The following is a 114,174-nucleotide window of genomic DNA, read 5'->3' as shown; positions in this document are numbered from 1 at the left end:
GGATCCGCTAGGGCGACGTGACGAAGTCGATCAGTTCTTCCACTCGGCCGAGCAACTCGGGCTCCAGGTCCTTGTAGGAGTTCACCCGCTTCAGGATCGCCTGCCACACCGCGCCGGTGTTCTCCGACGGCCAGCCCAGGGCCTTGCACACGCCTGTCTTCCAGTCCTGGCCGTGCGGGACACGGGGCCATGCCTCGATGCCCAGGGACGACGGCTTCACCGCCTCCCAGATGTCGATGTACGGGTGACCGACGACCAGGGCGTGTTCGCTGGTCACCGAGGCCGCGATGCGGGACTCCTTGCTGCCGGGCACCAGGTGGTCCACCAGGACGCCGAGGCGGGCGTCCGGGCCCGGTGCGAACTCGGCCACGATCGCCGGCAGGTCGTCCACGCCCTCCAGGTACTCCACGACCACACCCTCGATGCGCAGGTCGTCGCCCCAGACCTTCTCCACCAGTTCCGCGTCGTGGCGGCCCTCGACGTAGATGCGGCCGGCGCGGGCCACGCGTGCGCGTGCGCCGGGGACGGCCACCGAGCCGGACGCGGTACGGGACGGTCGTACGGGAGAGGCGGCCGAAGGCCGGACCAGGGTCACCACCCGGCCCTCCAGGAGGAAACCGCGGGGCTCCAGCGGGAACACCCGGTGCTTGCCGAAGCGGTCCTCCAGCGTGACCGTGCCCGCCTCGCAGCGGATCACCGCGCCGCAGAACCCGGTACCCGGCTCCTCGACCACCAGGCCGGGCTCGGCGGGCACCTCCGGCACCGGCTTCGGCTTCTTCCACGGAGGGGTCAGGTCGGCGGAGTACTGGCGCATTCGGATGACGATAGGAGAACCATGCGGCGGATCACTACGACACGCCGAAGCGTGCCGCCAGCGCGTCCCGCTGGGCCCGCACGAACGCCGCGTCCACCACCGCTCCGTGACCGGGCACGTACAGCGCGTCCTCGCCGCCCAGGTCGAGGAGCCGGTCCAGCGCGGCGGGCCAGTGCGGCGGTACGGCGTCCGGGCCCGCCTGCGGTTCGCCGGACTCCTCGACCAGGTCGCCGCAGAAGACGACCTCCGGGGTGCCGGGGACGAGGACGGCGAGGTCGTGGGCCGTGTGGCCGGGGCCGACGTTCGCCAGCAGGACCTGGCGGCCGCCGCCGAGGTCCAGCGTCCACTCGCCCGAGACGTGGTGCCGGGGGGTGACGAGCGCGTCCACCGCCTCGTCGGCCACCGCCGGGTTCAGTCCGTTGGCCACCGCGTCCGCCCGCAGCCCCGCACGGCCCAGCCGCCCCGTCAGCACCGTCTCCACGCCCACCGCGCCGAACACCTCCGCCCCCGCGAAGGCCGCCGCACCGAAGACATGGTCGAAATGGGGGTGGGTGAGCGCGAGATGGGTCACACGATGGCCGGCCAGTTCCTCGGCCTGTGCGCGCAGCCGGGCGCCCTCCGCGAGACCGGAGCCCGCGTCGACCAACAGGGCCGTGCCCTCGCCGATCACCAGGCCCGCCGTACAGTCCCAGGTGGGCAGCCGGCACCGCCCCACCCCGGTCGCTACCCGCTCCCACCCGAGCTCTTCCCAAGTCACCGTCATACCGCGACGCTAGCCGTACAACCCGTCACGCCAGGACCAGCCTTGCCCAGGGAGTACCCCACCGCCGTACACTGGCCGGGGAGCGTTGGCACTCGGACGGACAGAGTGCCAGGCGAGACGCCACGGAAACGACCTCTGGAGGTGCGCGCGATGCTGAGTGAACGCAGGCTTCAGGTGTTGCGCGCCATCGTCCAGGACTACGTCGGCACCGAGGAGCCGGTCGGGTCCAAGGCCCTGACCGAGCGGCACAACCTCGGAGTCTCCCCGGCGACCGTGCGCAACGACATGGCGGTCCTGGAGGAGGAAGGGTTCATCGCCCAGCCGCACACCAGTGCCGGGCGGATCCCGACCGACAAGGGTTACCGGCTGTTCGTCGACAAGCTGGCGGGCGTCAAGCCGATGACCGCGCCCGAGCGGCGCGCGATCCAGAACTTCCTCGACGGCGCGGTCGACCTCGACGACGTCGTGGCCCGGACCGTGCGGCTGCTCGCGCAGCTGACCCGGCAGGTGGCCGTCGTGCAGTACCCCTCCCTCACCCGCTCGACCGTGCGGCACGTGGAGCTGCTCTCGCTCGCCCCCGCGCGCGTGATGCTCGTGCTGATCACGGACACCGGCCGGGTCGAGCAGCGCATGGTCGACTGCCCGGCGCCCTTCGGGGAGGCCTCGCTGGCCGATCTGCGGGCGCGTCTCAACAGCCGGATCGCGGGGCGGCGGTTCGCCGACGTGCCCCGGCTGGTCGAGGACCTGCCCGAGGGCTTCGACGTCGAGGACCGGGGTACGGTCTCGACAGTGCTCTCCACTCTCCTGGAGACGCTCGTCGAGGAGAACGAGGAGCGGCTGATGATCGGCGGCACCGCCAACCTCACCCGCTTCGGACATGACTTTCCCCTCACGATCCGGCCCGTCCTGGAAGCGCTGGAGGAGCAGGTCGTGCTCCTCAAGTTGCTTGGCGAGGCCGGGGATTCGGGCATGACCGTACGCATCGGTCATGAGAACGCCTACGAGGGACTCAACTCCACTTCGGTGGTGTCGGTCGGCTACGGTTCGGGCGGCGAGGCAGTCGCCAAGCTCGGCGTGGTCGGACCGACCCGCATGGATTACCCGGGAACGATGGGAGCGGTACGCGCAGTGGCACGGTACGTCGGACAGATCCTGGCGGAGTCGTAAGTGGCCACGGACTACTACGCCGTTCTCGGCGTGCGCCGCGACGCGTCGCAGGATGAGATCAAGAAGGCGTTCCGCAGGCTCGCGCGCGAGCTGCACCCGGACGTCAACCCGGATCCCAAGACCCAGGAGCGGTTCAAGGAGATCAACGCCGCCTACGAGGTGTTGTCGGACCCGCAGAAGAAGCAGGTCTACGACCTCGGCGGCGACCCGCTCTCGCAGGCCGGCGGCGGTGGCGCGGGCGGCTTCGGGGCCGGTGGGTTCGGGAACTTCTCGGACATCATGGACGCGTTCTTCGGCACGGCCTCGCAGCGGGGTCCGCGCTCGCGGACCCGGCGCGGCCAGGACGCGATGATCCGGCTGGAGATCGAGCTCGACGAGGCGGCCTTCGGCACCACGAAGGACATCCAGGTCGACACGGCGATCGTCTGCTCCACCTGCAACGGTGAGGGCGCGGCGCCCGGGACCTCCGCCCAGACGTGTGACATGTGCCGCGGCCGCGGTGAGGTCTCGCAGGTGACGCGGTCCTTCCTGGGCCAGGTCATGACGTCCCGTCCGTGCCCGCAGTGCCAGGGCTTCGGCACCGTGGTCCCGACGCCGTGCCCGGAGTGCGCCGGCGACGGCCGGGTCCGCTCGCGCCGCACGCTGACCGTGAAGATCCCGGCCGGTGTGGACAACGGCACGCGGATCCAGCTCGCGGGCGAGGGCGAGGTCGGCCCCGGCGGCGGCCCCGCCGGTGACCTCTACGTCGAGATCCACGAGCTCCCGCACCCGATGTTCCAGCGGCGCGGCGACGACCTGCACTGCACGGTCACCATCCCGATGACCGCGGCGTCCCTCGGCACCAAGGTCCCGCTGGAGACGCTCGACGGCATGGAGGAGGTCGACATCCGCCCGGGCACCCAGTCCGGCCAGTCGATCCCGCTGCACGGCCGGGGCGTCACGCACCTGCGCGGCGGCGGCCGGGGCGACCTCATCGTCCACGTCGAGGTCCAGACCCCGACCAAGCTGGACCCCGAGCAGGAACGCCTCCTGCGCGAGCTGGCCAAGCTGCGCGGCGAGGAACGGCCCACGGGGCAGTTCCAGCCGGGGCAGCAGGGGCTGTTCTCGCGGTTGAAGGACGCTTTCAACGGGCGGACCTGAGCGGCGGGGCGACTGCTGGGGGTTCGGGGGTCGTCCCCCGGGGAGGCGCAGTCAGCCGGGGCAGCAGGGGTTGTTCTCGCGGTTGAAGGACGCTTTCAACGGGCGGACCTGAGCCGTCCCGAGGTCGGATTCGGACTTGTCCGGAGGACGTGACAACATGCCGTCATGTCCTCCGCACTGACCGATCTGTTCCCGCATCCGATCGTGCAGGCCCCCATGGCGGGCGGCGTCTCCGTGCCGCGGCTCGCCGCCGCCGTGTCCGAGGCGGGCGGGCTCGGATTCCTCGCCGCCGGGTACAAGACGGCCGACGGGATGTACCAGGAGATCAAGCAGCTGCGCGGGCTGACCGGGCGCCCTTTCGGCGTCAACCTCTTCATGCCGCAGCCCGAGTCCGCCGACCCCGCGGCGGTCGAGGTCTACGCCCACCAGCTGGCCGGTGAGGCCGGCTGGTACGGCACCGAGCTCGGCGACCGGGACAGCGGCCGCGACGACGGGTACGACGCCAAGCTCGCCGTACTCCTCGACAACCCGGTGCCGGTGGTCTCCTTCCACTTCGGCGTCCCGAGCAGCGACGCCCTGGAGTCGCTGCGGCGCGCCGGAACCTTCACCCTCGTCACCGCGACCACCCCCGAAGAGGCCCTCGCCGTGCAGTACGCGGGCGCCGACGCGGTCGTCGCGCAGGGCGTCGAGGCCGGCGGCCACCAGGGCACCCACCGCGACCTCCCCGAGCAGGACGGCTCCGGCCTCGGACTGCTCTCCCTGGTCGCCCAGGTCCGTGAGACGGTCACCCTCCCGATCATCGCCGCCGGCGGCATCATGCGCGGCGGCCAGATCGCCGCCGTCCTCGCCGCCGGCGCGAGCGCGGCCCAGCTCGGCACGGCGTTCCTCGCCACGACCGAGTCCGGCGCCCACGACGTGCACAAGCAGGCGCTGACCAACCCCCTCCACGTCCGCACCGAGTTGACCCGCGCCTTCTCCGGCAGACCGGCCCGCGCCCTGGTCAACCGATTCGTGCGCGAGCACGGGCCGTACGCCCCCGCGGCCTACCCCGAGGTCCACCATCTGACCGCCCCGCTCCGCAAGGCCGCCGCCAAGGCCGGTGACGCCCAGGGCATGGCGCTGTGGGCGGGCCAGGGGCACCGGATGGCACGCGCACTGCCCGCCGGGCAGCTCGTGGAGATACTCGCGGCCGAACTCGAGGCCGCCAGGACAGCGTTGTCGGACAAGGGAGACCTGCGATGACCGCAGCGGTGTTCGTGGTCGAGCACTTCGACGCGGGCGGCGGCGGACACTACGTCCTCGACGGCCCCGAAGGACGCCACGCCGTCTCGGTGAAACGGCTCCAGCCCGGCGAGGACGTCATCCTCACCGACGGCGCCGGACGCTGGGCCGACTGCGTCGTGCTCGCCGCCGAGGGCAAGGACCGACTGGTCGTCCAGCTCGACTCGGTGAGCGAGGAACCCCAGGCGCAGCCCCGCATCACCGTCGTCCAGGCGCTCCCCAAGGGCGACCGCGGTGAGCTCGCCGTCGAGACCATGACCGAGGTCGGCGTCGACGCCATCGTGCCCTGGCAGGCGGCCCGTTGCATCACGCAGTGGAAGGGCGACCGGGGTCTGAAAGCGCTCGGCAAGTGGCGGGCCACCGCCCGCGAGGCCGGCAAGCAGTCCCGCCGGGTGCGCTTCCCGGAGGTCGCGGACGCGGCGAGCACCAAACAGGTTGCCGCACTTCTCGCCAAAGCCGACTTCGCCGCGGTGCTCCACTCCGACTTCGAACGCGGCAGTGCGCCGCTGGCCGGTGCCGAACTTCCCGCCGAGGGCGAGATCGTGCTGGTCGTCGGCCCCGAAGGAGGCGTCGCCAAGGACGAGTTGGCGCTCTTCGAGGAGGCGGGTGCCCGCCCCTACGTCCTGGGGCCGACCGTGCTGCGGACCTCGACCGCCGGGACCGCGGCGGCCGCCCTGCTCCTCGGCCGCACCGGCCGCTGGTCCTGACTCCCGAACTTCTCGACGCCGGGTCACTCACAACCGGCGCGCTCAATGACCGTATGCGCCCTACCGCCGGACGGCACGCGGTGGCAGGCTGCCCTTCATGGTGGCGTTGAGGCGGAACTGGCGTCGGCCGCGCGGGGTGCGAGTGGCGGGTGTGGCCGGGGGTGTCGTGCTGGCCGTGGGCGGGGTCGCCGCCTGTGATCCGGCCGGTGCGGTCAGTTCCGCGACCGTCTCGTACACCACCGACCAGTTGGCCACCAAGGAGCTGAACCGGCAGAAGGCCGACGTGAGTTGGCTGACCTGCACGGCCACGTACGACGACGGTGACCGGACGCCGAGCGCCACCGTGAACACCGTCGCCACCGTCGACTGCGACGGCAAGACGCGGGACGGCAAGGACATCACCGTCAAGGGCAAGGTGACGCGGACCGTCAGCGGCGCCTGTGTGCGAGGCGACCTCACCGCCACCGTGGGCGGCAGGCAGTGGTTCCACGTGGAGGGCCTCGGCAACTGCGACGCCACGCCCACGCCCCCGGTCAACAACCCGGGACAGCCCGGCCCCACCGTCACCGTGACCGTCACCCGGACGATCTGGTGCCAGAACGACCCGCAGTGCTGGCCCGACGGCAAGTGATCGAAACCCCTGTGCACGGGGACCGGGCGTGCATAGGGTGATCGGGTGACACAGCCTGCGACGTCTGCATATCTCCGGTTTCCGCACCTGCAGGGCGAGTTGGTGGCCTTCACCGCCGAGGACGACGTGTGGCTCGCGCCGCTCGACGGCGGGCGCGCCTGGCGGGTCAGCGCGGACAACGTCCCGGTCACCCACCCCCGCATCTCGCCCGACGGCACCACCGTCGCCTGGACCTCCGCCCGCGACGGCGCCCCCGAGGTGCACATCGCCCCGGTCGACGGCGGCCCGTCCAGAAGGCTGACCCACTGGGGCAGCACGCGCACCCAGGTGCGCGGCTGGACCCCGGACGGCGAGGTCCTCGCGATCACCACCCACGGCCAGGCCAGCCTGCGCCGCAGCTGGGCGCACACCGTCCCGCTCGACGGCGGACCCGGCACCACCCTGCCGTACGGTCCCGTCGGCGATGTCGCCCACGGCCCGGCGACCGTGCTCCTCTCCGCGCCGATGGGCCGGGAGGCCGCCTGGTGGAAGCGGTACCGGGGCGGCACCGCGGGCAAGCTGTGGATCGACCGCGACGGCGACGGCGAGTTCGTACGGCTCCACGACGACCTGGACGGGAACCTCGAGTACCCGGTGTGGGCGGGCGACCGGATCGCCTTCCTGTCCGATCACGAGGGCACCGGGGCCGTCTACTCCTCCCTCGCCGACGGCTCCGACCTGCGCCGGCACACTCCCCTCGACGGCTACTACGCCCGGCACGCCTCCGGCGACGGCACCAGGGTCGTCTACACGTCGGCCGGTGAGCTGTGGATCCTCGACGACCTCGACGGCGCCGAACCGCGCCGCCTTCAGGTCCGGCTCGGCGGACAGCGGGCCGACCGGCAGCCGTTCCCGGTGGACGCCTCCCGCTGGTTCGGCTCGGCCGCCCCCGACCACACCGGGCGCGGCAGCGCGGTCGCCGTGCGCGGCGCCGTCCACTGGGTCACCCACCGCTCCGGCCCCGCCCGCGCGCTAGCCGCGGAGCCCGGCGTACGGGCCCGGCTGCCGCGCACCTTCCGCACCGAGGGCGAGGAGTGGGTGGTGTGGGTGACGGACGCGGAGGGCGACGACGCCCTGGAGTTCGCGCCCGCCACCGGACTGGCCCCCGGCGCCACCCCGCGCCGCCTCGCCGCCGGACAGCTCGGCCGCGTCCTCGGACTCGCCATGGCCCCCGACGGCAGCAGGGCAGCGGTCGCCGCGCACGACGGCCGCGTCCTGCTCGTCGAGCGGGAGACCGGCGAGGTCCGCGAGGTCGACCGCAGCGAGGACGGCGACGTACGGGGACTGACCTTCTCGCCCGACTCGGCCTGGCTCGCCTGGTCGCACCCCGGCCCCGCCCCGCTCTGCCAGCTCCGCCTCGCCAACACCACCGACCTGTCGGTCACCGAGGCGACCCCGCTGCGCTTCCAGGACTACGCCCCCGCCTTCACCCTCGACGGCAAGCACCTGGCGTTCCTGTCCAACCGCTCCTTCGACCCGGTCTACGACGAGCACGTCTTCGACCTCGCGTTCGTCGTCGGCGACCGCCCGCACCTGATCACCCTGGCCGCGACCACCCCGTCCCCGTTCGGCCCGCAGCGCCACGGCCGGCCCTTCGAGGCCCCCGACAAGGACGAGACCCCCGACAGCGAGGGCACCCCCGCCACCCGGATCGACCTCGAAGGCCTCGCCGACCGGATCGTGCCCTTCCCGGTGGAGGCCGGCCGCTACTCCAACCTGCGCGCGGCCAAGGACGGCGTGCTGTGGCTGCGCCACCCCGTCCAGGGCGTCCTCGGTTCCTCCCGGGCCACCCCGGACGACCCCGACCCCAAGACCGACCTCCAGCGCTACGACCTCGCCCAGCAGCGCCTGGAACACCTCGCCGCCGACGCCGACCACTTCGCCGTCAGCGGGGACGGCAAGCGGGTCCTGCTGTGGACCGACGGCCGCCTGAAGGTCGTACCGAGCGACCGCCGGGCCTCCAACGACGACGACAGCGACACGAACATCTCCGTCGACCTCGGCCGCATCCGGCAGACCGTCGACCCGTCGGCCGAGTGGCGGCAGATGTACGAGGAGACCGGCCGCATCATGCGGGACCACTTCTGGCGGCCCGACATGAGCGGTGTCGACTGGCAGGGCGTCCTCGACCGCTACCGTCCGGTCCTGGACCGCCTCGCCACCCACGACGACCTCGTCGACCTGCTCTGGGAGGTGCACGGCGAGCTGGGCACCTCCCACGCCTACGTCACCCCCCGCGGCGGCCACGGCCACGGGCCCCGCCAGGGCCTCCTCGGCGCCGACATCTCCCGTCACGAGGACGGCAGTTGGCGCATCGACCGGATCCTGCCGACCGAGACCTCCGACCCCGCGGCCCGCTCCCCGCTCGCCGCACCCGGGGTGGCGGTCCGCGCCGGGGACGCGATCGTGGCGGTGGGCGGCCGGCCGGTCGACCCGGTCACCGGTCCCGGACCGCTCCTCGTCGGCACGGCCGGCCGGCCGATCGAGCTCACCGTCTCCCCGTCCGGCGGCGGCGAGCTGCGCCACGCCGTGGTCGTCCCCGTCTCCGACGAGGAGCCGCTGCGCTACCACCACTGGGTCGCCGACCGCCGTGCCTACGTCCACGAGAAGTCGGGCGGGCGCCTCGGGTATCTGCACGTGCCGGACATGCAGGCCCCGGGCTGGGCCCAGATCCACCGCGACCTGCGCGTCGAGGTGGCCCGCGAGGGACTGGTGGTCGACGTGCGCGAGAACCGCGGCGGACACACCTCCCAGCTCGTCGTGGAGAAGCTGGCCCGCCGGATCGTCGGCTGGGCGCTGCCGCGCGGAATGCGCGCGTACAGCTATCCGAGGGACGCGCCGCGCGGTCCCGTGGTCGCCGTGGCCAACGAGTTCTCCGGCTCGGACGGCGACATCGTCAATGCGGCGATCAAGGCGCTGGGCATCGGCCCGGTCGTCGGCACCCGCACCTGGGGCGGGGTCATCGGGATCGACAGCCGGTACCGGCTGGTCGACGGCACGCTGATCACCCAGCCCAAGTACGCCTTCTGGCTGGAGGGGTACGAGTGGGGCGTGGAGAACCACGGGGTCGACCCGGACGTGGAGGTCGTCCAGCGGCCGCAGGACTACGCGGCGGGCAGGGACGCCCAGTTGGACGAGGCGGTGCGGATCGCGCTGGAGGAGCTGGAGAACAGCCCTGCGAAGACACCGCCGGGGATCCCCACCTAGGGGCGCGGGGAACTGCGCGACCAGCCACGACCCACCCGCACCCGCCGACGATACGATGCCCCCCGAAAGCCAACGCGAAGGGACCACCATGCCAGGGGAACCCCAGGACGACTGCCTGTTCTGCAAGATCGTGGCGGGCCAGATCCCGGCGACGATCGTCCGTGAGTCGGAGACGACCGTCGCCTTCCGGGACATCAACCCCCAGGCCCCCACGCACGTCCTCGTGATCCCCAAGGCGCACTACGAGAACGCCGCCGCCCTCGCCGCCGCGGAACCGCAACTCGCCGCGGACGTCCTCGGGGCGACCCAGGCCGTCGCCGAACAGGAGAAGCTGGAGAGCTACCGCACCGTCTTCAACACGGGCTCCGGCGCCGGACAGACCGTCTGGCACGCCCACGCCCATGTGATCGGCGGCCGCGGTCTCCAGTGGCCCCCCGGGTAACTCGCCGTGTCCGTACGTGAGTTGGTCGTCCTCGGCACAGCGAGCCAGGTCCCCACAAGGCACCGCAACCACAACGGCTACCTGCTGCGCTGGGACGGCGAGGGCATCCTCTTCGACCCCGGCGAGGGCACCCAGCGCCAGATGCTGCGCGCCGGGGTCGCCGCCCACGACCTGAACCGGATCTGCGTCACGCACTTCCACGGCGACCACTCCCTCGGCCTCGCGGGAGTGATCCAGCGCATCAACCTCGACCGGGTCCCGCACCAGGTCACCGCGCACTACCCGAAGTCGGGGCAGCGCTTCTTCGACCGCCTGCGGTACGCGACGGCGTACCGGGAGACGGTCCGGCTCACCGAGGCGCCGGTTGAGGCCGACGGGGTGCTCGCGCGGACCGGCGGCTACACGCTGGAGGCCCGCAGGCTGTCGCACCCCGTCGAGTCCTACGGCTACCGCCTCACCGAACCCGACGGCCGCCGCATGCTCCCCGACCGCCTCGCCGCGCACGGCATCAAGGGGCCCGACGTCGGACGGCTCCAGCGGGAGGGCTCCGTGAACGGCGTCTTTCTCGACGACGTCAGCGAGGTCCGCCGTGGCCAGCGGTTCGCGTTCGTCATGGACACCCGACTCTGCGACGGCGTCCCCGCCCTCGCGGACGGCTGCGACCTGCTCGTCATCGAGTCGACCTTCCTCGACGAGGACGAGGGACTCGCGGTGGAGCACGGCCACCTGACCGCCGGACAGGCCGCGGCCGTGGCCCGTGACGCCGGCGTACGGCATCTCGTGCTCACCCACTTCAGCCAGCGCTACTCCGAGCCGGAGGAGTTCGAACGGCAGGCGCGGGCGGCCGGGTTCGAGGGCGAGCTGACCGTGGCCCACGACCTGCTCCGGGTCCCGGTTCCGAAACGGCGGTAAACCGGTCGTACGATGCTTTGATGTCCCTCCCCAAAGCTGAGCTGCACCTGCACATCGAAGGCACCCTGGAACCGGAGCTGGCTTTCGAGCTGGCCGCCCGCAACGGCGTCGAGCTGCCCTACGCCTCCACGGACGAGCTCCGCAAGGCGTACGACTTCGAGGACCTCCAGTCCTTCCTGAACCTGTACTACGAGCTCATGGCCGTCCTGCGCACCGAGCGGGACTTCGAGGACCTGGCCGACGCCTACCTCGCCCGGGCCGCGGCGCAGGGGGTGCGGCACGCGGAGATCTTCTTCGATCCGCAGGCGCACATCGCGCGGGGCGTGGAGATGGGAACGGTCGTGGAGGGGCTGTGGCGGGCGCTGGGACGCAGCTCGGAGAACCACGGTGTCTCCACCCAGCTGATCATGTGCTTCCTGCGGGACGAGTCCGCGGAGTCGGCGCTTCAGACCCTTGAGGCCGCGAGGCCGTACCTGGACCGGATCGTCGGGGTGGGGCTCGACTCCGCCGAGGTGGGGCATCCGCCGGTGAAGTTCCGCGAGGTGTACGAGGCCGCGGCGGCATTGGGGCTGCGGCGGGTGGCGCACGCGGGGGAGGAGGGGCCGCCGTCGTACATCGTCGAGGCGCTGGACGTGCTGGGGGTGGAACGGGTCGACCACGGGTTGCGGTGCATGGAGTCGCCGGAGCTGGTGGAGCGGCTCGTGCGGGATCGCGTGCCGCTGACCTTGTGTCCCTTGTCCAACGTGCGGCTGCGGACGGTTGATGTGCTGGGTGATCATCCGTTGCCGGCGATGTTGGATGCGGGGCTTCTGTGCACGGTGAACTCTGACGACCCGGCGTATTTCGGGGGGTATGCGGGGGACAACTTCGAGGCGGTTCGCTCGGCGCTGGGCCTAGGGGAGGAGCGGTTGCGGGAGTTGGCCCGGAACTCTTTCCTCGCGTCCTTCTTGGAGCATGATGAGGGGCTGCGGGCTCGGTATCTTGCGGAAGTTGATGCGTACGAGTTCTGAGGTGCGTTGTCGGGTGCGGGTGCGTCGTGGCTTGTCGCGCAGTTCCCCGCGCCCCTAAAAGCAAAGGCCCTCACGCCGCCGTTGCTTTGTCGTACGCCTGGGTTTCCACCTGGATTTCCACCACCGGCAACCTCCGGCGCCCTGCACCCAGTGCCACCGCCGTCATCGGTACCGCGATCAGTAGCAGGCCCGCTGCCAGGGCCGTGCCCATCGCCGGGAAACCTGCCTCCGATGCGAGGACGCTGCCCGTCAGTGGGCCCGCTGCCGTGCCCAACGATGACGCCGAGCCGACCAGGACCGCCCAGCGGCCGCGCGGGTCGAGGGAGGCGGCCAGGCCGATGACGTACGACAGGACGATCGGGTAGAGCGTGTTCCACGCGATCTCGCCGGTCGCGAAGGACGTCAGGTCGGTCGCGGAGGCGCTCAGCGTGATGCACGCGGCGATGAGGACCGTGCCGCCGCCGATGGGGAGCGCGCGGCCGAGCCGGGGGCCGAGGGCGCCCGCGCCGACGACGCCCAGCAGGCCCGCGCCGAGTGCGATCGCGAAGACCGCGCCGACCGTGGCCTCGGAGAGGTGGGCCTGGGTGAGCCCGATGCGGCCGCTGACGCCCCAGAGGGCGTTCTGGGCCAGGGACCAGCAGGGGAGGGTGGCGGCGAGGAGGAGGCCGGCCCGGAGGTGGGGGAGCGGGGCGCCCCTCTCGCGGCTTCGGGCGGGGGCCGTGGCGAGCGGGAGACGGCCCGTCAGGGGCCAGACCGCCAGCGCGGTGAGGGCGATCGCGGCGAGCGGCTGGCCGTGGCCGGGGCCCAGGTGCGGGACGGTCAGGTAGACGGCGCCGGCGAGTGCGGAGACGCCGAGCAGGCCGGCCGTGGTGGTGCGGTGCGGGTCGGGCTGGGCGGCGATGCCGGTGGCGGCCACCGCCGTCGCCGTACCGGATCCGAAGCCGCCGATGAGGGCGCCCACGACGACGGCCGGGACGGCGTGGGCGAGGGCGGCGCCGCCGTAGCCGAGGACGGCCAGGGTGAGGCCGAGACGGGCGAGGGTGCGGGGGCCGAGGCGGTCGACGCGGGAGGCGAGCAGGAAGCCTGCCGCCGCCGAGCTCAGCAGCAGCGCACTGCCGACGGCACCGGCCTCGGTGGCGGTGAGCGCGAGCCCGGAGTCGAGTCTGCCGACGGTGGTCGGCAGGAGGTAGGGGGCGAGGTACCCGGCCGTGAAAAGGGCGATCAGGGGCCAGGGCAGGGTGGTGCGAGGGGCGGACACGGGCGTTCCCAGGGCATGCGAAAGAAGCGGCTCGAAAAGGGGGTTGGGCGCAAGCCGTCGATGGACAGGAACGCGCGAAGAATTTGTATCAAGCACGCGGTTGTGGAAGAAGCCCGGGTGGCGTGATGTGGATCACGTTCCGTTTGGGGCAGGGGAAGTCGGGTAGAAGAGCGACCTTCTTGCTCGCTCCTAACGCCAGCTGGGGGCGCCTCCCGCACCCGGTGCCGTCGCCTCGATCTTGATCCTGATCTCGCGCATCACCGCGATGATCTGCTGTTCGTGCTCCGGCGTCAGCCGGGCCACCGGGACCGAGCAGCTGACGGCGTCCTGGGCGGGGGAGTCGTAGCGCAGCGCGAAGCCGAAGCCCACGATGCCGAGGACACCCTCCTCGCGGTCGACCGCGTAGCCGCGGGCGCGGACCTCGGTGAGGTCGGCCAGCAGGGAGCCGCGGGTGGTGTGGGAGTTGGGGGTGAGCGCCTCGTACGGCCCCTCGGGGAGCCTCTCGTCGGGCCGCTCGGCCAGCAGCGCCTTGCCGAGCGCGCCGACGTGCGCGGGCAGCCGGCGGCCGACCCTGCTGATGGTCCGCAGGTACTCGTGCGACTCGCGCGTCGCCAGATAGGCCACGTTCCGGCCGTCGAGCCGCCCCATGTGGATCGTCTCCCCCAGCGCCTCGGACGCCTCGTCGAGATACGGCCGTACGACCCGCACCCGCGGGTCGGAGTCGAGGTAGCTGGTGCCGGTGAGCAGGGCGTGGATGCCGATGCCGTAGAGCGAGCCGGTGACGTCGGTGCGGACCCAGCCGCGCGAGATCAGGGTCTGGAGCAGCGCGTACATCGAACTGCGCGGCACGCCCAGTTCGTCCGCCAGCTCCTGGAGCCGGGCCGGGCGGTCGCCGCGCGCGGCCAGCAGTTCGAGGAGCTCGACCGTGCGGGCCGCCGACTTGACCTCGCGGACCCCGCCGGACTCCGGGCGCTCGACCCCTGTCTCTGACATGCGCCGATCGTAATCGGCCGGGCAAAGCCGGGGCGGACCCATTGACGGACGGGATTCGTCTACCTAATCTCCATCTTCATACGTGGATTACGTCTACATAGGGAGATGACCGAGGGTGACCCCCGACCCGGACACGGCCCGACGACTGCGGGACGGCATGGCACGCGGCGTGCTGTCGTTCCCGCTCACGAGCTTCCACGACGACGGCACCCTGGACCCCGACGGCTTCCGCGCGCACCTGGCCACGCAGCTGGACCGCGGGCCGGGCGCGGTCTTCCCGGCCTGCGGCACCGGCGAGTTCTTCTCCCTGGACGAGGACGAGTACCGCCAGGTCGTCACCCTCGCGGTCCAGGAGGCCGGCGGGCGGGTGCCCGTCGTCGCCGGGACCGGCTACGGCTGGGCGCAGGCCGTCCGATTCGCCCGGATCGCCGAGGATGCGGGGGCGGACGCGCTGCTGGTCCTCCCGCACTACCTCGTCGCCGCCCCGCAGGACGGGCTCGTCGCCCAGCTGGAGCAGATCGCGGCCCGCACCCGGCTGCCGCTCATCGCCTACCAGCGCGGCCAGGTCGCCTTCGGGGCGGACGCGTTCCGGCGGATCACCGCGATCCCCGGTGTCATCGGGCTCAAGGACGGACACAGCGACCTCGACCGGCTCCAGCGCCTCACCCTCGCCGCCCCCGAGGACTTCCTGTTCTTCAACGGCGCCTCCACCGCCGAGATCCAGGCCCGCGCCTACGCCACCGTCGGCGTCCCCGCCTACTCCTCGGCCGTCCACGCCTTCGCCCCCGAGATCGCGGGCGCCTTCTTCGACGCCCTGCGCGAGGGCCACGAGGGCGACGGCCTGGTGGAGAAGCTGCTGCGCGACTTCTACGTTCCGCTCGTCGAGCTCCGGGACCGGGTGCCCGGGTACGCCGTGTCGCTGGTGAAGGCGGCGGCACGGCTGCGGGGGCACCCGGTCGGGCCCGTACGCGCGCCGCTCACCGATCCGTCGGACGCCGATCTCACGGACCTGCGCCGGCTGCTGACCACCGGCCTCGACCTCGTAGGAGCCACGCTGTGAACCTCACGATCACCGACGTCCGGCTGACCCCGATCCTGGTCGCCGATCCGCCGCTGCTGAACACCCAGGGCGTGCACCAGCCGTACACACCCCGGCTGATCGTCGAGGTCGAGACCGCGGACGGCATCGTGGGGGTCGGGGAGACGTACGGGGACACCAAGTACCTGGAACTGGCCCGGCCCTTCGCCGCCGGACTGGTCGGACGTGAGGTCAGCGACGCGAACGGGCTGTTCACGCTCGCGGACCGGGTGACCGTCGACTCCTCCCGGGTGTCCGGACAGGTCGACGTCGGCGGGCTGCGGGGCGTGCAGACCGCCGACAAGCTGCGGCTGTCCGTCGTCTCCGGGTTCGAGGTGGCCTGTCTCGACGCGCTGGGCAAGGCGCTCGGGCTGCCCGTGCACGCGCTGCTCGGCGGCAAGGTACGGGACGCGGTCGACTACAGCGCGTACCTCTTCTACAAATGGGCCGCACACCCCGAGGGCGTCGCCTCCGAGAAGGACGACTGGGGGGCCGCCCTCGACCCGGCGGGCGTGGTGGAGCAGGCCCGGCTGTTCACGGAGCGGTACGGCTTCACGTCCTTCAAGCTCAAGGGCGGGGTCTTCCCGCCGGACGAGGAGATCGCCGCGGTCCGGGCGCTCGCCGAGGCCTTCCCCGGACACCCCCTGCGGCTCGACCCCAACGGGGCCTGGAGCGTGGCCACTTCGCTGAAGGTGGCCCGCGAGCTCGGGGACGTCCTGGAGTACCTGGAGGATCCCGCGCTGGGAACCGCGGCCATGGCGGAGGTGTCCGCCGGGACCGATGTCCCGCTGGCCACCAACATGTGCGTGACGACCTTCGCGGAGATCAAGGAGGCGTTCGCCCGGGACGCCGTCCAGGTGGTGCTCTCGGACCACCACTACTGGGGCGGGCTGCGCAACACCCAGCAACTCGCCGCGATCTGCCGGACCTTCGGGGTGGGCGTGTCCATGCACTCCAACACCCACCTCGGGATCTCCCTGGCCGCCATGACCCAGGTGGCGGCCACCGTGCCGAATCTCCACCACGCCTGCGACTCGCACTACCCGTGGCAGTCGGAGGACGTGCTCACCGAGCGGCTGGTCTTCGAGGACGGGGCGGTCCGGGTCTCCGACGCGCCCGGACTCGGCGTGGAACTCGACCGGGAGAAGGTCGAGTTCCTGCACCGGCGGTGGCTGGACGACGACGGGACGCTGCGGGAGCGCGACGACGCCGCGGCGATGCGGGTGGCCGAGCCGGACTGGACCGTGCCGGCCGTGCCGCGCTGGTAGGCGGGGGCCGGCTGTGCCGGAGGGCCCGGACGCGAGGGACTGCGGGGGTCCGACGTGCCGGGCGGGTCGCGGGTGAGCGCCGACCCGTTGCCGGCGCTGTGGTGCAGACTGGCCTGATCGGCACCACGCGCAGGGAGCTCACCGTGATCGCGTCCAACGGAAAGGGACCGTCGTACATCGGCACAGCGGGGCAGTGCCAGGCCCAGGTCGACCCCCTGGCCGCCGTGCGCGCACCCGGCGATCCGCCCTGGGACGTCTACCTCACCGGCACCGTCTTCCTCGACATCATCTTCACCGGGCTCGGCTCCGCCCCGGTGCGCGGGACCGAGTCCTGGGCCCGCGGAATGGGCTCCAGCCCCGGCGGGGTGGCGAACATGGCGACCGCACTGTCCCGGCTCGGACTGCGCACCTCGCTGGCCGCGGCCTTCGGCGACGACCACTACGGCGAGTACTGCTGGGACGCCCTGGAGCAGGGCGAGGGCATCGACCTCTCCCCGTCGCGCAGGGTGCCCGGCTGGCACTCACCGGTCACCGTGTCGATGGCGTACGAGGGCGAGCGCACCATGGTCTCCCACGGCCACGCACCGCCCCCCGAGGAGCCCGCGCCGGACTGCCCCCCACGCGCGCGTGCGGCCGTGGCCTCACTGGAGCCGGGCAAGCGCGCCCCCTGGATCGCCCAGGCGGCGGACAAGGGCACCCGCATCTTCGCCGACGTCGGCTGGGACGAGACCGGCGCCTGGGACCTGGCGGGCCTCGCCGACCTCGAACACTGCGAGGCCTTCCTGCCGAACGCCGAGGAGGCGATGCGCTACACCGGCGCCCCCAGCCCCCGCGAGGCCGCCCACGCGCTCACCGAGCACGTGCCGCTCGCCGTGGTCACCCTCGGCGCGGAGGGCGCCTACGCCGTGGACCGGCGCACCGGGGAGGCCGCCGAGGTCCCCGCGATCGAGGTCGAGGCGCTCGACCCGACCGGCGCCGGGGACGTCTTCGTGGCCGGCTTCGTCACCGGCACCCTCGCGGGCTGGCCGCTGGCCGACCGGCTGGCCTTCGCCGGCCTGACCGCCGCACTCTCCGTCCAGGAGTTCGGCGGCTCCCTCTCCGCGCCGGGCTGGTCCGAGATCGGCGCCTGGTGGCGCAAGGTGCAGTCCGTGACCTCCCAGGCCCCGGCCGCGCTGCGCCGGTACGCCTTCCTGGCGGACCTGGTCCCCGAGGAGACGGCCCCGGGCTGGCCCCTGCGGCGGGCGGTACCGACGATCGGCTTCGGCAGGTCGACCTGACCTCAGCGGTCCGCGGCCCGCTCCAGAACCGACACCACCTGCTCCCGGACCACCTCGCGGGCCTCCGCGGGCAGCGCACCGACCGCTGTCGCCCCCAGGCCGTCTAGCACGGTGTCCGTGCCCGTGCCGCAGGGCACGCTCCCGGTCAGGAAGTCGTAGCCGTCACGGACGGCGACGCGCAGCACGGGGCGCTCGCCGGCGTGCACGGCCGTGGCGACGACCAGGGGCGGCGGGCCGCCCGGGGCCTCGGCCACCTTGCGGTAGCCGCTGACCAGCGGATCGTCCCAGTGCAGGCTCAGCAGCAACGGCTTCTTGGCGAGCAGTTCGGCGAGGTCGGTCTCGAACGGACCCTCCGCCGCCAGCACCCGCGCACGGGCGCCGAGCACGAGGGCGGCGGGCAGCAGACAGCGCAGGGTGCTGCCGACGACGTTCCCGCCGACCGTGGCGGTCCGGCGCACGGCTCCGGTGCCGACGCCGGCCGCGGCCCGGTGCAGCACCTCCGGCACCCGCGCGTCGATCCGGTGCAGCAGGACCGCCGCCCCGACCTCCCCGGCCCCCAGGACGTTCGCCTCCGGCACCTCGCGCAGCGACACGGCCTGCTCGGGGAAGCCGTCGCGTTGCCACGCGGCCCACACGAGCGTGGCGCCGCCGACGGGTATCGCCCCGTCGGACAGGCACTCCTGGGCCTCGGGCAGGGAGGTGGGCAGACGCAACAGCACGGGTTTCCCGCTTTCTCCGTACGGACTCCACGGCCACCGCCGCCGTCGAGGTCTTCGAACACACGTGGTAGCGAGCGCATTCTCCCCGGCGTGCGGGGGGAGCATGCAGGGCTCACCGCTGCATCGAGGGCGCCCCGGTGGTCGAAAAGCCCTACGGCGTTGTCAGTGCACCGTCGTACCCTTGAATCCGCGAGGCCGCCTCCAGTTGCGCGGCCGTGACGAGGAGGAACCGCAGGCCTTAAGCGCCGGCCCATGACTCAGACACCCACAGGTCACAGCCCCGCGCAGGGGCAGGCGAGAGCACAGTTCACCGTCCCCGCCCAGCACCCCATGGTCTCGGTCCTGGGATCGGGCGACTCGCTCCTGCGCGTGATCGAGAAGGCCTTCCCGGCGGCCGACATCCATGTCCGGGGCAATGAGATCAGCGCGACCGGCGCGGCGGCGGACGTCGCCCTCGTCCAGCGCCTGTTCGACGAGATGATGCTGGTGCTCCGCACCGGACAGCCGATGACGGAGGACGCAGTGGAACGCTCGATCGCCATGCTGCGAGCGAGCGAGAACGGGACGAGCGACGGCCAGGAGACCCCGGCCGAGGTGCTCACACAGAACATCCTGTCCTCGCGCGGCCGCACCATCCGCCCCAAGACCCTCAACCAGAAGCGGTACGTCGACGCGATCGACAAGCACACGATCGTCTTCGGCATCGGCCCCGCCGGTACCGGCAAGACCTACCTCGCCATGGCCAAGGCGGTGCAGGCCCTCCAGTCCAAGCAGGTCAACCGCATCATCCTGACCCGCCCCGCGGTGGAGGCGGGCGAGCGGCTCGGCTTCCTGCCCGGCACCCTCTACGAGAAGATCGACCCGTACCTGCGCCCGCTGTACGACGCCCTGCACGACATGCTGGACCCGGACTCGATCCCGAGGCTGATGGCCGCCGGGACGATCGAGGTCGCGCCGCTGGCGTACATGAGGGGTCGCACCCTTAATGATGCTTTCATCATCCTGGACGAGGCCCAGAACACCTCGCCCGAGCAGATGAAGATGTTCCTCACCCGGCTCGGCTTCGACTCGAAGATCGTGATCACCGGTGACGTGACGCAGGTCGACCTGCCGAACGGCACCAAGTCCGGGCTGCGGCAGGTGCAGGACATCCTGGAGGGTGTGGAGGACGTGCACTTCTCCCGCCTGTCGTCCCAGGACGTCGTACGGCACAAGCTGGTCGGCCGTATCGTCGACGCGTACGAGAAGTACGACACCGAGAACGGTACGGAGAACGGCACCCACAAGGGCGGCCGGAACAAGCGGAAGTAGACAAGCCAGCACCATGTCGATCGACGTCAACAACGAGTCCGGAACCGAGGTCGACGAGCAGGCGATCCTCGACATCGCCCGCTACGCGCTCGCGCGGATGCGCATCCACCCGCTCTCCGAGCTCTCGGTGATCGTCGTGGACGAAGATGCCATGGAGCAGCTGCACATCCAGTGGATGGACCTGCCGGGGCCCACCGACGTCATGTCGTTCCCGATGGACGAGCTCCGGCCGCCCAGCAAGGACGACGACGAGCCCCCGCAGGGCCTCCTCGGCGACATCGTGCTCTGCCCGGAGGTCGCCAAGAAGCAGGGCGAGGAGGCCGCGACGCAGCACTCCATGGACGAGGAGCTCCAGCTCCTCACCGTCCACGGTGTGCTGCACCTGCTGGGCTACGACCACGAGGAGCCGGACGAGAAGGCCGAGATGTTCGGCCTCCAGGCGGCCATCGTGGACGGATGGCGGCAGGAGAAGGGGCTCACCGGCCCGTCCCCCGCGCCGACCGTCTCATGAGCCTGCCCCTCGTCTCCGGCGCGATCGCCCTGGTCGTCGTCGCCTGGCTGGCCGCCTGCGCGGAGGCGGGCCTCGCGCGCGTCTCCAGCTTCCGCGCCGAGGAAGCCGTCCGCAACGGCCGGCGGGGCAGCGCCAAGCTCGCGCAGGTCGCCGCCGACCCGACGCGCTATCTCAACGTGGCGCTGCTGGTGCGCGTGGCCTGCGAGATGGCGGCGGCTGCATTGGTCACCTACGCCTGTCTCCAGGAGTTCCCCGGCACCACCCGCGCCCTGCTGGTCGCGATCGGTGTCATGGTGCTGGTGTCGTACGTGGCCGTGGGGGTGTCCCCGCGCACCATCGGGCGCCAGCACCCGCTCAACACGGCGACCGCGGCCGCGTACGTCCTGCTCCCGCTTGCCCGGATCATGGGCCCGATCCCGTCGTTGCTGATTCTCATCGGCAACGCCCTCACCCCCGGCAAGGGCTTCCGCCGGGGCCCGTTCGCCTCCGAGGCGGAGCTGCGCGCGCTGGTCGACCTCGCCGAGAAGGAGTCGCTGATCGAGGACGAGGAGCGCCGCATGGTGCACTCGGTCTTCGAGCTGGGCGACACGCTGGTGCGGGAGGTCATGGTGCCGCGCACCGACCTCGTCGTCATCGAGCGCTACAAGACGATCCGGCAGGCGCTGACCCTCGCACTGCGTTCCGGCTTCTCGCGCATCCCCGTGTCCGGGGAGAGCGAGGACGACATCGTGGGGATCGTGTACCTGAAGGACCTGGTCCGCAAGACCCACATCAGCCGGGACGCCGAGAGCGAGCTGGTGTCCACGGCCATGCGGCCCGCGGTCTTCGTGCCCGACACCAAGAACGCCGGAGATCTGCTGCGCGAGATGCAGCAGGACCGCAACCATGTCGCCGTGGCCATCGACGAGTACGGCGGCACGGCCGGCATCGTCACCATCGAGGACATCCTCGAGGAGATCGTCGGCGAGATCACCGACGAGTACGACCGGGAACTGCCGCCGGTGGAGGACCTCGGCGACGACCGTCACCGGGTCACCGCCCGCCTCGACATCACCGACCTCGGCGAGCTGTACGGGCTCGACGAGTACGACGACGAGGACGTGGAGACCGTCGGGGGACTGCTGGCGAAGGCGCTGGGCCGGGTGCCCATCGCCGGGGCGTCGGCGGTCGTCGAGCTCCCGGACGGGCGCGAGCTGCGTCTGACCGCGGAGGCCGCCGCGGGGCGCCGGAACAAGATCGTGACGGTCCTGGTGGAGCCGGTTGCGGCTCTGGGACCCGCCGAGGTGGAGGAGAAGGTGTCCGAGTGACCCCCGAGGAACTGCGCGGCCTGTGCCTGTCGTTCAACGCGGCGGTGGAGGACTTCCCGTTCAGCCCGGAGATCTCGGTCTTCAAGGTGCTCGGCAAGATGTTCGCGCTGAGCCGGCTGGACAACCGCCCCCTGACGGTCAACCTCAAGTGCGACCCCGAGGACGCGATCCGGCTGCGCGCCGACCACCCCGGCCTGATCATCCCCGGCTACCACATGAACAAGCGCCACTGGAACACCGTCACGGTCGACGGCGAGCTCCCGGACCGGCTGGTCCGGGAGCTCGTGGAGGACTCGTACGACCTGGTGGTGGCCGGTCTGCCGCGCGCCGAGCGGCTCCGTCTCGACCGCCCCTGAGCGCATCCCCCGCCCGGCGGGCCGGGCGCACTTCGTATGCTCCTGTCATGACCGACAACAGTGCGCTTGACCCCGAGGACCGCAAGATCGTCACGCTGGCCCGTTCGGCGCGGGCCCGCAACGGGGTGCCCGAGGGTGCGGCCGTGCGGGACGAGACCGGGCGGACCTATGTGGCCGGGACGGTCGAGCTGGCGTCGCTGAAGCTGAGCGCGCTGCAGACGGCCGTGGCCATGGCGGTGGCGTCCGGGGCGAAGTCCCTGGAGGCGGCGGCCGTGGTGACGGAGGCGGAGTCGGCCTCCGAGCAGGACCGGGCCGCCGTCCGGGATCTGGGTGGGCCGCAGACGCCGGTGCTGGTGGCGGGGGTCGACGGCACCGTGCGCGGTACCGTGACCGCCGGCTGATACCGCCGGTAACACTTGGCCGGAATTCCGGCTTGCCGTTCCTCGTTCCACGCGCATCAATGGAACCGGAAATTCCGACGGACCGTCAGATCCCAGCTCACGCGGCGTCCCGCACCACGCCCCGTGCAGGCCGGCCGTCCGTCGGGACGCACCCCCCGTCCATCCCCACATGGCAGTCCCCACCACGGGAAGGGAACCGGATTCCATGAAAGGCAAGCGCACAGCCACCGGTGCGGCACTGGCGGTCGGCACGCTCGCGGCCGCCGGACTCGCGTTCGCGCCCGCCGCCCTGGCCGTCACCCCGGACACGGCGACCATCGACGCGGACTGCGGCCTCTACGGCAGCGGTCAGGCCACCCTCACCGCCACCCAGGACGGCACCGCCGCCACCGTCACCGTCACCTCCGCGATCAACGCACCGCTCGCGCTCTCCGAGGACTCGATCACCTCGACCCTCACCTTCGTGAACGCGAACGGTGGCACCACCACGTTCACCGGCACGGAGAACCCGGCCATCGCCGCCGGGGACCCCGTCACCGTCGGCCCGCTCAGCGGCACCGTGAACTCCGGGGACAGCCTGGAGTCGTACGGCGGTTCGCTGCGGATCGTCGTCTTCGGGATCACCGTGACCTGCACGGCGACCGGCCCGCAGGCCCCGGGGCCGTTCGTGTTCGACTGAGCAACTCCCGTGGCCGCCGCGGAAACTGATGAAACGTCAGATTTCTGCGGCGGCTCCATTGACTTCTCACGCGATCCACACATCAATGCCCCCAGTGAGCGCAGAAGACAGGGGGCACATCCATGGGTCCGACGACTCGAAGACGCCGTCTGGCGTCCTTTCTCGGGGCGACCGCGCTCGCGGTCACCGCGGGCGGCGCACTGGCCTGTCCGGCCGGCGCCGCCACCGACGTGGACTTCGCCACGCACTGCATCCCGCCCGCGGTCGCGGGCATCCCGCCGATCGACGGCACCACGACGGCCAGGGTCGCCGTGGACAACACCCACCCCAAGGTCGGCGACACCGTCACCGTGACCTACACGGTGGTCAAACCGGCCGCCAGCAACCCCACGGCCATCGCCCTGCCGGCCGACATCATGACGCCGACCGGCAAGGTCACCCTCGGCGGCGCCCAGACCGGTGCCGTGACGGTCGCGGGGCCCAAGAAGAACGACCCGGTGCCGGGCAACGGCGCCTTCCCCTCGTTCGCCATGACCGGCACCTTCAAGGTCACCTCACCCGGCGCGATCACGCTCTCGCCCGGCGACTACAACATCCACACCAGCTACATCCTCGAACTGGACACGCCCTGCACGGTGATCACCCCGCCCGCCCCGGTCTCCGAGACGGTCACCGCGACGGACGCGAACCCCGTCAACGAGCGGGACATCACGCTGGGTTCGGCCTCCGGGAAGCCGGGTGACAGCGTCACCGTCACCGGCAGCAAGTTCACCCCGGGCGCCACGGTCACCCTGGCAGGCCGGGCGGGCAGCGCCCAGACCGCGGACACCGCCACCGTCACCGCCGACTCCTCGGGCGCCTTCAGCGGCTCGCTCGTCGTCAACGACAAGACCACGACCGGTGTCGTGGCCTACGAGGGCGGCACGTGGAGCGACGCCAAGGGTGCCGGACCCAAGGCGTACGTCGTCATCGACGACACGCCCGTCCCCGCCGGCAGCCAGAAGGTCACCACCACGGTGAAGGCCGGCACGCTGTCCATGTCCCAGGCCGGGGACACCGTCAGCCTCTCGGCGGTGGACTACGGCAAGGGCGGCGCCTCGACCGGCAACCTGAACAAGGTGACCGTCCAGGACTTCCGCGGCGGCCCCGCCGGCTGGTCCCTCACCGGCAAGGTCACCGACTTCACCGGACCCGGCGCTAAGATCGACGCCGGCGCGCTGAGCTGGAACCCCACCTGCGCCACCAAGGCGGGCAGCCCGAGCACCTGCCAGGCCGGTTCCGCCGGCGCGGTCGGATCCTCGGGAGCGACGCTCGCGTCCACGCCCGACTCCGCGCTCACCGGCGGTGAGTTCACCGTGGACGCCGGACTCTCCCTGAACGTCCCGGCGTTCACGCCCGTCGGCACGTACTCCGGCGTTCTCACCCTCACGCTCAGCTGACCGTACGGGCGCCCGCACCCGCCCGTCCCGTCCCTCTCGCACCCGTGGGGGTCCGCACCCATGCGAAAGCTGTACGTCCTGCTCCTGAGCCTGTTCCTGATCACGGCCGCCGCGCCTGCCCACGGCGCCGACAACGGCAGCTGGTCCGTGTATCCCGCCGCCTCCCGGATCGCCGCGCGGCTCTACTTCTACCTCTCCGCCGACCCCGGACAGACCATCGACGACAAGGTGGTCGTCAGCAACAGGACCGGTGAGCCGCTCACCTTCCGGCTCTACGCCGCCGACGCCTACAACACCGCCCGCGACGGCGGTTTCGCCGTGCGCACGGTCGCGGAGAGGCAGCGCGGGGTGGGGGCCTGGGCGAAGCCCGCGAAGTCCCGGGTGACCGTCCCCCCGCACGGCAGGATCACCGTGCCGTTCACCCTGGCGGTGCCCGAGGGCGCCGAACCGGGCGACCACGCGGGCGCGCTGGTGGCGCTGGACGAACGGGTCGACAAGGGCGACGGCGCGGTGGCGCTCGGCGTCCAGCGGGCCGTGGCCGCGAGGATCTATCTGCGCGTGGGCGGACCGACCGTGCCGGCGATCGCCGTCGAGGACGTCCGCGTCAGCCATCACCAGCCGCTGGTACCGGGCCTCGGGGACAGCGGTGCGACGATCTCGTACACCCTGCGCAACACCGGCAACGTCACCCTGGACCCGAAGGTGGAGCTGCGGGCGACGGGGCTGTTCGGGCGCACCCTGCTCTCCCGTGAACTCGCTCGGATTCCCGCGGAGCTGCTGCCCGGGCAGCGGGTGCGGCTGACCGAGCCGTGGCGCGGCTCACCCCAACTCGACTGGGGGCAGGTGACGTTGACGGCGAGTGCGAAGGACACACGCGAGTCGTCGAGTGCGGGGTTCTTCGCTTTGCCGTGGCTGGTGGCGGTGGTGTTGTTCGTGGCGGGTGGTGCGGCAGGAGGGATGTGGGTTCGTCTGCGGCTGCGGGCCGGTGGGGGCTTGTCGCGCAGTTCCCCGCGCCCCTGAAAAGCCTCCCGCGCCCCCTGAAAAGCCTCCCGTGCCCCTGAGCCTAGAGCGCGTCCGGGCCGCGCTCGCCCGTCCTCACCCGTACGACCGTCTCCACCGGCAGGGCCCACACCTTGCCGTCGCCGATCTTGCCGGTCTGGGCGGCCTTGACGATCGCGTCGATGACCGTGTCGGCGTCGGCGTCGTCGACGACGACCTCGATGCGGACCTTGGGGACCAGGTCGACCTGGTACTCGGCGCCCCGGTACACCTCGGTGTGGCCGCGCTGACGGCCGTAGCCGCTGGCCTCGGTCACGGTCAGACCGTGCACGCCGATCTCCTGGAGCGCGGTCTTGACCTCGTCGAGGCGGTACGGCTTGACGATCGCGGTGATGAGCTTCATGCCTGGGTCTTGGCCTTCTGGGCGGAGGGGACGGAGGACGCGCCGACCGGGGCACCGTGCCCCAGGACGCCGTGATCGTATGCGGTCTCGGCGTGCACCGTAAGGTCCAGGCCGGTGTGCTCGTGCTCCTCGTCGGCCCGGAAGCCCATCACCTTGTCGATCAGCCTGCCGATGCCGAAGGTCACCAGGAAGGCGTACGCCCCCACGGCGGCCACGGCCACCAGCTGCTTGCCGAGCTGGGCGAGCCCGCCGCCGTACAGCAGCCCCTGCGTGCCGCCGGTCATCTCCTCCACCGCGAACACACCGATCAGGAGGGTGCCGATGACCCCGCCGACCAGGTGGACGCCTACGACGTCCAGCGAGTCGTCGTAGTTCAGCCGGAACTTCCAGCCCACCGCGTAGGAGCAGACGACACCGGCGGCGAGGCCGACGACGAGCGCGCCGAGCAGGGAGACCGAGCCGCAGGAAGGGGTGATCGCGACCAGGCCCGCGACCGCGCCGGAGGCCGCGCCCAGGGTGGTGGGGTGGCCGTCGCGCTTCTGCTCGACGAAGAGCCAGCCGAGCAGTCCGGTGCACCCGGCGGCGAGGGTGTTGAGGAAGGCCGCGGCCGCGAGCCCGTTCGCGCCGAGGGCCGAGCCCGCGTTGAAGCCGAACCAGCCGAACCAGAGCAGGCCCGCGCCCAGGACGACCATGGGGAGGTTGTGCGGGCGCATGGCGTCCTTCTTGAAGCCCAGACGCGGGCCGAGGACCAGTGCGAGGGCGAGACCGGAGGCACCGGAGGTGATCTCGACGGGCAGACCGCCCGCGTAGTCGAGCGCCCCGAGCTTGTCCAGGACCCAGCCGCCGGGGCCCCACACCCAGTGGGCGACGGGAACGTATACGAGCAGCGCCCACACCGGGACGAACACCAGCCACGCCCCGAACTTCGCCCGGTCCGCGATCGCGCCGCTGATCAGCGCCGCCGTGATGATCGCGAAGGTGAGCTGGAAGGTGGCGAACAGGAGGGTGGGGACGGTGCCGTGGACGCTGTCGGGGTCGAGCCCGGCCATGCCCGCGTGTTCGAGGCCGCCGATGAGTCCGCCGCCGATGTCCTCGCCGAAGGCCAGGGAGTAGCCGGCGGCCAGCCACACCACCGTCACCAGGGCGATCGACACGAAGCTCATCATCAGCATGTTCAGGACGCTCTTCGTGCGGACCATGCCGCCGTAGAACAGGGCGAGCCCCGGGGTCATCAGCAGGACCAGGGCGGTGGCGGCGAGCAGCCAGGCGGTGTCACCGGTGTCGATGCCTTGCGCGGCGAGGGGCATGCAGGTCTCCAACCAGGTGGGGGCTCGTCAGAGGTTCACCGGCGCGCGTTTCCGGTTGTGCACGGCGGTGTTTCCGTCGTGTTTCATTGCGGTGGGGTTTCCGGGAGCTCACGGTCCGGCCGGTGCTCGGGCGCCTGTGCGGCGGGGCTCTGTGGATCAGGGAGAATGGGGCGCATGAGCGTTCGCAGTCAGTCATCCGAGCAGTCGGCCTCGTCGCAGGCACCCCACCGCGCCGGCTTCGCCTGCTTCGTGGGCCGCCCCAACGCGGGCAAGTCCACCCTCACGAACGCTCTGGTCGGCCAGAAGGTGGCGATCACCGCGAACCAGCCGCAGACCACACGGCACACGGTACGGGGGATCGTGCACCGGCCCGACGCCCAGCTGATCCTGGTCGACACCCCTGGGCTGCACAAGCCGCGCACGCTGCTCGGTGAGCGCCTCAACGACGTCGTGCGCACCACCTGGGCCGAGGTCGACGTGATCGGGTTCTGCCTCCCGGCGAACGAGAAGCTCGGGCCCGGGGACCGTTTCATCGCCAAGGAACTCGCGGGGATCAAGAAGTCCCCGAAGGTCGCGATCATCACCAAGACGGACCTCGTCGACTCCAAGACGCTGGCCGAGCAGCTCATCGCCGTCGACCAGCTCGGCAAGGAGCTGGGCATCGAATGGGCGGAGATCGTCCCGGTGTCGGCGACCGCGAACAAGCAGGTCGACCTGCTGGCGGACCTGCTGATCCCGATGCTTCCCGAGGGCCCGGCGCTCTACCCCGAGGGCGACCTCACGGACGAGCCCGAGCAGGTCATGATCGCCGAGCTGATCCGCGAGGCCGCGCTGGAGGGTGTCCGCGACGAGCTCCCGCACTCCATCGCGGTGGTCGTCGAGGAGATGCTGCCCCGCGAGGACCGCCCCGCCGACAAGCCCCTCCTCGACATCCACGCCTTCGTCTACATCGAGCGCCCCAGCCAGAAGGGCATCATCATCGGCCCCAAGGGCAAGCGCCTGAAGGAGGTGGGCATCAAGAGCCGCAAGCAGATCGAGGCGCTCCTGGGCACGCCGGTCTTCTTGGACCTGCACGTGAAGGTCGCCAAGGACTGGCAGCGGGATCCTCGGCAGTTGCGGAAGCTGGGGTTCTAGGAGGTCGCCTCCTGCGGGGACAGGTCCTGCAGGCCCACCACCCTGAGCAGTTGCAGGCGTTCGTACGCCTCCGTCCCCGGGCGGGCCGTGTGGACGACCAGGAGGTGGTGGTGCTCGTGGCTGACCATGACCTCGCAGTCGAGTTCCAGCAGGCCCACCACGGGGTGGACGAAGCGTTTGGTCGCCTTGTTCCGCTGGGACACCTCGTGTTCCTCCCACAGACGCGCGAACTCCTCGCTGGCCAAACGGAGTTCGGCGACCAGCGCGGCCGGTTCCGGGTCGTCGGGCCGGGCCGCGGTCACCGCGCGCAGGGTGGCCACCTGGGTGCGCGCGTGGTCCGCGAGGTCCTCCTCGGGGAAGAGCTCGCGCGCGGCCGGGTCCAGGAAGAAGCGCCGGGTCAGGTTGCGCTCCCGCCGCGGACGCGACATCGCGTCGCCGACCAGCGCCTTCGCCATCGCGTTCTGCGCCAGCACCTCGCCGTGGTCGTTGACCACCTGCGCCGGGGTGTCGTGCAGCCGGTCCAGGATCAGCAGCAGCCCCGGACGGACGTGCGCCGACGCCGTCTCGCGGCGCGGGGGCTCCTCGCCCACCAGGTGGAACAGATGGTCCTGCTCCACCTCGGTCAGACGCAGCGCCCGGGCCAGCGCGGTCAGCATCTGCCGGGACGGACGCGGGCCCCGGGACTGCTCAAGCCGCGTGTAGTAGTCCACCGACATCCCCGCCAGCTGGGCCACCTCCTCGCGGCGCAGCCCGGGCGTGCGACGCCGGGCGCCCGGCGTCAGGCCCACGTCTGACGGGTTCAGCCGGGCGCGGCCGCGGCGCAGGAAGTCGGCGAGTTCGGCTCGGTTCACCCCTCCAGCGTGCGGCACCCCGCCCGGCTTATCCAGGGACTGTCGATCCCCTGATCAAGAGGTCTCTCCCGGCGTCCGTGCGGCCGTCCCACGCTGGTCGGGACGAGAGGAGCTGGACATGCTGACGTTGGTGACAGGTGTGACGGGACAGGTCGGCCGGCGCTTCGTGCCGAGGCTGCTTGCGCAGTCCCGGCCGGGGAGGGTGCGGGTCCTGGTACGGGACGCCTCGCGCGGTGAGCCCTTCGCGGAGCTCGGTGCCGAGGTCGTCGTAGGGGATCTGCGGGACACCGAGGCGCTCGGCAAGGCCGTCGCCGGGGCCGACGCGGTCGTGAACGTCGCCGCGGCCTTCCGGGGAGTGCCGGACGAGGAGGCGCGGGCCGTCAACCAGGAGGCGGCCGTGGAGCTGGGCCGTGCCGCGGCGGCCTCCGGCGTCCGGAGGTTCGTGCAGGTCAGCACCGGTCTGGTGTACGGCTCCGGGCGGGGGCGCCCGCTCACCGAGGACGACGAGAGCCGGCCGGGCGGGTCGATGTGGGGTACGTACCCCGAGTCGAAGGCGGCGGCCGAGCGGTCGCTGCTCGCCCTGGAGGGGCTGGACGTGCGCGTCGCCAGGCTTCCCTTCGTCTACGGCGAAGGGGACCCGCATCTCGCGCAGTCCCTGATGTGGGCGAAGAACTGGGCGTCGACCCAGCGGCTGCACATGGGGCACCACGCGGATGTGGCCCAGGGGTTGCTGCGGATCCTGTACGCGCCGGGGATCTCGGGGCGGGTCTACAACATCGCAGACGACGCCCCGGTGACGGCGGTGGAGCTGCATCAGCTCAACGGGGTGGAGATTCCGGCGGAGTTGTACGAGCGGGCCGATCCGGACCCGTGGCTGGTGATCATGTCCACGGAGCGGATTCGCAGGGAGCTGGGGTATCGGCCTGTGTATCCGTCTGTCTATGCCGCACGGGAGGCGGGGGCGCTCTGAGGAGCAGGCCGGGCGGACGGTGGGCTCTCGCGGGGCTAGCCGCAGGTGCCCTCGATGGCCCATGCGTTGTCGATCTCGTCGGTCGTGCCGAGATGGGTCTCGCCCGGCGGGACGCACCTCTTGATGTCGGTCGGCCACCAGTCGATGTCGACCTGGATCTTGACCCAGGTGCTGCCGCAGTGCCCGTAGTACGAGTCCGTCTGCGTCTCGTAGTAGCCGCAGGCCTTGATCCCCGTCTCCCCGGCGGGTTTCCCCTGGGGCGCGGCGTGGGCACTTCCGGAGAGCGCCGTGCCCGCGAGGAGTACAGCGCTGCACGCGACCGCGGCGAGGCGGAGCTTGCTTGCGGTCTTCGGCAGGGAAGGGTGCCTCTTCATGTCTCTCCCGTTCATGTGTGGCAGGAACCGTCGCTCCTCCGACACCCCCATGATCAGCAGCGTCCCTCGGCCCACGCCACGCGTTTCGGGCACAGCCGAATACCGCTGGTCGTCCCTGGACAGCGCGGGCTAGTCGACGCCTCTTACACGGCCGACCAGGATCGCCCCCGCCAGACCCACCGCCGCCGCCACCCCGTACAGCACCCGGTAACCCCCCAGGTGCGTCACGATCGGGGCGGCGACCGCGGGGGCGGCCACCTGGGGCAGTGAGTTGGCGATGTTGATGACGCCCAGGTCCTTTCCCCGGTCCAGGGCCTTCGGGAGGACGTCCGTCATCAGGGCGAAGTCGACGGACATGAAGACGCCGAGCCCCACGCCCAGCAGTGCCGCCACGACGATCGCGCCCGGCCAGGTCTGCCAGGCGGCGAGCAGGGCCGTGGCCGCCGCCATCAGCGCCCCCGACCACCGCACGAACGGCTTGCGGCGGCCCACGCGGTCGGACCAGATGCCGCCCACCACCACCGTGGCCAGCAGGGCCACGCTGTCCACCGCGGTGAGGATCAGCACGCCCTGCTCGGGGTCCTCGTGGTGCAGGCGGTCACGCAGGTAGTAGAGGAGGTAGAGGATCACCAGGGCGTTGCTGAGGTTGATCAGGAAGCGGGTCAGCCACGCCCAGGCGAAGTCCGGATGCCGGCGCGGGCTCAGCCAGAAGCCGCGCGCGAACGACCGCCAGGACCAGGCGGGACGGTCCGCGGCCCCCAGCCTGAGGTCCCGGTGGCGGAGCACGTACGGCAGGACGCCCGCCAGCGTGAACACCGCGCACGCCGCGTAGCCCGCCGCGATCCCGCCCGCCGCGGTCGCAAGGCCCGTGCCGACGACCGCACCGAGGATCTGCGCCGCCCCGATCCAGCCGCCCACCACGCCCCGCTGGAGCCGGGGCACCTGGTCCGGCACGGCGGCGGTGACCGCCGCGAAGGCCGCGTTCAGGGTCAGCTGGACCAGACACCAGCCGAGCGCCATGAGCCACAGTCCGTCCGCGCCCGCGAGCACCAGCAGCGACAGCGCGCCGCCCGCCGCACCGGCCGTGATCCACGGGCTGCGGCGGCCCCAGCGGGCCGTGGTGCGGTCCGAGAGCGCGCCGAAGAACGGGTTCGCGGCCAGGGACACCACCGCGCCCACCCCGGTCACCCAGGCCAGCAGGGTCTCCTTGGACATGCCGGTGCCGGGCGCGAAGTCCTCCGCCTGGCGGGCCAGCAGGATCTGCAGGGGGCCGTACCAGCCCACCCAGATGGCCACGTTGGCGAGCGACAGGGACGCCGTCCAGCCCGTGCCGACCCGGTCGGCGGGCTCGGCCAGCGCGGTGCTCACCGCTGGGCCCTGAGCAGGTCCCGGTACCAGTCGAACGACGCCTTCGGGGTCCTCTCAAGGGTCTCGAAGTCCACGTGCACCAGGCCGAACCGCCGCGCGTACCCCTCCGCCCACTCGAAGTTGTCCATCAGCGACCACACGAAGTACCCGCGTACGTCCACCCCCGCCTCGACCGCCCGGTGCAGGGCGCGCACGTGGGCGTCCAGGTAGGCGATCCGGTCCTGGTCGTCGACGCCCTCGTAGGAGCAGCCGTTCTCGGTGATGACGACGGGCGGGAGCCGGTCGCCGTAGCGCTCGCGCATGCCGGTGAGGAGTTCGGGCAGGGCCTCCGGGACCACCGGCCAGCCGAAGTCCGTCACCGGGACGTTCTCGATCTCCCGCACGGAGAAGGGGAGTTCGGCCGGGATGGTCAGACCGCCGAACTCGATGTCCTCGCCCTGCGGGGCGCCCACGCGGGTGGGGGAGTAGTAGTTGACGCCGTAGAAGTCGAGCGGTTCGGAGATGATCTTGAGGTCGGCCGCCACGTCTCCGGGCATCAGGTCGCCGAGACCCGAGGGGTACTCGCCCAGCAGGACCGGTTCCGCGAACAGCCGGTTCAGCAGCAGGTCGTAGAAGTCGGCGGCCTCCACGTCCGGCTGCTCCGGGGAGGCCGGCCAGGTCGGGCCGTGCGAGTTGGCGATCCCGATGTCCGTGGCACCGGCCGCGCGCAGGGCCCGCACGGCCAGGCCGTGGCCCAGGAGCTGGTGGTGGGCGGCGGGCAGCGCGTCGAACATGAGCTGCTTGCCGGGGGCGTGGGCGCCGAGGGCGTGGCCGAACAGGGTGTGTTCGGCCGGTTCGTTGAGGGTGATCCACTTGGTGACGCGGTCGCCGAGGCGGTCGGCGACCACGGAGACGTACTCGGCGAACCGGGAGGCGGTGTCCCGCTCCAGCCAGTCCAGTGCGACCGGAAGGTCCCAGTGGAAGAGCGTCGGGACCGGACGGATCCCCGCCGCGACCAGTTCGTCCACGAGACGGTCGTAGAAGTCGAGGCCCTTGCCGTTGTCGAAGAGCACTCGCGGCCAGGAGACCGAGAAGCGGTACGCGTCCACGCCCAGACCGGCCAGCAGGGACACGTCCTCGCGGTAGCGGTGGTAGTGGTCGCAGGCCACCGCCGCCGTCGAGCCGTCCTTCACCCGGCCGGGCTCGGCCGTGAAGGTGTCCCACACGGACCGTTCGCGCTCGTCGGCCGCGCCCTCGATCTGATGGGCCGAGGTCGAGACACCCCACAGGAAGCCGGCCGGGAACCGCGGGATCGGATGCTCTTCAGTCGCCATGCGCCGGATCATCCGTACCGGCGGGTAGGGAAGTCAACGGGCAGGCGGGAAGAACGAGTTACGCGCCCTCTTTGAGCACTTTCGAGATCAGTTCCCGCTGCTCTTCCGTCAGCCGGGGATCGGCCGCGTACACCGTCCTCCCGTCCACCGTGATCTCGTAGCGGAAGCCGTCCGGGACCCCGACGGGCGGGGTGCCCCGGCCGGCGGCGACAGCCTTCTCGGCCAGGGCCTGCCACGCGTGGGCATCGGGCCGCCCGGAGGTGTCGACCTCCTTGTACCGCTCGATGCCCGCGAACCCGCCCGTGCGCCTCACCTGAATACGCATGGGTCCTGTCTAGTACGGACTCACAGGATCCGCACCCCGACCTGCTCCCAGGCCTTCGACACGGCCTGGAGCTCCTCGCCGCCGTCGCCGAAGCGCTCACGCGCGGCCTTGACGGTCAGCTTCGCGAAGTCGTTGAACAGGGCGCGGTCGCTCAGCTCGCCGCCGGTCAGGACGTCGTACCAGATCTGGCCCGCGCGCTCCCAGGCGTGGCCGCCGAGGGCGGTCGCGACCAGGTAGAAGGCGTGGTTGGGGATGCCGGAGTTGATGTGCACGCCGCCGTTGTCGCGGCCGGTGCGGACGTAGTCGTCCATGGTCGCCGGCTGCGGGTCCTTGCCGAGCACGTCGTCGTCGTAGGCGGTGCCCGGCTCCTTCATCGAGCGCAGCGCCTTGCCGGAGATGCTGGGCGCGAGCAGGCCCGCGCCGATCAGCCAGTCGGCCTCGGCGGCGGTCTGGCCGAGCGTGTACTGCTTGATGAGCGAGCCGAAGACGTCGGACATCGACTCGTTCAGGGCGCCCGGCTGGCCGTAGTAGGTGAGGTTCGCCGTGTACTGCGTGACGCCGTGGGTGAGTTCGTGGCCGATGACGTCGATCGGGATGGTGAAGTCGAGGAAGATCTCGCCGTCGCCGTCGCCGAACACCATCTGCTCGCCGTTCCAGAAGGCGTTGTTGTAGTTCTCGTCGAAGTGCACGGTGGCGTCGAGCGGGAGGCCGTCGCCGTCGATCGAGTGGCGCGCGTAGGCCCGCAGATAGAGGTCGAAGGTGGCGCCGAGACCGGCGTAGGCGCGGTTGACGGTGGCGTCCCGGCCGGGCTCGGAGCCCTCGGCGCGGACCTTCTCGCCCGGCAGGTCGCTCTTGTGCCCGGCGTCGTAGACGGTCCGCAGCGGCTGGTCCGACGGTGCCTTCGCCGTCGGCGCGGCCGCGAGGCCGAACTCGGTCGTCACGCGGCGGCGGCCGCGCAGTTCGCTGTCGCGCATCAAGGTCTGCTGCGCGGGACCGGAGAGCGCGGGGTCGTCGTTCCGGGCCAGTTTGTCGAGGACGTGTGGCGGTACGACGGTGCAGAAGACGGGCTCGAAGCCCCCGTTGGTCGTCATGTGCGGCACCCTTGCACTGAGTCATGACCGTGTCACTACCCGCAACCATGATTGGTGAAATATGCGGACAGGGAAGCACACGCTCCGTGACGAAGTGGTATGGCGCACTTTTTGTCCGATTCACCCCGCGGGTCCCGCATACTGATACGGCGCCCCGCGCGGGGAGCGGCTCGGCTAGCATGCTGCGCATCATGCGTTTCGGGCTGCTTCTTCTTAGCTGCCGCGGCGAGGGCCTGTAGTCCAGGTCGACTCCCTCCCCGCGGAGCTTCGCGTTGCGTGTCGGCCGTCCTTTCCGGACACCTCTAGGAGCCCCGCAATCATGGCGAACCGCCAGCAGCCCACCACCATGCCGATCCACAAGTACGGCCAGTACGAGCAGGTCGACATCCCGGACCGCACCTGGCCGGACAAGCGGATCACCGTCGCCCCCCGCTGGCTCTCCACCGACCTGCGCGACGGCAACCAGGCCCTGATCGACCCGATGTCGCCCGAGCGCAAGCGCCGGATGTTCGACCAGCTGGTCAAGATGGGCTACAAGGAGATCGAGGTCGGGTTCCCGGCGTCGGGCCAGACGGACTTCGACTTCGTGCGCTCGATCATCGAGGAGCCGGGTGCGATCCCGGACGACGTCACGATCTCCGTACTGACCCAGGCCCGCGAGGACCTGATCGAGCGGACCGTGGAGTCGCTGAAGGGCGCCAAGCGGGCCACCGTCCACCTGTACAACGCGACCGCGCCGGTCTTCCGCCGGGTCGTCTTCCGGGGCTCCAGGGACGACATCAAGCAGATCGCCGTCGACGGCACCCGCCTGGTGATGGAGTACGCGGAGAAGCTGCTGGGCCCGGAGACCGAGTTCGGCTACCAGTACAGCCCCGAGATCTTCACCGACACCGAGCTGGACTTCGCGCTGGAGGTCTGCGAGGCGGTGATGGACGTCTACCAGCCGGGTCCGGGCCGCGAGATCATCCTCAACCTGCCTGCCACGGTGGAGCGTTCGACGCCCTCGACGCACGCGGACCGCTTCGAGTGGATGCACCGCAACCTGTCCCGCCGCGAGTACGTGTGCATCTCTATCCACCCGCACAACGACCGTGGTACCGCCGTCGCCGCCGCCGAGCTGGCGCTGATGGCCGGCGCCGACCGCGTCGAGGGCTGTCTGTTCGGACAGGGCGAGCGCACCGGCAACGTCGACCTGGTCACCCTGGGCATGAACCTGTTCTCGCAGGGCGTCGACCCGCAGATCGACTTCTCCGACATCGACGAGATCCGTCGCACGTGGGAGTACTGCAACCAGATGGAGGTCCACCCGCGCCACCCGTACGTGGGCGACCTGGTCTACACGTCCTTCTCCGGCTCCCACCAGGACGCCATCAAGAAGGGCTTCGACGCCATGGAGGCCGACGCGGCCGCGAAGGGCGTCACCGTCGACGACATCGAGTGGGCGGTGCCCTACCTGCCGATCGACCCGAAGGACGTCGGCCGCTCCTACGAGGCCGTGATCCGGGTCAACTCGCAGTCCGGCAAGGGCGGTATCGCGTACGTCCTGAAGAACGACCACAAGCTGGACCTGCCGCGCCGGATGCAGATCGAGTTCTCCAAGCTGATCCAGGCCAAGACGGACGCCGAGGGCGGCGAGGTCACCGGCTCGGACATCTGGGCGGTCTTCCAGGACGAGTACCTGCCGAACCCTGAGAACCCGTGGGGCCGTATCCAGGTCAAGAACGGCCAGTCGACCACCGACACCGACGGCGTGGACACCCTGAAGGTGGAGGCCACGGTCGACGGCGTCGACACCATCCTGACCGGCTCCGGCAACGGCCCGATCTCGGCCTTCTTCGACGCGCTGGCCAAGGTCGGCATCGACGCCCGGCTGCTGGACTACCAGGAGCACACGATGAGCGAGGGCGCCTCCGCGCAGGCCGCGTCCTACATCGAATGCGCGATCGACGGCAAGGTTCTGTGGGGAATCGGCATCGACGCGAACACGACGCGTGCGTCGCTGAAGGCGGTCGTCTCGGCCGTCAACCGAGCCGCTCGATAATCCCTCTGACCGGGGGTTTTGGGGCCTTGATCGCTGTATACGGTGATCAAGGCCCCGTCGTTTATCGGCCATCGGCCCGTGGAGGTCACGAGCAGGTCTCGTCCGGGGTGCTGACTCCGCCTCGCTCATGTGGCTAACATCACGCAAGCGCGGCGATGTTGCCGCGGGGTTACGCGGAGGTGTGACGTGCTGCCTGGACGGGGACGAAACGGCCGTGCTGCCAGGCCTGCGCGCCTCCTGGGCACCCGTACCGCGTGGACGACCGTCGGCGACGGCGAGTTCTTCTGCCCCGGCTGCGGGGGCGACCGCAACTACCAGCGGCTGAGCGGCCGCCGCCGGGTCGTGGTGCTGGGCGTCCCGGTCCTGCCGCGCGGTGACACCGCACCGGTGGTGGAGTGCGCGGCCTGCCGGCGCCACTTCGGCATGGACGTCCTGGACCACCCCACCACGACCCGCTTCTCGGCGATGCTCCGCGACGCCGTCCACACGGTCGCGCTCGCGGTCCTCGCGGCGGGCGGCACCTGCTCGCGCACCTCCCTGGAGACCGCGGCCGTCACGGTCCGCGCGGCGGGCTTCGACGACTGCACGGAGGACCAGCTCGAAACCCTGGTCGAGGCCCTCGCCGAGGACACCGGGCGGCTCCACGACCGCCCCTGCGGGGCCGGCCTCTCCATAGAGCTCCACGAGGCCCTCGACCCCCTCGCCCCCCACCTCGCCCCGCCCGGCCGTGAGTCGATCCTCCTCCAGGCGGCCCGCATCGCCCTCGCGGACGGCCCGTACACCCCACCGGAACGGGATGTCCTGACGACGGTCGGCACGGCCCTGACGATCTGCGCGGACGACGTCACCAGACTCCTGGCAGCGGCCCGCACGCCGTCCTGATCTGCGCGGTCCGTTCACCTTGCTGAAGGGCCTTCCTCAAGGACCTTGCCTCCCTCACAATCGTGCCGTGCACCGAAGGGGGACGGGGTATGCGGCCGGGAGTGCGCTGGGCAATGGCGATCGCGCTCGCTCTGGTCGGATTCGGCGCGGCTTTCATGCTCTTCTACGGCGCCGGTCTGCCCTTCATGCCGCCGGACGACGGTGACCGTGCCTCGGTCGGTGTCGCGGCCGGGGGTGTGGTCGCCGCGGCGATCGGAGCGTGGGCCGGCTGGTACACCGTCGATCGTTCCGCGTCGGGCACGGATGTCCCGATCCATCTCGACTTTGCACACTCCACCGTCTCGGTCACCTCCAACGGTCATCCGGGACCACGTGCCGCGACACTGGTCCGGACGGGCGAGCTGCCGCGTCGCCCCGTGGGTTTCCAACCGCGCGACGGCCTGGTCGCGGAACTCGCCAGGACTGCCGCTGACCACCGATTGGCGGTCGTCCGCACGGTGACGGGGACGCGGGGCGTCGGCAAGACACAGTTGGCAGCTGCCTACGCTCGGTCGCGGGTCGAGGACGCGTGGCCGGTGGTCGCCTGGATCAATGGCGAGACTCGTGGACAGCTGGTGTCGGGCCTCGCCGAACTTGCGGCGCAGCTGGGCGTGCGGGAGTCCGGCGAGGACGCCGAGACCTCGGCCCGCGCCGCACTCACCTGGATCGGGCGCGCCGACGAGCGGTGTCTGCTCGTGGTGGACAACGCCGTCGACCCGGACGAGGTAGCGGACTGGCTGCCGACGTCCGGTCGTGCCGAGGTCGTGGTGACCACCACGTCTCGGGCCTTCGGGAACATCGCCGTCGGCGGGCAGGTGGACGTCGGAGTCTTCACTCAGCCGGAGGCTCTCGCCTTTCTGCACGAGCGCACAGGTCTCGACGATCCGGAGGGGGCGCTAGAACTCGCAGAGGAATTGGGTCGGTTGCCCGTCGCCCTCGCGCAGTCGGCGGCTGTGATCAAGAACGAACACATCGGCTACGGCGGATGTCTGGAACGGTTGCGGACCGTGCCGGTCGCGCGGCTGCTGGCAGCTGTGCCGGGTGAGCGGTACCCGCACAGGATGGCGGAGGCCGTGCTGCTGTCCGTGCAGCAGGTCGAGCAGCGCGACGACACGGGGCTCGTACGGGTTTTGCTGGACGCGCTGGGCCTACTGGCGCCGTCAGGGGTGGCAGTGCCGTTGCTCCAGGCGATCGCGGGGCGGCATCGTCCGGGTGTCGGCCGGGCCGATGTGGAGCGGGCCGTGGGACTGCTGGTGGAGGCCTCGCTGGCCACCCGGGTGGGCAGTGGCAGCGTGGCCCTGCACCGGCTGACCCAGCGGGTGGTGCGGGACAGGGCCCGCGCGGAGGAAGCGTTGGCAGAGATGGCCGGCGTCGTCGGGGAGTGCCTGGACGATGAGCGGATACCGCTGCGTGAGGCATGGGAGCGGCGCGAGGAGGGGGATCAGCTGGCCGATCAGGTGGACGGGTTGTGGAATGCGGTGGCCGGCGACTTGGCCGTCCTGGGTGAGGAGCCCACGACACGGCTTACCGCGCTGCGTGGCTGGATGTCCCGCTATCTGCTCCGAGTCGGGGAGTCGGCGCGGGCCCTCGACGCCGCAGAGGAGACCCTGTTGTGCCTGTCCACGGGGCTGGAGACCGAGTCGGCCGCCCTGCTCATGGCCTTGGCGACGCTGGCCGACGTCCGGGACAGGACCGGTCGCTCCGAGTCCGCCGTCGCTCCCCTCGACCGGCTGCTCACCATCGTGGAGAGGAACAACGGCCCCGACCACGAGGAAACGCTCGCCGTCCGGAGGGACCTGGCCTACGCCCATCGTGCGGCAGGTCACTTCGATCTCGCGGTCTCGCACTTCGAGCACCTGGTGCACGACGTCGAACGACTGCGAGGCCCCGACCACAGTGACACGATCGAGGCGCAGAGCGATCTGGCCCGGACCTACGGAGCGGCGGGACGGCTGGCCGAGGCGGTCGCGATCTCCGAGGCCGTCCGCGAACGGCTGTTGCCGGCCAGCGGGTCGGCACTCGCGCGTGATTCCGGTGGGCTCAGCCGGCTGGTCGACTTCTACGACTCGGCCGGCCGCGCGGCCGAGGGCGCGGAACTGCTGCGCGGGCTGCTGGCAGAACAGGAGTCGGGAGCGGACCACGACTCGACGGAGACCGTGTGGACCAGGACCAGGCTGGCGGCCAACTGCATGTCGGCCGGGTTGTACGACGAGTCCCTGGAGGTCGCCCGCCGGGCTTTGGAGGATGCGGAGCAGTTGCTCGCCGACGATCCTCGAAGCCTGGCGTCCGTACGAGTGACGTGGGCCAACGCGCTCGCGCAGCTCGAACGGTACGAGGAGGCGCTGGCGCAGTTCCACCGGAACGTCGACGACCTGACGGCCCTGCACGGGCCCGACCACCCTGATGTCCTGGATGCACGTGAGTGGGTGGTCCACGGACTGCGCAACGCGCTGCGGCACCGGGAGGCACATGAGCATGCCGCCGAGCTCCTCGCCGATTTCGAGAGGTTGTTGGGCTCCGACGACACGGACACCCTGCGTGCCCGCAGCGTGTACGCCGATACGTGCGTGGAGGCGGGGCACTACCCGGAGGCGATCGAGGTGGCTCGCCGGGTGGTAGGGGAGTCGGAACGGATCTACGGGCCTGGGCACCCGTGGACGCTGGGAGCGCGCATCGACCTGGCGGTGGGGCTGCGGAGTGCGCTCTCGTACGAGGAGGCTGAGACGCTGGTTCGGCGCACTCGCGAGGAGGCCGTGTACTCCCTGGGCGCCAGACACGCGCTGGTGCTGCGCGCCGATGAATTGCTGGCGGACCTACTTCTGCGGATGAACCGGGGAGAGGAGGCCCGTGAACTGAGGGAGCGGACCCTGGAGGAGCGCATCGCCCGGTACGGCGCTGCAGACGAGGACGTCCCCTGGAGTGCTGCCTTGCTCGCAGATGTCGAGATCTGGCTGGGCGACTACGAGCGGGGCATCGCCCGCTACAGGGAGGCGATGGCGACGCTGGAACGGAGGCACGGGACCGACCATCGGTACACGATCGTCATGCGGCGACACTTGGCAGGGGCCTACGCCAGGACCAGTCGCCTTCCGGAGTGGGTCGCGGCGATCACTCGGTCGGTGGACGACTACACACGGTTCTACGGTCCGGACCACCCCTGGACCCTGCTGGCGCGGTCCGAGCAGGTCGACGCCGTGCGGCGGACGGGAAAGCGCAGGGATGCGCTGCGGATGCGCCGCGCTCTGCATGCCGAGTTCGTACGGGTTCTCGGACCGCGGCACAGGAACACCATCGTATTGCTGAACGACCTCGCCGGTGACTACAGAGCGGTCAATCGGCGTTTCAAGGCACTTGGTGTGCGACGGCGTGTCCTGGCTCTCCATATGTCTGGGACAGGACCGGACAGTAAACAGAGCCGCTACGCTCTGCGAACGCTCGGCGGTTCCTACTGGTCGGTGGGGTTCGTCTGGAAATTCGCGGCTGTGCAACGGCGATTGCTCGAACAGGCTCTGGACCTTTACGGCCCCGACCATCCGTACACGCTGGAGCAACTGTGGTGGCGGGCCGCCGGCCTGCGTGCCAGCGGTAGGATCCGACGGTCCCTGGCCATGCACCGGACTCGTGTCGAGGCCATGGTGAGGCTGTACGGTCCCGACCACGACGAGACTCTGAACGCCCGCGGCAGCGAGGCCCGGGCCCTTCGTCTCACCGGCCGCGTTCGCAAGGCAGTCGGGGGCTACGAGGGCCTCGTCGCCGACAGCACCCGCACTTACGGCCGCGACCATCCACGCACCTGGTACCGGCGTATCGCCCATTCCTACGCCGTCCTCTGGTCCGGTCATCCCCGCAGGGCCTTGGCTCTGTGCCGGGAAGTGCTCCTGGACGGCCGCCGCATACTCGGCCCTGATCACCCCGACGTCCGCCGACTCGCCCGCAGATTCACCCTCCTGTCTGTCGCCACCGGCCACTGGCGCACTACTCCCCAGGGAGTAAGACCCTCCCCGGACCACCCCACGCAGTAGCCCCCGGCTCGCCCTCCCGCCCGACGAACCGGGCTCCTTTCGGCGGAAGTCTGGAAGCGATCCAGACATCCGAGGCGGAAGGAGGCCCGTCGATGGGGGCCGGAAAGATTGGTGGGCGGCGGCGTGCCGTGCCCTGGCTCGTGCTGGGGTTGTGGATCGTCGTGCTGGCGGCCGTGTCGCCGTTCGCGTCGAAGCTCGCGGACGTGCAGCGGGACCGGGCCGTGGACTATCTGCCGGCGAGCGCGGACTCGACGCAGGTCGCAAAGATCCAGGACCGGCTGCCCGGGGGCGAGGCCACGCAGATGGTCGTCGTCTACCACCGGGACGGCGGGCTGACGGCGGCCGACCGGGCGACCGCCGCCGAGCAGATCGGGCGGATCGCGGACGAGCACACGCTGACCGCCGAGCCGCAGGGCGTACCGTCCGCGGACGGGACCACCGTGATGTACCCGATCGCCAGCACCGAGCCCGGCACCGACGAGAAGGCCCGGGACCGGCTCGTCAACGACGTGCGGGACGTCGCCCGCGGTGAGGGCGGGCTCGGCGTCGACGTCGGCGGGGAGGGGGCCCTCGCCACCGATGCCGCCGAGGTCTACGACTCGCTCGGCGGCCCCCTGCTCTACACCACCGCCGGGGTCGTCGCCCTGCTGCTGATCGTCATCTACCGCAGTCCGCTGCTGTGGCTGGTGCCGCTCGGGGTCGCGGGCATGGCGGAGTTCCTGGCGCGGGCCGTGGCCTACGGGCTCAACCAGGGCTTCGGGACCGCGGTCACCGGTCAGAGCGGCGGCATCATGACGATCCTGGTGTTCGGCGCCGGCACCGACTACGCCCTGCTGCTCGTCTCCCGGTACCGGGAGGAGCTGCGGCGGACCGAGCGGCCGTACGACGCCATGGCGGCCGCGCTGAGGGGCTGCGGGCCCGCCGTGCTCGCCTCCTCCGGGACCGTGGCCGCGGGACTGCTCTGCCTGCTGGCCGCCGACCTCAACAGCAGCCGTGGCATGGGCCCGCTGGGCACGGTCGGGGTGCTGGTCGCGCTCGTCGCGATGATGACGCTGCTGCCCGCGGTCCTGGTCCTGCTCGGCCGCCGGGTGTTCTGGCCGCTCGTGCCGCGCTACGGCAGCACGCCCCAGGTCCGCCGGTCCCTGTTCGCCGCCATGGGCAGCTCGGCCGGGCGGCGCCCGCTCACCGTGCTCGCGGGCGGGGCCGTGCTGCTCGGGGCGCTCGCGCTGGGCGTGCTGAACCTGCCCGGCAGCCTCAAGCAGGAGGACTCCTTCACCAGCAGGCCCGACGCGGTCGCCGCCATGGGGACGCTCGCCGAGGCCTACCCGGAGCGCGGCACCCAGCCCATCACCGTGATCACCCCGGCCGACCGCGCCGACGCCACCCTCGCCGCGATCCGCGGCACCGAGGGCGTCGACAGCGCCCGCGAGGGCCGTACCGGAGACGGTTGGACCGAGATCTCCCTCACCGCGAAGGACGCCCCCCAGTCCGCCGGGGAGACCGCGACCATCAAGGCCCTGCGCGCCGAGCTCGACGGCTCCTACGTCGGCGGGCCCAGCGCCGAGCAGCTCGATCTGAAGGACACCAACAGCCGCGACCGGATGATCGTCGTGCCGATCGTCCTCGTCTCCGTGCTGCTCATCCTCATCGCCCTGCTGCGGTCCCTCGTGGCGCCGCTGCTCCTGGTGACCGCCGTGGTCGCCGTGTGGGGCGCGGCCCTCGGCATCGGCGGTCTGGTCTTCGGGCCGGTGTTCGGGTTCGAGGGCACCGATCCGGGGCTCGGGCTGCTGTCCTTTGTGTTCCTGGTGGCCCTCGGCGTCGACTACGGCATCTTCCTGATGCACCGCATGCGCGAGGAGTCCCTGGCCGGGGCCGAACCGGTCACCGCCGCCCTCACCGCGCTGCGGGCCACGGGCGGGGTCATCGCCTCCGCCGGACTCGTCCTCGCGGCCACCTTCGCGGTGCTGACCAACATGCCGATGGTCCAGCTCGTCGAACTGGGCTTCGTGATCGCGGTGGGCGTGCTGCTGGACACCTTCCTGGTGCGCACCTACCTGGTCACCAGCGCGGCCGTGGCACTGCGGCGCAAGGTGTGGTGGCCGGGGGCGCTGTCCCGGGCGCCCGAACCGCCGGTACCGGCCGAGCGGCAGCCGGAACCGGTGTGACGAGGTCGCTCCTGGGCGCCCTTCCCTCCCGGAAGGGCGCCTTCCGGCCCGACGTCCCGGAAGATGACACCGTGCAGGAGACCACGAGACCCCGGCTGGGCGAGCGGATCATGGCGGCGGTCAACCGCGACCCGCGGACCGCCCCCCACGGCACCCGCAACGACGCACTGCTCGCCCTCGTGCTGGCGGCGGTGGCCGTGTGCGTCGGCCTGTTCAGCGACGAGGCCCGCCGCCCGGACGCCCTCGGGTGGACGCTGCTGCTCGCCGCCCACGTGCCGATCGTGTGGCGGCGCCGCCGCCCGATGCTCGTGCTGGCCGCGATGGTGGCGCTGATCGTGCCCTACCACGCCCTCGACAACAACCACTTCGCCCCCACTCCGGTCGCCTACGTCGCCCTCTACACGGTCGCCGTCACCGGCCGCCCCCTGCGGACGGTCCTGACGGGCGTCACCGTCCTCGGCCTGTCCACGAGCGTCATGCTCACCGTCAGCACCCATCAGGCCGTCGAACTGCTGAGGATCTCCGGCTGGATCATCGCCGTCCTCTTCTGCGGCATCGACGTCCGCTACTACCGCCAGTACGTCGCCTCCATCGTCGAGCGCGCCGTCCGCGCCGAACGCACCCGCGAGGAGGAGGCCCGCCGCCGGGTCGCCGAGGAACGCCTGCGCATCGCCCGCGACCTGCACGACCTGCTCGCCCACAGCATCACGCTCATCGGCGTGCAGACCTCCGTCGCCGCCCACGTCCTGGCCGCCGACCCCGAGCGGCTGGACCGGGAGACCGTCGCCAAGGCCCTCGACGACATCGCCGAGACCTGCCGCACCGCACGCGGCGAACTCCGTACGACCCTGGAGGTGCTGCGCGAACACGGCCCCCAGGACACCCGCGGCCCGCTGCCCGGCCTGGACGGACTGCCCGACCTCGTCGCGGCGGCCCGGCTCGCCGGCGCCCGCGTCGAACAGGACCTGCGCGTTCGCGCCGACCCGCCGCCCGCCGTCGGCGCCGCCGCCTACCGGATCGTCCAGGAGGCGCTCACCAACGCGGTCCGGCACGCGGGCCCCGCACCCGCCGTACGCCTCAGGCTGTACGACGAACCGGGCGCCCTGCGGGTCTCGGTGACCGACGACGGCACCGGGCCGCTCCCCGGCGGCACCCCCGGCTTCGGGCTGGTCGGCATGCGTGAGCGGGCCCGCAGCGTCGGTGGCACACTCGACGCCGGACCACGCCCGGACGGCGGGTTCGAGGTGACGGCGGCGCTGCCGCTCGCCGTGGGGGAGGGAACCGTATGACCATCCGTGTGCTGCTCGCCGACGACCAGACGCTGGTGCGGGCCGCGTTCGCCATGCTCGTCGAGTCGGCGCGGGACATGGAGGTCGTGGGAGAGGCGGGCAGCGGGCGGGAGGCCGTGGGCGCGGCCCGGGAGGTGCGGCCCGACCTGGTGGTCATGGACATCCGCATGCCCGACCTCGACGGCATCGAGGCGACAAGGCTCATCGCGGCCGACGAGGACCTCGCCGGGGTGCGGGTGTTGGTCCTCACCACCTACGACACCGACGAGCACATCGTGGAGGCGCTGCGCGCGGGCGCCTCCGGCTTCCTGGTGAAGGACACCCGGCCCGCCGAACTCCTCGACGCGATCCGCACGGTGGCCGCCGGAGACGCACTGCTGTCGCCGGGCCCGACGGCACGGCTGATCGAGCGGTTCCTGCGCAGCCCCTCGGTACCGGTGGCGGGCGGCGGCCCCGAGTGCCTGTCCGACCGGGAGCGCGAGGTGCTGGCCCTGGTCGCGCGGGGCCTCAACAACACCGAGATCGCCGAGGCGCTGGGCCTGAGTCCGCTCACCGCGAAGACCCACGTCAGTCGGATCATGGGGAAGCTGGGCGCGCGGGACCGGGCCCAACTGGTCATCGTGGCCTACGAGTCGGGCATGGTGACACCGGGCACCCCGTAGGGTTCAGAGCAGTCCGGCCTCGGACAGGAACGCGGCCACCCGCTCCACCTCCGCCGCCGACAACGGCACCTGGGGCTCCGCGGTCACCGGCCAGTCGATCACGCCCCGCAGATGCAGTGCCGCCTTGAACGCGCCCAGCGCCGCCGAGGACGCGCCCATACGGGCCGGGTCGCCCGCGCGCACCATGCCGAACAGGGCGCACAACCGCTCCTGTTCGGCCCGGGCCGCGTCCAGGTCGCCCGTACGGCACAGGCGGTCGAGACGGACGTACCCCTCGGGGTCGACGTTGGCCAGACCGGGCACCGCCCCGTCCGCGCCGACCGCGAGGGCCGCGTCGACGAAGAGCTCGGAGCCGGTCAGCACGCTGAAGCCGGTGATGCCGGGGTGGACGCGGGCACCGGAGACGACCGCGCGGAAGCCGGCGAGGTCACCGCTGGAGTCCTTGAGGCCGGCCAGCACGCCCTCGGCGGCCAGGTCCAGGACGACGTCGGCGGGGAGCTTGGTGTGGACACCGCTCGGCAGGTCGTAGGCGATGACCGGGACCGGGCTGCCGGCCGCGACCAGCCGGTAGTGGCGGGCGATCTCCCGCGGATGGGTGCTCGTGTAGAAGGGCGCCGTGACGACCACCGCGTCGGCGCCCGCCGCCGTGACGGCCCGTACATGGTCCAGGACCCGGGCCGTCGTCATGTCGATCACCCCGGCCAGCACCGGGAGCCGGCCCCCCACATGGCCGGTCACCGTCTCCACCACCAGCCTGCGCTGGGCGTCGGTCAGGAAGGCCGCCTCGGACGTGGTGCCGAGGACGAACAGGCCGTGCACGCCGCCCGCGACGAGATGGTCGACGAGTCTGAGCAGCGAGGCGACGTCCACCTCGCGGTCCGGTGTCAACGGCGTGCAGACGGGCGGGACGACTCCGGTCAGCGGGGCGGGAAGGGTCATCGGGGCTCCTCGGGATCGGCCGTCCCATGATCCTCCCGCACCGGGCGAGGGGGCGCCGACCCCTGTACGGCGCCCCCCGTCCCGAGCTGCCTCGCTACTGCACCTGCTGGTACGTGGTGTCCTCGGCGGAGTCGTAGATCAGCTTGCCGCCCTGGTCGTAGCCCTTGACGTGCGGGTTCCTGGTGACCTGCTGGGTCAGGGTGCCGGAGGCGACGAACCAGCCGTGGTCGAGGACCGCCTCGCTGTCGGCACCGCCGTAGGAGACGGTCACCTTGGCCACGTCCGGTTCGACCGTGCCGATGAAGCCCCAGCCGAAGGGCAGCTTCCAGTTGCCCTGGTCCAGGAACGACTGCTGGTAGAGCTTGTTGGCGTTGATGTCGGCCAGCACGGGCGGAGAGTCCGGCTGCCGGTCGCTGCCGACACTGGTGTTCAGCCCGGACGCCTCGCCGTTCTTCACGTTGCAGATCAGCCGGGTCTGCTTCGGCTTCTCCTTCACGGCGACCACGAAGATGCCGTCGCCGGGCGAGTTGGAGTCACCGGTGCTCTTCAGCGCCAGGATGATCCGGTACCCGTCGGCTTCGCCCAGGTCGGAGGAGGCCATGCCGCCGTGGGACACGCGGTCCCGGTCCCAGGCGAGGCACTTGTCGAGCCCGTCCGCCGCCTGCGCCAGCGTGATCCCGTCCCGCAGCTGCCCGGCGGTGGCCGGCCCCGCGGGCCCCCTGGGCGTGGGGGAGGCGGTGGGTGTCGGGGAGGCGCTCGCGGAGGCCGTGGGTGTCGTCGCCGTGTCGGCCGCCCCCCTCCCCCCGCCGCCCACCGCGAACGCCCCCACCGGCACGGCGGCCAGGGTCACCAGGGCCGCTCCCGCCACCACCACCCGCCGGCGCCGCTCCGCGACGCCCTGGCGGCGGATCTGCGGGTACGGCACCGGCGCGGGCCGGATCGTGTACGCGTCCTCGGCGAGCAGCTCCCGCAGTTGCTCCTCGAAGCCCCGCTCCTCTTCGTCGCTCATCTCGTGCCTCCCTGCGGGGCGCGGTCCATGACCTGCGCGAGCCCCGGATACGTACGCAACTTCGCCAGTCCCTTGGACGCCTGGCTCTTGACCGTGCCCTGTGAGCAGCCGAGCACCTCGGCGGCCTCCGCCTCCGACAGGTCCTCCCAGTAGCGCATGACGACCACGGCCCGCTGCCTGGGCGGCAGTTGGGCCAGGGCGGCCATCAGCACCCCGCGTTCGTCGACCCGCGCCACCGCCTCGTCGCGGCCCGCCCGCTCCGGCGGCGCGTCGGTCAGCGACTCCTTCACACGCCGCTTGCGGAAGCGGTCGCTGTTGCAGGTGACCAGCATCCGCCGGACGTACGCCTCCGGGTTGTCGCTGCGCGACACGCGCCGCCAGGAGCGGTACGCCTTCGCCAGCGCCGTCTGCGTCAGGTCCTCGGCGTGATGGGCGTCGCCGGTGAGCAGATAGGCGGTCCGCACGAGGTGCGACCACCTGGCTCTGACGAATTCCTGGAACCGGTCCTCTTGTTCGGCCTGCATCTGGCACCCTCCCTCGCCCACCAGACCACGAGAGGAACGGATTCGGTTGCCCGGTCGTCGATGACGGGTTCGAATGAGGGCATGAAGGGGTGGGACGAACACGGGCCGGGCATCCTGCGGCTGCCGTCCGGACGACTGGTGCGGGGCCGCGGCCTGCGGCACCCGCTGGATCCGGCCGCGCCGCGACCGTCGTACGGCGTCTATCTGCTCGGCGGCGGCCCGCCGGAGGTCCCCTGGGCCTCCCGCTGGCTCCGCTGGCCGGACTTCCGCCTGCCCGCGGACCGAGGGGAGGCCCGTGACGTCCTGGTCGACGCCTGGGAACGCGCGGCCGCCGAACGCGTCGAGATCGCCTGCGGGGGAGGCCGGGGCCGCACCGGAACGGCCCTGGCCTGTCTGGCGGTTCTGGACGGCGTGGCCCCGCGGGAGGCGGTCGCGTACGTGCGGGAGCACTACGACCGGCGCGCGGTGGAGACTCCCTGGCAGCGGCGGTACGTCCGGCGGTTCTGACCCGTCAGCCCAGGGCGCCGGCCACCACCGCGGCCGCGTCGGCGACCAGGGCGTCGTCCCGTACGGCGTCCGGCGCGGGCATGGTCGACAGCACCGACAGGACGATCGGGTCGCCGGTGTCGGTCCACACGACACCCACGTCGTTGGCGGTGCCGTAGGAGCCGCTGCCCGTCTTGTCGGCGATCGTCCACGTCTTGGGCAGGCCTGCGTGGAAGCGGTTCACGCTGGTCGTGTTGTGCAGCAGCCAGTGCGTGAGCAGCTCCCGGTCCCGCCGGTCCAGCGCGTCGCCGAGGACCAGCCGGCCGTAGGTGCGGCCGATGGCGTACGGGCTCGTCGTGTCCGTCAGCCGCCACGGCTCGGCGGTGTTGAGCTCGGGCTCCCAGCGGTCGAGGCGGGTGATCCGGTCGCCGAGGGAGCGGGCGAAGCGGGTGATCGCGGTCGGGCCGCCGAGCTCGCGCAGCAGGAGGTTGCCGGCGGTGTTGTCGCTGTGGGTGATGGCCACCTCGGCGAGCCCGGCGACGGTCATGCCCTCCGCCAGATGTGCCGCCGTCTGGTCCGAGCCCGGGATCACCAGGTCGTCCTCGGTGTAGTGGATACGGCGGGCCAGCACCTCGCCGTGCCGGTCGAGGTCGCGCAGGACGGCCGCGGCGGCGAGGGACTTGAACACGGAGCACATCGGGAAGCGCTCGTCGGCGCGGTACCGCACGGACCGCCCGGTCGAGGGGCGGCGGGCGAAGACGCCGAGCCGGGCGCCGTAGCGCTCTTCCAGCGCGCGGAGCCGGGCGGTGACGGCGTCGGCCGCGTGAGCGCCGGTGCCGGTCAGGAGCGTGACGGCGGCGGTCGCACCGGCCAGCAGGGTGCGTCGGGACAGGTTTCCGGAGGCTGAGATCGTGCTCTCCTTCGCTCGGTGACGGTTACCGGTCTCTTCGATGATCGACGCCGGGAGCTCATCGCCTGGTTGCGTCACTCGGGCAGTACAGGTCCTCGGCGGGTCGCTCGCCGGTGGCCAGGAAGCGGGAGACGGTCGCGTCGCCGCACGCGGTGCCGTTGTCCAGGTAGGCGTCGTGGCCGGTGGAGTCGTTGACGACCATGACGGCCCGCCGGCCGAGTGCCTCGCGCAGTTTGAGGGCGCCGCTGAGCGGAGTGGCCACGTCCCGTGCGTTCTGCACCATCAGGATGGTGGACGGGCCCCGGTCGGTGACGTGCACCGGTGCCTCCCTCGGCTCCCACGGCCAGGCGGCGCACGGCATCGCGCTCCTCGGCATGCCCCCGGTCAGCGGGTACCGGGAGCGGCTCTCGGCCACGGCCGCGCGGTACGGCTCCGGGTCGCCCGGCCAGTCGACGTCGTTGCAGATGGTGGCGGCGCCGACCGCGGCGTAGTTCTGCATGACGGCCTCGGGCGGGCCCGCCGGGGCGGGCGGCACCGTGCCCTTCTGGGCGGCGAGGATCAGCTTGGCGAGGGCCGGGTAGTCGTCGGGGTCGTAGAAGGAGTCGAGCATCGACTGGCGCAGGACGTTGCCGTTCAGCTCCTCCGGGTTGGCGCCCGGCCAGGGGATCGGCTCGCGGTCGAGGCGGGCGGCGAGGCGCAGGAAGAGCGGACGCACCTCGGCGGCGGTGCCGGCCAGGCGGTCCGGGTTGCCGGGCGCGGAGGCCCATGCGGCGAACTCCGGGAAGTTGTCCTCGGCCCCCTGCTCGAAGGCGTTGAGCCAGGCGCGCTCCCCGTGGACGGGGTCCGCGTGGTCGTTGCTGTCCAGGACGACACGGTTGGTGCGCCGGGGGAACAACTGGAGGTAGGCGTCGGCGACATAGGTGCCGTAGGACACGCCCCACGCGGACACCTTGCGCTCGCCGAGCGCGGCCCGCACGCGGTCGAGGTCACGGGCCTCGTTGAGGGTGCTGATGTGCCGGATCAGCTCGCCGCCGTTGCGTTCGCAGGCCGCGGAGATGCGCTTGCCCGCGGCCATGGCCGCGTCGACGGAGCCGTCCGGGGAAGGCCAGGGCAGCAGGGTCGTACGGGCCAGGTCCCGGTGTTCGAGGCCGCAGTCGACGGCCGTCGAGGGGGCCATCCCGCGCGGCGCGAAGCCGATCAGGTCGTAGGTGTCCCGCACCTTCTTCGGCAGTCTCTGCCCCTTCCCGGACGGGTCGTTCATGCTGTCGCCCCCGGGTCCGCCGGGGATCAGCAGCAGAACACCCCGCCGGGCGTCCGGGTTCTCGCTGCGGATACGGGAGACGGCGATCTCGATGCGCGGGCCGTCCGGGTCCGCGTAGTCCATGGGCACGGAGACGGTCGTGCACTGCTGGCGCGGATCGAGGCCGCTGCCCTCGCACTTGGTCCACTTCAGCGCCGGGGTGCGGGAGGCGGCGGAGGCGGACAGCGGGGTCAGGGCACCGAAGACGACACCGGAGGCGGCGGCGATCAGGGCGAGGCTCTTCGTCATCTGCTTCATGCGAGGAGCCTCGCGGATCGACCGCCGTCGGCCCATCCGGGCAACTGCCTGATCGGCAGGGGGGTTTACCCCCCTACTCGAGCAGCCCGAGGAACTGGGTCCAGGTGTCGGTGGGGAAGACGAGGACGGGGCTGTCCGTGCTGAGTTTGGAGTCACGGACCGGCATGACTCCGGGGACTGCGTCGGTGACCTCGACGCAGCTGCCGCCCTCGCCGTTGCTGTAACTGCTCTTGCGTCAGCGGGCGTTGCTCAGGTCGTATTCACGCATCGTCTGAAGTCCTCCGCCGCCGAGGCGATCAGGGTCAGGGACGCCTCCGGCGACAGCGCGGCGACCCTGAGCAGATCGTATGTGCGCTGTGCCCGTTTCACCACGGCCGGATCGTCGATGAGCGTTCCCGAAAACGCCGTCTCTGTATAGGCGAGCGGAGGGGCGTCATCGAACTCCATGAGCTGCAACATCCCGGCGATCGAGGCGTATGCCCCCGCCGCGAACGGCACCACCGTCAGCCACACCTTGCGGTCCCGCATCAGCCGCGCGATGCAGTCCAGTTGCTCGGCCATGGACTGCGGGCCGCCGACCGGGATGCGCAGCACGCTCTCATGCAGGACCACCCAACCGCTCCGGCATAAGCCGCCGTTTGCAGGAGGCCCGGGACCACCGTCGGCGCGAACTCGCAGATGCGCGTGGCAGTCCGTTCGAACTCCACGACCTGCGCGAAGTAATCCGCATACCGCTTGTCGTCGATCAGCTTCCTGCACAGCCGCTCGAAAATACCGTCGGTTTGTAGAACTTCGTCGATCCGCTGGGAGATATCCAGTTGCGGTTTTCGAAAAGCCTGCTCGAACTGCCCGATATAAGCGCCGGAGACGAAGACCCGTGACCCCAGCTCAGCCTGGGTCATCCCCACCTCCTCCCGGTGCCGCCGCAACTCCGTTCCGAAGAACTCCCACGCCGCCTGCCGTGAACCATTGGCCATGGCCAACCCTCTTGTTCAGCTTCGCACTTGTAGTGCACAGACTCCTGCCGAGTGTAGGGAAAGAAGACCACCTTGGAGAAGGGAAGAGTGAAACTCGAAAAAGGCGGGGAGTTCGAGGGAATCGGCGTCTGGAGGGAATCGGTGACGAAATTGCCCGTGGGCTCGTACGTCGTGGACACCCGCACCGGGAGGTCCGGCGTGGTGATGGGGCACGAGGGGCCCTACGTCCAACTCAGACCGCACGGCGGCGGCAGGGAGTGGGACGCGGCACCGGAGGCCGTACGGGAGGCCACCCCGGCGGAGCGGCCGGAGCGGCCGGAGATCACCCGCGTGTACCGGTCCGCCGACGAGAGTCGGCCGTAGTCGCGGGCGCCGACGAGCACGGTCCCGGGTAGGCGAGAATGGGCTCATGAGTCTGTTCCGCGAAGACGGCACCCTGCCGCGCACCCGGCGCGGGGGTGTGCGATGAGTCTCTTCCGGGACGACGGGATCGTGCTGCGGACGCAGAAGCTCGGGGAAGCGGACCGGATCATCACGCTGCTCACGCGGGGGCACGGGCGGGTGCGGGCCGTGGCCAGGGGCGTGCGGCGGACCAAGTCGAAGTTCGGGGCGCGGCTGGAGCCGTTCTCCCACGTCGACGTGCAGTTCTTCGCGCGGGGGAGCGAGCTCGTCGGGCGCGGGCTGCCGCTGTGCACGCAGAGCGAGACCATCGCGCCGTACGGTGGCGGGATCGTCTCCGACTACGCCCGGTACACCGCCGGGACGGCCATGCTGGAGACCGCCGAGCGGTTCACCGATCACGAGGGCGAGCCCGCCGTCCAGCAGTACCTGCTGCTGGTGGGGGCCCTGCGCACCCTCGCCCGGGGCGAGCACGCGCCCCACCTCGTCCTCGACGCGTTCCTGCTCCGCTCGCTCGCGGTCAACGGCTACGCCCCGAGCTTCAGCGACTGCGCGCGCTGCGGCATGACCGGCCCGAACCGCTTCTTCTCGGTGGCCGCCGGAGGCTCGGTCTGCGTGGACTGCCGGGTGCCCGGCAGTGTCGTACCGTCGCCGCAGACCCTGGAACTCCTCGCCGCGCTGCTTACGGGAGACTGGGAGACCGCGGACGCGAGCGAGCCGCGGTACGTCCGGGAGGGCAGCGGGCTGGTGTCCGCCTACCTGCACTGGCACATGGAGCGCGGGCTGCGCTCCCTGCGGTACGTCGAGAAGTCGTAGCGCACCACCGTCGTAGAGCACCAGAGTCGTAGAGCACCACAGTCGTAGAGCACCACTGAGGAGACGAGAAGCACCATGGCCGTAAACGGGATCCTGGGGCGCCGGCGGCGCGAGTACAGGGCGCCGGAGCCGCACCCGTCCGGCGCCCGCGCGCCGAAGCTCCCCGGTGAGCTGATCCCCGAGCACGTGGCGATCGTCATGGACGGCAACGGCCGGTGGGCCAAGGAGCGCGGGCTGCCCAGGACCGAAGGGCACAAGGTCGGCGCCGAGCGGGTCCTGGACGTGCTCCAGGGCGCCATCGAGGCCGGCGTGAAGAACATCTCGCTCTACGCCTTCTCCACCGAGAACTGGAAGCGCTCGCCCGACGAGGTCCGCTTCCTGATGAACTTCAACCGCGACTTCATCCGCAAGACCCGCGACCAGCTCGACGAGCTCGGCATCCGGGTGCGCTGGGTGGGCCGGATGCCCAAGCTGTGGAAGTCCGTCGCCAAGGAGCTCCAGGTCGCCCAGGAGCAGACCAAGGGCAACGACAAGCTGACGCTGTACTTCTGCATGAACTACGGCGGCCGGGCCGAGATCGCCGATGCCGCGCAGGCCCTCGCCAAGGACGTGAAGGCCGGCCGCCTCGACCCGTCCAAGGTCACCGAGAAGACCCTCGCGAAGTACCTGTACTACCCGGACATGCCCGACGTGGACCTCTTCCTGCGGCCCAGCGGGGAGCAGCGCACCTCCAACTACCTGCTGTGGCAGAGCGCGTACGCCGAGATGGTCTTCCAGGACGTCCTGTGGCCCGACTTCGACCGCCGTGACCTGTGGCGGGCGTGCGTCGAGTTCGCCTCCCGGGACCGCCGCTTCGGCGGGGCCGTGCCGAACGAGGAGCTGCTGGCCATGGAGGAAGCGATGAAGGGCGACCCGGAGGCCTGAGCCCCCGACCCGCCCCTCGTCACTCAGGACATCTGCGCACCGGTCCGCTTGTGGGTCAGCCCTGGGCGGCGGCGCAGTCCGCGCAGGTGCCGAAGATCTCCACGGTGTGCGCCACATTGACGTAGCCGTGCTCGGCGGCGATCGCGTCGGCCCACTTCTCGACGGCCGGGCCCTCGACCTCCACGGCCTTGCCGCACACCCGGCAGACCAGGTGGTGATGGTGGTCGCCGCTGGAGCAGCGCCGGTAGACGGACTCGCCGTCGGAGGTGCGCAGGACGTCGACCTCGCCCGCGTCGGCGAGGTTCTGGAGCGTGCGGTAGACCGTGGTCAGCCCGACGGCGTCACCCTTGTGCTTGAGCATGTCGTGCAGTTCCTGCGCACTGCGGAACTCGTCGACCTCGTCGAGGGCCGCCGCCACGGCGGCCCGCTGCCGGGTGGCGCGGCCCTTCACGGGCGGTCCTGCGGTCGTCACGGGTTCCTCCTTCGTTCGGCACCTGCCGGGCCATTGTGCCAGCCCGGCCTGTGCCCGGTCAGACGCCGACCGGGCCGTCCGCCTCCCGACTGGCCGGAATCACACACTCCGCGGGGTCCGGGGCGGGCTGCGCGGCGGCGGCCGCCCGGGCCCGTCGCCGGGCCAGCGGGGTGGCGAGCCCGGTCAGCAGGATGAACGCCCCGATGGTCAGCAGCACGATCGTCGCGCCGGGCGGCACGTCCTGGTAGTACGAGGTCACGGTGCCGCCGATGGTCACCGTCACGCCGATCGCCACCGCGATCGCGAAGGTGGCCGCGAAGCTCCGGCTGAGCTGCTGCGCCGCCGCCACCGGCACCACCATCAGCGCGCTCACCAGCAGCAGTCCGACCACCCGCATCGCGACGGTCACCGTCACCGCGGCCGTGACCGCGGTCAGCAGGTTGAGCGCGCGCACCGGAAGGCCGGTGACCCGCGCGAACTCCTCGTCCTGGCTGACCGCGAAGAGCTGCCGGCGCAGTCCCAGGGTGACGAGCACCACGAACGCGGCCAGCACGCAGATCGCCGTCACGTCCGAGGCGGAGACCGTGGACAGCGAACCGAACAGGTACGACGTCAGGTTGGCGTTGGAGCCGCCGGGCGCGAGGTTGATCAGCATCACGCCGCCGGCCATGCCGCCGTAGAAGAGCATCGCGAGGGCGATGTCACCCCGGGTCCTGCCGTACCAGCGGATCAGCTCCATGAGGACCGCGCCGAGCACCGAGACCAGGGTCGCCATCCACACCGGCGACCAGGAGAGCAGGAAGCCGAGGCCGACGCCGGTCATCGCGACGTGGCCGATGCCGTCGCCCATGAGGGCCTGGCGGCGCTGGACCAGGTAGATGCCGACGGCGGGGGCGGTGATGCCGACCAGGACGGCGGCGAGCAGGGCCCGCTGCATGAAGGCGTAGTCGAGGAAGTCCATCAGCTCAGCAGTCCTGTGCGCATCGGCTCGTGCTCGGGGGAGTGGGGGTGGACGTGGTCGTGGCCCGGCAGGGCGTGCTGGCCGACCGCGCGCGGGGGCGGCCCGTCGTGCTGGACACAGCCGTCGCGCAGGACGACCGCCCGGTCGATCAGCGGCTCCAGGGGGCCGAGTTCGTGCAGCACGAGCAGGACCGTGGTGCCCGCGGCGACCTGGTCCTCAAGGGTCCGGGCCAGCACCTCCTGGCTCGCCAGGTCCACACCCGCCATCGGCTCGTCCATGATCAGCAGTTCGGGTTCGGCCGCGAGCGCGCGGGCGATCAGCACCCGCTGGTGCTGGCCGCCGGAGAGGGCGTTCACGGAGTCCTTGGCGCGGTCCGCCAGGCCGACCAGCTCCAGGGACCGGCGCACGGCCTGGTGGTCGGCCCTGCGCAGCACGCCGAAGCGCGCCCGGGACAGCCGCCCGCTCGCGACGACCTCGGTGACCGTCGCCGGGACGCCGCCCGCGGCGGTGTTGCGCTGGGGCACGTACCCGACCCGGCCCCAGTCCCGGAACCTTCCGCGCGGGGTGCCGAAGAGCTCGATCGCGCCCGCCGCCGTGGGTACCTGGCCGATGATCGTGCGGATCGCGGTGGACTTGCCGGAGCCGTTGGCGCCGAGCAGCGCGACGACCTCACCGCGGTGCACGGTGAGGTCGATGCCGCGCAGGACGGGGCGCGAGCCCAGATCGGCGCGGACCCCGCGCAACGCGATGACGGGCTCGGTCATGCCGTCCTCCGGTGTCATTTCGCTCCCAGTGCGCCCTGCAGCGCCTTGAGGTTGGCTTCCTGGACCGCGAAGTAGTCCTTGCCGCGGGACTTGGCGGTGATGCCCTCGATCGGGTCGAGGACGTCCGTCTTCAGCCCGGCGTCGGAGGCGATGGTCTTCGCGGTCTTGTCGCTGACGAGGGTCTCGTAGAACACGGTGGTGACGCCGTCGGCCTTCGCCATCCTCTCAAGGTCCTTGACGCGGTTGGCGCTCGGCTCCGACTCGGGGTCCAGGCCGTTGATGGCCTCCTCGGTGAGGCCGTAGCGCTCGGCGAGGTAGCCGAAGGCGGCATGGGTGGTGATGAAGACCTTGGAGCCGGTGTTCTTCAGCCCGTCCTCGAACTTCGTGTTCAGGGCGTCGAGCTTCTTCACCAGGGCCGCGGTGTTGGCCTTGTAGTCGGCCGCGTGGTCGGGGTCGGCCTTCTCGAAGGCGGCGCCGACGCCCTTGGCGACCTCGGAGTACTTCACCGGGTCGAGCCAGATGTGGGGGTCCTTGCCGCCCGCCTCCTCGCCGTGCTCGTCGTCGTGCTCGGCCGCGTGGCCGCCGACCTCGTTGCCGTGCTCCTCCAGGGAGGTCAGCGTGGCCGCGTCGATCGTGGTCCTGACCCCGGCCTGGGCCACCGCCTCGTCGACGGAGGGCTGGAGGTTCTTGAGGTAGAGCACCGCGTCGGACTCCTGGAGCTGCGCGGTCTGCTTGGCGCTGATCTCCAGGTCGTGCGGCTCCTGGCCGGGCTCGGTCAGGCTGGTGACGCTGACGTGGTCGCCGCCGATCTGCTCGGCGAGGAAGGCCATCGGGTAGAAGGACGCGACGACGTCGAACTTGCCGGTGTCGCCCGCGGCGGCGCTGTCGGTGGAGCAGGCCGAGAGGGCGGCGAGGGCGGCCGCCGCGGCCACCGAGGGTATGAGGCGTCGTCGTACGTTCATGACAGTCATTTTCATCAAATATGGAAACCGTTGTCAACAAAGTCCGGGTCGCGAACCGATTTGATACGAGGGGTGGCGGCGCCGGTAACCTGAGGCATTCGCTGCCGTCCATTCGTCATGAAGAGAGCACCGTGGCCGCCGACAAGATCGACACCATCGTCAGCCTGAGCAAGCGCCGGGGCTTCGTTTTCCCCTGTAGTGAGATCTACGGCGGTCAGCGCGCCGCCTGGGACTACGGACCGCTGGGTGTCGAGCTCAAGGAGAACCTGAAGCGTCAGTGGTGGCGTTACATGGTCACGTCGCGCGAGGACGTGGTCGGTCTCGACTCCTCCGTGATCCTGGCCCCCGAGGTCTGGGTCGCGTCCGGTCACGTGGCCACCTTCACGGACCCGCTGACCGAGTGCACCTCCTGCCACAAGCGGTTCCGCGCGGACCACCTGGAGGAGGCGTACGAGGCCAAGAAGGGGCACGCCCCGGAGAACGGCCTCGCCGACGTGAACTGCCCCAACTGCGGCAACAAGGGCCAGTTCACCGAGCCCAAGCAGTTCTCGGGTCTGCTCTCCACCCACCTCGGCCCGACCCAGGACAGCGGCTCCATCGCCTACCTGCGTCCCGAGACCGCGCAGGGAATCTTCACCAACTTCGCCCAGGTGCAGGTCGCCTCGCGCAAGAAGCCGCCGTTCGGCATCGCGCAGATGGGCAAGTCCTTCCGCAACGAGATCACGCCCGGCAACTTCATCTTCCGCACCCGCGAGTTCGAGCAGATGGAGATGGAGTTCTTCGTCAAGCCGGGCGAGGACGAGAAGTGGCAGGAGTACTGGATGGAGCAGCGCTGGAACTGGTACACCGGCCTCGGTCTGCGCGAGGAGAACATGCGCTGGTACGAGCACCCGGCCGAGAAGCTCTCCCACTACTCCAAGCGCACCGCCGACATCGAGTACCGCTTCCAGTTCGGCGGCAACGAGTGGGGTGAGCTGGAGGGCGTGGCCAACCGCACCGACTACGACCTCAACGCCCACTCCAAGGCCTCCGGCCAGGACCTCGTCTTCTACGACCAGGAGGCCGGCGAGCGCTGGACGCCGTACGTCATCGAGCCCGCGGCCGGTGTGGGCCGCGCGATGCTGGCGTTCCTGCTCGACGCGTACGTCGAGGACGAGGCCCCCAACGCCAAGGGCAAGCTGGAGAAGCGCACGGTGCTGCGCCTGGACCACCGCCTCGCCCCGGTGAAGGTCGCGGTCCTGCCGCTGTCCCGCAACGCCGAGCTGTCCCCGAAGGCCAAGGGCCTCGCCCAGGCGCTGCGCCAGAACTGGAACATCGAGTTCGACGACGCGGGCGCGATCGGCCGCCGTTACCGCCGTCAGGACGAGATCGGCACGCCGTACTGCGTGACGGTCGACTTCGACACCCTGGACGACAACGCGGTGACGGTCCGCGAGCGCGACTCCATGAAGCAGGAGCGGGTGTCCCTCGACCAGATCGAGGGCTACCTGGCCGGGCGTCTCGTCGGCTGCTAGGTCCGTCGGCTGTCGGGTCTCTCGGCTGTGAGGTCCGACGGCTGATCGGTGCGTCGTCGTCCACGGGCGCGTCGTGGCCGGTCGCGCAGTTCCCCGCGCCCCTGACGGGGTGCGCCGGGGGCGCCCCTCGACGAGTGGCCCCCGATACAGGTCTCCGGGTGGACCTGTATCGGGGGCCTTTCCGTGTCCAGGCTGGCCCCATGAGCCTCGCCTTCCTCCTCACCACCCTCGTGGTGGTCGCCACCCCCGGCACCGGGGTCGTTTACACGCTCGCCGCCGGCCTGTCCCGGGGCCCCCGCGCGAGCGTCGTGGCCGCGTTCGCCTGCACCCTCGGGATCGTGCCGCACGTCCTGGCCACCGTCACCGGGCTCGCCGCGCTGCTGAACGCCAGTGCCGTGGCGTTCCAGGCGGTCAAGTACGCCGGGGTCGCCTACCTGCTGTACATGGCCTGGGCGACCGTGCGGGACAAGGAGGTGATCGACGTCGACGAGGGCGGCGCGCCCCGGTCCGCGGGCCGCGTGATCGTCCGAGGGGTGCTGATCAACCTCCTCAACCCGAAGCTGACGATCTTCTTCCTCGCGTTCCTGCCCCAGTTCGTGAGCCCCTCCGAGCCGCACGCCCTGCCGCGCATGCTGGCGCTGAGCGGGGTCTTCATGCTGGCGACCTTCGTCGTCTTCGCCGGGTACGGGGTGCTCGCCGCCTCGGTGCGCAGCCACGTGATCTCGCGGCCCCGGGTGATGGCCTGGCTGCGGCGGAGCTTCGCGGGGTCCTTCGTGCTGCTGGGAGCGAAGCTGGCGACCACCGACTGAACCGGCGGAGGCCGCGGGCGGGCGGCCGCTGACAGCCGCTGACAAGTGACAGCTGACAGATATTGAAATCTGTCAGCTGTCATGGCAAGGTGGATGGCATGACGATGCCAACCCGAACCCTCGGTACCACCGGCCCCCAGGTCTCCGCCCTCGGCCTCGGCTGCATGGGCATGTCCGGCATGTACGGCGAGAGCGACCGGGCCGAGTCGATCGCCACCATCCACGCCGCCCTGGAGGCCGGCGTCACCCTGCTGGACACCGGCGACTTCTACGGCTCGGGCCACAACGAACTGCTGATCAGCGAGGCGCTGCGCACCGCACCGGCCGCACTGCGCGAGAAGGCGCTGCTCAGCGTGAAGTTCGGCTCGATGCGCGACCCGGACGGCGGCTGGTCCGGCTTCGACGGCCGTCCCGCCGCCGTGAAGAACTTCGCCGCGTACTCCCTCCAGCGCCTCGGCGTCGACCACATCGACGTCTACCGCCCGTCCCGGCTCGACCCCCAGGTGCCGATCGAGGAGACCGTCGGCGCGATCGCCGAGCTGGTCGAGAAGGGCTGGGTCCGGCACATCGGGCTCAGCGAGGTCGGCGCCGACACCATCCGCCGGGCCGCCGCCACCGCCCCGATCTCCGACCTCCAGATCGAGTACGCGCTGATATCCCGCGGCCCTGAGCGGGAGATCCTGCCCGCCCTGCGCGAGCTGGGCATCTCCGTCACCGCGTACGGAGTGCTCTCCCGTGGGCTGATCTCCGGCCACCTCACGGCCGACCGACACCTCGCCGCGAACGACTTCCGGGCCCACTCGCCCCGCTTCCAGGGCGAGAACCTCCGGCACAACCTCGCGCTGGTCGAGTCCCTGCGCAAGATCGCCGAACAGAAGGGCGTCACGGTCGCGCAGATCGCCATCGCCTGGGTGGCCTCCCGGGGAGACGACATCGTGCCGCTGGTCGGCGCGCGGACCCGCGAGCGGCTCGGGGAGGCCCTGGGTGCGCTGGACGTCACCCTGGACGCCGCCGACCTCGCCGCCATCGAGGAGGCGGTACCGGCGGACGCGGCGGCGGGCGAGCGGTACGCGGCGCCGCAGATGGCCATGCTGGACAGCGAGCGGTGAACACGGTGCCGCCCTTGCTGCCGTACGCCGGCCGCTGTCGTAGGGCTGGTGCGGGCCGGTGGGGGCTGGCCGTGCAGTTCCCCGCGCCCCTGGGTGGGTGCGGTGCGGGCTGGTCGAGCCGCACCGATCCGGCTGTGAACAGCGTGCCAGGTACCGTCTAGGCATGCCCCCGACCCTTGAGACCCTGACCGCCGAGCGCATCCTCGAAGCCACCGAGGAGGTGCTGCGCCGCCACGGACCGGCCAAGGCCACCGTGGTCGACGTGGCCCGCGCGCTCGGCGTCAGCCATGGCAGCGTCTACCGCCACTTCCGTACGAAGGCGGCGCTGCGGGAGGCGGTCACGAAGCGGTGGCTGGACCGGGCGACGGGCATGCTGGCCGAGATCGCCGCGCAGGACCGTGACCCGGAGGCCCGGCTGCGGGACTGGCTGGCCGCGCTCTTCGAGGCCAAGCGCCGCAAGGCGGGCGACGATCCGGAACTGTTCGCCACCTACACGGTCCTGACCGGTGAGAACGTCACGGCGGTCATCGAGCACCTCACCGAACTGACCGGTCAGCTCACCCGTGTCGTCCAGGACGGCATCGACGCGGGCACCTTCACCGTCCCCGACCCGGCCGTCGCGGCCCTGGCCGTCTTCCAGGCCACGGGCCGCTTCCACGACCCCTGCTACGCCGGGGAGTGGGAACAGCCGGGCGTCCAGCAGGAGTTCACGGCACTGGTGGACCTGCTGGTCCGGGGCCTCACGGCCTGAGCGCCGCCCCGCGCTACGTCGAGGGATCCACCGTCGCCTGGTGGGCCTCCGCGAGGTGCTCCTCCGCCTTCAGCCAGGGCAGGAACTGCGCCCCCCTGCGCCAGCCGCAGGTGCCGCACCTGATCATGCGCTGCGGGCCCTTGCGCTCCACCTGGACCACGTGTTCGCGCCCGTGCTGGTCCCAGCGGCTCACCCTGCTCGTGCCGATCTGCACCATCCGCCTCGCCTCCGGCTAGGAGTGTGCAGCAAGAACAACATCAACAGCAGTATCTTCACGGGGCGTTCGCCACAACTTGAGCCGGAGAGTCAGTCGATCGTCCGCGGCAGCCGCAGACTCAGCACACCGGTCAGGGCCACCCCGGCGAGCTGGACGAGGAGCGTCGTCACCAGGGCGTCCCGCATGCCCATGCCCGGCACCAGGGCGAGGAAGAGACTCCCCAGCGTGGCCACGCCCAGCGCCAGGGCGGCCTGCTGGGTGGTGACCATCACGCCACCGCCCACACCGGCCCGCGCGGGCGGCACCTCGGACAGCACGATCCGGAAGACCACGGGCAGCTGGAGCGCCTGACCGACCCCGGCGATCGCGCCGCCGGGCAGCAGGGGCAGCAGACCGAGGTCAGGCCAGGAGGAACGGGCCGCCAGGATCATCAGGCCCAGGCCGGCCCCCTGGATCAGCGCACCCGCCGTCACCACCCGGGTGCCGAAGCGGGAGATCAGCCGCGGCCCCGCGACCGACGTGAACAGGAACGTCACCGCGAGCGGGACCAGCGCGAGGCCCGCCTGGACGGGACTGCGGCCCGCCCCCTCCTGGAGGGCCACCGCGATCACGAACATGAAGCCGGCGAATCCCATCGAGAAGGGCAGGATCAGCAGCAGGCCGCGCCGCAGGGACACCAGGGCGAACAGGCTCGGCGGGACCAGAGGGGTACGCCCCGCGCGGTCCGCCCTGCGCTCCACCGCGAAGAACGCCCCCGCCAGCAACGGGAACGCCGCCAGGGACAGCCACGTCCACAACGGCCAGCCCGCCGCCCTGCCCTCGGTCAGCGGGGCGAGCAGCGCCAGCAGGGCCGCCGCCAGCAGGACCGTACCCGGGCCGTCCACCGGCTCGGGGCGGGGCGAACGGGTCTCCGGGACCGTACGGGCCGCGAGGACCACGCCGGCCAGGACGACCGGGACGTTCACCAGGAACGCCGCCCGCCAGCTCGTGCCCGCGATGTCGGCCGCCACCAGGACCCCGCCGAGGATCTGGCCCGCCACCATGGCGAGGCCCGCCGTGGCGCCGTACAGGCCCATCGCCCGCGCCCGGCGGGATCCGGTGGTCGCCGACTGGATGGTGGCGAGGACCTGCGGCAGCATCGCGGCCGACGCGGCGCCCTGCGCGACCCGCGCCGCGACCAGCGCCCAGGCGCTCGGTGCGAGCCCGCACGCCAGCGAGGTCAGCCCGAACGCCAGCATGCCGCCCAGGAACAGCCGGCGGCGCCCGAAGAGGTCACCGAGCCGGCCGCCGAGGACGAGGAGGACGGCGTACGCCAACCCGTAACCCGCCACGACGAGTTCGAGGACCGACTCGCTCGCGGACAGGTCCGCGCCGATGCTGGGCAGGGCGACGTTGACGATGAAGAAGTCGATGAGGGGGAGTGCCGCGGCCAGCAGCACAGTGAACAGTCCGAGGCCGCCCAGCTCGGGTGGCGCGGCGGCGCGGACGGGGCGTGGAGTCGTGGTTTCGGTGGTCACGGTCCTGAGCCTGCGCCCCCTCCCAGAGGGGTACCAGAGTCTTCTTATCCTGGTACAAGAACCACCTGGCAACAGGGTGCCGGTGCAGGCAGGCTGGAGGCATGACCAGCATGGCCCAGGAGACCGCCGTACCGGAGACCGCGTCCCTCTCGGTGATCCGGCGCCATGAGCTCGCCGCCTTCCTGCGCCACCGCCGCGAGCACATCACCCCCGAGCAGGTCGGCCTGGTCCGCGGCCGCAGGCGTCGCACCCCGGGCCTGCGCCGGGAGGAGGTCGCCCAGCTCTCCGCGGTCGGCGTCACCTGGTACACCTGGCTGGAGCAGGCCCGGGACATCCAGGTCTCCGTACAGGTACTGGACGCCCTGGCCCGCGCCCTGCTGCTGGACCCGACCGAGCGCTCGCACCTGTTCCAGCTGGCCGGAGCGGTCGACCCGACCCCGGCCACCGTCTGCCCCTCGATCACGCCCGCCGTCCGACAGGTGCTCGAACAACTGGAACCGCTCCCGGCCTGTGTGCAGAACAGCCGCTACGACATCCTCGCCTACAACCGCACCTACGGCCTGCTCCTGTGCGACCTGGACGCGGTACCGCCCGAGGACCGCAACTGCATGATCCTCTCCTACACCGACGACGACTGGCGCTCCTCGATCGTCCACCTGCCGGAGGTGCAGCGCCTGATGGCCGCCCGCTTCCGCGCCACCATGGCCGGCCACCTCGCCGAGCCCGCCTGGAAGATGCTCCTGCACCGGCTGCGCACCGAGTCCCCGGAGTTCCGCGAGGTCTGGGACCGCCACGAGGTCATCGAACACCGCGGCCGCCGCAAGGAGTTCATGAACCGCTACGTCGGCCGCGTCTCCGTCGACCACACCGACCTCTGGCTCGGCCCCGAGGCGGGCCCCCGCATGGTGACGTACGCCCCGGCCGACGAGGAGTCCCGGCGACGGCTGGAGCGGCTGCACGCGATCGCCCTGGAGCGAGCCCCGCGCCTTCCGGCGTGAGCGGGACGGCCGCTGACCGGTCGCCGCTGGTGGGGGTGAGCGTCCGGAGTGGGGGAACCCGGTCGGTCCGAAGGAGAAGACCCCCCACACGCGAGGCGAGCCATGGCCGAGCAGAAGTCGTCGCAGCAGGCAGCAGAGTCGCGGTCACCGGCGCAGGGGCTCCCGCAGCCGTTGCGGGCGGCCGCGTCGGTACTGGGAAAGGTCCCCGGGGCCGGGACCGTGGGCCGGGTGGCCGAGGGAGCGCTGGACCGGGTCGGGGCGGTGTCCCCACGCGGCCGGCGGCTCGCGGTGTACGCCGGGGCCGGGGTGCTCGGGGTCGCGGGCATCGTCGAGTGGCCCGTCGCGGTCACCGGGGCGGCGGTGGCGTGGCTGACCCAGCCCAGGCCGGGGGAGCGGGAGGAGTCCGGCGGCGGTGAGAGCCGGCCCACGCCCCGTGTCCTCGCGTCGACCCACGGCAAGCCGGACACCGCGTCCCACAAGGCGGCCTCCACAGTGCCGCCCACGCCCTCCGACAAGCTCCCTCCGCACGAGACGGCGGTGCCGTCCGGGCAGGGCGGCCCCGGCGGCGCCACCGCGGGCCGTACCCGATCCGGCGACTGAGGACGAGCCATGAACCGAGGACTCACGACAGCAGCCGCGGGCCTCGTCCTCGCCGGCCCCCGCCTGCTCGCCAGGGGTACGCCCACCGCGGTCGGCGCGGCCGCGGGGGCGGTGGCCGGAACGGCCCGGGCCGGCGTGCGCACCGCGGACTTCGCGGCACGGGCGACAAGGGCCGCTAGGGCCGCCCTCCCGGGAGCACCCCCGAACTGGCGGGCGGGCCACCGCGTCCACCTGCCCCTGCGCGCGCAGGCGGACCCGGAGCACGGGGAACACGGGATGCACGGGGAGCACGGACCGGTCGCACACCGCAGGCGCCGTCTCGTCACCGCCCTGGCCGACCATCCCGACATCGCCCTGGCCTACTGGGACCAGGGCCTCGGACGGCTCGTCGTGACCGCCGCCGAAGGAGTGGCCACCGAGCGGGTCGAGAAGCGGATCTCGGTCCTCGCCGAGCGGTACGGACTGGTGGCGGACGATCAGGACGTCGAGGAGCTCGCCCACCCCGGCGACCCCGGCTCCGTGCGCACCGCCGCCCTGGCACTGGCCGCCGACGCCGCCGGAGCCGTCGCCGCCCTCACCGGGTCCGCGCTGCGGCTGCCCGCCTCGCCCCGGCCGGTGACGGCGGTCGTGATGCTGCTGCGGGAGAACCCCCGCTTCCGGGGCTGGCTGCGCGGGCGGCTCGGAAGCGCCCGCATGGACGTCGCGCTGGCCGTCGTGAACGCCGCCGTGCACGGCGCCGGGCACAGCCCCACCTCCCTGCTGCTCGACGGCACCCTGCGCGGCTGCCAGCTGGCCGAGGCCGTCGTGCGGACGGCCGCCTTCGAGACGGTGCACGACGACCTCTGCGTCCCCGACCGCGACAGCGTGCCCGCCGACGCGGCCCTGCGCCCGCCCCCGCGCCCCTCGCCCGCCTCGGAGTACGCGGGCCACGCCTCGGCCGGCAGCATCGCCGGCGCCGTCGCCGCGCTCCTCGTCAAGCACGACGTGACCGAGGCCGCCGAAGCCGTCCTCGCGGGCTCCCCCAAGGCCGCGCGCTACGGCCCCGCCGCCTTCCACGCCGTACTGAGCGCGACCCTGGCGCGTACCGGCGTCCTGGTGCGCGACCCGGACCGGCTGCGGCAGCTGGAGACCGTCGGCACCGTCCTGCTGCACCCGAGCGCCCTGCGCACCCCGGGCGCGGGCGCCGACGCCTGGGCCGAGCCGGTGCTGGACGCCGCCCGGCGCGCAGGACTGCGGGTCGTCGTCCTGGACGACCCCGCCCTGGCCGACTTCACCGGCCTCGCCGACCAAGTCATGGACGCCGGACGGCCCTTGCGGGACATCGTCGACCAACTCCGCGACGACGAAGGCGGAGTGCTCACCGTGGCCCGCCCCGAGGACGCCGACGTCGTCGCCGGACTGCTGCGCGGCGACGTGGCCGTCTCCCTCACCGACGGCGGCTGCGCGGTCGCCTGGGGCGCCGACGTCCTCGCCCCGCACGGACTGTCCGACGTCTGGCGGCTGTTGACCGCCGTACCGGCGGCACGCGGGGTCGGCCGCCGCTCCCAGACCCTGGCCCGCTCGGGCGCCGCCCTGTCCGGACTCCTCGTCGCCGTCGGCGAGTCGGGCCGCGGCCGACGCCGTACGGCACTGCCGGGACTGCGGCACGCACCCGTCGACGCGGCCGCGGCCGCCGCCCTCCTCACCGGCACCCGCGCCGCCCTCCGGGTGGCGTCCGCGAGCCTCCCGCACCCCCGCCCGCGGGTGGCCTGGCACGCCCTGGACCCGGACGACGTGCGCGACCGGCTCGAACAGCAGGCGCCCCCCGAGCCGACGCTCGCCGAGCAGACGACGGAACGGGTCCGCACCGCCGCCGACGCCGTCGTACGACTGCCCGTGCTGGCCCCCGCCAGGTGGACGGCGCAGCTCGCCAGGGCCGTGCGCGGGGAGCTGGACGACCCGCTGACCCCGGTCCTCGCGGTCGGCTCGGCCGCGTCCGCGATCCTCGGGTCCGCGATGGACGCCCTGCTGGTGGTCGGCGCCCTCGACCTGAACGCGCTCGTCGGCGGCCTTCAGCGGCTGCGCGCCGAGCGGGCCCTGTCCGGGCTGCTCGCCCAGCAGAAGCAGAAGGCCCGGGTCGCGGAGGAGGGCGACGCGGAACCTCATGTGGTCGACGCCGCCGGGCTGCGCCCGGGCGATGTCATCGAGCTGACCCTGGACGACGTCGTGCCCGCCGACGCCCGGCTGCTGTGGCAGGACGGCCTGGAGGTCGACGAGTCCGCGCTGACCGGCGAGTCCCTCCCGGTGGGCAAGTCCACCGACCCGAGCCCGCGCGCCCCCGTCGCCGAACGGCACTGCATGGTCTTCGAGGGGACGACCGTGGTGGCCGGGAACGCCCGCGCGGTCGTCGTGGACACCGGCGACCGCACCGAGGCCGCCCGCGCCGTCGCGCTCGCCGCCCGCAATCCCGCCGCCGGCGGGGTCCAGGCCCGGCTCCAGGAACTCACCCGCAAGGCACTGCCGTTGACGATGGCGGGCGGCGCGGCCGTCACCGGGCTCGCCCTGGTGCGCGGCACACCCCTGCGGCAGGCGGTCAGCGGCGGCGTCGCGGTCGCGGTGGCCGCCGTGCCGGAGGGGCTGCCGCTGGTGGCCACGGTCGCGCAGCTCGCGGCCGCCCGCCGGCTCAGCGCGCACGGCGTCCTGGTGCGCGCCCCGCGCACGCTTGAAGCCCTCGGCCGCATGGACACCATCTGCTTCGACAAGACCGGCACCCTCACCGAGAACCGGCTGCGCCTGGTCCGGGTCGCGGACGCGCACGGCACGGTCCACGCTCCCGGCGAGCCCGGCGCGGACGGCCCGCTGCGGATCGCGGCCCGCGCGTGCCCGCAGCTCGACGGCGACTCCGAGCAGCGGCCGGCCCACGCCACCGACGAGGCCGTCCTGGACGCGGCCGCCCCCGACGCGGAGTGGACCCAGCTGGAGGGCCTCCCCTTCGAGGCCGGCCGCGGTTACGCCGCCGCCGTCGGACAGGCCGGCGACGACTCCCCGGTCCTGGTGCTCAAGGGCGCCCCGGAGACCGTCCTGCCCGCCTGCGCCGACCTGCCCGCCGATGCCTCCGAGCGGGCCCACTCCCTGGCGGCCGACGGCCTGCGGGTCCTTGCGGTGGCCCGGCGTCCGCTGGACGGTGACGAGCAGGCCGTACCGGAGGAGCCGTTGCGCGACCTGGAGTTCGTGGGCCTGCTGGCCCTCGCCGACGTGGCCCGGGAGACCTCCCCCGAGCTGGTGCGCGGACTGCGCGAGGCGGGCGTACGGCCGGTCGTGCTGACCGGCGACCACCCGCAGACCGCCCGCGCCATCGCCACCGACCTGGGCTGGCCCGAGGACGCCACGGTCGTCACCGGTGACGAACTGGCCGCCGCCGACCGCTCGGCCCGCTCCCGGATGCTGCGCGACGCCGATGTCGTGGCCCGGGTGGCGCCCGAGCAGAAGCTCCAGGTCGTCGAGGCGCTCAGGGACGCGGGCCGGGTCGTCGGCATGGTCGGCGACGGCGCCAACGACGCGGCCGCCATCCGGGCCGCCGACATCGGCGTCGGCATCAACGCCCGCGGCTCGGCCGCCGCCCGCAACGCCGCCGACCTCGTCCTCACCGGCGACGACCTCACCGCCCTCATCGAGGCCGTGCGCGAGGGCCACGCCCTGTGGCACAGCGTCGCCGACGCCATCGCCATCCTGATCGGCGGCAACGCGGGCGAGGTGGGTTTCGGCATCCTCGGCACCCTGCTGTCGGGCGCGGCCCCCCTGTCCACCCGGCAGATGCTCCTGGTGAACCTCTTCACCGACCTGTTCCCGGCGATGGCGGTGGCGGTCACGCCGACGGAGAAACCCACGGAGGACAACCCCTCGGTGGACACGATCCTGGGCACCTCCCTCACCCGCCAGATCCGCGACCGCGCCGTCACCACCTGCCTGGGCGCCACGGTGGCCTGGCTCATCGGCCGCTTCACCCCGGGCACGGCCCGCCGCTCGACGACGATGGCCTTGTGCGCGGTGGTCGGCACCCAGCTCGCCCAGACCTGGGCCGACCGCAGGGAGAGCCCGCTGGTCCGGCTGACGTCCCTGGGTTCGGCGGCCGTCCTGTTCGCGGTCGTGGAGACCCCGGGCGTCAGCCGCCTGTTCGGCTGCACGCCGCTGGGTCCGGTGGCATGGGCAGGAGTGGGAACGGCGATCACACTGGCGCTCACAGCCCAGCGCTACGTACCCGCGGCCCAGCGACTCGTCGTGAACCACCTGCACTGAGCCGCGCCTGCCGACCGCAGGGGGGATGTGCAGCTTCTCGCGCGGCAGCGGGGTCCGCAGAACGACGCGTTACTTGTCCCGCCGCGGCGGAGGGTGCAGCTTCACGCTGGCCACGCCCTCCCACCCAGGGGCGCGGGGAACTGCGCGCCCAGCCCCCACCGGCGGAAGGCCGCAGAACGACGCGCTGTCTTCCCCGCTGCGGCGGAGGCTGAGGCTTCGACGCCGGCCACGCCCACATCCAGGGGCGCGGGGAACTGCGCGCCCAGCCCCCACCGGCGGAAGGCCGCAGAACGACGCGTTGCCTGTCCCGCTGCGGCGGAGGGTGCAGCTTCACGCTGGCCACCCCCATCCACCCAGGGGCGCGGGGAACTGCGCGCCCCGCCCCCACCGGCGGTCGGCCGAAAAACGACGCGCGTCAGAACTACGCGACCCCCGCCGCCTCGCGAACCTCCACGGACTCCAGCCGCTCAGCCGTCCGCTCAGCGGAACGCCGGGCCCACGGCCCAGTCGTCACCGCCCCGAGAGCCAGCACAGCGCCCCCGCACCCGGCCAGGATCCACCACCCCGGCACCGCGGCGGACACGAACTCCTCCCGGTACGAGGCCGAACCCACCCCCGAGGCCAGCACCGCCCCGATCACCGCCACCCCGAGCGTCTGCCCGAGCTGACGGCTGGTGGACGCCACGGCCGCCGCGACCCCGGCCTGGGCACGCGGCATCCCCGACACCGCCGTGTTCGTGATCGGCGCGTTCACCAGCCCGAAGCCGATCCCGAACAGCACGTACCCGAGGAACAGCGTCACATCGGACGTCTCCGCGTCGAACGCGGCGAACAGCACCCCGCTGGCGGTGATCATGACCCCGGCGGCGACCAGCGGCAGCCTCGGCCCCCGGCTCCCCACCAGCCGCCCGGCCAGGGGCGCGAACAGGAACATCGGCACCGCCATCGGCAGCATCCACAGACCGGCGTGCAGCGCGTCCAGCCCCCGGACGTTCTGGAGGTACAGCGTCGACAGGAACAGGAACCCGCCCAGCCCCGCGAACGCGCTGATCGCGATCACTGTGGCCCCGCTGAACGGCGCGGACCGGAAGAACCGCAGGTCGATGAGAGGTTCGGCACGCCGGGGCTCGTACCAGAGGAGCCCCGCCAGCGCGAGCACGGCCACCACGGCGAAGGGCAGCACGTACGAGAACCCCGCGGCCGGCGCCTCGATGATCGCGTACGTCAGCGAGCCGAACAGCGCGATCACCAGGAGCTGTCCCACCGGGTCGGGGCGGCGGGCCCTGGGCGCCCGGGACTCCGGCACGTACCGCAGGGTGAGCAGCAGCGCCGCGAGCCCGACCGGCAGGTTGACCCAGAAGATCGAACGCCAGCCGACCGCGTCCACGAGCACCCCGCCGACCAGCGGCCCCGCGGCCATGGAGATGCCGACGACCGCGCCCCACACACCGATCGCCCGCGCCCGCTCGCGCGGGTCGGTGAAGGTGTTGGTGATGATCGACATCGCGACCGGGTTGAGCATCGAACCGCCGACCGCCTGCACCATCCGGAAGGCGATCAGCGCCTCCAGGTTCGGCGCGGCGGAACACAGCGCGGAGCCGATCGTGAAGACGACCAGGCCCGCCATGAAGACCCGCTTGCGGCCGATCCGGTCGGCCGTGGAACCGGCCAGCATCAGCAGTGAGGCGAGGACCAGGGTGTACGCGTCGATCGTCCACTGGAGACCCGCGGTGCTCGCGTCCAGGCCGCGCTGCATGGCGGGCAGGGCGACGTTGAGCGCGGTGGTGTCGAGACTCACGATCAGGAGGCTCATACAGCAGATCGCGAGGACCAGCATGCGTCGGCGGTGACTGAGCTCGGGCATGCGTTTCATCGTACGCCGATTTCGATAGTGCGTCTAACTAATGGTCGGTACATGATCGATGCACGGGTACCCCGGGGCGTGCGTGACAATGGGGCCATGCCCACGACCACGCCCACCGACAAGACACCCCTGCGAATCGGCCCGCACACCGTGCAGCCGCCGGTCGTCCTCGCCCCCATGGCCGGGATCACCAACGCGCCCTTCCGCACCCTGTGCAGGGAGTTCAGCGGGGGCAAGGGGCTGTTCGTCAGCGAGATGATCACGACCCGGGCGCTGGTCGAGCGCAACGAGAAGACCATGCAGCTGATCCACTTCGACGAGAGCGAGAAGCCGCGGTCGATCCAGCTGTACGGCGTCGACCCCGCGACCGTCGGCAAGGCCGTCCGCATGATCGCGGAGGAGGACCTCGCCGACCACATCGACCTCAACTTCGGCTGCCCCGTGCCGAAGGTGACCCGGAAGGGCGGCGGGTCCGCGCTGCCGTACAAGCGGCCGCTGCTGCGGGCGATCCTGCGGGAGGCCGTGAGCGGGGCGGGGGACCTGCCGGTCACGATGAAGATGCGCAAGGGGATCGACGACGATCACCTCACGTATCTGGACGCCGGGCGGATCGCCGTCGAGGAGGGCGTGACCGCGATCGCTCTGCACGGGCGGACGGCCGCGCAGCACTACGGCGGTACGGCCGACTGGGAGGCGATCGCGCGGCTCAAGGAGCACGTGCCGGAGATTCCCGTGCTCGGCAACGGCGACATCTGGTCGGCGTCGGACGCGTTGCGGATGGTGGAGTCCACCGGGTGCGACGGGGTGGTCGTCGGGCGGGGGTGCCTGGGGCGGCCGTGGCTGTTCGCGGATCTCGTGGCGGCGTTCGAGGGGCGCGCGGAGTTCCGGCGTCCGCAGCTGCGGGAGGTGGCCGACGTCATGGTGCGGCACGCCACGCTGCTCGGTGAGTGGATCGGGGACGAGGCGCGCGGGGTCATCGACTTCCGCAAGCATGTGGCCTGGTATCTGAAGGGGTTCGCGGTCGGCAGCGAGATGCGCAAGCGGCTCGCTGTCACGTCGTCGCTGTCGGAACTGCGGGCGGGGCTGGACGAGCTGGACCTCGATCAGTCGTGGCCGGTGGGGGCGGACGGGCCGCGGGGGCGCACGTCCGGTAACAACAGGGTTGTTCTGCCGGACGGTTGGCTGAAGGACCCCTACGACTGTGCAGCGGGGGTCGGGGAGGACGCGGAGCTGGACACGTCGGGGGGCTGACGGGTTCCGGTCGGGTGCGGCTTGGTGGGGGCGGGCGTTTTCGCGCAGTTCCCCGCGCCCCTGAATGCCTGCGGCGGCCCGTTGCGGTCTCTGGGGGCTTGTGTAGCGCCGTCTGCCCGGTGGGTGGGTCGGTGCCGGGGTGGGGGGTATCCGTCCTCGGTCCGGCGGCTCGGTCCCTCGAAGAAGGGGCCCTGTAACGGACGCCGGCCGCTGCGGGCGGACACCCCCCACCCCGTCCCCTTCGCGCCGTACGCGACTGACGGTCCACAGGGGCGCGCGGTCCGGCGAACGGCCCGTCGTGGCGGACGAGGTGACGAAGGGCCCGTCGTGGCGCGGCTGACTGCAACTCCCTAGGGGCGCGGGGAACTGCGCGACCGGCCCCCACTCACCCGCACCCGCCCGACAACCGAACCCGGCACCCCCTACCCCTTCGACGGATGTGGGGTCGAGCCGTAGGCCGTCAGGAAGCGGTCTCGGAAGGAGCTCATCTTCCAGACCGGGGCGTTGTGGGCGGGCTTCAGGCCGTCCGTCCAGTTCCAGTTGGCGATCTTGGCCAGGATCTTCGGGTCCTTGGCGACGATGGAGATCGGCACGTCACGGCTGGCGTTCTGGCCGCTGACGCGGGCGATCGGCTGGTGGTCGCCGAGGAAGACGAGGACAGTGTCGTCGTTGCCGTAGCGCTCCAGCCATTGGGTCAGTGACGTCACCGAGTAGGAGATGGACTTGCCGTACTCCTGCTTGGAGCGGGCGGGGTCGGCGATGATGTCGGAGGCCTTGTTGCCGGCCTTCTGGATGGGCTTGAAGACCGAGCCGTCGCCCAGGTCGTCCCAGTCGACCATCTTCGGGATGGGCGCCCAGGGCTGGTGGCTGGAGGTCAGGATGATCTCGGACATCAGCGGCTTGTCGCGCTTCTTGCCGTGGACCTGACGCTGGTAGGCCTCCAGGGCGTACTGGTCGGGCATCGTCGACCAGCTGAACTTGGGCCCCCGGTAGCCGAGCTGGAAGGCGTTGTAGACCTTGTCGAGGCCGTAGTACTGCTGCTCGGGCCAGCCCTTCTGGACGCCCGGCATCACCCCGACCGTGTCCCAGGCGCCGGTCTTCTTGAAGGCCTTGGTGAGGCTGAGGTGGTCACTGGCCATGACTGTGCGGTAGCGCTGCTGGTTGTCGATCCAGAGCCCGGAGAGGGTCGTCGAGTGGCCGAGCCAGCTGCTGCCGCCGTACGTCGCCGAGGTCAGCCAGCCGCTCTTCGCGTGGAAGCCCGCCTTGGCGAGGGCCGCGGTGCTCGTGTCGAGGGTCCTGTCGACGCCGGGCGCGATGGCCGGGTCCTCGACGGCGCTGCGGCCGTAGCTCTCGATGAAGGCGAAGACCATGTCCTTGCCGCGCAGATCGGGCACCAGCTGGGCGCCCGGCGTGTTCCCGAAGGCGTCGGCCCTGGCGACCTTCTGGAACTCGGCCTCGTCGCGCACGGTGTACAGCACCCGCTTGGCCTGGAGCGTGGCGAGCGCCGCGGTGTGCTCGGAGGCCAGCGGCGTGCCGAAGAGCTGGAGGCCGAGGGCGGAGCAGGTGACCCAGACGGTGGCGGCGGCGAGGGTTCCGCGGGTGGCGAGCCGCCGGTCCAGGACCAGCAGACCGCTCAGCCTGACCATCGCCAGTGTCGTCAGTGACAGCAGCAGGAGGACGACAGCCAAGACGCCGACCAGGGCTGCGACCGCCACGGCCCCGCCCATCGAGTCGGCGACGTACGACTGCGCGTCGTCGAGCAGCTCCCAGTCGAGGACGGGGTTGAAGGGCCGCCCGAGGTAGTCGTTGAAGCCCATGTCGAGCAGGTTCAGGACCGTCATCACCCCGAGCCCGACGCCGGCCAGCACGGCCACCGCCAACCGCGGCCGACGCGGCAGCGCGAGCGTCACGGCCGCCCCGAGGATCGCCTCGGCCGGAATCCGCAGGAACGCCCGCGGATGCAGATAAGGGACCTTGTTCGGCAGGAGCAGGGCCCCGAGGACGAGCAGGGCGGCGAGGACGTTCAGGGCCCACCGCAGGTTCCGTGCGGCGGTGGGGTGCGTGGTGCGCCAGGACGGCTTCCCGGCCGGCGCACCGTCCCCACCCGTCGCCTCGGCCTCGGGCGACGTGCTCTCTGCAAGGGTCTCGGACACCCGAGGGTCCTTCCATACGGTCCTGGTGGAAGGCGGACCCGTAGAAGGGGGTCTCGGATCCGCCACAGTCCCGTACGGCCCACTGCGAGCCTCAGTTCACCGGCCAGGGCAAACACCGGGCAAATGCCTGGCCAACAGCTTTTCGGGGGCGCGGGGCCGCCTGTGCCCCACGGCCTCACCCGCGGAGCGCTACGCGCCGCCGACCGCCGTCAGCAGGGCAAGAGGCGCTGCCGCAGACCGCGCCTCCCGCACACACGCGTGCGGATACGGCACCGGCTCGCCGTGGGACTCCCGCCCGTATCCCGCCAGGACCTCCGGCAACCGGTGCCCGGTCGCCGTGGCCGCGTCCACCAGGCCGTGCGCCACCGCGCGGGCCTCGTCGTGCAGCCCGTAGCGGGCGAGACCCAGCGTGATCAGCGCGTTGTCGTGCGGCCACACCGAACCCCGGTGGTAGGAGAGCGGGTGGTAGGCCGGCTGGCCCGAGGCCAGGGTGCGCACCCCCCAGCCCGAGAAGAAGTCCGGTTCGAGCAGGCGTCGGCCCACCAGCTCGCCGTACTCCTTGTCGAGCAGCCCGGACCACAGCAGATGCCCGGCGTCGGAGGCCAGCGCGTCGACCTGCCGGCCCTTCCCGTCCAGCGCGAGGGCCGGGAAGGAGCGGTCCGGCATCCAGAAGTCCCGCTGGAACCGGTCGCGCAGGTCCGCCGCGGCCTGTTCGAGGAGCGCCGCGTACGTCTCGTCCCCCCACACCGTGCGGGCGACCCACGCGGTCCGGCGCAGCGCGTCGTACGCGTAGCCCTGGGCGCCCGCCGCCATCACCGGGCCGGTCGGGCGGCTCCCGTCGGCGCCGCAGATCGACCCGGGGGAGTCCTTCCAGTTCTGGTTGGCGAGGCCGCCCTGGTCGGCGCGGTAGACGAGGTAGCCGCGCGAGGTGAGGCCGCCGTGGTCGAGCATCCAGCCGATCGCGGCCCGGGCGTGCGGCTCCAGGCGCCGGGCCAGGGCAGCGTCCCCGGTCTGCTCCACGTAGGCGCCGAGCAGGACGAGGAACAGCGGGGTCGCGTCGACCGAGCCGTAGTAGCGGCCGTACGGCACCTGCTCGAAGTGCGCGAGCTCCCCGTGCCGCACCTCGTGCACGATCTTGCCGGGCTGGGCCACGGAGGCCGCGCCCGTCTCGGTGGCCTGGGTCGCCGCGAGCGCGGGAAGGGTCGCGGCCGCCAGCCGGGGGCGGTAGGGCAGGGCGAAGAGCGAGGTGAGCAGGGCGTCCCGGCCCAGGAGGGTGAGGAACCAGGGGGCTCCGGCGGCCGGGACGCGCAGTTCCTCGCCGTCCGGGCCGGTCGCCGGGACCTGGAGCGAGGCGAGGTCGGCGAGACCGCGGGCACAGGCGGCCGCCAGCTCCGGCCAACCGGTCGGGAAGGCCACGCCCTCCACGAACTCCCCTTCCATCGCGAGGAGTTGCCGGTTGAGCGCGGCCGGCGAGATCGGCACCCGGCGGGCCCGCTTGTCGCCGTGCGGGCGGGCCATCACACGCAGGGTCAGCTCGGCCGTGCCGTGCGGTTCCAGGTCGAGCGTCCAGACCAGGCGCCTGGCTCCGGTGCCCGTCTCCTCGACGGCGTCCGGCGCGGGGTCGGCCGTCACCGTCGTGAAGGAACGCCATTCGCGGCGCTGGTAGCCGAACTCCACGCCGTCGTCGAGGACTTCACGGGTGCGGGTGGCGCCGGTCTTGGTGTACGTACGGTGGTCGGAGCGCAGCTCGAACTGGTCGGTGAAGTCGGCGTCCGCGGTGACCGCGAGCCGTACCGTCGTCGGCACCGGGCGGTTGCTGGTGACCCGGAGGGACTCGACGAACGAGCCGTCGCCCACCGCCTGTTCACGGAACAGGGTGTACGCGGGGGGCTCCTGGCGGCCGCCTCGCGGGACCAGGACACAGCGCGCTGCGTCGCCGTCGGCGACCGGCGACAGGGCCTCCGGGACCGCTCCGTCGACCGTGAGCTGCCAGCGGCTCAGATGCCGGGCGTCGCGGACGAACAAGCCGTCCGGTGAGCTGCCGTTGCGGACTCCGCTGATGTCCCCGCCGTCCCCCACGGCGGCGAACGTCCCACCGTGAACGAGCAGATGATGCCGGTCCGTCATCGCCGGTCCCCTCCCTTGAGTCCCATGTCCGCCGTGCCTGAGGTTTCGCTGTGGAGCAGGTCGAGCGCGAGCGCGGCGGTCCAGCTGAAGCCGGTCGCGCCGCAGGCCTCGCCGGTGTACGGGTCGACGTACTCCGCGAAGCCGGTGGCCCCGGCGAGTTCGAGGACCGACTGCCGCAGGGCGTCGGCCCGCTGAAGCTCCCCCTGGGTGCGCAGCCCGCGCTCCACGAGCCACGCGGTGTTGAACCAGGCCGGGCCGCGCCAGTAGCGGTGCGGGTCGAAGGCCTCGCCGAGCAGGTCGTAGCTGGGCAGCAGGCGGGTGGTGGTGCCCAGCCCGAAACGGGGGCCGCAGGCGGTGCCCACGAGCGTCGAGACCAGGTCCCGCGGCAGGCCGGGCAGCAGCAGCGGGATCAGACCGGACACACCGCGCTCGGGGATCAGCGCGCCGCGCCCGTCCGGGGCGGGGGCCCTGAGGTCCCGGCACAGGAACATCCCGCTCGCCGGGTCCCACAGCCGCTCCACCAGCGCCGCCGTGAGGCGCTCCGCGCGGGCGTGCCGGGCCGTGCCGGGGGCACCCAGCTCGGCGGCGATCCGGGCGAGGGCGTGCTCGGAGGCGATGAGCAGCGCGTTGAAGGCGGGATCCTCGACGGCGAAGCCGCCGACACCGGCCCCCGGCCCAACCTCATGTCCCCCGCCCGGCCCAACCCCCTGCCCCCCGCCCAGCCCATCCCTGTATCCGGCATCCCGGTAATCCGTCGCCAGCCGTACGTACCGTCCGTAGTCCAGGTCCGTCGGCCGGTCCTCGGCCGCCCCGTGGTCGAGGTCGGCGCGGCGGAAGGAGCGGGCCGGGGCCGGCGTAACGCGGGAGAGCGGGAGGTCCCAGGCGGGGCTGTTGTCCATACCCTGTTCCCACGGGTGCACGACGGACGCGAGTCCGCCGCCGCCCATGTCCCGGCGGTGCAGCAGATAGCGGTGCCAGGCGGCCAGCCGCGGGTACACCCGGGCCAGGAAACCGCGCGCCCGGGACAGCCCGGGGTCGGCCCGGTGCACCAGCCACGCGGCCAGGGCGTGGACCGGTGGCTGCACGATGCCGGACGTCTGTACGGTGCGCGGGGCGCCCGCTCCGCGCCCCGCGGTGGAGGAGCGCCAGAAGTCGGGGCTCGGGAAGTACGCGTCGAGCGGTACGGAGGGGTTGAAGACGATGTGCGGGACGCGCCCGTCGCCCCACTGGGCCGCGAGCAGGGTCTCCAGCTCGGTCTGGGCCCGCAGCGGCGAGAGGTGGCGCAGGCCGATCGCGATGAACGCGGAGTCCCAGGACCACTGGTGCGGGTACAGACCCCGCGAGGGCACCGTGGAGGTGCCGGTCCAGTTGCCCTCCAGCACCCTCGCCGCCCCGACGTGCAGGGGATGTGACGAAACCGGCGGATCGTATGCGATCGAGCGTTCCGCGGAAAGGGTGACGAGCTGGGCAGTGCGATCCACTCGGGGCTCCCCGAAAGACGTGTGGCTGACCGGTTCGGTCAGGGCTACCGTAGGGTTACGTCTATTTAACACGCAAAACCCAATATGTAATGCAGAGTTGAGAAACACAAGGGGGTGCGCATGGGTGGACGGAGTCAGACCGGCGCCGGAGATCTGCTCGAACTGGTCCGCAGCGGGCGTGCCGTCACGCGCGGCGCGCTCCAGCAGGCCACCGGACTGTCCCGGGCGACCGTCGGCCAGCGCCTCGACCGCCTCTTCCGTGCGGGCTGGCTCCGCGAGGGCGCCGGGGGTCCCGTCGACTCCCCGCTGGGCGGCCGTCCCTCCATCACCCTGGAGTTCGACGACGCCCACGCCGTCGTCCTCGCGGCCGACCTGGAGACCCGGCACGCGCGCGCGGCCGTGCTCTCGCTGACCGGCGAGATCCTCGCCGAGCACAGCGGCACCCTGGTCATCGAGGACGGCCCCGACGCCGTGCTCGGCGAGCTGGGGCGCTGGTTCGCGGAACTGCTGGAGAAGGCCGGCCACCGGGCGGAGGAGGCCTGCGGGATCGGGCTCGCCGTGCCGGGCCCGGTCGACCTGGAGAGCGGCCGGGTGGTGCAGCCGCCGATCATGCCCGGCTGGGACGGCTACGACATAAGAGGCCGCCTCGCCAGGTCGTTCACCGAGCACACCGGGGCCGGCCCGGTCCCCGTGCTCGTCGACAACGACGCCAACCTCATGGCGTACGGCGAACAGCGCACCGCGTATCCCGACTGCTCGGCGTTCGTGCTGGTCAAGGTCTCGACCGGCATCGGCGCCGGAGTCGTGGTCGACGGCTCGGTCTACCGGGGCATCGACGGCGGCGCGGGCGACCTGGGCCACATCCGGGTGCCCGCGGGCGCGGAGGCACTGTGCCGGTGCGGGTCCTACGGCTGTCTCGCGGCCGTCGCGAGCGGCGGTGCCGTGGCCCGTCGGCTGGCTGCGGCCGGGGTGCCGGCGGCCTCGGGCTCGGACGTACGGGACCTGCTGGCCTCGGGGCATCCCGAGGCGGCCGCGCTCGCGCGCGAGGCGGGGCGGCACGTCGGGGACGTCCTGGCGACGGTCGTGACCCTGCTGAACCCCGGGGTGCTGATGATCGCCGGAGATCTGGCCGGAACTCCCTTCCTCACCGGCGTGCGTGAGCTGCTGTACCAGCGGGCGCTGCCGCGCTCCACCGCCCGCCTGGAGGTGGTGACCTCGCGGCTGGGGGAGCGGGCGGGGCTGGTCGGGGCGGGTGCGCTGGTGGTGGAGCACCTGTACGCGCCCGAGCGGGTCGAGGAGCGGCTGCTGGCCATGGGCGTGTGACGCCCGTGTTGCGGTCTCGGGACCCGTCCGCATGGTGAAATCCGGCGCGCTGTGGCAGCGTGATTCTCGCCACGCTTGATAAGGGTCGGGCTCAGATGAGCGGATCTTGGGCGACTGCACTTCTCCAAGGGGTGGCACTCAGTGCCACCCCTTGATCGTTCATCGATCGAAATCAGGCGTGCCCCACGCCGCTCAAATGAGCGGTTCTGGCGGTCGATGGGGGTTGTTGCGTTCAAGAAGTGAAAACATCGGGCCCGTGTCGCTTGCCAAGCTTTGACTTTCGATCCGCTGGCGGACGGCTGGTTACGGGCGTATGACGCCCGAGTAGACGTACCCAGACGCCTTCGATCTGGGTATGTTCCTCGCCGTCAGGGCAGCCACCGCGTCCTCGAGGGAGTCGAGACCCGTGTCGGAAAACCAAGAACCCCACGTAGCGAAGTTCGTCTACGACTTCACCGAGGGAAACAAGGACCTCAAGGACCTCCTGGGTGGCAAGGGCGCGAACCTCGCCGAGATGACCAACCTGGGACTCCCCGTTCCCCCCGGCTTCACCATCACGACCGAAGCCTGCAAGGTCTACCTGGAGAGCGGCGAGGAGCCGGCGGCACTGCGTGACGAGGTGAGTGCGCACCTCGACGCGCTGGAGCAGCGCATGGGCAAGAAGCTCGGCCAGGCCGACGACCCCCTGCTCGTCTCGGTCCGCTCCGGCGCGAAGTTCTCCATGCCGGGAATGATGGACACGGTCCTGAACATCGGCCTCTCCGACAAGTCGGTCCAGGGTCTCGCCAAGCAGGCCGGCGACGACCGCTTCGCCTGGGACTCCTACCGGCGCCTCATCCAGATGTTCGGCAAGACCGTCCTCGGCGTCGACGGCGACCTCTTCGAGGAGGCCCTCGACAAGGCCAAGGAGGCCAAGAAGGTCACGGTCGACACCGACCTGGAGGCCGCCGACCTCAAGAAGCTGGTCACCGCCTTCAAGAAGATCGTCAAGAAGGAGGCCGGCCGGGACTTCCCGCAGGACCCGCGCGAGCAGATGGACCTCGCCATCCACGCGGTCTTCGACTCCTGGAACACCGACCGCGCCAAGCTCTACCGCCGTCAGGAGCGCATCCCGCACGACCTGGGCACGGCCGTCAACGTCTGTTCCATGGTCTTCGGCAACCTCGGCCCCGACTCCGGCACCGGTGTCGCCTTCACCCGTGACCCCGCCTCCGGCCACCAGGGCGTCTACGGCGACTACCTCCAGAACGCGCAGGGCGAGGACGTCGTCGCGGGCATCCGCAACACCGTCCCGCTCGCGGAGCTGGAGCAGATCGACAAGAAGTCGTACGACCAGCTGATGCAGATCATGGAGACGCTGGAGAACCACTACAAGGACCTCTGCGACATCGAGTTCACCATCGAGCGCGGTCAGCTGTGGATGCTCCAGACCCGGGTCGGCAAGCGCACGGCGGGCGCCGCCTTCCGGATCGCCACCCAGCTCGTCGACCAGGGCCTGATCGACGAGGCCGAGGCGCTCCAGCGCGTCACCGGCGCCCAGCTCGCCCAGCTGATGTTCCCGCGATTCGACGAGAACTCCAAGGTCGCGCAGGTCGGCCGGGGCATCGCGGCCTCGCCGGGCGCGGCCGTCGGCAAGGCAGTCTTCGACTCGTACACCGCCGTGAAGTGGTCCCGTTCCGGCGAGAAGGTGATTCTCGTCCGCCGGGAGACCAACCCCGACGACCTCGACGGCATGATCGCCGCCGAGGGCATCCTGACCAGCCGGGGCGGCAAGACCTCCCACGCGGCCGTCGTCGCGCGCGGCATGGGCAAGACCTGTGTCTGCGGCGCCGAGGAGCTGGAGGTCGACACCAAGCGGCGCCGGATGACGGTCCCGGGCGGTCATGTGGTGGAGGAGGGCGACCTCATCTCCATCGACGGCTCCAGCGGCAAGGTGTACCTCGGTGAGGTCCCGGTCGTGCCGTCCCCCGTGGTGGAGTACTTCGAGGGCCGGATGCACGCGGGCGCCAACGACGCCGACGAGCTGGTCGAGGCCGTGCACCGGATCATGGCGTTCGCCGACCGCAAGCGCCGCCTGCGGGTACGGGCCAACGCGGACAACGCCGAGGACGCGCTGCGCGCCCGTCGCTTCGGCGCCCAGGGCATCGGCCTGTGCCGCACCGAGCACATGTTCCTCGGTGACCGCCGTGAGCTGGTCGAGCGGCTCATCCTGGCCGACACGGAGGCCGAGCGCGAGGAGTCGCTGAAGGCGCTGCTCCCGCTGCAGAAGCAGGACTTCGTGGAGCTGTTCTCGGCGATGGACGGACTGCCCGTCACCATCCGGCTCCTCGACCCGCCGCTGCACGAGTTCCTCCCCGACATCACCGAGCTGTCGGTCCGCGTGGCACTGGCGGAGTCCCGCCAGGAGCCGCACGAGAACGAACTGCGCCTGCTCCAGGCCGTGCACCGGCTGCACGAGCAGAACCCGATGCTGGGTCTGCGCGGTGTGCGCCTCGGTCTGGTCATCCCGGGCCTGTTCACCATGCAGGTGCGGGCGATCGCCGAGGCCGCGGCCGAGCGCAAGAACGCCAAGGGCGACCCGCGCGCGGAGATCATGATCCCGCTCGTCGGCACCGTCCAGGAGCTGGAGATCGTCCGTGAGGAGGCCGACCAGGTCGTCGCGGAGGTCGAGGCGGCGACGGGTGTGGAGCTGAAGCTGTCGATCGGCACGATGATCGAGCTGCCGAGGGCCGCCCTGACCGCCGGTCAGATCGCGGAGGCGGCGGAGTTCTTCAGCTTCGGCACGAACGACCTCACCCAGACGGTGTGGGGCTTCAGCCGGGACGACGTGGAGGCCTCCTTCTTCACGGCGTACCTGGAGAAGGGCATCTTCGGAGTCTCCCCCTTCGAGACGATCGACAAGGACGGCGTCGGCTCCCTGGTGAAGCTGGCCGCGGAGGCGGGCCGCAGGACCCGCCCCGACCTCAAGCTCGGCGTCTGCGGTGAGCACGGCGGTGACCCGGAGTCGGTCCACTTCTTCCACCAGGTCGGTCTGGACTACGTCTCCTGCTCCCCGTTCCGCATCCCGGTGGCCCGCCTGGAGGCGGGACGCGCGGCGATCACGGCGAACGGGAGCGACCACCGGTAGGCCCTGACGGCCACGGCGACTCCGGAACCGCCGCCCGTCCCCGACCCTCATCCGATGGGCGGCGGTTCCGGATCACGAAGAGAAGGGGCGGCACCCTTGTGCGGGGGTGCCGCCCCTTCTTTTGGCGAAGCCGCAGGACGAAGAGATCGCCCCGGACGTCGCCACCACGATCGTGGAGCCGGTCGGCTTCCTGCTCACCCACGTCCCCGAGGACGCCCGGGAGCAACTCGTCCGCCCGTTCCGCGAGGTGGCGCAGGACATCGGCCTGGTCGAGAGGACTGAAGCGGTCTCTCAGGCGTTCGAGCCGTCCCCGGCCGGCCGCAGTGCGGCCAGCTCGGCGTCGGACGGGCGGTGGACCGCCTCGGCCGCCTCGCGCAGGGCGGAGCGGTCGACCTTCTTCTTGTCGGCGATGAGCCGTACCACGACACCGTCGCGGGGCACCGCGTACTCGTGGACCCCGCCCGCCGTGCGGTACCAGGCCTTGCCGTCCCGTTCGCAGGTGACCGGCTTGAGCGCGTCGGCGCCGAGCGGCTGCTCGGCGCAGTTGCCGGCCGTCAGTGTGCTGTGGTCGGCGAAGAGGCCGATCCGCGTGGACCCCTTGTCGGACCGGTAGGCGGCGGCGAACTCACCGTCCCCGTACGCGCCGACCGACGCCGGGAACACGGTGTAGCCGGAGACCTCGGTGACGTAGACGAGCTCCGGCTCGACACCCCAGTCCTCGGCGGCGGCAGCGAGCCCGGCGCCGTCGGCGGCCGCCCCTCCCGTCCCGCTCGCCTTGTCCGCGCCGCATCCCGTCAGCAGGACCGGCAGCAGCGACAGAGCGAGGAGAGCGCGCGCGTTTCGTGTCATGTGCACATCCTGGCGTACGGGCCCGCCGCGGGTGGTACCGGTTTCAGGATTCCCCCACTCAGCTGTCGCAGGCCACGCCGTCGTTGTCGCGGTCGAGGTGGGAGGCGTAGCCCGGCTCACCGCGTCGGATCGGCGCGGCACCGGCGGCTCGGGCCTCGGAGCAGTTGGCGTAGTAGACGCTGCCGGAACCCGAGTCGGATCCGGAGCCGGTGTCCGCCTCGGCCTGTGCCGTGACCGTCCTGGTGACCTTGACCGTCTTCGTGGCGATCACGGTGGCCGCGGGTTCCGGCTCCGGGGTCACGGTGGCCGTCGCCGTCGCGGTCGCCGTCACGGTGACCGTCGGCTGCGGTCGCGCGGCGGCCGGCTTCGCGTCGTTCGTCGCCTTGTCCTGGTCGCCGGCGCCTATGCCGACGCCCAGGAGCAGTGCGACCGCGAGGGCGGGCAGGACATACCGCTTCCGTGCCCACTTGGGGGCGGCCCGGAAAGCGGGCGGCGGCGCCGGCTGCCACGGCGGCGTGGGCTGAGTGCCGTACGGGTTGGTCATCTCGTCCCCCTGACGGTGTTACGTGAGGGGATGACCGTATTGACGGCGACGCGGTTATGGAGGTGGAGTGTTTGATTCGTGACTATTACATGTCATGCGGCGTTACATCCGGCCGTCGCGTTCGTAGGCTGGACGAGCCACCCCCGTCTGCGGAGGGAGCCGGCCATGGCGGGCTGGAGTGTCGAGGACGTTCCCGAGCTGGATGGACGGGTGGCCGTCGTCACCGGGGCCAACAGCGGGATCGGGTATGCCGCGGCGCGCGGACTCGCCCGCGCGGGAGCCCGCGTGCTGCTCGCCTGCCGCAGCGAGACACGGGGCGTCGAGGCCCGGGACCGGCTGGCCGGCGAAGTCCCGGGGGCGGACGTCGAGTTCGCCCGTCTGAACCTCGCGGACCTGGCCTCGGTACGGGAGTTCGCGAGCGCCTATCCCTACGGTCGTCTCGACCTGCTGGTCAACAACGCGGGCGTGATGGCGCTGCCGTACGGCACCACGGCGGACGGCTTCGAGACCCAGTTCGGCACCAACCACCTGGGCCACTTCGCGCTGACCGGTCTGCTGCTGCCGACGATCCTCGCGACCCCCGCCGCGCGGGTCGTGGCGGTGTCCAGCACGATGCACGCGCTGGCCAACATCGACATCGGCGACCTCAACAGCGAGCGCCGCTACCGGCGCTGGGTCGCCTACGCCCGCTCCAAGACCGCCAACCTGCTCTTCGTCCACGAGCTGGCCCGCAGGCTGGCGGCCCACGGCTCGGACGTGATCGCCGCGGCGGCGCATCCCGGGTACGCGGCCACCAACCTCCAGACGGCGGCCCCGAGGATGGCCGGCCGCAGGGCCGCGGAACGCTTCATGCAGGTCGGCAACCGCTTCTTCGCCCAGTCCGCCGACGCCGGGGCCCTGCCCACCCTCTACGCGGCCACCGCCCCCGGCGTGGCGCCCGACTCCTTCACCGGCCCGTCCCTGGCGGGATGGCGCGGCTCCCCGGCCCCCTCGTGGCGGGCCCCCTGGACCCGCGACGACCGGGTGTCCCGGCGCCTGTGGGCCGCGTCGGAGGAGCTCACGGGAGTGACGTACGACGCCCTGAAGGTCTGACCCCCTCAGCCCCCAGTCCCTCAGTCCTTCCGGCCCGTCACCGCCACCGTCACACCCAGACCGATCATGGTCAGTCCGCCGACCCCGCCCACCAGGGACAGACGGCGCGGCGAGCGGGCGAACCAGCCCCGTGCGGTCGCGGCGACCAGTCCCCACACGGCGTCGGAGACCAGCGCGATGACGTTGAACACCAGCCCGAGCAGCAGCATCTGCGCGGCCACATGACCCTGGCCGCGGTCCACGAACTGCGGCAGCACGGCGGCGAAGAACACGATCGTCTTGGGGTTGGTCACACCGACCGCGAACCCCTCCCAGAACGTGCGCAGACCGCCGTGCCCCGCCGCGGCGGACGTCAGGTCCTGCGCGAAGGCCGCACGCAGTGAGCCGCGTCCGCGCCACGCCTTGACGCCCAGGTACACCAGGTAGGCGGCACCGGCGAGCTTGAGCGTGGTGAAGACCAGGACCGAACGCTCCACGATCGTGCCGACCCCGAACGCCACGGTGAGGACCAGCACGTAGGCGCCGGCGGTGTTGCCCGCCACCGTGGTCAGGGCGGCCCGCCGCCCCTGCGCGAGCGCCCGGCCGATCACGAACAGCACACTGGGTCCGGGGACCACGATCAGCAGGAACGACATGGCCGCGAAGGCGAGGAGACGGTCGGTGGGAACCATGCCCCCATGCAAGCACGGGGGACTTTGGCCGCTCCAGTGGATTGTCAGGCCGTGGCCCCGCTGTCCACCACCAGATCGGTGCCCACCACCGAGGAGGCGTCGTCGGAGGCCAGGTACAGGACGGCGGCGGCGATCTCGGACGTGGCCGAGACCCGGCCCAGCGGGAGGGTGGCCCGCGCGCGCTCGGCGCGGTCCGGCTCCGTCTCGCCGGGGCGCAGGGACATCGGGGTGTCCACCGCGCCGGGGCTGACCGCGTTGATGCGGACGCCCTCGCGGATGTGGTCCCTGGCCGCGCCCCGGGTGAGGGCGGAGACGGCGGCCTTGGTGGCCGCGTAAGCGGCGGCGCCCGGGGCGCGGGTGTGGGCGCCGAAGGTGGAGGCGATGTTGACGATCGTGCCGCCGGAGGGCTGTGCGCGCATCCGGCGGATCTCGGCCCGGAGGGCCAGGAACACCCCGGTGAGGTTGACGTCGAGCTGCTCCCGCCAGTCCGCCGACGACAACTCGGCCAGGGGCCGCCCGCCGCGGAACACCCCGGCGTTGTTGACGGCCACGTCGAGCGAGCCGAAGCGGTCCACCGCGGCGTCCACCACGGCCTCGATCTCGGTCTCCCGCGTGACGTCCGCGGTCACCGCGAGCGCCTTGCCGCCCGCCTCCTCGATCAGCCGGACCGTCCGTGCCAGCGGCTCCGCCCGGCGCCCGGCGACCACCACCTGCGCGCCCTCCGCGGCGAGGGCGAGGGCGACGGCCCGGCCGATTCCCGAGCCCGCGCCGGTGACGAGGGCGGTCCTGCCGATGAAGCGGGTCCTGGTCATGATCTCCCCTGATTCTTGACCGATCGGTTCAATATGGCGGCAGAAGAAAAGGCGCCGCCCGCCCTGAAGAAAGCTCAGTCGAGCAGCGCCAGCGCCTGTTCCGCCGCGTCCCGCACCCGGGCCGGGTCCGCCGATGCCTTGCCGACGACCCGCAGCCCCTGGAGCAGCACCAGCAGCATCCTGGCGAGGGTCAGCGGGTCGCGGTCCGCCGGCAGTTCACCCTGCGCCTGAGCGCGGACCAGCGTCGAGTGCAGCACGGTCTCCAGCTGGTCCCAGTTGCGCTCGACGTGCCGCGCGGCCGCCGGGTCGTGCGGGGCCAGCTCGGCGGCCGTGTTGGTGACCATGCAGCCGTTGCGCCGCAGTTGCTCGTCGGCGGCCTCCGCCGCGTACCGCCGTACCACCGACCGCACGGCCGGCAGTGCGGGCCCCGGCTGGGACAGCTCCCGCACGATCGGCGGGAGCCCTGCCCGGTCGTAGCGGTCCAGCGCCCTCAGGTACAGCTCGTGCTTGCTGCCGAAGGTGGCGTAGATGCTGGCCCGCCCGATGCCGAGGTGTGCCACGAGGTCGGACATCGACGTCGCCTCGTAGCCGCGCCGCCAGAACAGCTCCAGAGCTGCCTGCAGCGCGGCCTCGGGGTCGAACTCCTTGGTCCTGGCCATGGGGAGGAGCCTAGGACCGTCTGGAACGGTCGGTCAAGAAACCCTGTTACGCCGCCCGCACCTCGTACGTGGCGATCCGCACCGACTCGTCGTCCAGGCACTCCCCGGTCTCCAGGTCGAACCGCTGCTTGAGCAGGGGCGAGGCCACGAACGGCCGGCCCTGGGCGCTGCCGGTCAGGCCGCGGGAGAGGACCGCCGCGCCGCTGAACGGGTCACGGTTGTCGACGGCGTACAGCACGGCCCGCGCGGTCGCGGAACAGGGCCGCCTGCCGGCCGTCGGGCAGCAGGGCCGCCACTCCCCGGCCGGGGAGCAGCCGGGCCAGCTCGCAGACCGCGAACCAGTCGCCGTTCAGCTGGAGTTCGACCTTCAGGTCGGTGGTCTCGGGTGCCAGGGTCATCGCTGGGCGCTTCCTTCCAGGGGACGGTGGCCGATGGTCAGCAGCGGCAGGTCGGGCTTGATCTGCTCGCGCTCGGGGACGAAGCCGACGACCGGGTCGGGGGTGTCGGGGGCGTTGACGAAGGACACGAACCGGGCGAGCTTCTCGGGGTCGTTGATGGTGGTCGCCCACTCGTCGGCGTAGTGCGCCACGTGGGCCGCCATCAGGGACTCCAGCTCCTCGCAGATGCCGAGGGAGTCCTCCACGACCACGTCACGGACGTGGTCCAGGCCGCCCGGGATGCGCTCCAGCCAGGTCGAGGTGCGCTCCAGGCGGTCCGCGGTGCGGATGTAGAACATCAGGAACCGGTCGATGAGCCTGATCAGTTCGGCGTCGGTGAGGTCCTGGGCGAGCAGGTCCGCGTGGCGCGGGGTCGCGCCGCCGTTGCCGCCGACGTAGAGGTTCCAGCCGTTGGAGGTGGCGATCACGCCGAAGTCCTTGGACTGGGCCTCGGCGCACTCGCGGGCGCAGCCGGAGACCGCCGACTTGAGCTTGTGCGGGGAGCGCAGGCCCCGGTAGCGCAGCTCCAGGTCGATGGCCATGCGGACCGAGTCCTGGACGCCGTAGCGGCACCAGGTCTGGCCGACGCAGGACTTCACCGTGCGCAGGGACTTGCCGTAGGCGTGGCCCGACTCGAAGCCGGCGTCGACCAACCGCGTCCAGATCAGCGGGAGTTGTTCCACTCGCGCGCCGAACATGTCGATCCGCTGGCCGCCGGTGATCTTCGTGTAGAGGCCGAAGTCGCGGGCGATCTCGCCGATCACGATGAGGCCCTCGGGGGTGATCTCACCGCCGGGGATGCGCGGGACGACCGAGTAGGAGCCGTTCTTCTGGATGTTGGCGAGGAAGTGGTCGTTGGAGTCCTGGAGGGCCGCCTGCTCACCGTCCAGGACGTAGCCGCTCGCGCCGATCGTCGGGGCGAGGGAGGCGATGATCGAGCCGACCGCGGGCTTGCAGATCTCGCAGCCGTCGCCGCCCCGCGCGCCGTCGCGGCCGTAGCGGTCGAGCAGGTCCTGGTAGGTGTTGATGCGCAGGGCCAGGACGATCTCGTAGAGCTCCTCGCGGGTCTGCGCGAAGCAGCCGCACAGGCCCTTGTCGACCTCGACGCCGGACGCCTCCAGCTCCGCGGTGACCAGCTGGCCGAGCACCTTGACGCAACTGCCGCACGTGGTGCCGGCCTTGGTGCACTTCTTCACCTCGGGCACGGTCGTGCAGTTGTGCTCGGTGACCGCGGCGCGGATCGTGCCCTTGCGGACGTTGTTGCAGGAGCAGATGATCGCGTCGTCCGGCAGCGCGGTCGGGCCGAGCTGCACCGACTCGCCCGCGCCGGCCGGCAGCACCAGCGACTCGGGGGAGACCGGCGGGACGGAACCGGTGAACGCCTTCAGCGTGCCGTACGCCTCCGCGTCGCCGACCAGGATGCCGCCGAGCAGCGTGCCGTCCCGGCCGATGACCAGCTTCTTGTACAGGCCCGCGCGGGAGTCGGAGTAGACGACGTCCATGCAGTCCTCGGTCGCGCCGTGCGCGTCGCCGAAGGAGGCCACGTCCACGCCGAGCAGCTTCAGCTTGGTGGACAGGTCGGCACCCAGGAAGGCGGCCTCGTCGGCGGCGATCGTCGCCGCCGCCGTCTCGGCCTGCTCGTATCCGGGGGCCACCAGGCCGTACACCCGGCCGTCGGCGGCCAGCGCGCACTCGCCGATCGCGAAGACGTGCGGGTCGGCGACCGTACGGCACTGTTCGTCGACGGTGATGCCGCCGCGCTCGCCGACCGTCAGTCCGCAGTCGCGGGCCAGCTGGTCGCGGGGGCGGACACCGGCGCTGAACACCACCAGGTCGGTGGCGAGTTCGGAGCCGTCGGACAGTTTCATGCCGGTGACGGCACCGTCCTCGTCGACCACGATCTCCTGGGTGCCGACGCCCGTGTGGACGCTCAGGCCCATCTCCTCGATGGTCCGCAGCAGCGCCGCGCCACCGCCCTCGTCGACCTGCACCGGCATCAGCCGCGGCGCGAACTCCACGATGTGGGAGGTGAGTCCGAGGCCCTTCAGGGCGCCGGCCGCCTCGAGTCCCAGCAGACCGCCGCCGACCACGGCACCGGTGGTGCGGGTCCTGGCGTACTCCTCGATGGCGAGGAGGTCCTCGATCGTGCGGTAGACGAAGCAGCCCTTGGCGTCCTTGTTCGGGACCGGCGGCACGAAGGGGTAGGAGCCGGTGGCGAGGACGAGGGTCTCGTACGCGAAGACCTGACCGGACTTTGCGGTGACCTTCTTCGCCTCGCGGTCGACGGCGACGGCCGGGTCGCCGACGTACAGCTCGATGCCGTGCGTCCGGATGAACTCCATGTCCGTCATGGAGAGTTCCTCGGGCGTCTTCCCCGAGAAGTACGAGGTGAGCGCGACGCGGTCGTACGCCGGGCGCGGCTCCTCGCAGAGCACGACCACGCGGTGGGTGGCGGTCAGGCCGCGCTCGGCGAGCGCCTCCAGGAAACGCTGGCCGACCATGCCGTGGCCGACGAGGACGATCGTGGGGGTGGCCTCCGTGGCCTCCGGGGTGGCGGTCATCAGGAGCCTCCATCGTTGGTGAGCAGGTGGAGCAGCGGTCCGCCGTCGGAGGGGAGCGGCTCTGCTCCCTCCCAGGCGCGGGCGAGCGCGCCGACGGTGCCGAGTTCGCCGACGAGGACCCCGCCGACCAGGCGGTCGTCGCGCACGACGACCTTGCGGTAGGTGCCGCGGGTGGCGTCCGCGAGCTGGACGACGTCGTCGCCCGGGAGTGCCTCGGTCTCGCCGAACGCGGCCAGGTCGAACGCGGTCTGTCCGGGCAGCGTGAGCCGGGTCAGGGAACGGGTGCCGGTGTAGCGGGCGCCCTGGTTCCCGGCACCGTCCGCCAGCAGCTCGGCGAGCACGTCGGCCTGTTCCAGGGCCGGCGTGGCGAGACCGTAGACGGTGCCGTCGTGCTGGGCGCAGTCGCCGATCGCGTGGATGTGCGGGTCGGAGGTGCGCAGTTCGTCGTCGACGACGATGCCCTTGCGCACGTCCAGGCCCGCGGTCTGCGCGAGACCGACACGCGGGTGGACCCCGCAGGCCAGGACCACGATCTCGGCGTCCAGGGCGTATCCGTCGGCCATCTCGACCGAGCGGACCGCCCCGCCGACACAGCGCACGTCCCGCACGCGCAGGTCGGTGTGGACCTCGACGCCGAGGTCCCGGAGGTGGCGCCGGACGAGCTTGGAGGCGCTCGGGTCGAGCTGGCGCTCCATGAGCCGCTCGGACTGCTGGGCGAGGATCACCTGGGCGCCGCGCTGGGCGAGCGCGCGGGCCGCGGAGACCCCGAGGAGTCCGCCGCCGATGACGACGGCCTTCACGCCCGGCCGCACGGCCTTGGACAGCCCCAGGCAGTCGTCCATCGTCCGGAACGCGTGCACGCCCTCGGGCAGCACGTGGTCGGGGGTGAACAGGCCGCGCAGCGGCGGCAGCACGGGGTTGGAGCCGGTGGCCAGGACCAGCGTGCCGTAGGCGATCTTCGAGCCGTCGGCGCACTCGACGGTCCGTGCCGCGCGGTCGATACCGGTGACCCGGGCACGGGTGAGCGCGGCCGGCGCCGGGAGCGCGATCACCTCGGGGGTGTACCGCCCGGCCAGCACCTCGGCGAGGAGCACCCGGTTGTACGGGCGGTGCTCCTCCTCGCCGATCAGCGTCACGGGCGTGCCGAGCTCTCCGAGCCGCCGGGCGAGCCGGACGCCCGCGAGACCGGCGCCGATCACCACCACACGCGTATTCGAGGTCATGCCTAGGAGCGTGCGTGGTGGGTGTTACCCGACCGCATCACCTCTGTTTCCCGCGAGGAACGCTGCCCTCAGCCGGGGCCGGGGGCGAGTGTGAGGGTTCGGGACGGGCGCGGGGGGAGCACTGTGAGGACACCGTCGCCGGGCACCCTCGCCGGAGTGCTCGGGCATGCCGGGTGCGCTGACCGCGCGTGCCGGCGACCGTCGTTCTCGCCCCGGTCGCCGATATTGCGTACGACCTGTGGCTCGCCTGACGCTACCGTGACGCCGTGACGACTCAGGTGATCGTGCTCAACGGCGGTTCCAGCTCCGGCAAGACGGCGCTCGCGCGGTCCCTCCAGGCCGTGCTGCCCGAGCCGTGGCTGGCGTTCGGCATCGACGACTTCGTCGACGCGATGCCCCCGGCCCTCCAGGAGTCGGACGCGGGCCTTGAGGTCACGGCGGACGGCGGGGTGAGCGTCGGGGCGGACTTCATGCGGCTGGAGGCGGCCTGGATGGCGGGCCTCGCCGCGACCGCCCGCGCGGGCGCCCGCGTCCTCGTCGACGACGTCTTCCTCGGCGGCCCGCGCTCCCAGGAACGCTGGCGAGGGGCCCTGGCCGGCCTCGACGTCCTGTGGGTCGGCGTACGCTGCGAGCCCGCCGTCGCCGCGGCCCGGGAGATCGCCCGCGGCGACCGGGTCCACGGGATGGCGGAGAAGCAGGCGCGGATCGTCCACGAGGGTGTGCACTACGACATCGAGGTCGACACCACCCGCACCGGCTCCCTGGACTGCGCGCACACCATCGCCACGGCGGTCGTCAGCGGCTGCCCGTGAGGTGCGCGAAGACCACCACGTTGCCGCGGTAGCCGGTCGAGCGTGAGTAGCCCCCGCCGCAGGTGATCACCCGCAGCTCGGGCCTCTTCGCGGCCCCGTACACCTTCTCGTCGGGGAAGTCCTTCGCGTCGTACACCTCGACCGCGTCCACCGTGAACACCGCGACGCTTCCGTCGCGCCGGTCCACCTCGATCGCGCTGCCCTTGCGCAGGGCGCCGAGGTCGTAGAAGACGGCCGGTCCCTCGGCGTTGTCGACGTGCCCGGCGAGGACCGCGGTTCCCGTCTCGCCGGGGGTGGTGCCGGCCTCGTACCAGCCGGCGAGGTTCTTCCTGGAGGCGGGCGGAACATCGAGGCTGCCGCTCGCCGTGAGGGCCAGGCCCGTCAGCGGCGCGTCCACGTGGATCGCGGGAATGCGCACGCGGTCGGGCGGGGACGGCGCCATCGCGGGCGCCGCGGCCGGCCCGCTGTCGCCGCCCGCGTGCGCCTGGGCGGCGGACGGCTGCGGCGGGGCGTGCGTCTCGGCGCCGCTGCGCAGCAGCCACGCGCCGGTGCACAGGGCCACCACGGTGACCCCCGCTATGGCGGTGTTGCCGAACCTGCGGTTGCGCACAGGAGCCTCCTCTACGGCTGGCCTGCCCGTCCCCCTCCGGGCCGCGAGGGGCGTCGGACCCGGAGGGGGAGGGGACATGCGGTACCGGCGGACGGACAGCGGAGGGTGTCCGTCAGATCCCGTCGCCTCTCGCCCGGCGATGCAGGAGCCAGGTACCGCCCGCGGCGGCGACGGCGAGAGCCGCCACACCGGCCGCGGTCTGTACGGGGTCGGGGCCAAGAGCGCCGCCGACCCCCGTCTTCACACTTCCTCTGGGATGCACCGGCTGACGCTGGGACGTCAGCGTGACCACCAGGTCACCGGTCACCCGCCGGCCGCCCTCCGCACAGATCGCGGCGATCTCGTACGTCCCCGGCTGCGCGCTCGACGGCACCTGGAACTGCCCGACCGCGTCACCCCGGTCCGTGCCGGGCGCCAGCGTGAACGCGCCCGCGCCCACCGCGCTGGCGTCCCCCGCGGCCGCCGTGCCGCCGTCCCCGCACGCCGCCGTGTCCACGGTGACCTGCCCACCCGGCACCACGGAGGACGGGAACACCTCGAGCCCGTCCGTGTCCCCGGCGTACGCGGGTGCGCAGAGGAGCCCCGCGGCGGCGACGGCGAGCGCGCTGCCGGTCAGCAGGCGGGTGGTGGTGCGCATGGTGCTCCTTCGAGCTCTCGGGCGGGTCCCTGTGCCTTCGAGGTAAGTGGCAGTGGACCGACCCCGCTTCCTGAGGGTGCGTCAGAATTACGGTGAATGGGTGTCAGATCGCTGCGCCCCGCCCCGGTCCGGCCGGAGTTTCAGCAGGTCATCGCCGTACGGCGGGCAGACCGCCGAAGAGATGCCGAAGAGTGCGGGGCGCGCGTGTGAACGGGTGACTGCTCGGCCGCGGTCCGGGCTTGACCTCAACTTTGGTCGAGGTATCAGGCTGTCCCGCATGCAGACAGACACCGCACCTCTCCATGTCACCCTCGTCGTCGGCAGCAACCGGCACGGCCGCTTCGGCCCCGTCGTGGCCGACTGGCTCCTCGACCGCCTGCGCGACCGCGACGACCTGGTCCCTGACGTCGTCGACGTGGCCGAGGCCGACCTGCCCATGTCCATGGCCCCGACCCCCGAGACGACCGCCGCCCTCGCCTCGGTGACCCCCAGGCTCGCCGCGGCGGACGCCTTCGTCGTGCTCACCCCCGAGTACAACCACTCCTACCCCGCAGGCCTGAAGAACCTGATCGACTGGCACTTCACGGAATGGCAGGCCAAACCGGTGGCCCTCGTGTCCTACGGGGGCATCTCGGGCGGTCTGCGAGCCGTCGAGCACCTGCGTCAGGTCTTCGCCGAGCTCCACGCGGTGACCGTCAGGGACACGGTCAGCTTCCACAACGCGGGCGGCTCCTTCGCCGACGGCCGTCTGAAGGATCCCTCGGGCCCGGACGCGGCGGCGAAGACGATGCTGGACCAGCTCGTGTGGTGGGGGAGGGTCCTCAGGGCGGGGAGGACCGCCCAGCCGTACGGCGGATGACACGGCGGGTGAACCGTCCGCGGCCGCGCATCCGACGGAGGACCGTCCGGCCGGCCGCACACGGGTGGGCGTCCCTGTCGGCGCTACGGTGAGGCAATGGGCATGGAACAGCGCATCACCCTGATCACGCTGGGCGTCTCGGACCTCGCCCGCTCCAAGGCCTTCTACGAGGCCCTGGGCTGGCGCGGGCAGGAGGTCGAGGAGACGGTCTTCTTCCAGGCGGGCGGTCTCGGCCTGGTCCTGTGGAGCCGGGACAGGCTGGCCGTGGACTGCGGCCTGGAACCGAGCCCCCCGAGCGGCTTCGGCGGCATCGCACTGGCCCACAATGTCCGCTCGGAGGCCGAGGTCGACGCCCTCCTCGCCAAGGTCGTGGAGGCGGGCGGCACCCTCACCAAACCGGCCGCGGTGAACGAGATCGGTTTCTACTCCAGCGCCTTCATCGACCCGGACGGCCACCCGTGGGAGGTCGCGTACAACCCGGGCTTCCCCCTGGCGGAGGACGGCACGCTCACCCTCCCGGACTTCGGCCGGTAGGCGGGGAGCGCTTCCGTTCCTCCCCCGGATCCCGGTGCCGCCCGATCCCGTCGGCGAACGGCGGATGTTCGGTGTGTGCGTGCTCCCGGCAGGCCCGGCACGTCACCCGTCACGGACACGGCCGCCCCGGAACCCGGGGCGGCCGTGTCACACGTCGGAAGACCGGTGCACGTCAGTTCACGTTCACCGCGCTCCAGGCCGCCGCCACCGCGTTGTACTCCGTGCTGCCCGCGCCGTACAGGTCCTTCGCCGCGTTCAGGGTGGCCGTGCGCGCCCCCGCGTAGTTCGTCGAGGACGTCATGTAGACCGTCAGCGCCCGGTACCAGATGGCGCCCAGCTTGGCCCGGCCGATGCCGGTGACCGTGGAGCCGTTGGAGGTGGGGGAGTTGTAGCTGACACCGTTGACGGTCTTGGCGCCGCTGCCCTCCGCGAGCAGGTACGCGAAGTGGTTCGCGACCCCGGAGGAGTAGTGGACGTCGAGGTTGCCGACCGAACTGCTCCAGGAGTCGGCGGACTTGCCGTCCTTGGAGGGCTTGTCCATGTAGCGCAGGGCGTCTCGTCCGAAGCCGGAGCGGACGATCTTCTCACCGATCAGGTAGTCACCGGTGTCCGAGGAGTTGCCCGCGTAGAACTCCACCAGCGTGCCGAAGATGTCGGAGGTCGCCTCGTTGAGCCCGCCCGACTCGCCCGAGTAGGTCAGCGCCGCCGTCTTGGACGTCACACCGTGGGACATCTCGTGCCCCGCCACGTCCAGCGACACCAGCGGGCCCATCTGCGTCCCGTCACCGTCGCCGTACGTCATGCAGAAGCAACTGTCGTCCCAGAAGGCGTTGTTGTAGTTGTTGCCGTAGTGGACGCGGTTGTAGGAGCCCTTGCCGTCCCCGCCGATCCCGTTCCGCCCGTGGACGTTCTTGTAGTAGTCCCAGGTGACGTCGGTCCCGTACTGCGCGTCCACCGCCGCCGTGGCCCGGTCCGAAGTCGCCCCCGTGCCCCAGTGGTTGTCGGCGTCGGTGAACAGGGTGGCGGGCGCCCGGCTGAAGCAGATGGTCAGGAAGCACAGGTCGGTCTTGTTCGCCGCGTCACCGGTGTAGGTGTTGCCGCGCGTCGCGTCCTTGAGCTGGTACGCCGACCCCGACTGTGTGGTCTCCAGCGAAACCGTGCCGCTGTACAGCGACTTGCCGTCGCCGGCCGCCTGCTCGATGCTGTCCCAGGCGTCGATCTGCGCCCCCGTGCGGGCGTCCGTGAGGACCGTGCGGGCGACCGGGTTGCCGAGGGAGTCCTGCGCGGCGGCATCGGTCTGCCAGGCCAGCCTCGGCGCCCCGTGCAGGGCGTCGACGACCAGCCGCGGCTTGGCGGTCAGCTTCTTCAGCGTCTCGCCCAGGTTGGCCGCCTTGAGCGCGTTCGCCGCGAGGTCGGCCGCCTTCGGGGCGGACAGGGCCGGGGTGACGCTCGACAGGGAGATCGCGCTCCGGGTCGCGCGTGAGGAGCTCTTGTACGCCCCGTCCGGCGCCAGGTGGACCACGAAGTCACCGCCGAGCACGGGAAGTTGGCGGTAGGTGCGGTCGTAGCGGACGTGCTGGGTGCCGTCGGGGTCGACGATCACGTCCCGGACCTTGGTGCGCTGCGCGGAGCCGAGCCCCAGCGCGGAGGCGTGGTCGGCCAGGACGGCGGCGGCGTTCTCGACCGCCGTGGCCCGGGTCGGTCTGTCCGCCGCACCGGCGGCGGGGGAGAGTGCCGCGGCGAGCAGGGTGGCGGCGGTGGCGGCCACTCCGGCGGTGGCGAGACGACGGGAACGGGCACCTCGGACGTACGGCCGTATCCGACTCATCGGTCTCCTCTGAAAGGCGCCAATGGGGCGCGTGGGGGGTGGCGCGGACGTTGACGAAGATTTAAGAGGCCATGACAAGCCATGTCCATAGCGCGTCACGTGCAGGTGTGTGAGGGGAGAGAATCGTTTCTGTGACCTCTGCACGACTCCCGTTCTTCGTCTACGGCACCCTCCGCCCCGGCGAGGTCAACCACGACCTCTTCCTGCGTGGCCGCGTCCGCTCCGAGGAGCCGGGCCTGCTCACCGGCGCGCTGCTGTACGACGGCCCCGGCTACCCGTACGCCGTGGAGGGGCCCGGGGGTGCGGTCGCGGGGGAACTCGTCACCCCGCGAGCCGACGCCTACGCCGAACTGCTCGCCGTGCTCGACGAGTTGGAGGAGTACGCCCCGGGAGACCCGCACAACCTGTACGAACGCGTCGCCCGCGAGGTGATCCGCACGGCCGACGGCACCCCCGTGCGCGCCTGGGCCTATGTGGCGGCCCCTCCCGTCGCCGCCCGCCTGCGAACCCGCGGCAAGCTCATCGAGAGCGGCGACTGGCGGCTCGGGCGGACTACCCCTCCACCGCCTCCACCCGCACCGCGCACGCCTTGAACTCCGGCATCCGCGAGGTCGGGTCAAGAGCGGGGTTGGTGAGGGTGTTGGCGCGGCCCTCGCCGTACCAGTGGAAGGGCATGAAGACCGTGTCGGGCCGGATGCCGAGCGTGATCCGGGCCGGTGCCACGGCCCGCCCGCGCCGCGAGACCACGGCCACCGGGTCGCCCTCGGCGGCCCCCAGCCGTTCCGCGAGCCGCGGGTGCAGCTCCACGAACGGGCCCGGCGCGGCGGCGTTCAGCTCGTCCACCCGGCGGGTCTGCGCGCCGGACTGGTACTGGGCCACGACCCGGCCGGTCGTCAGCAGCACCGGGTACTCCTCGTCGGGCTCCTCCGCGATCGCCCGGTGCGAGACCGGGACGAAGCGGGCCCGTCCGTCCGGGTGGGCGAAACGCTCCAGGAAGAGCCGCGGGGTGCCGGGGTGCACGTCGTCGTCACCGGCGGGTACGTCCTTGACGGGCGTCGGGCACGGCCAGAACACCCCGTTCTCCTCGGCCAGTCGGCGGTAGGTGATCCCGGAGTAGTCGGCCGGGCCGCCCGCGCTCGCCCGGCGCAGTTCCTCGAAGACCTCCTCGGGGTCGGTCGGGAAGCCCTTCTCCACGCCGAGCCGGTCGGCGAGTTCGTGCATCACCTCGAGGTCGCTGCGGATGCCGTCCGGCGGGGTGATCGCCTGTCGGCGCAGCAGCACCCGCCCCTCCAGGCTGGTCGTCGTGCCCGTCTCCTCGGCCCACTGCGTGACCGGCAGGACCACGTCCGCGAGGGCGGCCGTCTCCGACAGGACGACATCGCACACGGCAAGGAAGTCCAGGGACTTGATGCGCTCCTCGATGTGCGCGGCACGCGGCGCCGACACCACCGGGTTGGACCCCATCAGCAGCAGCGACCTGATGTCCGTGCCGAGCGCGTCCAGCAACTCGTAGGCGCTGCGCCCCGGTCCGGGCAGCGAGTCGGGGTCCACGCCCCACACCTCGGCGACATGCGCCCGCGCCGCCGGGTCGTCCAGCTTGCGGTAGCCGGGCAACTGGTCGGCCTTCTGGCCGTGTTCGCGCCCGCCCTGCCCGTTGCCCTGCCCGGTCAGACAGCCGTATCCGCTGTACGGGCGTCCCGCGCGCCCGGTCGCCAGGCACAGGTTGATCCACGCGCTCACGGTGTCGGTGCCCTTGGACTGCTGCTCGGGCCCGCGCGCGGTGAGCACCATCGCGGACTCCGGCTCGCAGAACATCCGTACGGTCTCCCGGAGCTGGGGCACCGGCACACCGGTGATCCGCTCCACGTACTCCGGCCAGTGGGCCATCGCGGCGGCCCGCGCGTCCTCCCAGCCGGTCGTGCGCTCACGGACGTACTCCTCGTCGACCAGCCCTTCGGCGACGACCAGGTGCAGCAGCCCGAGCGCGAGGGCCAGGTCCGTGCCGGGCCGGGGCATCAGATGCAGGTCGGCCTGCTCGGCGGTCCTGGTGCGGCGCGGGTCGACGACGATCAGCGTGCCGCCGTTCTCCTTCAGTTCGGTGAAGAACCGCAGGGACGGCGGCATGGTCTCGGCGAGGTTGGAGCCGACGAGGATCACACAGCCGGACTTCGGGATGTCCTCCAGCGGGAAGGGCAGTCCGCGGTCCAGGCCGAAGGCCTTCATGCCGCCGGCCGCCGCGGACGACATGCAGAAGCGCCCGTTGTAGTCGATCTGCGAGGTGCCGAGGACGACCCGGGCGAACTTGCCGAGCGTGTACGCCTTCTCGTTGGTCAGGCCGCCCCCGCCGAAGACCCCGCACGCGTCCGGGCCATGCTCCGTACGCGTGCGGGACAGCCCCTCGGCGATCCGGTCCAGCGCCTCGTCCCACGTCGCGGGCACCAATGTGCCCCCGGAGCGCACCAACGGGGAGGTCAGGCGCACCCGGGACGAGAGCACCGCGGGCGCGGTACGGCCCTTGCCGCACAGCGCGCCCCGGTTCACCGGGAAGTCCGCGCGCTCGCTCACCTCGACGGTCCCGTCCGGAGCGGGGGTCAGGTTCATGCCGCACTGCAAGGCGCAGTACGGGCAGTGCGTGGGCGTCGCGGAGTTCTGCATGCTCCTCAGCGTGCGTCGGCCGTGTTACGCCGGTGACGGCTCCGTGTTACGCCACCGAGACGGCGACCTCCCCCGCGGCACCCCCGCAGCGGTGAGAAACACCGCTGCGGGCGCGTCACCCGCCCGCTCGGCGGGCCGAGGCCAGCGCGTCCGCCACGCCCGGCTCCCTCGGGCCCAGGAACCGGGGGTCGGGCCGGAACACCGCGTCCAGGGCCGCCTTCCCCGCCGCGAGGATCTCCCGGGTGCCGCCGTAGTACCAGGTGGCGTCGTGCTTGGCGTCGACGCCGATGCCGTACGACGTCACCCCGGCGGCCTGACACAGGGCGACCGCGCGCCGGATGTGGAACCCCTGACTGATCAGCACGGCCTCGTGCACCCCGAAGATCTTCCGGGCCCGGACGCAGGAGTCCCAGGTGTCGAAGCCGGCGTAGTCGCTGACGATCCGCGTGCCGGGGACGCCGTGCCGGGTCAGATAGGCGCGCATGGCGTCGGGCTCGTCGTAGTCCTCGCGGCTGTTGTCGCCGGTGACCAGGACGACCTCGATCCGGTTCTCCCGGTACAGCTTCGCCGCCGCGTCGAGCCGGTGGGCGAGATACGGGGACGGCTCGCCGTCCCACAGCCCGGCCCCGAAGACGACGGCCACCTGGGTGCGCGGCACGTCGGCCGTCGTCCGCAGCCGGTCGCCCGTCACCACGTACATCCAGGTCGACGGAAGCAGCGCCAGCACACACCCCGCCATCACCGCCTGCACCAGCCTGCGCCGCCCGGCACGCGTGCGTGGCAGGCGCGGTCTGCGTACCCTCGGCAGTCGCATCGGACGGTCCCTCCCGGCTCGCCTTCCGACCAGCGAAGACGCGCCCCCTGGTCGGCCGGTTCACCCGCCGGCGCGTGAGCAGACTCACTTCCCGGCGGGAAACCGCAGGTCAAGCCTCCTCACATCCCGTTGCCCGGCACGGTGAACCGCCGGAAAGGACGCGTTATTGCCGTGAAACGGGGAGGCAACCTCCAGCCGACACCATCGACCCATGAACCGGAGCAGCAGCCAGCCCAGCATCGTCCGTCTCGACGACCGGCGCCGCCCCGAGCCGCCCGCGCTCGTCCTGGTGGCCCACGGCAGCCGCGATCCGCGCACCCTCGCCACGGTCCACCAGCTCCTGGACCAGGTCCGCGCCCAGCGCCCCGACCTGCCGGTGCACCTGGGCCACATCGAGCTCAACGAACCGCTGCTGCCGGACACGCTGGCGTCCCTGGGCACGGCGGAGGCGGTCCTGGTCCCGCTGCTCCTCTCCCGCGGCTACCACGTCAAGCGCGACATCCCCGAGATGGCGGCGGCCTCCCCGGCACGCACGCGCGTGGCGGCTCCGCTGGGCCCGCATCCGCTGCTCGTGGACACCCTGCACGCCCGTCTGATGGAAGCGGGCTGGCACAGCGGGATGGACGAGGAGACCCGCCGCGAGAGCGCGGTCGTCCTGGCGGCGGCAGGTTCCCGGGACCCGGAGTCGGCCACGGACACCCGCCGCACGGCCCAGCTCCTGGCGGACCGCTTGGGCGTCCCGGTCATCCCGGCCTACGCCTCCGCGGCGACGCCGACGGTGGAAACAGCGATCAGGGCATTGACGGCGAGGGGCCGCCACAGGGTCGCGGTGGCGTCGTACTTCACAGCTCCGGGCCTCTTCGCGAGGCAGTGCGCGCAGAAGGCCCCGTGGATCGCGTCAGCGCCTTTGGGCACGCACCCCGCAATGACGGACCTGATCCTCCACCGCTACGACCAGGTGACTGACCTCCGGGGCGCGGGGAACTGCGCGCCCAGCCACAAAGTGCGCGCACTCGCCATATAACCGGAACCCGGCGGACGCACCGGCGAATTGTCAGTCGCTGCCCGTACTGTCAAGACATGCCGTACGACCCGCAGTCAACCGAACGCTGGGCCCCAGAACCCGACAAGCGCCCCGGCCGCACCGCCTTCCAGCGTGACCGCGCCCGCATCCTCCACTCCGCCGCGCTCAGAAGGCTCGCCGGCAAGACGCAGGTCGTCACACCGGGCACCAGGAACCAGATGTGGGACGCCAGCCCCCGCACCCGCCTCACCCACTCGCTGGAGTGCGCCCAGGTGGGCCGGGAGCTCGGCGCGGCCCTCGGCTGCGACCCCGACCTCGTGGAGGCCGCCTGTCTGGCCCACGACCTCGGCCACCCGCCGTTCGGCCACAACGGCGAACACGCCCTGAACGAATTCGCGGAGGACTGCGGCGGCTTCGAGGGCAACGCCCAGTCCCTGCGGCTGCTGACCCGCATCGAGCCCAAGCGGTTCACCGAGGAGGGCTCGGTGGGCCTCAACCTCACCCGGGCCACCCTGGACGCGGCCACCAAGTACCCCTGGCCCCGCGGAGCGCACCCCACCGACCCCAGCTCCCGGAAGTTCGGCGTCTACGAGGACGACCGCCCCGTCTTCGACTGGATCCGCAAGGACGCCCCCGACGCCCGCACCACCTTCGAGGCCCAGGTCATGGACTGGGCCGACGACGTGGCGTACTCGGTGCACGACGTCGAGGACGGACTGCACGCGGGCCACATCGACCCCAACTGCCTGCACGCCGAACCGGAGCGCCGGGCGGTCTTCGAGGTCGCCCTCGGCAGGTACGTCCCCGAGGACACCGACCCCGCCGAACTCGCCGCCGCCCTGGACCGCCTCCAGGACCAGGAGTGGTGGCCCCACGGCTACGACGGCTCGGCCGTGGCCCAGGCCCGCCTCAAGGACGCCACCAGCCAGCTCATCGGCCGCTTCTGCCTGTCCGCCGAGGCCGCCACCCGCGCGCGATGGGGGCACCGCCCAGGCCCTTCAGGCACTGGGGGAGGCACCGGGAGGCTCACGAGGTACGGCGCCGAACTCGTCGTACCGCGCGAGATCCGTCTGGAGTGCGCGGTGCTCAAGGCCGTCGCCGACCGGTACGTCATGCAGCGCGCCGAGCAGGAGCGGCTGCGTGCCGACCAGCGGATCGTCGTCGCCGAACTCGCCGAGGCGCTCACCGCCCGCGCCCCCGACGGCCTCGACCCGCAGTTCCGTGCGCTGTTCGACCGGGCGCCCGACGACCGTGCGCGCAAGCGGGTGATCGTGGACCAGATCGCGTCCCTGACCGACGCGTCCGCCCGTTCGCTTCACGCCCGTCTCATGGGGCACGTGTAGAAGACATATGCGGGAGTGACGGGAAAGGTGCCCGAATGTGACCCTCCGTGGCCTGATCGGGCCACTCCCTCTTCCCCCCTCACGCTCCGTGCGGGACGCTCCCATGTGGCGGCACCTTTACGAGGAGGCATCAAGTGGTCGACGCGGATCAGACATTTGTCATCGTGGGCGGAGGGCTCGCCGGCGCGAAGGCGGCCGAGACGCTCCGGACGGAGGGCTTCACCGGCCGCGTGATACTGATCTGCGACGAACGCGACCACCCCTACGAGCGTCCGCCGCTCTCCAAGGGCTACCTCCTCGGCAAGGAGGAGCGCGACAGCGTCTTCGTGCACGAACCCGCCTGGTACGCGCGCAACGACATCGAGCTGCACCTGGGCGAGACCGTGGACGCCATCGACCGCGCGGCCAAGACGGTCCGCTTCGGCGAGGACGGCACCGCCGTCCGCTACGACAAGCTGCTGCTGGCGACGGGCGCCGAGCCGCGCCGGCTGGACATCCCGGGGACCGATCTCGCGGGCGTCCACCATCTGCGCCGGCTCGCCCACGCCGAACGCCTCAAGGGCGTCCTCGCCGCCCTGGGCCGGGACAACGGCCACCTGGTGATCGCCGGCGCCGGCTGGATCGGCCTGGAGGTCGCGGCGGCGGCCCGCGAGTACGGCGCCGAGGTCACCGTCGTCGAGCCCCTGTCGACCCCGCTGCACTCCGTCCTCGGACCCGAGCTCGGCAACCTCTTCGCCGAACTGCACCGCGAGCGCGGCGTCCGCTTCCACTTCGGGGCGAGACTGACGGAGATCGTCGGCCAGGACGGCATGGTCCTCGCGGCCCGCACCGACGACGGCGAGGAGCACCCCGCGCACGACGTCCTCGCGGCGGTCGGCGCGGCCCCGCGCACCGCCCTCGCGGAGGCGGCCGGGCTGGAACTCGCGGACCGGGCGCACGGCGGCGGGATCGCCGTGGACGGACACCTGCGCACCTCCGACCCGGACATCTACGCGGCGGGCGACGTGGCCTCCTTCCACCACGCCCTCTTCGGAAACCGGCTGCGCGTCGAGCACTGGGCCAACGCGCTCAACGGCGGCCCGGCGGCGGCGCGCGCGATGCTGGGCCGCCAGGTGACGTACGACCGCGTGCCCTACTTCTTCTCCGACCAGTACGACCTCGGCATGGAGTACAGCGGCTGGGCGCCCCCCGGCTCCTACGACGAAGTGGTGATCCGGGGAGACGCGGGCAAGCGCGAGTTCATCGCCTTCTGGGTGAAGCAGGGCCGGGTGCTGGCCGGGATGAACGTCAACGTGTGGGACGTCACGGAGCCGATCCAGGCACTGATCCGGTCCGGGGCTCAGGTGGACACGGAGGCACTGGCGGACCCGCACGTTCCACTCGTCAGCCTCGTCCCGTAGGTGTCAGTACCTCCCCGTAGACTTCACGCGTGGCAGGACGGATCAACGACGAGGACGTGAAGGCGGTACGGGACGCGGTCCCGATCGACGCCGTGGTGTCCGAGTACCTCCAGCTGCGCAACGCGGGCGGTGGCAACCTCAAGGGCCTGTGCCCCTTCCACGACGAGAAGTCGCCGTCCTTCCAGGTCAGCCCGAGCAAGGGTCTCTTCCACTGCTTCGGCTGCCAGGAGGGCGGCGACACCATCACGTTCGTGATGAAGGTCGACCACCTCTCCTTCTCCGAGGCGGTCGAGCGCCTCGCCGGCCAGGCCGGCATCACCCTGCGCTACGAGGAGGGCGGCTACAACCCCTCCCACCAGCGCGGCGAGCGCATCCGCCTGGTCGAGGCCCACAAGATCGCCGCCGACTGGTACATGGAGCAGCTGGCCACCAGCCCGGAGGCCGACACCGGCCGCCAGTTCCTCGCCGAGCGCGGCTTCGACCAGGCCGCCGCCGCGCACTTCTCCGTCGGCTACAGCCCCCAGGGCTGGGACCACCTCACCCGCTTCCTGCGGGGCAAGGGCTTCAGCGACAAGGAGATCCTGCTCTCCGGTCTCGCCCAGGAGGGCCGCCGCGGCCCCATCGACCGCTTCCGCGGCCGCCTGATGTGGCCCATCCGCGACATCGGCGGAGACGTCGTCGGCTTCGGCGCGCGAAAGCTCTACGAGGCGGACAACGGCCCCAAGTACCTCAACACACCCGACACGGCGATCTACAAGAAGTCCCAGGTCCTCTACGGCATCGACCTCGCCAAGAAGGACATCGCCAAGGCGTCCCGCGCGGTCGTCGTCGAGGGCTACACCGACGTCATGGCCTGCCACCTCGCCGGCGTCACCACCGCCATCGCGACCTGCGGCACGGCTTTCGGCGGCGACCACATCAAGATCCTGCGCCGCCTGCTGATGGACAACGGCTCGGCCCGCGTGATCTTCACCTTCGACGGCGACGCGGCGGGCCAGAAGGCGGCCCTGCGCGCCTTCGAGGACGACCAGAAGTTCGCCGCCGAGACCTACATCGCGATCGCCCCCGACGGCATGGACCCCTGCGACCTGCGCCTCGCCAAGGGCGACGACGCGGTCGCCGACCTGGTCGAACCCCGCACCCCGCTCTTCGAGTTCGCGCTCCGCCAGATCGTCGTCCGCTACGACCTCGACACCCCCGCCGGCCGCGCCGCCGCCCTGGACGAGGCCGCCCCGATCGTCGCCCGCATCAAGAACAGCGGAGCCCAGCACGAGGTCGCCGTCCAGCTCGCCGGCATGCTCGGCATCCTCGACACCCAGTTCGTCGTCAAGCGGGTCGCCCAGCTGGCCCGGTGGGCCCGCGACCGCGGCGGCAAGGGCCCGGCCCCCGCCGGACGCGGCCCGCAGCAGCCGTCGTACGACGGAGCCCACCGCCCCGCCTTCTCCGGCCCCGCCCTCACCCTGCGCAACCCCGTCTACGCCACCGAGCGTGAGCTGCTCAAGCTCGCCCTCCAACGCCCCGACCTGGTCTCCCCGGCTTTCGACGCGTACGGCATCGACGAGTTCACCGCCCCGCCCTACGCCGCCGTGCGCCAGGCCATCATGGACGCGGGCGGCGCCGAGTACGGCGTGCAGGACTCCCAGGACTACCTCGTCCGGGTCCGCGAGGCCGCCCCCGACGACGCGGTCCGCGCGATGGTCACGGAGCTGGCCGTCGAGGCGATCATGCGGCGCACGGTCGACGAGGTGTACGCGGGCACAGTCCTGGTCCAGGTCCGTCGCCGTGCCGTCGAGCGCCGGATCCAGGAGATCCAGGGCACCCTCATCCGTCTGGGCACCGGCGGCGACCCGGCCCACCTGGCCGCCGTGCAGAACGAGATGTGGGTGCTCCAGCAGTACGACCAGGCACTGCGCGAGCACGGGGCCGCCGCCCTCTAGCCGCGCATACGGCGGAGTAACTGCGCGGTCACGGCCCGATTGCAAAAAGTCACCGCACGCCCCTCGTGGCGGCTGTGTGTCGTACTCCACACTGGGTTCCGGTGCCTGAGTCCTCGGAGCGCGGCCGATCCGTCCCCAGCGGGTCCCACACCCCCGCGATTCCGCTCAACGCGTACGGGACGGACAGCGGCGAGGCCGCCGACTCCGCTCCCGAAGTACCGCTGCCGCACTCCTTGGCAGCGATCATCCTGGAGGTCGCCCCCGTGCAGACCCAGACCCTCACACAGACCGAGAACAGTACGGACGACACGACAGAGCAGGACGCCGAGCCCGACGTTCTCGTCGCGGTGCCCCCGCAGAACCGTGTCGTGCACCACCCCGAGGCGGAGCCCGACGCCCCGCCCGCGGAAGCCCTCGAGAACGTGGAGACCGAGCCGGTCGAAGCGCCCGAGCCGCCCCGCGGCCGCGTCGACACCGGCGGCCCGTCCTCGGACCTGTTCCGCCAGTACCTGCGGGAGATCGGCCGCATCCCGCTGCTCACCGCGGCCGAGGAGGTCGAACTCGCCCGCCGGGTCGAGGCCGGCCTGTTCGCCGAGGAGAAACTGAGCAACACCCCCGACCTGGACAGCCAGTTGGCGCTCGACCTGGACCGCCTGGTCGTCCTGGGCCGGATGGCCAAGCGCCGCCTCATCGAGGCGAACCTGCGGCTCGTCGTGTCCGTCGCGAAACGCTACGTCGGCCGCGGCCTGACCATGCTGGACCTCGTCCAGGAAGGCAACCTGGGCCTCATCCGGGCGGTCGAGAAGTTCGACTACGCCCGCGGCTACAAGTTCTCCACCTACGCCACCTGGTGGATCCGCCAGGCCATGTCCCGGGCCCTCGCCGACCAGGCCCGCACGATCCGGGTCCCGGTCCACGTCGTCGAGCTGATCAACCGGGTCGTCCGCGTGCAGCGGCGCATGCTCCAGGAACGCGGGTACGAGCCGACGCCGGAGGAGGTGGCCGCGCATCTCGACCTCGCCCCGGAGCGGGTGAGTGAGGTGCTGCGCCTCGCCCAGGAGCCGGTGTCGTTGCACGCGCCGGTGGGCGAGGAGGACGACGTCGCCCTCGGTGACCTCATCGAGGACGGGGACGCGGCCTCGCCCGTTGAGTCGGCGGCGTTCCTGCTGCTCAGGGAGCACCTGGAGGCGGTGCTGTCCACCCTGGGGGAGCGGGAGAGGAAGGTCGTACAGCTTCGGTACGGGTTGGCTGATGGCCGTCCTCGTACCTTGGAGGAGATCGGGCGGATCTTCGGGGTGACCCGGGAGCGGATACGGCAGATCGAGTCCAAGACGCTGAACAAGCTGCGGGATCATGCTTTTGCGGATCAGCTGCGGGGCTATCTGGACTGATGCCGGGTGCGGGTGTGTGGGGGCTGGTCGCGCAGTTCCCCGCGCCCCTGAAGGTCGGACCAGCCCCCTCTGCCCATCAGTCGACCTCTGCCACCGCCTGTGCGAACTGCGCCTTGTACAGGCGGGCGTAGGCGCCGTCCGCCTCCAACAGGTCGGTGTGCGTGCCCTGTTCGACGATCGAGCCGTTCTCCATCACCAGGATGGTGTCGGCGTCGCGGATCGTCGACAGGCGGTGGGCGATCACGAACGACGTGCGGCCGTGGGCCAGTTTGGCCATCGCCTTCTGGATCAGGACCTCGGTGCGGGTGTCCACCGAACTCGTCGCCTCGTCCAGGACCAGGATCACCGGGTCCGACAGGAACGCCCGGGCGATGGTGATGAGCTGCTTCTCGCCCGCGCTCACCCCGCTGCCCTCGTCGTCGATGACGGTGTCGTAGCCCTCGGGGAGCGTGCGGATGAAACGGTCCGCGTGCGCCGCCCGCGCCGCCTCCTCGATCTCGCCCCGGGTGACCTCGCGCGCGGCGCCGTACGCGATGTTCTCCGCGATCGTGCCGCCGAACAGCCAGGTGTCCTGGAGGACCATGCCGATCGCGGCGCGCAGGTCGTCCCGGGACATCGTGGCGATGTCCACGCCGTCCAGGGTGATCCGGCCGCCCGAGACGTCGTAGAACCGCATCAGCAGGTTGACCAGGGTCGTCTTGCCGGCGCCGGTCGGGCCGACGATCGCGACCGTGTGCCCGGGTTCGACCTTCAGCGAGAGGTCGTCGATGAGCGGCTTCTCGGGGTCGTAGCGGAAGGAGACGTGCTCCAGGGCGACCCGCCCGCGCAGTTCCTCCGGCTTCGCGCTCGGGACCGGGTCGGCCTCCTGCTCCTCTGCGTCCAGGAGCTCGAAGATCCGTTCCGCGGAGGCCACGCCCGACTGCACCAGGTTCGCCATCGACGCGACCTGCGTCAGCGGCATCGAGAACTGCCGGGAGTACTGGATGAAGGCCTGCACGTCACCGATGGACAGGGCACCGGAGGCGACCCGCAGACCGCCGACGACCGCCACCAGGACGTAGTTGAGGTTCGACACGAACATCATCAGCGGCTGCATGACCCCGCTGTTGAACTGCGCCTTGAACCCGGCCTCGTACAGCGCCTCGTTCTGCTCGGCGAACTGCGCGGCCGACTCGTCCTGACGGCCGAACACCTTCACCAGGGTGTGCCCGGTGTACATCTCCTCGATGTGGGCGTTGAGCTTGCCGGTGGAGCGCCACTGCTGCACGAAGTGCGGCTGCGAGCGCTTGCCCACGCGCGTGGCGACGACGAACGACAGCGGCACGGTGACCAGCGCGACCAGGGCCAGCAGCCAGGACACCCAGAACATCATCGCGAGCACCCCGATGATGGTGAGCAGCGAGTTGATGAGCTGGCCCATCGACTGCTGGAGGGTCTGGCCGATGTTGTCGATGTCGTTCGTGGCCCGGGACAGGACCTCGCCGCGCTGGCGCTTGTCGAAGTACGACAGCGGCAGCCGCGACATCTTCGTCTGCACGTCCTCGCGCATCCGGAACATCGTCCGGTTGACGGTCCGGTTGACCAGCCGGGTCGCCACCGCCATCAGCAGTCCGGCGATCAGGAACACCCCGACCGCGAACAGCAGGACATGTCCCACGGCGGTGAAGTCGATGCCCTCGCCGGGCGTGAAGTCGGTGCTGCGGAGCATGTCGGCGACCTGACCGTCGCCGCGCTCCCGCATCCGCGCGAGGACCTCCTCCTTGCTCGCCCCGGCCGGCATCTGCCGTCCGACGATGCCCGCGAAGACCAGGTCGGTGGCCTGGCCGAGGATCTTCGGTCCGACCACGTTCAGGCCGACGCTCACCACCACGCAGGCCAGCATCGCGTAGAGGGTGAACCGCTCCGGCTTGAACTGGGCGAGCAGCCGCCTGCCGGACACCTTGAAGTCCAGCGAGCGGGTCTCGGGACCGCCGCCTGCCATCATGCGCCCCATGGGCCCGGCCATCAGGCAGCCTCCGCTTCCGTGAGCTGGGAGAGCACGATCTCCCGGTAGGTCTCGTTGTCCGCCATCAGCTCGCGGTGGGTGCCGGTGCCGACGACCCGGCCCTCGTCGAGGACGACGATCCGGTCGGCCTCGCGGATGGTGGCCACCCGCTGGGCGACGATCACGACGGTCGCCTCCGAGGTCTCCTCGGCGAGCGCCGCCCTGAGGGCCGCGTCGGTCGCGTAGTCGAGGGCGGAGAAGGAGTCGTCGAAGAGGTAGATCTCCGGCCGCTGCACGAGCGTGCGCGCGATCGCGAGCCGCTGCCGCTGACCGCCGGAGACGTTGGTGCCGCCCTGGGCGACGGGGGAGTCGAGGCCGTTCTCCAGCTTGGATACGAAGTCCTTGGCCTGCGCCACCTCCAGCGCGTGCCACAGCTCCTCGTCCGTGGCGTCCGGATTGCCGTAGCGGAGATTGGTGGCGACCGTGCCCGCGAAGAGGTACGGCTTCTGCGGGACGAGCCCGACGGTCTTCGCGAGCAGCTTCGGCTCGATGGTCGACACCTCGGTGCCGTCGACGAGCACCTCGCCGTCGGTCGCGTCGAAGAGCCGGGGGACCAGTCCGAGCAGCGTGGACTTGCCACTGCCGGTCGAGCCGATCACGGCGGTCACCTCACCGGGCCGGGCCACCAGGTCGATCGCCTTGAGCACCGGCTCCTCGGCGCCGGGGTAGCGGAAGCCCGCCCCCCGGATCTCCAGGTGCCCGTGCCGGCGCAGCTCGCGGACGGGGGCGGAGGGAGGCACCACGCTGGAGGAGGTGTCGAGGACCTCCTGGACACGCTCGGCGCACACCTCGGCGCGCGGCACCATCATGAACATGAAGGTGGCCATCATCACGGACATGACGATCTGCATCAGATAGGCGAGGAACGCGGTCAGATCGCCGATCTGCATCCCCCCGCTGTCGATGCGATGGGCGCCGAACCACACCACGGCGATCGAGGACAGGTTCACCGTCGTCATGACCACGGGGAACATCAGCGCGAGCAGGTTGCCGGTCCTCAGGGACATCTCCGTCAGGTCGGTGTTCGCCTTGCGGAAACGCTCCTCCTCGTACTGGTCCCGGACGAACGCCCGGATGACCCGGTTGCCGGTGATCTGCTCGCGCAACACCCGGTTCACCGTGTCGAGGCGGACCTGCATGGACCGGAACAGCGGCCGCAGCCGCCGCACGATCAACGTCACGCAGATGCCCAGCGTCGGCACCACGGCCACCAGCACCCCGGACAGCGGCACGTCGAGGCCGAGCGCCAGCACGATGCCGCCCACGCACATGATGGGCGCCGACACCATCAGGGTGAACGTCATCAGGGCCAGCATCTGGACCTGCTGCACGTCATTGGTCGTGCGGGTGATCAGCGAGGGCGCGCCGAACTGGCCCACCTCGCGTGCCGAGAACGACTGCACCCGGTCGAAGACCGCCGCCCGCACGTCCCGGCCGAGCGCGGCGGCGGTCCGGGCGCCGTAGTACACCGCCCCGATGTTGCACACCACCTGCGCCAGCGAGATGCCGATCATCAGGGCGCCGTAGCTGAGGATGTAGCCGGTGTCGCCGTTCACGACGCCTTCGTCGATGATGTCCGCGTTCAGCGTGGGCAGGTAGAGGGTGGCGCAGGTCTGCACGAACTGCAGCAGCACCAGAACGGTGATGGGTTTCCTGTAGGGCCTGAGATAGGTCCGCAGAAGTCGTATGAGCACGCTACGTCTCTCGGAGTCGGCGACGGGGCGGGTGGTTGCCCCTGGCCCCTATCGTCGGACACTCCACCCGTGTTACCTCAACCGATTAAGCCGACAGCAGTGCTCCGTACGGCCTGACGGGTCCCCGTGGCCGCCGACTCCTACCGGACCCTTACCTTCCGGGCTCTAGCGGAACGCCCCGGGGTAGGTCTGCTCCCGCACCGACACGAACTGCTGCCGCACCGCCTGCCCCACCGCCAGTTCCTCGCCCGGCTCCAGGACCTGCGCGGCCGGACCCTGCCACATCGGCGGGGTGCGCGGGTCGAGCGTGCCCTGCGACACCCCGAGCGCCCAGGCCGCCTGCCGGGCGGCACCGATCGCCGCGTAGTCCGCCGGCTGCGGCACGACGACCTGCGCGCCGAACAGCGCGGGCGCCGAGGCCTGTACGGCGGACAGCTCGGCGGCGGCCCCCAGCAGGAAGACCCGCCGCACCTCGACCCCCCGGCCGCGCAGCACGTCGAGCGCGTCGGCGAGCCCGCACAGCATGCCCTCGAACGCGGCCCGCGCCAGATGCTCCGGCTTCATCGACTCCCTCCGGAGCCCGGTCAGCGTCCCCGCGGTGTGCGGCAGGTTCGGCGTCCGCTCGCCTTCCAGATAGGGCAGCAGTACGAGGCCGTGGGCGCCCGGAGTCGACTTCATCGCCAGGTCGGACAGGCTCTCCAGGTCGCTCAGCCCGAGCATCTCGGCGGCCCCGCGCAGGGTCCGTACGGCGTTCAGGGTGGTGACGACGGGCAGGTGCATGCCGGTCGCGTCGGCCAGGGCGGTGATCATCCCGGTGTTGTCGACGAGCGCCTCGGGGTGCACGGCCATCACGGACCCGGACGCGCCCAGCGACACGACGGCGTCCCCGAGCCCGATGCCGAGCCCGAAGGCGGCGGCCATGGTCTCCCCGGTCCCGGCGGAGATCAGCAGGCCCTCCGGGGTCGTACCGGCTGCGTCCGCCGGGCCGATCACCTCGGGCAGCATCGCCTGGTGGCCGAGGGCCAGTTCCACGAGGTCGGAGCGGTAGGCGCCGGTGGCGGCGGACCAGTAGCCGGTCCCGGAGGCACCGCCGCGGTCGGTGGTCCTGCGCACCGGCCGGCCGAGCAGCTGCCACACCAGCCAGTCGTGCGCCTGGAGGAGCACGGCGGTGCGCAGGGCGGCGTCGGGCTCGGTCTTGTTCAGCCAGCGCAGCTTGGTGACGGGCTGCGCGGCCTGCGGGACACATCCCACCGCCTGCGCCCACGCCTCGCGTCCGCCGAGCGCGTCGACCAGGTCGGCCGCGGCGACCTGCGCGCGCTTGTCACCGCCGACCATGGCGGGGCGCACGGTGTTGCCCTGGGCGTCGAGCGGCACGACGGCGTTCTGCTGGGCCGACACACCGATGGCCTGCACGCCCTCCAGGAGACCGCCCCCGGCGGCCTCGCCGAGGGACAGGAGCCAGGCCTGGGGGTCCACGTCGGACGGACGCCCCTCGACCGGGTGCGGCGCGTACCCCTGTTTGAGCACGGCACCCGTGTCCGCGTCGCAGACGACGATGCGAGTGAAATCGGGTGAGCTGTCCAACCCGGCGACTATCCCCATGGCGGAAATTCTATGGGCGTAGCGTCGCGGCGGTGCGCGTGGAGCGCGGGCGTGGGACCGGCCTCACCGGTCCCACGCCCGCGGGTGCTCCGTGTCACCGCTGATTCATGGGGAGCTCGTGCCCCAGTCGTCCTGGGCCGTGCCGTTGGTGTTGCGGTCCCGCAGCGAGCGCACCCGCTGCGTCACGGACTCCGGCACCCGGTCGCCCACCTTGTCGCTGACCACGTGGTACGCCTTGCCGGCGAACTGGCGGCCCTGCTGGGCGGCCGTCTCCGCGGTGTTGCGGACGGCGGGGTTCTGGGCGACCTGACGGGCGGATTTCTTCAACTGTTCGTAGCGTTCGCGCCCGGCACGGGTGCCCAGCACGTAACCCAGAGTCAGTCCGACCACGAACGTGAGCTTGTAGCGCATGGCGGTCACCCTTCCTTGCGTAGGTATCCGGTGCGACGTCGGTGTCGGTACCGGCGTCGGTGTCGGCGCCGGAGGAACCGATTGGCGGAGCACCCCCCTGCTTGCGCTAATGTATGTGTCGCAGCGAGCGCCCGCCCCCTGGCGAATACCCAGGGAGGTACGTTCGATGCAACGAGGCGATCCTCCGTAGCTCAATTGGCAGAGCAGCCGGCTGTTAACCGGCAGGTTACTGGTTCGAGTCCAGTCGGGGGAGCTTCGATCTTCCGTAGCTCAATTGGCAGAGCAGCCGGCTGTTAACCGGCAGGTTACTGGTTCGAGTCCAGTCGGGAGAGCAGGAAGAGGAAGGGCCCCGATGGGGTCCTTTTTCATGTCCGAGGGAACTGCCCAGGTCACAGCGGAGTCCTCTTGGGCATGCGAAGTCGCCCCTGCGAAGCAGGAGATCGTATGAGCGGCTATGCTGCGGCAGACGGCGCGCACGCATGTACGCGACACGCCGCTATGGGGCGGTAGCTCAGCCGGTTAGAGCAGCGGACTCATAATCCGTCGGCCGTGGGTTCGAGTCCCACCCGCCCCACCTGTGCAGGTCTTTGACCTGCGGAAACGTCTCCTCTGAGGTGTCGGATCGTCAACTCGGGCTCATCGGACCGCATCCGCTGCTCGCGAGTTCGACGGCGGGCGGCGGTAGGCATGGCGCTGACCGGCGTGAATGCGCCGTGCCTTCGAGGCCACCTCAACACAGCGTGCACGGTGCGGGCCCAGTGCCATGTGGCTGGGGAGGCTCTACTGTCTGAGGTCGATCATGCGGACCGGCTGTCCCGTAGTGCGGGCGATGGTGTCGAAGTCGTGGTCGCAGTGGAGCAGTGTGAGCCCCGCTTCCTCGGCGGCGGCAGCCACCAGGAGGTCGACGGGGCCCGCGCTGCGGTGCTCGCCCTTGGCGGTCAGCTGTTCCTGGACGACGCGGGAGCGGCG

The 114,174-nt window shown here is 71.8% G+C and carries 97 protein-coding genes, 3 tRNA genes and 3 pseudogenes (1 of these 103 only partly in view); 55 read left to right on the top strand and 48 right to left on the bottom strand.

Features of this window, described 5'->3' with window-relative positions; all coding sequences use genetic code 11:
• Positions 1 to 7: 7 nt before the first annotated feature.
• Together M2163_RS19205 and M2163_RS19200 are read right to left on the bottom strand one after the other, a co-directional pair.
• On the bottom strand, positions 8 to 814 hold the full coding sequence (locus tag M2163_RS19205; protein WP_280851566.1) for a DUF3097 domain-containing protein: 807 nt from the start codon (positions 812 to 814) through the stop codon (positions 8 to 10).
• A gap of 34 nt (positions 815 to 848) precedes the next feature.
• Positions 849 to 1,577, bottom strand: a complete 729-nt coding sequence (locus M2163_RS19200) for an MBL fold metallo-hydrolase (protein ID WP_280851567.1) — start codon at positions 1,575 to 1,577, stop codon at positions 849 to 851.
• 150 nt (positions 1,578 to 1,727) lie between these two features.
• On the opposite strand from M2163_RS19200, the gene hrcA reads away from it, so the two are divergent.
• The 9 genes from hrcA (at position 1,728) to M2163_RS19155 (ending at position 12,113) form a co-directional block, all read left to right on the top strand.
• Positions 1,728 to 2,744: a heat-inducible transcriptional repressor HrcA gene (gene hrcA / locus M2163_RS19195; RefSeq protein WP_280851568.1), complete on the top strand. Its 1,017-nt coding sequence runs from the start codon at positions 1,728 to 1,730 to the stop codon at positions 2,742 to 2,744.
• Positions 2,745 to 3,884: a molecular chaperone DnaJ gene (gene dnaJ, locus M2163_RS19190; protein ID WP_280894553.1), complete on the top strand. Its 1,140-nt coding sequence runs from the start codon at positions 2,745 to 2,747 to the stop codon at positions 3,882 to 3,884. It begins immediately after the preceding gene.
• 165 nt (positions 3,885 to 4,049) lie between these two features.
• Positions 4,050 to 5,126 carry a nitronate monooxygenase gene (locus tag M2163_RS19185; protein ID WP_280851570.1) on the top strand — a complete coding sequence of 359 codons (1,077 nt, stop codon included), beginning with the start codon at positions 4,050 to 4,052 and terminating at the stop codon, positions 5,124 to 5,126.
• Positions 5,123 to 5,872 (top strand): 16S rRNA (uracil(1498)-N(3))-methyltransferase, encoded by a 750-nt coding sequence (locus M2163_RS19180; protein ID WP_280894552.1) that lies wholly within the window; start codon positions 5,123 to 5,125, stop codon positions 5,870 to 5,872. Before M2163_RS19185 ends, M2163_RS19180 begins: the two co-directional genes overlap by 4 nt.
• 97 nt (positions 5,873 to 5,969) lie before the next feature.
• Entirely contained in the window at positions 5,970 to 6,503 is a 534-nt protein-coding gene (locus M2163_RS19175) for a hypothetical protein (protein WP_280851572.1), read from the top strand.
• Between the two features lie 45 nt (positions 6,504 to 6,548).
• On the top strand, positions 6,549 to 9,749 hold the full coding sequence (locus M2163_RS19170; protein WP_280894550.1) for a S41 family peptidase: 3,201 nt from the start codon (positions 6,549 to 6,551) through the stop codon (positions 9,747 to 9,749).
• 88 nt (positions 9,750 to 9,837) lie between these two features.
• Positions 9,838 to 10,191 carry a histidine triad nucleotide-binding protein gene (locus M2163_RS19165; RefSeq protein WP_280851574.1) on the top strand — a complete coding sequence of 118 codons (354 nt, stop codon included), beginning with the start codon at positions 9,838 to 9,840 and terminating at the stop codon, positions 10,189 to 10,191.
• A 6-nt stretch (positions 10,192 to 10,197) separates the two neighbouring features.
• Complete coding sequence (locus M2163_RS19160) at positions 10,198 to 11,103, top strand: ribonuclease Z (protein ID WP_280894549.1); 906 nt, start codon at positions 10,198 to 10,200, stop codon at positions 11,101 to 11,103.
• 20 nt (positions 11,104 to 11,123) lie between these two features.
• Complete coding sequence (locus M2163_RS19155) at positions 11,124 to 12,113, top strand: adenosine deaminase (RefSeq protein ID WP_280894548.1); 990 nt, start codon at positions 11,124 to 11,126, stop codon at positions 12,111 to 12,113.
• Between the two features lie 70 nt (positions 12,114 to 12,183).
• On the opposite strand, the gene M2163_RS19150 is transcribed toward M2163_RS19155, so the two are convergent.
• Together M2163_RS19150 and M2163_RS19145 are read right to left on the bottom strand one after the other, a co-directional pair.
• The gene (locus M2163_RS19150; RefSeq protein ID WP_280894547.1) at positions 12,184 to 13,371 is read right to left on the bottom strand and encodes an MFS transporter; all 1,188 of its coding nucleotides are present in this window, start codon (positions 13,369 to 13,371) and stop codon (positions 12,184 to 12,186) included.
• A 189-nt stretch (positions 13,372 to 13,560) separates the two neighbouring features.
• Positions 13,561 to 14,364, bottom strand: a complete 804-nt coding sequence (locus M2163_RS19145; RefSeq protein ID WP_280894546.1) for an IclR family transcriptional regulator — start codon at positions 14,362 to 14,364, stop codon at positions 13,561 to 13,563.
• 115 nt (positions 14,365 to 14,479) lie between these two features.
• On the opposite strand from M2163_RS19145, the gene M2163_RS19140 reads away from it, so the two are divergent.
• The 3 genes from M2163_RS19140 (at position 14,480) to M2163_RS19130 (ending at position 17,987) form a co-directional block, all read left to right on the top strand.
• Positions 14,480 to 15,424: a 5-dehydro-4-deoxyglucarate dehydratase gene (locus M2163_RS19140; protein WP_280894545.1), complete on the top strand. Its 945-nt coding sequence runs from the start codon at positions 14,480 to 14,482 to the stop codon at positions 15,422 to 15,424.
• Positions 15,421 to 16,710, top strand: a complete 1,290-nt coding sequence (locus M2163_RS19135) for a glucarate dehydratase family protein (RefSeq protein WP_280894544.1) — start codon at positions 15,421 to 15,423, stop codon at positions 16,708 to 16,710. The genes M2163_RS19140 and M2163_RS19135 overlap by 4 nt, the downstream gene beginning before the upstream one ends.
• A 146-nt stretch (positions 16,711 to 16,856) precedes the next feature.
• Positions 16,857 to 17,987 carry a PfkB family carbohydrate kinase gene (locus tag M2163_RS19130; protein WP_280854206.1) on the top strand — a complete coding sequence of 377 codons (1,131 nt, stop codon included), beginning with the start codon at positions 16,857 to 16,859 and terminating at the stop codon, positions 17,985 to 17,987.
• A gap of 2 nt (positions 17,988 to 17,989) precedes the next feature.
• Here the strand turns inward: M2163_RS19130 and M2163_RS19125 are convergent, their stop codons facing one another.
• Positions 17,990 to 18,706 (bottom strand): FAD binding domain-containing protein, encoded by a 717-nt coding sequence (locus M2163_RS19125; protein WP_280894543.1) that lies wholly within the window; start codon positions 18,704 to 18,706, stop codon positions 17,990 to 17,992.
• A gap of 252 nt (positions 18,707 to 18,958) precedes the next feature.
• On the opposite strand from M2163_RS19125, the gene M2163_RS19120 reads away from it, so the two are divergent.
• The 8 genes from M2163_RS19120 to M2163_RS19085 all read left to right on the top strand — a co-directional run bounded on the left by M2163_RS19120 (position 18,959) and on the right by M2163_RS19085 (position 25,730).
• Positions 18,959 to 20,017: a PhoH family protein gene (locus tag M2163_RS19120; RefSeq protein WP_078959977.1), complete on the top strand. Its 1,059-nt coding sequence runs from the start codon at positions 18,959 to 18,961 to the stop codon at positions 20,015 to 20,017.
• Positions 20,018 to 20,030: 13 nt separating this feature from the next.
• The gene (ybeY, locus tag M2163_RS19115) at positions 20,031 to 20,528 is read left to right on the top strand and encodes an rRNA maturation RNase YbeY (RefSeq protein WP_280851582.1); all 498 of its coding nucleotides are present in this window, start codon (positions 20,031 to 20,033) and stop codon (positions 20,526 to 20,528) included.
• Positions 20,525 to 21,835 carry a hemolysin family protein gene (locus M2163_RS19110; protein ID WP_280851583.1) on the top strand — a complete coding sequence of 437 codons (1,311 nt, stop codon included), beginning with the start codon at positions 20,525 to 20,527 and terminating at the stop codon, positions 21,833 to 21,835. The genes ybeY and M2163_RS19110 overlap by 4 nt, the downstream gene beginning before the upstream one ends.
• Positions 21,832 to 22,191 (top strand): MmcQ/YjbR family DNA-binding protein, encoded by a 360-nt coding sequence (locus M2163_RS19105; RefSeq protein ID WP_280851584.1) that lies wholly within the window; start codon positions 21,832 to 21,834, stop codon positions 22,189 to 22,191. The genes M2163_RS19110 and M2163_RS19105 overlap by 4 nt, the downstream gene beginning before the upstream one ends.
• A gap of 47 nt (positions 22,192 to 22,238) precedes the next feature.
• Positions 22,239 to 22,592: a cytidine deaminase gene (locus M2163_RS19100; RefSeq protein WP_280851585.1), complete on the top strand. Its 354-nt coding sequence runs from the start codon at positions 22,239 to 22,241 to the stop codon at positions 22,590 to 22,592.
• 205 nt (positions 22,593 to 22,797) lie between these two features.
• On the top strand, positions 22,798 to 23,271 hold the full coding sequence (locus M2163_RS19095; RefSeq protein ID WP_280851586.1) for a hypothetical protein: 474 nt from the start codon (positions 22,798 to 22,800) through the stop codon (positions 23,269 to 23,271).
• 122 nt (positions 23,272 to 23,393) lie between these two features.
• Positions 23,394 to 24,710, top strand: coding sequence for a beta-xylosidase (locus M2163_RS19090; protein WP_280851587.1), 1,317 nt, complete (start codon positions 23,394 to 23,396; stop codon positions 24,708 to 24,710).
• A 60-nt stretch (positions 24,711 to 24,770) separates the two neighbouring features.
• Positions 24,771 to 25,730 carry a DUF916 domain-containing protein gene (locus tag M2163_RS19085; protein ID WP_280894542.1) on the top strand — a complete coding sequence of 320 codons (960 nt, stop codon included), beginning with the start codon at positions 24,771 to 24,773 and terminating at the stop codon, positions 25,728 to 25,730.
• Positions 25,731 to 25,773: 43 nt separating this feature from the next.
• Here M2163_RS19085 and M2163_RS19080 read toward each other — a convergent pair whose 3' ends face one another.
• Positions 25,774 to 26,112, bottom strand: coding sequence for a P-II family nitrogen regulator (locus M2163_RS19080; RefSeq protein ID WP_123760644.1), 339 nt, complete (start codon positions 26,110 to 26,112; stop codon positions 25,774 to 25,776).
• Positions 26,109 to 27,419: an ammonium transporter gene (locus M2163_RS19075; RefSeq protein ID WP_280851589.1), complete on the bottom strand. Its 1,311-nt coding sequence runs from the start codon at positions 27,417 to 27,419 to the stop codon at positions 26,109 to 26,111. Before M2163_RS19075 ends, M2163_RS19080 begins: the two co-directional genes overlap by 4 nt.
• A 174-nt stretch (positions 27,420 to 27,593) precedes the next feature.
• On the opposite strand from M2163_RS19075, the gene era reads away from it, so the two are divergent.
• A complete protein-coding gene (era, locus tag M2163_RS19070; RefSeq protein ID WP_125190188.1) occupies positions 27,594 to 28,553 on the top strand; it encodes a GTPase Era in 960 nt (319 codons plus the stop codon).
• Here era and M2163_RS19065 read toward each other — a convergent pair.
• The gene (locus M2163_RS19065) at positions 28,550 to 29,404 is read right to left on the bottom strand and encodes a helix-turn-helix transcriptional regulator (RefSeq protein ID WP_280851590.1); all 855 of its coding nucleotides are present in this window, start codon (positions 29,402 to 29,404) and stop codon (positions 28,550 to 28,552) included. The two genes, era and M2163_RS19065, sit on opposite strands and share 4 nt — an antisense overlap.
• A gap of 118 nt (positions 29,405 to 29,522) precedes the next feature.
• Here M2163_RS19065 and M2163_RS19060 point away from each other — a divergent pair, with 118 nt between their 5' ends.
• The gene (locus tag M2163_RS19060) at positions 29,523 to 30,374 is read left to right on the top strand and encodes an NAD(P)-dependent oxidoreductase (protein ID WP_280894541.1); all 852 of its coding nucleotides are present in this window, start codon (positions 29,523 to 29,525) and stop codon (positions 30,372 to 30,374) included.
• A gap of 35 nt (positions 30,375 to 30,409) precedes the next feature.
• Here M2163_RS19060 and M2163_RS19055 read toward each other — a convergent pair whose 3' ends face one another.
• From M2163_RS19055 to M2163_RS19035, 5 genes are all read right to left on the bottom strand, one after another.
• On the bottom strand, positions 30,410 to 30,748 hold the full coding sequence (locus M2163_RS19055; RefSeq protein WP_280894540.1) for a DUF6355 family natural product biosynthesis protein: 339 nt from the start codon (positions 30,746 to 30,748) through the stop codon (positions 30,410 to 30,412).
• Between the two features lie 129 nt (positions 30,749 to 30,877).
• On the bottom strand, positions 30,878 to 32,116 hold the full coding sequence (locus tag M2163_RS19050) for an MFS transporter (RefSeq protein ID WP_280894539.1): 1,239 nt from the start codon (positions 32,114 to 32,116) through the stop codon (positions 30,878 to 30,880).
• The gene (locus M2163_RS19045) at positions 32,113 to 33,429 is read right to left on the bottom strand and encodes a GH1 family beta-glucosidase (protein WP_280894538.1); all 1,317 of its coding nucleotides are present in this window, start codon (positions 33,427 to 33,429) and stop codon (positions 32,113 to 32,115) included. Before M2163_RS19045 ends, M2163_RS19050 begins: the two co-directional genes overlap by 4 nt.
• A 58-nt stretch (positions 33,430 to 33,487) precedes the next feature.
• The gene (locus M2163_RS19040) at positions 33,488 to 33,754 is read right to left on the bottom strand and encodes a protealysin inhibitor emfourin (RefSeq protein ID WP_280851595.1); all 267 of its coding nucleotides are present in this window, start codon (positions 33,752 to 33,754) and stop codon (positions 33,488 to 33,490) included.
• Between the two features lie 20 nt (positions 33,755 to 33,774).
• Positions 33,775 to 34,845 (bottom strand): M4 family metallopeptidase, encoded by a 1,071-nt coding sequence (locus M2163_RS19035; protein ID WP_280894537.1) that lies wholly within the window; start codon positions 34,843 to 34,845, stop codon positions 33,775 to 33,777.
• A gap of 319 nt (positions 34,846 to 35,164) precedes the next feature.
• Between M2163_RS19035 and leuA the strand changes: the two genes are divergently transcribed.
• The 6 genes from leuA to M2163_RS19005 all read left to right on the top strand — a co-directional run bounded on the left by leuA (position 35,165) and on the right by M2163_RS19005 (position 45,945).
• Positions 35,165 to 36,886, top strand: coding sequence for a 2-isopropylmalate synthase (gene leuA, locus M2163_RS19030; protein ID WP_280851597.1), 1,722 nt, complete (start codon positions 35,165 to 35,167; stop codon positions 36,884 to 36,886).
• A 186-nt stretch (positions 36,887 to 37,072) separates the two neighbouring features.
• Positions 37,073 to 37,768 carry a TerB family tellurite resistance protein gene (locus M2163_RS19025; RefSeq protein ID WP_280851598.1) on the top strand — a complete coding sequence of 232 codons (696 nt, stop codon included), beginning with the start codon at positions 37,073 to 37,075 and terminating at the stop codon, positions 37,766 to 37,768.
• 113 nt (positions 37,769 to 37,881) lie between these two features.
• Positions 37,882 to 41,829 (top strand): tetratricopeptide repeat protein, encoded by a 3,948-nt coding sequence (locus tag M2163_RS19020; protein WP_280851599.1) that lies wholly within the window; start codon positions 37,882 to 37,884, stop codon positions 41,827 to 41,829.
• Positions 41,830 to 41,921: 92 nt separating this feature from the next.
• A complete protein-coding gene (locus M2163_RS19015) occupies positions 41,922 to 43,994 on the top strand; it encodes an MMPL family transporter (RefSeq protein ID WP_280894536.1) in 2,073 nt (690 codons plus the stop codon).
• On the top strand, positions 43,991 to 45,283 hold the full coding sequence (locus M2163_RS19010) for a histidine kinase (RefSeq protein ID WP_280894535.1): 1,293 nt from the start codon (positions 43,991 to 43,993) through the stop codon (positions 45,281 to 45,283). Before M2163_RS19015 ends, M2163_RS19010 begins: the two co-directional genes overlap by 4 nt.
• A complete protein-coding gene (locus tag M2163_RS19005; RefSeq protein WP_280851602.1) occupies positions 45,280 to 45,945 on the top strand; it encodes a response regulator transcription factor in 666 nt (221 codons plus the stop codon). The genes M2163_RS19010 and M2163_RS19005 overlap by 4 nt, the downstream gene beginning before the upstream one ends.
• A gap of 3 nt (positions 45,946 to 45,948) precedes the next feature.
• Here the strand turns inward: M2163_RS19005 and M2163_RS19000 are convergent, their stop codons facing one another.
• The 3 genes from M2163_RS19000 to M2163_RS18990 form a co-directional block, all read right to left on the bottom strand.
• Entirely contained in the window at positions 45,949 to 46,884 is a 936-nt protein-coding gene (locus M2163_RS19000) for a dihydrodipicolinate synthase family protein (protein WP_280894534.1), read from the bottom strand.
• A 94-nt stretch (positions 46,885 to 46,978) separates the two neighbouring features.
• Entirely contained in the window at positions 46,979 to 47,893 is a 915-nt protein-coding gene (locus tag M2163_RS18995; protein ID WP_280894533.1) for a hypothetical protein, read from the bottom strand.
• Positions 47,890 to 48,417, bottom strand: coding sequence for a SigE family RNA polymerase sigma factor (locus tag M2163_RS18990; RefSeq protein WP_280851604.1), 528 nt, complete (start codon positions 48,415 to 48,417; stop codon positions 47,890 to 47,892). Before M2163_RS18990 ends, M2163_RS18995 begins: the two co-directional genes overlap by 4 nt.
• Before the next feature lie 81 nt (positions 48,418 to 48,498).
• On the opposite strand from M2163_RS18990, the gene M2163_RS18985 reads away from it, so the two are divergent.
• Positions 48,499 to 48,924, top strand: coding sequence for a protein phosphatase (locus M2163_RS18985; RefSeq protein WP_280851605.1), 426 nt, complete (start codon positions 48,499 to 48,501; stop codon positions 48,922 to 48,924).
• A gap of 4 nt (positions 48,925 to 48,928) precedes the next feature.
• On the opposite strand, the gene bla is transcribed toward M2163_RS18985, so the two are convergent.
• From bla to M2163_RS18965, 4 genes and pseudogenes are all read right to left on the bottom strand, one after another.
• Entirely contained in the window at positions 48,929 to 49,813 is an 885-nt protein-coding gene (gene bla / locus M2163_RS18980; RefSeq protein ID WP_280854207.1) for a class A beta-lactamase, read from the bottom strand.
• A 58-nt stretch (positions 49,814 to 49,871) separates the two neighbouring features.
• A complete protein-coding gene (locus M2163_RS18975) occupies positions 49,872 to 51,371 on the bottom strand; it encodes an alpha/beta hydrolase (protein WP_280894532.1) in 1,500 nt (499 codons plus the stop codon).
• A 73-nt stretch (positions 51,372 to 51,444) separates the two neighbouring features.
• Positions 51,445 to 51,594, bottom strand: a pseudogene (locus M2163_RS18970) (DUF397 domain-containing protein); the annotation flags it as partial.
• A 26-nt stretch (positions 51,595 to 51,620) separates the two neighbouring features.
• Positions 51,621 to 52,348, bottom strand: a pseudogene (locus M2163_RS18965) (helix-turn-helix transcriptional regulator).
• 141 nt (positions 52,349 to 52,489) lie between these two features.
• Here M2163_RS18965 and M2163_RS18960 point away from each other — a divergent pair.
• From M2163_RS18960 to M2163_RS18950, 3 genes are all read left to right on the top strand, one after another.
• Positions 52,490 to 52,711 carry a hypothetical protein gene (locus tag M2163_RS18960; protein ID WP_280854329.1) on the top strand — a complete coding sequence of 74 codons (222 nt, stop codon included), beginning with the start codon at positions 52,490 to 52,492 and terminating at the stop codon, positions 52,709 to 52,711.
• Positions 52,712 to 52,813: 102 nt separating this feature from the next.
• Positions 52,814 to 53,563, top strand: a complete 750-nt coding sequence (gene recO / locus M2163_RS18955; protein ID WP_280894531.1) for a DNA repair protein RecO — start codon at positions 52,814 to 52,816, stop codon at positions 53,561 to 53,563.
• Between the two features lie 75 nt (positions 53,564 to 53,638).
• A complete protein-coding gene (locus M2163_RS18950; protein WP_280894530.1) occupies positions 53,639 to 54,487 on the top strand; it encodes an isoprenyl transferase in 849 nt (282 codons plus the stop codon).
• Positions 54,488 to 54,542: 55 nt separating this feature from the next.
• Here the strand turns inward: M2163_RS18950 and M2163_RS18945 are convergent, their stop codons facing one another.
• Genes M2163_RS18945 through M2163_RS18930 form a run of 4 tightly spaced genes read right to left on the bottom strand, consistent with a single transcriptional unit; the run spans position 54,543 to position 57,646 of the window.
• Positions 54,543 to 54,959: a transcriptional repressor gene (locus tag M2163_RS18945; RefSeq protein ID WP_037717113.1), complete on the bottom strand. Its 417-nt coding sequence runs from the start codon at positions 54,957 to 54,959 to the stop codon at positions 54,543 to 54,545.
• Positions 54,960 to 55,017: 58 nt separating this feature from the next.
• Positions 55,018 to 55,920, bottom strand: coding sequence for a metal ABC transporter permease (locus tag M2163_RS18940; RefSeq protein WP_280851608.1), 903 nt, complete (start codon positions 55,918 to 55,920; stop codon positions 55,018 to 55,020).
• The gene (locus M2163_RS18935; RefSeq protein ID WP_280894529.1) at positions 55,920 to 56,684 is read right to left on the bottom strand and encodes a metal ABC transporter ATP-binding protein; all 765 of its coding nucleotides are present in this window, start codon (positions 56,682 to 56,684) and stop codon (positions 55,920 to 55,922) included. Before M2163_RS18935 ends, M2163_RS18940 begins: the two co-directional genes overlap by 1 nt.
• 14 nt (positions 56,685 to 56,698) lie before the next feature.
• On the bottom strand, positions 56,699 to 57,646 hold the full coding sequence (locus tag M2163_RS18930) for a metal ABC transporter substrate-binding protein (RefSeq protein ID WP_280894528.1): 948 nt from the start codon (positions 57,644 to 57,646) through the stop codon (positions 56,699 to 56,701).
• A gap of 131 nt (positions 57,647 to 57,777) precedes the next feature.
• On the opposite strand from M2163_RS18930, the gene M2163_RS18925 reads away from it, so the two are divergent.
• The 4 genes from M2163_RS18925 (at position 57,778) to M2163_RS18910 (ending at position 61,829) form a co-directional block, all read left to right on the top strand.
• On the top strand, positions 57,778 to 59,160 hold the full coding sequence (locus M2163_RS18925) for a glycine--tRNA ligase (RefSeq protein ID WP_280851611.1): 1,383 nt from the start codon (positions 57,778 to 57,780) through the stop codon (positions 59,158 to 59,160).
• A 200-nt stretch (positions 59,161 to 59,360) separates the two neighbouring features.
• A complete protein-coding gene (locus M2163_RS18920) occupies positions 59,361 to 59,969 on the top strand; it encodes a LysE family translocator (protein ID WP_280851612.1) in 609 nt (202 codons plus the stop codon).
• Positions 59,970 to 60,067: 98 nt separating this feature from the next.
• Complete coding sequence (locus tag M2163_RS18915; RefSeq protein WP_280894527.1) at positions 60,068 to 61,078, top strand: aldo/keto reductase; 1,011 nt, start codon at positions 60,068 to 60,070, stop codon at positions 61,076 to 61,078.
• A gap of 163 nt (positions 61,079 to 61,241) precedes the next feature.
• Entirely contained in the window at positions 61,242 to 61,829 is a 588-nt protein-coding gene (locus M2163_RS18910; protein WP_280894526.1) for a TetR family transcriptional regulator, read from the top strand.
• Positions 61,830 to 61,842: 13 nt separating this feature from the next.
• Here the strand turns inward: M2163_RS18910 and M2163_RS18905 are convergent, their stop codons facing one another.
• Together M2163_RS18905 and M2163_RS18900 are read right to left on the bottom strand one after the other, a co-directional pair.
• Positions 61,843 to 62,046 (bottom strand): hypothetical protein, encoded by a 204-nt coding sequence (locus M2163_RS18905; protein WP_280851615.1) that lies wholly within the window; start codon positions 62,044 to 62,046, stop codon positions 61,843 to 61,845.
• 89 nt (positions 62,047 to 62,135) lie between these two features.
• Positions 62,136 to 63,563, bottom strand: coding sequence for an MFS transporter (locus M2163_RS18900; RefSeq protein WP_280894525.1), 1,428 nt, complete (start codon positions 63,561 to 63,563; stop codon positions 62,136 to 62,138).
• A gap of 101 nt (positions 63,564 to 63,664) precedes the next feature.
• Here M2163_RS18900 and M2163_RS18895 point away from each other — a divergent pair, with 101 nt between their 5' ends.
• The 3 genes from M2163_RS18895 (at position 63,665) to M2163_RS18885 (ending at position 69,436) form a co-directional block, all read left to right on the top strand.
• Positions 63,665 to 64,561: a helix-turn-helix domain-containing protein gene (locus tag M2163_RS18895; RefSeq protein WP_280894524.1), complete on the top strand. Its 897-nt coding sequence runs from the start codon at positions 63,665 to 63,667 to the stop codon at positions 64,559 to 64,561.
• A 102-nt stretch (positions 64,562 to 64,663) separates the two neighbouring features.
• Positions 64,664 to 65,161 carry a hypothetical protein gene (locus M2163_RS18890; protein ID WP_280894523.1) on the top strand — a complete coding sequence of 166 codons (498 nt, stop codon included), beginning with the start codon at positions 64,664 to 64,666 and terminating at the stop codon, positions 65,159 to 65,161.
• A 9-nt stretch (positions 65,162 to 65,170) separates the two neighbouring features.
• The gene (locus M2163_RS18885; RefSeq protein WP_280894522.1) at positions 65,171 to 69,436 is read left to right on the top strand and encodes a cation-translocating P-type ATPase; all 4,266 of its coding nucleotides are present in this window, start codon (positions 65,171 to 65,173) and stop codon (positions 69,434 to 69,436) included.
• A 421-nt stretch (positions 69,437 to 69,857) separates the two neighbouring features.
• Here the strand turns inward: M2163_RS18885 and M2163_RS18880 are convergent, their stop codons facing one another.
• Positions 69,858 to 71,300 carry an MFS transporter gene (locus M2163_RS18880; RefSeq protein WP_280894521.1) on the bottom strand — a complete coding sequence of 481 codons (1,443 nt, stop codon included), beginning with the start codon at positions 71,298 to 71,300 and terminating at the stop codon, positions 69,858 to 69,860.
• 96 nt (positions 71,301 to 71,396) lie between these two features.
• Here M2163_RS18880 and dusB point away from each other — a divergent pair, with 96 nt between their 5' ends.
• Positions 71,397 to 72,551 carry a tRNA dihydrouridine synthase DusB gene (gene dusB / locus M2163_RS18875; protein WP_280851621.1) on the top strand — a complete coding sequence of 385 codons (1,155 nt, stop codon included), beginning with the start codon at positions 71,397 to 71,399 and terminating at the stop codon, positions 72,549 to 72,551.
• A 422-nt stretch (positions 72,552 to 72,973) separates the two neighbouring features.
• On the opposite strand, the gene M2163_RS18870 is transcribed toward dusB, so the two are convergent.
• The 3 genes from M2163_RS18870 to M2163_RS18860 all read right to left on the bottom strand — a co-directional run bounded on the left by M2163_RS18870 (position 72,974) and on the right by M2163_RS18860 (position 78,312).
• On the bottom strand, positions 72,974 to 74,704 hold the full coding sequence (locus tag M2163_RS18870; RefSeq protein WP_280851622.1) for a CDP-alcohol phosphatidyltransferase: 1,731 nt from the start codon (positions 74,702 to 74,704) through the stop codon (positions 72,974 to 72,976).
• 189 nt (positions 74,705 to 74,893) lie between these two features.
• Positions 74,894 to 76,831: a glycogen debranching N-terminal domain-containing protein gene (locus M2163_RS18865; RefSeq protein ID WP_280894520.1), complete on the bottom strand. Its 1,938-nt coding sequence runs from the start codon at positions 76,829 to 76,831 to the stop codon at positions 74,894 to 74,896.
• Positions 76,828 to 78,312, bottom strand: coding sequence for a hypothetical protein (locus tag M2163_RS18860; protein ID WP_280894519.1), 1,485 nt, complete (start codon positions 78,310 to 78,312; stop codon positions 76,828 to 76,830). The genes M2163_RS18865 and M2163_RS18860 overlap by 4 nt, the downstream gene beginning before the upstream one ends.
• A 120-nt stretch (positions 78,313 to 78,432) precedes the next feature.
• On the opposite strand from M2163_RS18860, the gene M2163_RS18855 reads away from it, so the two are divergent.
• Entirely contained in the window at positions 78,433 to 79,635 is a 1,203-nt protein-coding gene (locus M2163_RS18855) for an ROK family protein (RefSeq protein ID WP_280894518.1), read from the top strand.
• Between the two features lie 406 nt (positions 79,636 to 80,041).
• Entirely contained in the window at positions 80,042 to 82,762 is a 2,721-nt protein-coding gene (gene ppdK / locus M2163_RS18850) for a pyruvate, phosphate dikinase (RefSeq protein ID WP_280894517.1), read from the top strand.
• Positions 82,763 to 83,053: 291 nt separating this feature from the next.
• On the opposite strand, the gene M2163_RS18845 is transcribed toward ppdK, so the two are convergent.
• The gene (locus M2163_RS18845) at positions 83,054 to 83,611 is read right to left on the bottom strand and encodes a hypothetical protein (protein WP_280851627.1); all 558 of its coding nucleotides are present in this window, start codon (positions 83,609 to 83,611) and stop codon (positions 83,054 to 83,056) included.
• Between the two features lie 58 nt (positions 83,612 to 83,669).
• Positions 83,670 to 84,155 carry an excalibur calcium-binding domain-containing protein gene (locus M2163_RS18840; protein WP_280851628.1) on the bottom strand — a complete coding sequence of 162 codons (486 nt, stop codon included), beginning with the start codon at positions 84,153 to 84,155 and terminating at the stop codon, positions 83,670 to 83,672.
• Positions 84,156 to 84,320: 165 nt separating this feature from the next.
• Here M2163_RS18840 and M2163_RS18835 point away from each other — a divergent pair, with 165 nt between their 5' ends.
• Positions 84,321 to 85,247 (top strand): oxidoreductase, encoded by a 927-nt coding sequence (locus M2163_RS18835; RefSeq protein ID WP_280851629.1) that lies wholly within the window; start codon positions 84,321 to 84,323, stop codon positions 85,245 to 85,247.
• Between the two features lie 20 nt (positions 85,248 to 85,267).
• Here M2163_RS18835 and M2163_RS18830 read toward each other — a convergent pair whose 3' ends face one another.
• The 6 genes and pseudogenes from M2163_RS18830 to M2163_RS18805 form a co-directional block, all read right to left on the bottom strand.
• Complete coding sequence (locus M2163_RS18830) at positions 85,268 to 85,918, bottom strand: LysE family translocator (RefSeq protein ID WP_280851630.1); 651 nt, start codon at positions 85,916 to 85,918, stop codon at positions 85,268 to 85,270.
• A 44-nt stretch (positions 85,919 to 85,962) separates the two neighbouring features.
• Entirely contained in the window at positions 85,963 to 86,730 is a 768-nt protein-coding gene (locus M2163_RS18825; RefSeq protein WP_280851631.1) for a glucose 1-dehydrogenase, read from the bottom strand.
• Positions 86,731 to 86,804: 74 nt separating this feature from the next.
• Positions 86,805 to 87,389 carry a TetR/AcrR family transcriptional regulator gene (locus M2163_RS18820; RefSeq protein ID WP_280851632.1) on the bottom strand — a complete coding sequence of 195 codons (585 nt, stop codon included), beginning with the start codon at positions 87,387 to 87,389 and terminating at the stop codon, positions 86,805 to 86,807.
• Between the two features lie 46 nt (positions 87,390 to 87,435).
• Positions 87,436 to 87,787: pseudogene (gene nirD, locus M2163_RS18815) on the bottom strand (nitrite reductase small subunit NirD).
• Complete coding sequence (nirB, locus tag M2163_RS18810; protein ID WP_280894516.1) at positions 87,784 to 90,387, bottom strand: nitrite reductase large subunit NirB; 2,604 nt, start codon at positions 90,385 to 90,387, stop codon at positions 87,784 to 87,786. Before nirB ends, nirD begins: the two are co-directional and overlap by 4 nt.
• Positions 90,387 to 91,610, bottom strand: coding sequence for an FAD-dependent oxidoreductase (locus tag M2163_RS18805; protein ID WP_280851634.1), 1,224 nt, complete (start codon positions 91,608 to 91,610; stop codon positions 90,387 to 90,389). The genes nirB and M2163_RS18805 overlap by 1 nt, the downstream gene beginning before the upstream one ends.
• A gap of 266 nt (positions 91,611 to 91,876) precedes the next feature.
• Here M2163_RS18805 and cpt point away from each other — a divergent pair, with 266 nt between their 5' ends.
• On the top strand, positions 91,877 to 92,422 hold the full coding sequence (gene cpt / locus M2163_RS18800) for a chloramphenicol phosphotransferase CPT (RefSeq protein ID WP_280851635.1): 546 nt from the start codon (positions 91,877 to 91,879) through the stop codon (positions 92,420 to 92,422).
• Here cpt and M2163_RS18795 read toward each other — a convergent pair.
• Together M2163_RS18795 and M2163_RS18790 are read right to left on the bottom strand one after the other, a co-directional pair.
• Positions 92,406 to 93,032 (bottom strand): class F sortase, encoded by a 627-nt coding sequence (locus M2163_RS18795; RefSeq protein ID WP_280894515.1) that lies wholly within the window; start codon positions 93,030 to 93,032, stop codon positions 92,406 to 92,408. The two genes, cpt and M2163_RS18795, sit on opposite strands and share 17 nt — an antisense overlap.
• A 112-nt stretch (positions 93,033 to 93,144) precedes the next feature.
• Positions 93,145 to 93,669 carry a hypothetical protein gene (locus tag M2163_RS18790; RefSeq protein WP_280851637.1) on the bottom strand — a complete coding sequence of 175 codons (525 nt, stop codon included), beginning with the start codon at positions 93,667 to 93,669 and terminating at the stop codon, positions 93,145 to 93,147.
• Between the two features lie 277 nt (positions 93,670 to 93,946).
• Between M2163_RS18790 and M2163_RS18785 the strand changes: the two genes are divergently transcribed.
• Positions 93,947 to 94,528, top strand: a complete 582-nt coding sequence (locus tag M2163_RS18785) for an NAD(P)H-dependent oxidoreductase (RefSeq protein ID WP_280851638.1) — start codon at positions 93,947 to 93,949, stop codon at positions 94,526 to 94,528.
• 102 nt (positions 94,529 to 94,630) lie between these two features.
• A complete protein-coding gene (locus M2163_RS18780) occupies positions 94,631 to 95,062 on the top strand; it encodes a VOC family protein (RefSeq protein WP_280897282.1) in 432 nt (143 codons plus the stop codon).
• Between the two features lie 172 nt (positions 95,063 to 95,234).
• Here M2163_RS18780 and M2163_RS18775 read toward each other — a convergent pair whose 3' ends face one another.
• Positions 95,235 to 96,890, bottom strand: coding sequence for a M4 family metallopeptidase (locus M2163_RS18775; protein WP_280894514.1), 1,656 nt, complete (start codon positions 96,888 to 96,890; stop codon positions 95,235 to 95,237).
• A 131-nt stretch (positions 96,891 to 97,021) separates the two neighbouring features.
• Here M2163_RS18775 and M2163_RS18770 point away from each other — a divergent pair, with 131 nt between their 5' ends.
• Positions 97,022 to 97,483 (top strand): gamma-glutamylcyclotransferase family protein, encoded by a 462-nt coding sequence (locus M2163_RS18770; RefSeq protein ID WP_280851640.1) that lies wholly within the window; start codon positions 97,022 to 97,024, stop codon positions 97,481 to 97,483.
• Here M2163_RS18770 and M2163_RS18765 read toward each other — a convergent pair.
• A complete protein-coding gene (locus tag M2163_RS18765; protein WP_280894513.1) occupies positions 97,443 to 99,545 on the bottom strand; it encodes a molybdopterin oxidoreductase family protein in 2,103 nt (700 codons plus the stop codon). The two genes, M2163_RS18770 and M2163_RS18765, sit on opposite strands and share 41 nt — an antisense overlap.
• A 115-nt stretch (positions 99,546 to 99,660) precedes the next feature.
• Positions 99,661 to 100,359, bottom strand: a complete 699-nt coding sequence (locus M2163_RS18760; RefSeq protein WP_280851642.1) for an ElyC/SanA/YdcF family protein — start codon at positions 100,357 to 100,359, stop codon at positions 99,661 to 99,663.
• Between the two features lie 211 nt (positions 100,360 to 100,570).
• Between M2163_RS18760 and M2163_RS18755 the strand changes: the two genes are divergently transcribed.
• The 5 genes from M2163_RS18755 to M2163_RS18735 all read left to right on the top strand — a co-directional run bounded on the left by M2163_RS18755 (position 100,571) and on the right by M2163_RS18735 (position 107,454).
• Positions 100,571 to 101,383 carry a sirohydrochlorin chelatase gene (locus M2163_RS18755; RefSeq protein ID WP_280851643.1) on the top strand — a complete coding sequence of 271 codons (813 nt, stop codon included), beginning with the start codon at positions 100,571 to 100,573 and terminating at the stop codon, positions 101,381 to 101,383.
• Positions 101,384 to 101,439: 56 nt separating this feature from the next.
• A complete protein-coding gene (locus M2163_RS18750; RefSeq protein ID WP_280851644.1) occupies positions 101,440 to 102,726 on the top strand; it encodes a deoxyguanosinetriphosphate triphosphohydrolase in 1,287 nt (428 codons plus the stop codon).
• Positions 102,727 to 102,860: 134 nt separating this feature from the next.
• Positions 102,861 to 104,126, top strand: a complete 1,266-nt coding sequence (locus tag M2163_RS18745; RefSeq protein ID WP_280851645.1) for an FAD-dependent oxidoreductase — start codon at positions 102,861 to 102,863, stop codon at positions 104,124 to 104,126.
• A gap of 29 nt (positions 104,127 to 104,155) precedes the next feature.
• Entirely contained in the window at positions 104,156 to 106,063 is a 1,908-nt protein-coding gene (dnaG, locus tag M2163_RS18740; protein ID WP_280851646.1) for a DNA primase, read from the top strand.
• A 101-nt stretch (positions 106,064 to 106,164) separates the two neighbouring features.
• On the top strand, positions 106,165 to 107,454 hold the full coding sequence (locus M2163_RS18735; protein ID WP_280851647.1) for an RNA polymerase sigma factor: 1,290 nt from the start codon (positions 106,165 to 106,167) through the stop codon (positions 107,452 to 107,454).
• Positions 107,455 to 107,530: 76 nt separating this feature from the next.
• Here M2163_RS18735 and M2163_RS18730 read toward each other — a convergent pair whose 3' ends face one another.
• From M2163_RS18730 to M2163_RS18715, 4 genes are all read right to left on the bottom strand, one after another.
• Positions 107,531 to 109,459 (bottom strand): ABC transporter ATP-binding protein, encoded by a 1,929-nt coding sequence (locus M2163_RS18730; RefSeq protein ID WP_280894512.1) that lies wholly within the window; start codon positions 109,457 to 109,459, stop codon positions 107,531 to 107,533.
• Complete coding sequence (locus M2163_RS18725; RefSeq protein WP_280894511.1) at positions 109,459 to 111,192, bottom strand: ABC transporter ATP-binding protein; 1,734 nt, start codon at positions 111,190 to 111,192, stop codon at positions 109,459 to 109,461. The genes M2163_RS18730 and M2163_RS18725 overlap by 1 nt, the downstream gene beginning before the upstream one ends.
• A gap of 165 nt (positions 111,193 to 111,357) precedes the next feature.
• Complete coding sequence (locus M2163_RS18720; protein ID WP_280851651.1) at positions 111,358 to 112,794, bottom strand: FGGY family carbohydrate kinase; 1,437 nt, start codon at positions 112,792 to 112,794, stop codon at positions 111,358 to 111,360.
• Between the two features lie 105 nt (positions 112,795 to 112,899).
• Entirely contained in the window at positions 112,900 to 113,205 is a 306-nt protein-coding gene (locus M2163_RS18715; RefSeq protein ID WP_280851652.1) for a YtxH domain-containing protein, read from the bottom strand.
• A 180-nt stretch (positions 113,206 to 113,385) separates the two neighbouring features.
• Between M2163_RS18715 and M2163_RS18710 the strand changes: the two genes are divergently transcribed.
• The 3 genes from M2163_RS18710 (at position 113,386) to M2163_RS18700 (ending at position 113,779) form a co-directional block, all read left to right on the top strand.
• Positions 113,386 to 113,458: transfer RNA gene (locus M2163_RS18710), tRNA-Asn, on the top strand.
• Positions 113,459 to 113,464: 6 nt separating this feature from the next.
• Positions 113,465 to 113,537, top strand: a tRNA-Asn gene (locus M2163_RS18705).
• A 168-nt stretch (positions 113,538 to 113,705) separates the two neighbouring features.
• Positions 113,706 to 113,779 (top strand) — tRNA-Ile (locus tag M2163_RS18700).
• 206 nt (positions 113,780 to 113,985) lie between these two features.
• Here the strand turns inward: M2163_RS18700 and M2163_RS18695 are convergent.
• Positions 113,986 to 114,174, bottom strand: partial view of a PIN domain nuclease gene (locus M2163_RS18695; RefSeq protein WP_280894510.1) — the final stretch only. It continues 225 nt past the right edge of the window; the window shows 189 of its 414 coding nt (coding positions 226–414); the start codon falls outside the window, past its right edge — the gene reads right to left on this strand; it ends in the stop codon at positions 113,986 to 113,988.

Origin of the sequence: Streptomyces sp. SAI-135, from assembly GCF_029893805.1 — a bacterium.
Lineage (GTDB): Bacteria > Actinomycetota > Actinomycetes > Streptomycetales > Streptomycetaceae > Streptomyces.
The sequence above is the reverse complement of the archived record's forward strand: the minus strand, read 5'-3'. Positions and strand labels throughout refer to the sequence as shown.

What these genes read in the sequence shown, in the direction of transcription:
- M2163_RS19205 (WP_280851566.1), bottom strand. Translation starts at nt 814, where the DNA reads ATGCGCCAGTACTCCGCCGACCTGACCCCTCCGTGGAAGAAGCCGAAG.
- M2163_RS19200 (WP_280851567.1), bottom strand. Translation starts at nt 1,577, where the DNA reads ATGACGGTGACTTGGGAAGAGCTCGGGTGGGAGCGGGTAGCGACCGGG.
- hrcA (WP_280851568.1), top strand. Translation starts at nt 1,728, where the DNA reads ATGCTGAGTGAACGCAGGCTTCAGGTGTTGCGCGCCATCGTCCAGGAC.
- M2163_RS19185 (WP_280851570.1), top strand. Translation starts at nt 4,050, where the DNA reads ATGTCCTCCGCACTGACCGATCTGTTCCCGCATCCGATCGTGCAGGCC.
- M2163_RS19180 (WP_280894552.1), top strand. Translation starts at nt 5,123, where the DNA reads ATGACCGCAGCGGTGTTCGTGGTCGAGCACTTCGACGCGGGCGGCGGC.
- M2163_RS19175 (WP_280851572.1), top strand. Translation starts at nt 5,970, where the DNA reads ATGGTGGCGTTGAGGCGGAACTGGCGTCGGCCGCGCGGGGTGCGAGTG.
- M2163_RS19165 (WP_280851574.1), top strand. Translation starts at nt 9,838, where the DNA reads ATGCCAGGGGAACCCCAGGACGACTGCCTGTTCTGCAAGATCGTGGCG.
- M2163_RS19155 (WP_280894548.1), top strand. Translation starts at nt 11,124, where the DNA reads ATGTCCCTCCCCAAAGCTGAGCTGCACCTGCACATCGAAGGCACCCTG.
- M2163_RS19145 (WP_280894546.1), bottom strand. Translation starts at nt 14,364, where the DNA reads ATGTCAGAGACAGGGGTCGAGCGCCCGGAGTCCGGCGGGGTCCGCGAG.
- M2163_RS19120 (WP_078959977.1), top strand. Translation starts at nt 18,959, where the DNA reads ATGACTCAGACACCCACAGGTCACAGCCCCGCGCAGGGGCAGGCGAGA.
- ybeY (WP_280851582.1), top strand. Translation starts at nt 20,031, where the DNA reads ATGTCGATCGACGTCAACAACGAGTCCGGAACCGAGGTCGACGAGCAG.
- M2163_RS19110 (WP_280851583.1), top strand. Translation starts at nt 20,525, where the DNA reads ATGAGCCTGCCCCTCGTCTCCGGCGCGATCGCCCTGGTCGTCGTCGCC.
- M2163_RS19100 (WP_280851585.1), top strand. Translation starts at nt 22,239, where the DNA reads ATGACCGACAACAGTGCGCTTGACCCCGAGGACCGCAAGATCGTCACG.
- M2163_RS19095 (WP_280851586.1), top strand. Translation starts at nt 22,798, where the DNA reads ATGAAAGGCAAGCGCACAGCCACCGGTGCGGCACTGGCGGTCGGCACG.
- M2163_RS19090 (WP_280851587.1), top strand. Translation starts at nt 23,394, where the DNA reads ATGGGTCCGACGACTCGAAGACGCCGTCTGGCGTCCTTTCTCGGGGCG.
- M2163_RS19085 (WP_280894542.1), top strand. Translation starts at nt 24,771, where the DNA reads ATGCGAAAGCTGTACGTCCTGCTCCTGAGCCTGTTCCTGATCACGGCC.
- M2163_RS19080 (WP_123760644.1), bottom strand. Translation starts at nt 26,112, where the DNA reads ATGAAGCTCATCACCGCGATCGTCAAGCCGTACCGCCTCGACGAGGTC.
- M2163_RS19075 (WP_280851589.1), bottom strand. Translation starts at nt 27,419, where the DNA reads ATGCCCCTCGCCGCGCAAGGCATCGACACCGGTGACACCGCCTGGCTG.
- era (WP_125190188.1), top strand. Translation starts at nt 27,594, where the DNA reads ATGAGCGTTCGCAGTCAGTCATCCGAGCAGTCGGCCTCGTCGCAGGCA.
- M2163_RS19060 (WP_280894541.1), top strand. Translation starts at nt 29,523, where the DNA reads ATGCTGACGTTGGTGACAGGTGTGACGGGACAGGTCGGCCGGCGCTTC.
- M2163_RS19055 (WP_280894540.1), bottom strand. Translation starts at nt 30,748, where the DNA reads ATGAAGAGGCACCCTTCCCTGCCGAAGACCGCAAGCAAGCTCCGCCTC.
- M2163_RS19045 (WP_280894538.1), bottom strand. Translation starts at nt 33,429, where the DNA reads ATGGCGACTGAAGAGCATCCGATCCCGCGGTTCCCGGCCGGCTTCCTG.
- M2163_RS19040 (WP_280851595.1), bottom strand. Translation starts at nt 33,754, where the DNA reads ATGCGTATTCAGGTGAGGCGCACGGGCGGGTTCGCGGGCATCGAGCGG.
- M2163_RS19035 (WP_280894537.1), bottom strand. Translation starts at nt 34,845, where the DNA reads ATGACGACCAACGGGGGCTTCGAGCCCGTCTTCTGCACCGTCGTACCG.
- leuA (WP_280851597.1), top strand. Translation starts at nt 35,165, where the DNA reads ATGGCGAACCGCCAGCAGCCCACCACCATGCCGATCCACAAGTACGGC.
- M2163_RS19020 (WP_280851599.1), top strand. Translation starts at nt 37,882, where the DNA reads ATGGCGATCGCGCTCGCTCTGGTCGGATTCGGCGCGGCTTTCATGCTC.
- M2163_RS19015 (WP_280894536.1), top strand. Translation starts at nt 41,922, where the DNA reads ATGGGGGCCGGAAAGATTGGTGGGCGGCGGCGTGCCGTGCCCTGGCTC.
- M2163_RS19005 (WP_280851602.1), top strand. Translation starts at nt 45,280, where the DNA reads ATGACCATCCGTGTGCTGCTCGCCGACGACCAGACGCTGGTGCGGGCC.
- M2163_RS19000 (WP_280894534.1), bottom strand. Translation starts at nt 46,884, where the DNA reads ATGACCCTTCCCGCCCCGCTGACCGGAGTCGTCCCGCCCGTCTGCACG.
- M2163_RS18995 (WP_280894533.1), bottom strand. Translation starts at nt 47,893, where the DNA reads ATGAGCGACGAAGAGGAGCGGGGCTTCGAGGAGCAACTGCGGGAGCTG.
- M2163_RS18990 (WP_280851604.1), bottom strand. Translation starts at nt 48,417, where the DNA reads ATGCAGGCCGAACAAGAGGACCGGTTCCAGGAATTCGTCAGAGCCAGG.
- M2163_RS18985 (WP_280851605.1), top strand. Translation starts at nt 48,499, where the DNA reads ATGAAGGGGTGGGACGAACACGGGCCGGGCATCCTGCGGCTGCCGTCC.
- M2163_RS18975 (WP_280894532.1), bottom strand. Translation starts at nt 51,371, where the DNA reads ATGAAGCAGATGACGAAGAGCCTCGCCCTGATCGCCGCCGCCTCCGGT.
- recO (WP_280894531.1), top strand. Translation starts at nt 52,814, where the DNA reads ATGAGTCTCTTCCGGGACGACGGGATCGTGCTGCGGACGCAGAAGCTC.
- M2163_RS18950 (WP_280894530.1), top strand. Translation starts at nt 53,639, where the DNA reads ATGGCCGTAAACGGGATCCTGGGGCGCCGGCGGCGCGAGTACAGGGCG.
- M2163_RS18940 (WP_280851608.1), bottom strand. Translation starts at nt 55,920, where the DNA reads ATGGACTTCCTCGACTACGCCTTCATGCAGCGGGCCCTGCTCGCCGCC.
- M2163_RS18935 (WP_280894529.1), bottom strand. Translation starts at nt 56,684, where the DNA reads ATGACCGAGCCCGTCATCGCGTTGCGCGGGGTCCGCGCCGATCTGGGC.
- M2163_RS18930 (WP_280894528.1), bottom strand. Translation starts at nt 57,646, where the DNA reads ATGAACGTACGACGACGCCTCATACCCTCGGTGGCCGCGGCGGCCGCC.
- M2163_RS18920 (WP_280851612.1), top strand. Translation starts at nt 59,361, where the DNA reads ATGAGCCTCGCCTTCCTCCTCACCACCCTCGTGGTGGTCGCCACCCCC.
- M2163_RS18915 (WP_280894527.1), top strand. Translation starts at nt 60,068, where the DNA reads ATGACGATGCCAACCCGAACCCTCGGTACCACCGGCCCCCAGGTCTCC.
- M2163_RS18910 (WP_280894526.1), top strand. Translation starts at nt 61,242, where the DNA reads ATGCCCCCGACCCTTGAGACCCTGACCGCCGAGCGCATCCTCGAAGCC.
- M2163_RS18905 (WP_280851615.1), bottom strand. Translation starts at nt 62,046, where the DNA reads ATGGTGCAGATCGGCACGAGCAGGGTGAGCCGCTGGGACCAGCACGGG.
- M2163_RS18895 (WP_280894524.1), top strand. Translation starts at nt 63,665, where the DNA reads ATGACCAGCATGGCCCAGGAGACCGCCGTACCGGAGACCGCGTCCCTC.
- M2163_RS18890 (WP_280894523.1), top strand. Translation starts at nt 64,664, where the DNA reads ATGGCCGAGCAGAAGTCGTCGCAGCAGGCAGCAGAGTCGCGGTCACCG.
- M2163_RS18885 (WP_280894522.1), top strand. Translation starts at nt 65,171, where the DNA reads ATGAACCGAGGACTCACGACAGCAGCCGCGGGCCTCGTCCTCGCCGGC.
- M2163_RS18880 (WP_280894521.1), bottom strand. Translation starts at nt 71,300, where the DNA reads ATGCCCGAGCTCAGTCACCGCCGACGCATGCTGGTCCTCGCGATCTGC.
- dusB (WP_280851621.1), top strand. Translation starts at nt 71,397, where the DNA reads ATGCCCACGACCACGCCCACCGACAAGACACCCCTGCGAATCGGCCCG.
- M2163_RS18865 (WP_280894520.1), bottom strand. Translation starts at nt 76,831, where the DNA reads ATGACGGACCGGCATCATCTGCTCGTTCACGGTGGGACGTTCGCCGCC.
- M2163_RS18855 (WP_280894518.1), top strand. Translation starts at nt 78,433, where the DNA reads ATGGGTGGACGGAGTCAGACCGGCGCCGGAGATCTGCTCGAACTGGTC.
- M2163_RS18845 (WP_280851627.1), bottom strand. Translation starts at nt 83,611, where the DNA reads ATGACACGAAACGCGCGCGCTCTCCTCGCTCTGTCGCTGCTGCCGGTC.
- M2163_RS18840 (WP_280851628.1), bottom strand. Translation starts at nt 84,155, where the DNA reads ATGACCAACCCGTACGGCACTCAGCCCACGCCGCCGTGGCAGCCGGCG.
- M2163_RS18835 (WP_280851629.1), top strand. Translation starts at nt 84,321, where the DNA reads ATGGCGGGCTGGAGTGTCGAGGACGTTCCCGAGCTGGATGGACGGGTG.
- M2163_RS18830 (WP_280851630.1), bottom strand. Translation starts at nt 85,918, where the DNA reads ATGGTTCCCACCGACCGTCTCCTCGCCTTCGCGGCCATGTCGTTCCTG.
- M2163_RS18825 (WP_280851631.1), bottom strand. Translation starts at nt 86,730, where the DNA reads ATGACCAGGACCCGCTTCATCGGCAGGACCGCCCTCGTCACCGGCGCG.
- M2163_RS18820 (WP_280851632.1), bottom strand. Translation starts at nt 87,389, where the DNA reads ATGGCCAGGACCAAGGAGTTCGACCCCGAGGCCGCGCTGCAGGCAGCT.
- nirB (WP_280894516.1), bottom strand. Translation starts at nt 90,387, where the DNA reads ATGACCGCCACCCCGGAGGCCACGGAGGCCACCCCCACGATCGTCCTC.
- M2163_RS18805 (WP_280851634.1), bottom strand. Translation starts at nt 91,610, where the DNA reads ATGACCTCGAATACGCGTGTGGTGGTGATCGGCGCCGGTCTCGCGGGC.
- M2163_RS18790 (WP_280851637.1), bottom strand. Translation starts at nt 93,669, where the DNA reads ATGCGCACCACCACCCGCCTGCTGACCGGCAGCGCGCTCGCCGTCGCC.
- M2163_RS18785 (WP_280851638.1), top strand. Translation starts at nt 93,947, where the DNA reads ATGCAGACAGACACCGCACCTCTCCATGTCACCCTCGTCGTCGGCAGC.
- M2163_RS18780 (WP_280897282.1), top strand. Translation starts at nt 94,631, where the DNA reads ATGGAACAGCGCATCACCCTGATCACGCTGGGCGTCTCGGACCTCGCC.
- M2163_RS18775 (WP_280894514.1), bottom strand. Translation starts at nt 96,890, where the DNA reads ATGAGTCGGATACGGCCGTACGTCCGAGGTGCCCGTTCCCGTCGTCTC.
- M2163_RS18765 (WP_280894513.1), bottom strand. Translation starts at nt 99,545, where the DNA reads ATGCAGAACTCCGCGACGCCCACGCACTGCCCGTACTGCGCCTTGCAG.
- M2163_RS18760 (WP_280851642.1), bottom strand. Translation starts at nt 100,359, where the DNA reads ATGCGACTGCCGAGGGTACGCAGACCGCGCCTGCCACGCACGCGTGCC.
- M2163_RS18755 (WP_280851643.1), top strand. Translation starts at nt 100,571, where the DNA reads ATGAACCGGAGCAGCAGCCAGCCCAGCATCGTCCGTCTCGACGACCGG.
- M2163_RS18750 (WP_280851644.1), top strand. Translation starts at nt 101,440, where the DNA reads ATGCCGTACGACCCGCAGTCAACCGAACGCTGGGCCCCAGAACCCGAC.
- M2163_RS18730 (WP_280894512.1), bottom strand. Translation starts at nt 109,459, where the DNA reads ATGGCCGGGCCCATGGGGCGCATGATGGCAGGCGGCGGTCCCGAGACC.
- M2163_RS18720 (WP_280851651.1), bottom strand. Translation starts at nt 112,794, where the DNA reads ATGGGGATAGTCGCCGGGTTGGACAGCTCACCCGATTTCACTCGCATC.
- M2163_RS18715 (WP_280851652.1), bottom strand. Translation starts at nt 113,205, where the DNA reads ATGCGCTACAAGCTCACGTTCGTGGTCGGACTGACTCTGGGTTACGTG.